The organism is Streptomyces sp. NPDC047515 (genome assembly GCF_040643055.1).
In the GTDB taxonomy this organism is placed as follows: domain Bacteria; phylum Actinomycetota; class Actinomycetes; order Streptomycetales; family Streptomycetaceae; genus Streptomyces.
On the sequence record NZ_JBEYTM010000011.1, the window covers coordinates 1 to 115343 of the forward strand.

General features: G+C 70.5%; 86 protein-coding genes and 7 pseudogenes (1 of these 93 running past the window's edge). 41 read left to right on the top strand and 52 right to left on the bottom strand.

The genetic code is table 11. The annotated features are described in order from the left end of the window. Positions 1-468: 468 nt before the first annotated feature. Positions 469-1431: a helix-turn-helix domain-containing protein gene (locus ABZ826_RS11905; protein ID WP_361446046.1), complete on the bottom strand. Its 963-nt coding sequence runs from the start codon at positions 1429-1431 to the stop codon at positions 469-471. 91 nt (positions 1432-1522) lie between these two features. Between ABZ826_RS11905 and ABZ826_RS11910 the strand changes: the two genes are divergently transcribed. The 12 genes and pseudogenes from ABZ826_RS11910 to ABZ826_RS11965 form a co-directional block, all read left to right on the top strand. Continuing rightward, on the top strand, positions 1523-5752 hold the full coding sequence (locus ABZ826_RS11910; RefSeq protein ID WP_361446048.1) for a S8 family serine peptidase: 4230 nt from the start codon (positions 1523-1525) through the stop codon (positions 5750-5752). A gap of 342 nt (positions 5753-6094) precedes the next feature. Further along, positions 6095-6859 (top strand): CoA transferase subunit A, encoded by a 765-nt coding sequence (locus ABZ826_RS11915; RefSeq protein WP_361446050.1) that lies wholly within the window; start codon positions 6095-6097, stop codon positions 6857-6859. Further along, positions 6859-7515 (top strand): CoA transferase subunit B, encoded by a 657-nt coding sequence (locus tag ABZ826_RS11920; protein ID WP_361446052.1) that lies wholly within the window; start codon positions 6859-6861, stop codon positions 7513-7515. The genes ABZ826_RS11915 and ABZ826_RS11920 overlap by 1 nt, the downstream gene beginning before the upstream one ends. After that, positions 7512-8702: a thiolase family protein gene (locus tag ABZ826_RS11925; RefSeq protein WP_361446054.1), complete on the top strand. Its 1191-nt coding sequence runs from the start codon at positions 7512-7514 to the stop codon at positions 8700-8702. Before ABZ826_RS11920 ends, ABZ826_RS11925 begins: the two co-directional genes overlap by 4 nt. Before the next feature lie 10 nt (positions 8703-8712). After that, positions 8713-9483: a protocatechuate 3,4-dioxygenase subunit beta gene (pcaH, locus tag ABZ826_RS11930; RefSeq protein ID WP_361446056.1), complete on the top strand. Its 771-nt coding sequence runs from the start codon at positions 8713-8715 to the stop codon at positions 9481-9483. Beyond that, complete coding sequence (pcaG, locus tag ABZ826_RS11935; protein WP_361446058.1) at positions 9483-10049, top strand: protocatechuate 3,4-dioxygenase subunit alpha; 567 nt, start codon at positions 9483-9485, stop codon at positions 10047-10049. The genes pcaH and pcaG overlap by 1 nt, the downstream gene beginning before the upstream one ends. Beyond that, a complete protein-coding gene (gene pcaB, locus ABZ826_RS11940) occupies positions 10036-11442 on the top strand; it encodes a 3-carboxy-cis,cis-muconate cycloisomerase (RefSeq protein ID WP_361446060.1) in 1407 nt (468 codons plus the stop codon). Before pcaG ends, pcaB begins: the two co-directional genes overlap by 14 nt. 117 nt (positions 11443-11559) lie before the next feature. Next, entirely contained in the window at positions 11560-12732 is a 1173-nt protein-coding gene (pcaD, locus tag ABZ826_RS11945) for a 3-oxoadipate enol-lactonase (RefSeq protein ID WP_361446062.1), read from the top strand. A gap of 5 nt (positions 12733-12737) precedes the next feature. Continuing rightward, positions 12738-13916, top strand: a complete 1179-nt coding sequence (locus ABZ826_RS11950; RefSeq protein ID WP_361446064.1) for a 4-hydroxybenzoate 3-monooxygenase — start codon at positions 12738-12740, stop codon at positions 13914-13916. 189 nt (positions 13917-14105) lie between these two features. Further along, a complete protein-coding gene (locus ABZ826_RS11955; protein ID WP_361446066.1) occupies positions 14106-15800 on the top strand; it encodes an IclR family transcriptional regulator C-terminal domain-containing protein in 1695 nt (564 codons plus the stop codon). Between the two features lie 277 nt (positions 15801-16077). Continuing rightward, positions 16078-16482 carry a DUF4440 domain-containing protein gene (locus ABZ826_RS11960; RefSeq protein ID WP_361446068.1) on the top strand — a complete coding sequence of 135 codons (405 nt, stop codon included), beginning with the start codon at positions 16078-16080 and terminating at the stop codon, positions 16480-16482. A 670-nt stretch (positions 16483-17152) separates the two neighbouring features. Then, positions 17153-17281 (top strand): annotated as a pseudogene (locus ABZ826_RS11965) (carboxymuconolactone decarboxylase family protein); the annotation flags it as partial. A 57-nt stretch (positions 17282-17338) separates the two neighbouring features. On the opposite strand, the gene ABZ826_RS11970 reads toward ABZ826_RS11965, so the two are convergent. From ABZ826_RS11970 to ABZ826_RS11980, 3 genes and pseudogenes are all read right to left on the bottom strand, one after another. Further along, on the bottom strand, positions 17339-18694 hold the full coding sequence (locus ABZ826_RS11970; RefSeq protein WP_361446069.1) for a carboxylesterase family protein: 1356 nt from the start codon (positions 18692-18694) through the stop codon (positions 17339-17341). Between the two features lie 218 nt (positions 18695-18912). Further along, positions 18913-19222: pseudogene (locus ABZ826_RS11975) on the bottom strand (FAD-dependent oxidoreductase); the annotation flags it as partial. Positions 19223-19344: 122 nt separating this feature from the next. Continuing rightward, a complete protein-coding gene (locus ABZ826_RS11980) occupies positions 19345-20247 on the bottom strand; it encodes a PaaX family transcriptional regulator C-terminal domain-containing protein (RefSeq protein ID WP_361446071.1) in 903 nt (300 codons plus the stop codon). A 157-nt stretch (positions 20248-20404) separates the two neighbouring features. On the opposite strand from ABZ826_RS11980, the gene ABZ826_RS11985 reads away from it, so the two are divergent. The 5 genes and pseudogenes from ABZ826_RS11985 to ABZ826_RS12005 all read left to right on the top strand — a co-directional run bounded on the left by ABZ826_RS11985 (position 20405) and on the right by ABZ826_RS12005 (position 26213). Next, entirely contained in the window at positions 20405-21307 is a 903-nt protein-coding gene (locus ABZ826_RS11985) for an SDR family NAD(P)-dependent oxidoreductase (RefSeq protein ID WP_361446073.1), read from the top strand. 8 nt (positions 21308-21315) lie between these two features. Then, positions 21316-22209, top strand: a complete 894-nt coding sequence (locus ABZ826_RS11990) for an amidohydrolase family protein (RefSeq protein ID WP_361446075.1) — start codon at positions 21316-21318, stop codon at positions 22207-22209. Positions 22210-22212: 3 nt separating this feature from the next. Beyond that, positions 22213-23747: pseudogene (locus tag ABZ826_RS11995) on the top strand (long-chain fatty acid--CoA ligase). A 59-nt stretch (positions 23748-23806) separates the two neighbouring features. Further along, positions 23807-24262, top strand: a complete 456-nt coding sequence (locus tag ABZ826_RS12000) for a MaoC family dehydratase (protein ID WP_361446077.1) — start codon at positions 23807-23809, stop codon at positions 24260-24262. A 316-nt stretch (positions 24263-24578) separates the two neighbouring features. Next, entirely contained in the window at positions 24579-26213 is a 1635-nt protein-coding gene (locus tag ABZ826_RS12005; protein ID WP_361446079.1) for an amidohydrolase, read from the top strand. A gap of 7 nt (positions 26214-26220) precedes the next feature. On the opposite strand, the gene ABZ826_RS12010 is transcribed toward ABZ826_RS12005, so the two are convergent. After that, entirely contained in the window at positions 26221-27267 is a 1047-nt protein-coding gene (locus ABZ826_RS12010) for a LacI family DNA-binding transcriptional regulator (RefSeq protein ID WP_361446081.1), read from the bottom strand. Between the two features lie 137 nt (positions 27268-27404). Between ABZ826_RS12010 and ABZ826_RS12015 the strand changes: the two genes are divergently transcribed. From ABZ826_RS12015 to ABZ826_RS12035, 5 genes are read left to right on the top strand one after another with little or no spacing between them, the layout of a single operon-like run. After that, a complete protein-coding gene (locus ABZ826_RS12015) occupies positions 27405-29036 on the top strand; it encodes an ABC transporter substrate-binding protein (protein WP_361446313.1) in 1632 nt (543 codons plus the stop codon). After that, positions 29033-29986 (top strand): ABC transporter permease, encoded by a 954-nt coding sequence (locus ABZ826_RS12020; RefSeq protein WP_361446083.1) that lies wholly within the window; start codon positions 29033-29035, stop codon positions 29984-29986. The genes ABZ826_RS12015 and ABZ826_RS12020 overlap by 4 nt, the downstream gene beginning before the upstream one ends. Then, positions 29983-30870, top strand: coding sequence for an ABC transporter permease (locus ABZ826_RS12025; protein ID WP_361446085.1), 888 nt, complete (start codon positions 29983-29985; stop codon positions 30868-30870). Before ABZ826_RS12020 ends, ABZ826_RS12025 begins: the two co-directional genes overlap by 4 nt. A 5-nt stretch (positions 30871-30875) precedes the next feature. Next, positions 30876-31856 carry an ABC transporter ATP-binding protein gene (locus ABZ826_RS12030; RefSeq protein WP_361446087.1) on the top strand — a complete coding sequence of 327 codons (981 nt, stop codon included), beginning with the start codon at positions 30876-30878 and terminating at the stop codon, positions 31854-31856. Next, positions 31853-32665 (top strand): ATP-binding cassette domain-containing protein, encoded by an 813-nt coding sequence (locus ABZ826_RS12035; protein ID WP_361446089.1) that lies wholly within the window; start codon positions 31853-31855, stop codon positions 32663-32665. The genes ABZ826_RS12030 and ABZ826_RS12035 overlap by 4 nt, the downstream gene beginning before the upstream one ends. Before the next feature lie 660 nt (positions 32666-33325). Here ABZ826_RS12035 and ABZ826_RS12040 read toward each other — a convergent pair. The 4 genes from ABZ826_RS12040 to ABZ826_RS12055 form a co-directional block, all read right to left on the bottom strand. Continuing rightward, positions 33326-34369 (bottom strand): hypothetical protein, encoded by a 1044-nt coding sequence (locus ABZ826_RS12040; RefSeq protein WP_361446091.1) that lies wholly within the window; start codon positions 34367-34369, stop codon positions 33326-33328. Then, positions 34366-35832, bottom strand: coding sequence for a phenylacetate--CoA ligase family protein (locus tag ABZ826_RS12045; protein WP_361446093.1), 1467 nt, complete (start codon positions 35830-35832; stop codon positions 34366-34368). Before ABZ826_RS12045 ends, ABZ826_RS12040 begins: the two co-directional genes overlap by 4 nt. Positions 35833-36465: 633 nt before the next feature. Further along, positions 36466-38280 carry an ABC transporter ATP-binding protein gene (locus ABZ826_RS12050; protein WP_361446095.1) on the bottom strand — a complete coding sequence of 605 codons (1815 nt, stop codon included), beginning with the start codon at positions 38278-38280 and terminating at the stop codon, positions 36466-36468. An 865-nt stretch (positions 38281-39145) separates the two neighbouring features. Beyond that, positions 39146-40357 (bottom strand): Dyp-type peroxidase, encoded by a 1212-nt coding sequence (locus tag ABZ826_RS12055; RefSeq protein WP_361446097.1) that lies wholly within the window; start codon positions 40355-40357, stop codon positions 39146-39148. Positions 40358-40387: 30 nt separating this feature from the next. Between ABZ826_RS12055 and ABZ826_RS12060 the strand changes: the two genes are divergently transcribed. After that, positions 40388-41755: a right-handed parallel beta-helix repeat-containing protein gene (locus ABZ826_RS12060; protein ID WP_361446099.1), complete on the top strand. Its 1368-nt coding sequence runs from the start codon at positions 40388-40390 to the stop codon at positions 41753-41755. A gap of 108 nt (positions 41756-41863) precedes the next feature. Here ABZ826_RS12060 and ABZ826_RS12065 read toward each other — a convergent pair whose 3' ends face one another. From ABZ826_RS12065 to ABZ826_RS12080, 4 genes are all read right to left on the bottom strand, one after another. After that, on the bottom strand, positions 41864-42694 hold the full coding sequence (locus ABZ826_RS12065) for a hypothetical protein (protein ID WP_361446101.1): 831 nt from the start codon (positions 42692-42694) through the stop codon (positions 41864-41866). Between the two features lie 117 nt (positions 42695-42811). Then, positions 42812-45403, bottom strand: a complete 2592-nt coding sequence (locus ABZ826_RS12070) for an SdrD B-like domain-containing protein (RefSeq protein ID WP_361446103.1) — start codon at positions 45401-45403, stop codon at positions 42812-42814. Positions 45404-45786: 383 nt separating this feature from the next. Continuing rightward, the gene (locus tag ABZ826_RS12075; protein WP_361446105.1) at positions 45787-46011 is read right to left on the bottom strand and encodes a hypothetical protein; all 225 of its coding nucleotides are present in this window, start codon (positions 46009-46011) and stop codon (positions 45787-45789) included. Positions 46012-46161: 150 nt separating this feature from the next. After that, entirely contained in the window at positions 46162-47049 is an 888-nt protein-coding gene (locus ABZ826_RS12080) for a helix-turn-helix transcriptional regulator (protein WP_361446107.1), read from the bottom strand. 215 nt (positions 47050-47264) lie between these two features. Here ABZ826_RS12080 and ABZ826_RS12085 point away from each other — a divergent pair, with 215 nt between their 5' ends. The 5 genes from ABZ826_RS12085 (at position 47265) to ABZ826_RS12105 (ending at position 51616) form a co-directional block, all read left to right on the top strand. Further along, positions 47265-48281 (top strand): zinc-dependent alcohol dehydrogenase family protein, encoded by a 1017-nt coding sequence (locus ABZ826_RS12085; protein WP_361446109.1) that lies wholly within the window; start codon positions 47265-47267, stop codon positions 48279-48281. A 71-nt stretch (positions 48282-48352) separates the two neighbouring features. Further along, the gene (locus tag ABZ826_RS12090) at positions 48353-49018 is read left to right on the top strand and encodes an SDR family NAD(P)-dependent oxidoreductase (protein ID WP_361446111.1); all 666 of its coding nucleotides are present in this window, start codon (positions 48353-48355) and stop codon (positions 49016-49018) included. A gap of 16 nt (positions 49019-49034) precedes the next feature. After that, positions 49035-49613: a cyclophilin-like fold protein gene (locus ABZ826_RS12095; protein ID WP_361446113.1), complete on the top strand. Its 579-nt coding sequence runs from the start codon at positions 49035-49037 to the stop codon at positions 49611-49613. Next, positions 49582-49878, top strand: coding sequence for a hypothetical protein (locus ABZ826_RS12100; RefSeq protein ID WP_361446115.1), 297 nt, complete (start codon positions 49582-49584; stop codon positions 49876-49878). Before ABZ826_RS12095 ends, ABZ826_RS12100 begins: the two co-directional genes overlap by 32 nt. Before the next feature lie 244 nt (positions 49879-50122). Then, positions 50123-51616, top strand: coding sequence for a multicopper oxidase family protein (locus ABZ826_RS12105; protein ID WP_361446117.1), 1494 nt, complete (start codon positions 50123-50125; stop codon positions 51614-51616). Between the two features lie 402 nt (positions 51617-52018). On the opposite strand, the gene ABZ826_RS12110 is transcribed toward ABZ826_RS12105, so the two are convergent. The 5 genes and pseudogenes from ABZ826_RS12110 to ABZ826_RS12130 all read right to left on the bottom strand — a co-directional run. Beyond that, positions 52019-52789, bottom strand: coding sequence for a glucose 1-dehydrogenase (locus ABZ826_RS12110; RefSeq protein WP_361446119.1), 771 nt, complete (start codon positions 52787-52789; stop codon positions 52019-52021). Positions 52790-53086: 297 nt separating this feature from the next. Then, on the bottom strand, positions 53087-53587 hold the full coding sequence (locus ABZ826_RS12115) for a DNA starvation/stationary phase protection protein (RefSeq protein WP_361446121.1): 501 nt from the start codon (positions 53585-53587) through the stop codon (positions 53087-53089). 411 nt (positions 53588-53998) lie between these two features. After that, positions 53999-54739, bottom strand: a complete 741-nt coding sequence (locus ABZ826_RS12120; protein ID WP_361446123.1) for an NAD(P)-dependent oxidoreductase — start codon at positions 54737-54739, stop codon at positions 53999-54001. Positions 54740-55519: 780 nt separating this feature from the next. Next, positions 55520-55801 (bottom strand): annotated as a pseudogene (locus ABZ826_RS12125) (transposase); the annotation flags it as partial. Positions 55802-55836: 35 nt separating this feature from the next. Next, positions 55837-56040 (bottom strand): annotated as a pseudogene (locus tag ABZ826_RS12130) (helix-turn-helix domain-containing protein); the annotation flags it as partial. Here ABZ826_RS12130 and ABZ826_RS12135 point away from each other — a divergent pair. The 3 genes and pseudogenes from ABZ826_RS12135 to ABZ826_RS12145 all read left to right on the top strand — a co-directional run. Then, positions 56039-56122 (top strand): annotated as a pseudogene (locus ABZ826_RS12135) (diguanylate cyclase); the annotation flags it as partial. The pseudogenes ABZ826_RS12130 and ABZ826_RS12135 sit on opposite strands and share 2 nt — an antisense overlap. 297 nt (positions 56123-56419) lie before the next feature. Then, positions 56420-56528, top strand: a pseudogene (locus ABZ826_RS12140) (hypothetical protein); the annotation flags it as partial. Positions 56529-56579: 51 nt separating this feature from the next. Continuing rightward, a complete protein-coding gene (locus ABZ826_RS12145; protein ID WP_361446125.1) occupies positions 56580-56738 on the top strand; it encodes an aldehyde dehydrogenase family protein in 159 nt (52 codons plus the stop codon). A 76-nt stretch (positions 56739-56814) separates the two neighbouring features. Here the strand turns inward: ABZ826_RS12145 and ABZ826_RS12150 are convergent, their stop codons facing one another. The 10 genes from ABZ826_RS12150 to ABZ826_RS12195 form a co-directional block, all read right to left on the bottom strand. Continuing rightward, positions 56815-57561, bottom strand: coding sequence for a hypothetical protein (locus ABZ826_RS12150; RefSeq protein ID WP_361446127.1), 747 nt, complete (start codon positions 57559-57561; stop codon positions 56815-56817). A gap of 60 nt (positions 57562-57621) precedes the next feature. Beyond that, positions 57622-58815: an RNA ligase family protein gene (locus ABZ826_RS12155; protein ID WP_361446129.1), complete on the bottom strand. Its 1194-nt coding sequence runs from the start codon at positions 58813-58815 to the stop codon at positions 57622-57624. A 340-nt stretch (positions 58816-59155) separates the two neighbouring features. After that, a complete protein-coding gene (locus ABZ826_RS12160; RefSeq protein ID WP_361446131.1) occupies positions 59156-59887 on the bottom strand; it encodes an NAD(P)H-binding protein in 732 nt (243 codons plus the stop codon). Between the two features lie 88 nt (positions 59888-59975). Beyond that, complete coding sequence (locus ABZ826_RS12165; RefSeq protein WP_361446133.1) at positions 59976-60881, bottom strand: ABC transporter substrate-binding protein; 906 nt, start codon at positions 60879-60881, stop codon at positions 59976-59978. A gap of 156 nt (positions 60882-61037) precedes the next feature. Beyond that, positions 61038-61793 carry an SDR family oxidoreductase gene (locus ABZ826_RS12170; protein WP_361446135.1) on the bottom strand — a complete coding sequence of 252 codons (756 nt, stop codon included), beginning with the start codon at positions 61791-61793 and terminating at the stop codon, positions 61038-61040. 18 nt (positions 61794-61811) lie between these two features. After that, the gene (locus tag ABZ826_RS12175) at positions 61812-61973 is read right to left on the bottom strand and encodes a hypothetical protein (RefSeq protein ID WP_361446137.1); all 162 of its coding nucleotides are present in this window, start codon (positions 61971-61973) and stop codon (positions 61812-61814) included. A gap of 20 nt (positions 61974-61993) precedes the next feature. Then, positions 61994-62353, bottom strand: coding sequence for a recombinase family protein (locus ABZ826_RS12180; RefSeq protein ID WP_361446139.1), 360 nt, complete (start codon positions 62351-62353; stop codon positions 61994-61996). A 157-nt stretch (positions 62354-62510) separates the two neighbouring features. Continuing rightward, positions 62511-65429, bottom strand: coding sequence for a CHAT domain-containing protein (locus tag ABZ826_RS12185; protein WP_361446141.1), 2919 nt, complete (start codon positions 65427-65429; stop codon positions 62511-62513). A gap of 3 nt (positions 65430-65432) precedes the next feature. Then, complete coding sequence (locus ABZ826_RS12190) at positions 65433-66719, bottom strand: hypothetical protein (protein WP_361446315.1); 1287 nt, start codon at positions 66717-66719, stop codon at positions 65433-65435. Further along, positions 66719-68089: a hypothetical protein gene (locus ABZ826_RS12195; RefSeq protein ID WP_361446143.1), complete on the bottom strand. Its 1371-nt coding sequence runs from the start codon at positions 68087-68089 to the stop codon at positions 66719-66721. Before ABZ826_RS12195 ends, ABZ826_RS12190 begins: the two co-directional genes overlap by 1 nt. A 369-nt stretch (positions 68090-68458) precedes the next feature. Here ABZ826_RS12195 and ABZ826_RS12200 point away from each other — a divergent pair, with 369 nt between their 5' ends. Further along, positions 68459-68884, top strand: a complete 426-nt coding sequence (locus ABZ826_RS12200; RefSeq protein ID WP_361446145.1) for a hypothetical protein — start codon at positions 68459-68461, stop codon at positions 68882-68884. Between the two features lie 199 nt (positions 68885-69083). Beyond that, positions 69084-69938, top strand: coding sequence for a DUF3592 domain-containing protein (locus ABZ826_RS12205; protein WP_361446147.1), 855 nt, complete (start codon positions 69084-69086; stop codon positions 69936-69938). 334 nt (positions 69939-70272) lie between these two features. Here ABZ826_RS12205 and ABZ826_RS12210 read toward each other — a convergent pair whose 3' ends face one another. The 4 genes from ABZ826_RS12210 to ABZ826_RS12225 all read right to left on the bottom strand — a co-directional run bounded on the left by ABZ826_RS12210 (position 70273) and on the right by ABZ826_RS12225 (position 74324). After that, positions 70273-71088 carry an ABC transporter permease gene (locus tag ABZ826_RS12210; RefSeq protein WP_361446149.1) on the bottom strand — a complete coding sequence of 272 codons (816 nt, stop codon included), beginning with the start codon at positions 71086-71088 and terminating at the stop codon, positions 70273-70275. A gap of 42 nt (positions 71089-71130) precedes the next feature. Next, complete coding sequence (locus tag ABZ826_RS12215; RefSeq protein WP_361446151.1) at positions 71131-72015, bottom strand: ABC transporter permease; 885 nt, start codon at positions 72013-72015, stop codon at positions 71131-71133. A gap of 13 nt (positions 72016-72028) precedes the next feature. After that, complete coding sequence (locus ABZ826_RS12220; RefSeq protein WP_361446153.1) at positions 72029-73216, bottom strand: ABC transporter substrate-binding protein; 1188 nt, start codon at positions 73214-73216, stop codon at positions 72029-72031. 70 nt (positions 73217-73286) lie between these two features. After that, entirely contained in the window at positions 73287-74324 is a 1038-nt protein-coding gene (locus ABZ826_RS12225) for an ABC transporter ATP-binding protein (RefSeq protein ID WP_361446155.1), read from the bottom strand. Positions 74325-74437: 113 nt separating this feature from the next. On the opposite strand from ABZ826_RS12225, the gene ABZ826_RS12230 reads away from it, so the two are divergent. Both ABZ826_RS12230 and ABZ826_RS12235 read left to right on the top strand, forming a co-directional pair. Further along, positions 74438-75256: a GntR family transcriptional regulator gene (locus tag ABZ826_RS12230; protein WP_361446157.1), complete on the top strand. Its 819-nt coding sequence runs from the start codon at positions 74438-74440 to the stop codon at positions 75254-75256. A 4-nt stretch (positions 75257-75260) separates the two neighbouring features. Continuing rightward, positions 75261-76010, top strand: a complete 750-nt coding sequence (locus ABZ826_RS12235) for a hypothetical protein (RefSeq protein WP_361446159.1) — start codon at positions 75261-75263, stop codon at positions 76008-76010. 202 nt (positions 76011-76212) lie between these two features. Here ABZ826_RS12235 and ABZ826_RS12240 read toward each other — a convergent pair whose 3' ends face one another. From ABZ826_RS12240 to ABZ826_RS12255, 4 genes are all read right to left on the bottom strand, one after another. Beyond that, a complete protein-coding gene (locus ABZ826_RS12240) occupies positions 76213-77550 on the bottom strand; it encodes a phosphatase PAP2 family protein (RefSeq protein ID WP_361446161.1) in 1338 nt (445 codons plus the stop codon). 477 nt (positions 77551-78027) lie between these two features. Further along, positions 78028-79791: an MOSC and FAD-binding oxidoreductase domain-containing protein gene (locus ABZ826_RS12245; protein ID WP_361446163.1), complete on the bottom strand. Its 1764-nt coding sequence runs from the start codon at positions 79789-79791 to the stop codon at positions 78028-78030. A 178-nt stretch (positions 79792-79969) separates the two neighbouring features. Continuing rightward, on the bottom strand, positions 79970-80773 hold the full coding sequence (locus tag ABZ826_RS12250; RefSeq protein ID WP_361446165.1) for a methyltransferase domain-containing protein: 804 nt from the start codon (positions 80771-80773) through the stop codon (positions 79970-79972). 88 nt (positions 80774-80861) lie between these two features. Continuing rightward, entirely contained in the window at positions 80862-82274 is a 1413-nt protein-coding gene (locus ABZ826_RS12255) for an aminopeptidase P family protein (protein ID WP_361446167.1), read from the bottom strand. A gap of 218 nt (positions 82275-82492) precedes the next feature. Between ABZ826_RS12255 and ABZ826_RS12260 the strand changes: the two genes are divergently transcribed. Then, positions 82493-83476, top strand: coding sequence for a helix-turn-helix transcriptional regulator (locus tag ABZ826_RS12260; protein WP_361446169.1), 984 nt, complete (start codon positions 82493-82495; stop codon positions 83474-83476). A gap of 279 nt (positions 83477-83755) precedes the next feature. On the opposite strand, the gene ABZ826_RS12265 is transcribed toward ABZ826_RS12260, so the two are convergent. Together ABZ826_RS12265 and ABZ826_RS12270 are read right to left on the bottom strand one after the other, a co-directional pair. Then, positions 83756-84772 (bottom strand): LacI family DNA-binding transcriptional regulator, encoded by a 1017-nt coding sequence (locus tag ABZ826_RS12265; protein ID WP_361446171.1) that lies wholly within the window; start codon positions 84770-84772, stop codon positions 83756-83758. A 322-nt stretch (positions 84773-85094) separates the two neighbouring features. Next, positions 85095-87128 (bottom strand): beta-galactosidase, encoded by a 2034-nt coding sequence (locus tag ABZ826_RS12270; protein WP_361446173.1) that lies wholly within the window; start codon positions 87126-87128, stop codon positions 85095-85097. Between the two features lie 305 nt (positions 87129-87433). Here ABZ826_RS12270 and ABZ826_RS12275 point away from each other — a divergent pair, with 305 nt between their 5' ends. Beyond that, positions 87434-88216, top strand: coding sequence for an SDR family oxidoreductase (locus tag ABZ826_RS12275; protein ID WP_361446175.1), 783 nt, complete (start codon positions 87434-87436; stop codon positions 88214-88216). 41 nt (positions 88217-88257) lie between these two features. Further along, positions 88258-89115 (top strand): SMP-30/gluconolactonase/LRE family protein, encoded by an 858-nt coding sequence (locus ABZ826_RS12280; RefSeq protein WP_361446177.1) that lies wholly within the window; start codon positions 88258-88260, stop codon positions 89113-89115. Between the two features lie 230 nt (positions 89116-89345). On the opposite strand, the gene ABZ826_RS12285 is transcribed toward ABZ826_RS12280, so the two are convergent. The 12 genes from ABZ826_RS12285 to ABZ826_RS12340 form a co-directional block, all read right to left on the bottom strand. Beyond that, positions 89346-90170, bottom strand: coding sequence for an NAD(P)-dependent oxidoreductase (locus ABZ826_RS12285; protein ID WP_361446179.1), 825 nt, complete (start codon positions 90168-90170; stop codon positions 89346-89348). Continuing rightward, a complete protein-coding gene (locus ABZ826_RS12290) occupies positions 90167-94186 on the bottom strand; it encodes a fibronectin type III domain-containing protein (protein ID WP_361446181.1) in 4020 nt (1339 codons plus the stop codon). The genes ABZ826_RS12285 and ABZ826_RS12290 overlap by 4 nt, the downstream gene beginning before the upstream one ends. Next, complete coding sequence (locus tag ABZ826_RS12295) at positions 94183-95136, bottom strand: carbohydrate ABC transporter permease (RefSeq protein WP_361446183.1); 954 nt, start codon at positions 95134-95136, stop codon at positions 94183-94185. The genes ABZ826_RS12290 and ABZ826_RS12295 overlap by 4 nt, the downstream gene beginning before the upstream one ends. Further along, entirely contained in the window at positions 95133-96032 is a 900-nt protein-coding gene (locus ABZ826_RS12300) for a sugar ABC transporter permease (protein ID WP_361446185.1), read from the bottom strand. Before ABZ826_RS12300 ends, ABZ826_RS12295 begins: the two co-directional genes overlap by 4 nt. 29 nt (positions 96033-96061) lie before the next feature. Continuing rightward, complete coding sequence (locus ABZ826_RS12305; RefSeq protein ID WP_361446187.1) at positions 96062-97420, bottom strand: extracellular solute-binding protein; 1359 nt, start codon at positions 97418-97420, stop codon at positions 96062-96064. A gap of 25 nt (positions 97421-97445) precedes the next feature. Continuing rightward, a complete protein-coding gene (locus tag ABZ826_RS12310) occupies positions 97446-98717 on the bottom strand; it encodes an enolase C-terminal domain-like protein (protein WP_361446189.1) in 1272 nt (423 codons plus the stop codon). Positions 98718-98995: 278 nt separating this feature from the next. Beyond that, on the bottom strand, positions 98996-101824 hold the full coding sequence (locus tag ABZ826_RS12315) for a hypothetical protein (RefSeq protein ID WP_361446191.1): 2829 nt from the start codon (positions 101822-101824) through the stop codon (positions 98996-98998). 79 nt (positions 101825-101903) lie between these two features. Next, positions 101904-103676 carry an alpha-galactosidase gene (locus ABZ826_RS12320; RefSeq protein WP_361446193.1) on the bottom strand — a complete coding sequence of 591 codons (1773 nt, stop codon included), beginning with the start codon at positions 103674-103676 and terminating at the stop codon, positions 101904-101906. Between the two features lie 556 nt (positions 103677-104232). Further along, positions 104233-104694, bottom strand: a complete 462-nt coding sequence (locus tag ABZ826_RS12325; protein WP_361446195.1) for a cytochrome P450 — start codon at positions 104692-104694, stop codon at positions 104233-104235. Between the two features lie 123 nt (positions 104695-104817). Then, positions 104818-105861 (bottom strand): LacI family DNA-binding transcriptional regulator, encoded by a 1044-nt coding sequence (locus tag ABZ826_RS12330; protein WP_361446197.1) that lies wholly within the window; start codon positions 105859-105861, stop codon positions 104818-104820. A gap of 89 nt (positions 105862-105950) precedes the next feature. Next, on the bottom strand, positions 105951-108959 hold the full coding sequence (locus ABZ826_RS12335; protein ID WP_361446199.1) for a glycoside hydrolase family 2 TIM barrel-domain containing protein: 3009 nt from the start codon (positions 108957-108959) through the stop codon (positions 105951-105953). 30 nt (positions 108960-108989) lie between these two features. Continuing rightward, the gene (locus tag ABZ826_RS12340; RefSeq protein WP_361446201.1) at positions 108990-110018 is read right to left on the bottom strand and encodes a LacI family DNA-binding transcriptional regulator; all 1029 of its coding nucleotides are present in this window, start codon (positions 110016-110018) and stop codon (positions 108990-108992) included. A 188-nt stretch (positions 110019-110206) separates the two neighbouring features. On the opposite strand from ABZ826_RS12340, the gene ABZ826_RS12345 reads away from it, so the two are divergent. The 3 genes from ABZ826_RS12345 (at position 110207) to ABZ826_RS12355 (ending at position 114082) form a co-directional block, all read left to right on the top strand. Continuing rightward, a complete protein-coding gene (locus ABZ826_RS12345) occupies positions 110207-112393 on the top strand; it encodes a hypothetical protein (protein WP_361446203.1) in 2187 nt (728 codons plus the stop codon). 112 nt (positions 112394-112505) lie between these two features. Then, on the top strand, positions 112506-113297 hold the full coding sequence (locus ABZ826_RS12350; protein WP_361446205.1) for an alpha/beta fold hydrolase: 792 nt from the start codon (positions 112506-112508) through the stop codon (positions 113295-113297). Beyond that, a complete protein-coding gene (locus ABZ826_RS12355; protein ID WP_361446207.1) occupies positions 113288-114082 on the top strand; it encodes an integrase in 795 nt (264 codons plus the stop codon). The genes ABZ826_RS12350 and ABZ826_RS12355 overlap by 10 nt, the downstream gene beginning before the upstream one ends. Before the next feature lie 59 nt (positions 114083-114141). On the opposite strand, the gene ABZ826_RS12360 is transcribed toward ABZ826_RS12355, so the two are convergent. After that, a complete protein-coding gene (locus ABZ826_RS12360; protein WP_361446317.1) occupies positions 114142-114483 on the bottom strand; it encodes a GNAT family N-acetyltransferase in 342 nt (113 codons plus the stop codon). Between the two features lie 10 nt (positions 114484-114493). Continuing rightward, positions 114494-115343, bottom strand: the 3' portion of a protein-coding gene (locus ABZ826_RS12365) for a pirin family protein (protein WP_361446209.1). The gene runs 131 nt beyond the window's last position; only the last 850 of its 981 coding nucleotides appear in the window; the start codon falls outside the window, past its right edge; its stop codon occupies positions 114494-114496.

The window sequence follows — 115343 nt, forward strand, 5'->3', positions numbered from 1 at the left end:
ACTACCTCGATCAGCACACGATCCCCCGGCCGAGGTCCTGGCGAACCCTGGGCAGCTGACCTCGGCAACTCCAAGATCCCCGACAGAGTCAAGCTAAGAGCCACCAGGTCCAGTCAGTGGGAGGCGATCCGGCGGTTCACCCGCCTGCTACGTGCACGGCCCCCGCGCGGCTCCCGTCATCCCGGACCCGGCCCCCGCAGGTCATGAACGATGCCCGGAGCGAGTACGACTCCTGACATCGCGCTGACCTTGACGGGAGGCTCCGGGTGCGCAGTGCCCGCGCGATGGAAACGTGCGTGGGGCCTGCGAAGGAGAGCCCCGCGTGCTGAAGGTGTGCTCCAGCGGTCAGCGCCCGAGGCGGACGAGGGCGACCTGGTGGCTGCCGTCCTGCGCGAATTGTGCAGGCATGGAACGCGCGCCGAGACCACATCCCCTCATTGCCGCCCCACCTGCTGCCGGCGTGCTGTCTCACAACCAGCCCCGGCGGGCCGCGATCACTCCGGCCTGGAAGCGGTTGGCGGCGCCGAGGAGGTCATGCAGGCGGCTGATGCGGCGGCGCATGGTGCGGACGGACCAGCCGAGCTGACGGGCTATCGCCTCGTCCTTGAGGCCGCTGACCAGGAGGGTGAGCACGAGTCGGTCCTCCTCACCGAGGGGGTCCTCCGCGGGGGCGTTGAGGGGCAGGGCCTGCTTCCAGCACATTTCCCAGTAGCCGGTGAGGGCATCGAGCAGGGTGGACGGGCGGATCACCGCGGCGCGGACGTCGTCGAGGTCGAGGGAGAGCGGCATCAGGGCGAGCTTGCGGTCGGCGATGGCGAGTTTGATGCCCAGGCCGGGCAGGACGCGGGCCTGTTCGCCGTGCCGGACCAGCTCGCGGATGTCGTCGAGGACGCCCGGCCATTCCAGGGCCTCGGGGGCGTAGACCGCGCGGTACCGTACGCCGCGCCCGAGCGCCGTCGCCTCCACCGGGTTGGAGGTCGTCAGGGCGTACGGCGGCCGGTCCAGGGTCATCACGTCCTCGTGGGCCTCCTGCTGAAGGCGGACGAACCAGCGGCCGAGCGCCTCACTGCCGGTGGTGATCTCCACCTCGTCCTCACAGGTCGCGCCGGTTCGCGCGGCGGCGAACAGCCGGGACAGCTCGTCGGCCGCCGAACGGACCCGCTCCAGCTCGTTGCTTCTGGCCCGTACCAGCGCCTCGACGGCGGCGCCCGGCTCGATCGCGGCGTACCGGCGGCGGGAGCCGGCGAGCCGACCGACCAGGCCGTGGTCGCGGAGCCGGTCCAGCGCCCTGGCAACGCGCTCGGCCGAACAGTCGAGATCCGCGGTGAGTTCGGCAGGCGCCGCCGTCCGCCGGGTCAGAACGGCGCGGTAGACGCTCTCGTCGAACGGATCGATGCCTGCCGCCGTGAGTTGCGGTGTCTCGGGAGTCATGGACGGATGGTGGCCCAGTTGTGCCAGCGACAGCAATGGGCCACGGAGATCGGTTGTGCGGCAAGTGCCTTCACCACTAGGACCTTTACGCATGGCAATGAAGTCACGAAGATCGCGTCATGCCGCCCTCGCCGCCGTTGTTCTCGCCGGCACGTTGGCGGCGACACCGGGTGCCGCCAACGCGTCCACGCCCGACCCGTCGCAACGAGTGCTCGTCGAACTGTCCGGGAACCCAGCGGTCACCGCCGCGCCCGGTGGATCGCTGCTGTCCGCCGAGGCCGCCCGCGGCGTCGGCACCGCCCGCCGCGCGCTCGACGCGCGGCAGGAGACGTTCCTCGGCTCGGCGAGGAGCGCCGGGCTGCACCCTTCGGCGACCCGCAAACTGGGTCTGCTCATCGATGCCGTGGCCATGACGGTGCCCGCGTCCGAGGTGGGGCGGCTGTCCTCGCTGCCGGGCGTCACCGCCGTCCGCCCCGACACCCGGGTTCTGACGAAGACGGACGTGAGCGTGCCGCTGATCGGCGCACCCGGCGTCTGGCAGCGCAAGGACCCGGCCGGAAGCCGTGTCACCGGCAAGGGGGCCACCGTCGCGATCCTGGACAGCGGTGTGGACTACACCCACCCCGACCTGGGTGGCGGACTCGGCAAGGGGCACAAGGTCGTCGGCGGGCACGACTTCGTCAACGGTGACGAGGATCCGATGGACGACAACGGCCACGGCACCCACGTCGCCGGCATCATCGCGGGCAAGGCGGCTGAGAAGGGCGGCGTCACCGGCGTGGCGCCCGGCGCGAATCTGCTGGCCTACAAGGTGATGGACGCCGACGGCTCCGGATACACGTCGGACATCATCGCCGGAATCGAGGCAGCCTCCGATCCGGCCAACCCGCACCGCGCCGATGTCATCAACATGAGCCTCGGCGGCCCCGGTGACGGCACCGACCCACTGGGCCGCGCCGCGACCGCGGCCGTACGAGCCGGTGTGGTCGTGGTGGCCGCGGCCGGCAACGACGGACCGGGCACGGGTACGGTCAGCAGCCCCGCAGTGGCCGACGGTGTGGTCGCGGTCGGCGCGTCGACAAGCAATCTGCGGCTGCCCAGCGCCTATCTGGCCGGTAAGAAACCCGAGTTGATCCAGACCTACCGCGGCATCCTGTCCGCGAACCCGCCGGAGCACCCCGTCACGGCACCGCTCGTCGATGTCGGCGAGGGCACCGCCGAGGACTGGAAGCGGGTCGGCGACGTACGCGGAAAGATCGTACGGGCGCAGATGCTCATCGCCTCCGACACCCGGTACCTGACGGCGAGCGCCGTGGAGTGGGCGAAGGAGGCGGAGAAGCGCGGCGCGCTCGCCGTGCTGGCCGGCCTGCCCTCCAACAGCGGCCCGGTGTTCGTCGCCGGAGCACCGGGAGAGGTCCGGCCGCCGGAGGTGCGCCCCGAGCCGGGGGTGGCCCAGGTGCCGTCGTCGCCCGGACGGATCGACGCCTCCGGCGACTCGCTGCGCATGGACCGCCTGGTGGTCATGGGCATCGACTCGACCCAGTACCAGGAGCTGAGCACCCGGCTCGCCGCCGGGAAGGTCTCGGTGACGCTGCGCGGCACCGACACCACCGACCGGATCGCCTCGTTCTCCTCACGCGGTCCCGCTCAGGGCTTCGGTCTGAAGCCCGATCTGGTCGCGCCGGGCGTGGAGATCCGCTCCACCGTGCCCAAGTCGCTGTACGGGCCCGGCCAGTACCGCATGTCGGGCACATCGATGGCGACCCCGCACGTCGCCGGCGCTGCGGCCCTGCTGCGCCAGCTGCATCCCGGCCGGACGCCCGCCGAGATCAAGGCCGCGTTGGTCGGCACCACGAAGCCGCTGAGCGGCAGCGGGCCCACGACGCAGGGCTCGGGCCGGCTCGATGTGGCCGCGGCCGCCTCGGCCACGGTCGGCGCCGCGCCGGCTTCGGTGTCCTTCGGACTCGCCGACCTGTCCGGCCAGCGGGTCGGCGGCACCGCGAAGGTGACGCTGCGGAACTCCGGCAAGCGGCAGGCCACGACCACGCTGCGGATCGACGGCCGGGCCACGGTCTCGCCGAAGCGGGTCACCATCCCGGCCGGGCAGACCGCGACCGTCACGGTCTCGCTGCGCGTGGCCCGGCCGGCGGCCGACACCGAGATCAGCGGCCGTCTCACGGCAACTCCCGACCGGGGGCCGGCGATCCACGTGCCCTATCTGCTCGCCGTCCGGTACCTGGCCGTCCAGGCCGCACCCGACCCGAGCGACGGTCACTCGACGGTGCACATCGCCCCGCCGACCCGGCTGGCCGCACCACCCGTCGTCACCGTCACCCCGCCTCGCGGCAAGGCCGTCGAGGTCACGTCCACCCTGGATTCCGCCAGTGGCTACTACCGGGCCGAGGTGACCGGCAGCGTGGCCGGGGCCTACCGGGTCTCGGTACGCGGAACCGCCGGTACCGGGCAGCGGCTCACCGGCGCCGGCGCCTTCGAGGTCACCCCGGTCGACAGCCGCCACAACCGCTGGAAGCCGGTGGGGCCCAACAGCGAGGCCGGCTCCATCGCCCTCTCGCCCAGCCGGCCGAAGCAGGCCGTCCTCACCCAATACCAGAAGGCGGCTCCCTGGCTGACCACCGACAACGGCGCCTCCTGGCGCCAATTGGGACGCCTGCCCGTCGCGGACGGCACGGGTCCGCTCGTGGTGGACGCGAAGAATCCCGACCGCTGGTGGTACGCCGTGAACAGCGTTCACGACGGCAGTCGCCGGGGCTCCATCCTGCGCACCGATGACAACGGGCGGACCTGGCGCACGCTCGACGTCCCGGACACCCGCATCGCGGCGCTCGCCGCCGATGAACGGACCCGCACCCTGGTCGCGGTCACCTCGGACGCACTCCTGGTCAGCACGGACGCGGGCGACCACTGGACGACGTACCCCACCGGCGTCACCGGCGGCATCACCGGCGCCGCCGTCACTGGTGACACCCTCTATATGACGACGTATCACGGCGTCTGGGCCCGCTCCGGCATCGGCTCGGGCAACCCCGGCGGGGCACGCCTGCTCTTCGACCCGTCCGGCGGGACCGTCGGCGGGCCGGCCGTGGACTCCTCGGTCGTGGCGGTGTACGTCATGGGCACCGGAGTTGTCGGTTCCCGTGACGGCGGGAAGACCTGGTCCACCCTGCTGCCGATGGCGGAAGGCGGCCTCCGCCTGACCGTCTCGGGTGGCGATCTGTACCTGAGCACGACATCCGGCAGCAGCCGTCTGAGCCGCGACCACGGGCAGACGTGGACGACGATCGCCGTGCCGTCGCGCGCGGCACTGCCGGTGGACTACGACCGCTGGGCCGACGGTTCCGTCACCGTCTCCAGTGAGCAGGACGGTGTCTACCGGGGTGCCGCGGACGGCACCGGATACCGGCGGATCGGCGTACAGGGACTGACCGTCAACGATCTCGCGGTCAGTGACGGTCATCTGCTCGCCGCCACCGACAGCGCGATCTACCGCACCGCCCTTCCCGTCGCGAGCCCGGATTGGGGCCGGTCGGGCGGCGAGGGCATGAGGGGGGTCACCGTCCCGCAACTCGCCGTGTCGGCCAAGGATCCGAAGGTGATCTGGAAGGTCCGGCGCACCGCGTTCGGCTCGTTCACCGTCGAGCGCAGCGGCGACGGCGGTGCCACCTGGAAGGAGAGGGGCAGTTCCGGGGAGGTGCCGACGGCGCTCCTGGTCCACCCCGCCGATCCGAACCGGGTCATGGTCAGCTTCAAAAGCCTTCTGGGCCAGGGGCTGTTCGCCACCAGCGACGGCGGCGCGACATGGAAGAACCTCTACCACGAGCGCTCCTTCGACACCATCACGGGCGACCCCGCGAATCCGCTGCGTCTGTGGCTCGGCAACCGTTCCGGTCTCTATCGGTCGGACGACGGCGGGGTGACCGTCACCCGGGTCGCCGACGGCCCGGTGACCGCGATCGACATCGACGGACGGCGTCTCGTCATCGGCGGCGACAGTGTCCGTGTCAGCACCGACGGCGGCCGGAGCTTCCGCGCCGCGGACACCGGCCCTCTCGCGATCCATGTCTCCGACCTGCTCCGGGTCGGGGACACGTACTACGCGGCCACCACCGGTTCCGGGGCCAGTGGTCTCCTGCAGGGCGGCCGCGGCGTACTTCGCAGTACCGACCACGGTCTGAGCTGGCACAACATCTCAACCGGCCTGCAGAACACCGACACCACCAAACTGGCCGCGAGTCCCGACGCCCGCACGCTCTACGTCGGCACCGTCGACGGCGGCGTGCACCGTCTCGACCTGCGCCACTGATCACCACGGATCGGGCGCCCGGACGGAACCTCTCGGTCGCGATCTGTCTGGTACCGATGGCGCGTCGCACCCGGCGCGGGCCCGCCGCGCAGCAGGCCTCGGCACTGTCCGGTGCGATCGACTGACACCCCGCCCCGCCCCACCCCGCGAGTGACGCGATCGGACGCGCCCGCGGAACCCCGGCCGACGCCGGGCGTTCCGCGGGCGCGTTCATTCGACGCGGCGGGTGCGCCTGGAAACCGCGACGTCCGGGGCCGTTGACGAACCGGGTGCCATGGGATCAGAATGAAGCAGCAATACGAACTTAAGTTCACCTGGCGAACACAGCTGAAAGGCGGGCGGATGGACAAGGTGGTCGCCTCGGCCGCGGAGGCCGTGGCAGATGTCCCCGACGGGGCGTCGCTCGCGGTCGGTGGCTTCGGCCTCAGCGGCGTACCGAACACGCTGATCCAGGCGGTGTTCGACACCGGGGTCGGGAGGCTCGGCGTGGTCTCCAACAACTGCGGCGCGATGGACTGCGGTCTTGCGGTCCTGCTGTCGGCGGGCCGGATCGCCCGGGTCACGGGCAGCTACATCGGCGCGAACAAGGAATTCGCCCGGCAGTACCTCGCCGGTGAGCTGGAGGTCGAGCTCATCCCCCAGGGCACCCTGTCCGAGCGGCTGCGCGCCGGCGGTTGCGGCATCCCCGCCTTCTTCACGCCGGCCGGCGTCGGCACACAGGTCGCCGACGGCGGACTGCCCTGGCGCTATGACCGTACGGGCGGGGTCTCAGTGGCATCGCCGCGCAAGGAGACCCGCGTGTTCGACGGTGTCGAGTACGTGCTGGAGCGGGGTATAACCACCGACTTCGCACTGGTCCGGGCAGCCAAAGGGGACCGGCACGGCAACCTGGTCTTCAACAAGTCGTCCCGCAACTTCAACCCACTGGCGGCCATGGCGGGCCGGATCACGATCGCCGAGGTCGAGGAGCTGGTCGAGCCGGGCGAGATCGACCCGGACCAGGTCCATCTGCCGGGCATCTTCGTCCAGCGGGTGGTGGCGCTCACTCCTGAACAGGCCGTGGACAAGAAGATCGAGAAGCGCACGACCCGGGAGGTGTCGGCCTGATGGTCTGGACACGAGACGAGATGGCCGCCCGCGCTGCCCGCGAGCTGGGCGACGGCGAGTACGTGAACCTCGGCATCGGGCTGCCCACGCTGATCCCCAATCACCTCCCCGCCGGTGTCCAGGTCGTCCTGGAGTCGGAGAACGGCATCCTCGGCACCGGCCCGTTCCCCTACGAGGACGAGGTCGACCCGGACCTGATCAACGCCGGCAAGGAGACCGTCACCGTCCTGCCCGGCGCCTCCTTCTTCGACTCGGCGCTCTCCTTCGGGATGATCCGCGGCGGCCACATCGACACCGCCGTGCTGGGCGCCATGCAGGTCTCCGCCCGCGGCGACCTCGCCAACTGGGCCGTTCCCGGAAAATTGGTCACCGGCATCGGCGGGGCCATGGACCTGGTGCACGGGGCCCGGCGGGTCATCGTGACGATGACCCACACCGCCAAGGACGGCGGCCCGAAGATCGTCGAGGAGTGCACGCTGCCGCTCACCGGCCGGACCTGCGTCGACCGCATCATCACCGACCTCGGCGTCCTGGACGTCACCGCCGACGGCCTCGTTCTGGTGGAGAGCGCCCCGGGCGTCACCGCCGGGGAGATCCAGCGCCTCACCGCCGCCCCGGTCCGGATGGCCGCGGCCACCGAAGGGAGCGCGCGATGATCCGTCAGCTGCGCGACGTCTACATCGTCGACGCCGTCCGCACCCCGGTCGGCAAGTACGGGGGCGCCCTGTCCGACGTGCGTCCGGACGACCTCGCCGCCGGAGTGCTGCGGTCCCTGCTGGCCCGTACTCCGGACCTGGACCCGGCCAGGATCGACGACGTGTTCTTCGGCAATGCCAACGGCGCCGGTGAGGAGAATCGCAATGTCGCGCGGATGGCCGTACTGCTCGCCGGACTGCCCGTCACCGTTCCGGGCAGCACCGTCAACCGGCTGTGCGCCTCCGGTCTCGAAGCCGTGATCCAGGCCGCCCGCGCCATCGCGGTCGGCGACGCCTCCGTCGCCGTCGCGGGCGGCGTGGAGTCGATGAGCCGCGCCCCCTGGGTGCTGCCCAAACCCTCACGTGCCTTCCCGGCCGGCAATCAGGAGCTGTTCTCCACCACGATCGGCTGGCGCATGGTCAACAAGCGCCTGGAGCCGCAGTGGACCGTCCCGCTCGGCGAGGGCGCCGAACTGATCGCCGACCGGTACGGCATCACCCGCGAGCAGCAGGACGCCTTCGCCGTGGCGAGCCACGAGAAGGCCGCCCACGCCTGGAAGAACGGCCTGTACAACGGGGAGGTCGTGCCCGTCGAGGGCGTCGGCCTCACCCGCGACGAGACCATTCGGGACAACACCTCGCCGCAGTCGCTGTCCGGGCTGAAGCCCGTCTTCCGCCCGGACGGTACGGTCACCGCCGGCAACGCCTCGCCGCTCAACGACGGCGCCGCCGCGCTGCTGCTCGTGGACGAGGAGGGCCTGAAGGCCACCGGCCGTGAGCCGCTGGCCCTCGTCCGCGCCTCGGCCGTCACCGCTGTCGAGCCGCAGTACTTCGGCCTCGGCCCCGTCGAGGCCGTCAGGAAGGCCCTGACCAAGGCCGGCCGCGGCTTCGGCGATCTCACCACGTTCGAACTCAACGAGGCCTTCGCCGCCCAGTCCCTGGGTTGTCTGGCCGAATGGCCCGGTCTCGACCCCGCGGTCGTCAACCCGCGCGGCGGAGCGATCGCCATCGGCCACCCACTCGGTGCCTCCGGTGCCCGTATCGCCGGAGCCGTCGCCCACCAGCTCGCCGTCGCGGGCTCCGGAACCGGCCTCGCCGCCCTGTGTATCGGTGTCGGACAGGGCCTCGCCCTGGTCCTGGAAAGGTAGGAAACCTCGTATGACCACCCCTCCGGCCCAAGGCCGTATCTCCGCGGAGATAGCCGAGCGGCGCGAGGCCTATGCCGAGGCCGTGGCCGCCGGCGCGCCCGCGCGCAGCCACCCCGACCGCGGTTACGCCCCGTACCGCAGCAGCGTCCTGCGCCACCCCGGCAAGCCGCTGGTCGCCCTCCACGACCCCGAGGCCGTGGAGCTCTCCGGCCCGGTCTTCGGGGTCACCGACGTCACCGCGCTCGACCACGACCTCACCCGCCGGCACCAGGGCGAGCCGCTCGGCGAGCGGATCAGGATCACCGGCCGGGTCCTGGACCGCGACGGCCGTCCGGTGCGCGGCCAGCTGGTCGAGATCTGGCAGGCCAATGCCGCGGGCCGCTACGCCCATCAGCGCGACGACCATCCCGCCCCGCTCGACCCCAACTTCACCGGCGTCGGCCGCTGCCTGACCGACGACCAGGGCGCGTACGAGTTCGTCACCGTCAAGCCGGGTGCCTACCCCTGGCGCAACCACCTCAACGCCTGGCGCCCCGCCCACATCCACTTCTCGCTCTTCGGCAACGCCTTCACCCAGCGGCTGATCACCCAGATGTACTTCCCGGGCGACCCGCTTTTCGCCTACGACCCCATCCTCCAGTCCGTCACCGACGACTCCGCGCGCCGGCGGCTCGTCGCGACGTACGACCACGACCTGTCCACTCCCGAATGGTCGCTCGGCTACCGCTGGGACATCGTCCTCGACGGTCCGGCCGCCACCTGGATCGAGGAGGGCCGCTGATGTCCACGACCCCGTCACAGACCGTGGGCCCGTTCTACGGCTACGCGCTGCCCTTCGCCAAGGGCGGCGAGATCGCGCCCGCAGGACACTCCGACGCCCTCACCGTCCACGGCTACGTCTACGACGGCGCGGGGGCTCCCGTACCCGACGCCCTCATCGAGATCTGGCAGCCCGCACCCGACGGCTCACGCCGCGGCGCGCCCGGGTCACTGCGCCGCGACCCCGTCAGCGGAGCGGTCATCGGCCGGGGCGACGTCGGCTTCACCGGCTTCGGCCGGGTCGGGACCGACGCGGACGGCCACTACGAGCTGCGTACGCTGCCGCCCGGCGGCGTCCCCTACCTCTCGGTGATCGTCTTCGCCCGTGGTCTGCTGCACCATCTGCACACCCGGATCTACCTGCCCGGCCTGACCGACGCCGCGGCCGACCCGCTGCTGTCCGGCCTGGAGCCCGAGCGACGCGCCACACTCCTCGCCGTCGTCCACGGGGAGCGACTGCACCGCTTCGACATCCGGTTGCAAGGTGACGGCGAGCACGAGGAGACGGTCTTCCTTGCCTTCGACTGACGCCTACGAGGACCTCGGTCTGCTCTCCCCGGGGCCGGCCGGGGCACCGGTCGAGGCCGCCACCGGCGACGCCGCCTACGTCCACGCGATGCTGGATGCCGAAGCCGCGCTGACCCGCGCCCAGGCCGCACTGGGCCTCGCCCCCACCACGGCGGCCCAGGCCGTCACGGCGGCGGCCGCCGAGACCGGCCGCTACGACGTCCGGGATCTCGCGCTGCGCGCCCGCTCCGGCGGCAACCCCGTCATCCCGCTCGTCGCGGACCTGACCGCGGCCGTCGCCGGGCGCGACCGGCAGGCCGCCGCCCATGTGCACCGCGGCGCCACCAGCCAGGACATCCTGGACACGGCCACCATGCTGGTCGCCGCCCGCGCTCTGGAACCCGTCCTCGCCGACCTCGGACGCACGGCCGACGCCCTGGCGCGGCTCGCCGCCGAGCACCGGAACACACCGATCGCCGGGCGCACGCTCACCCAGCACGCCGTGCCCACCACCTTCGGACTCAAGGCCGCCGGCTGGCGCTCGCTGGTCCTCGACGCCCACGAACGCCTCGCGGCCGTCCGGGCAACGCTGCCCGCACAACTCGGCGGAGCGGCCGGCACTCTGGCGGCCTTCCACGCGTTCGCCGAGGCCGGCGGCGCGGATCCCGGCCCGGACCTGGGTCTGCGGCTGCTCGTCGGCTACGCCGCCGAGACCGGACTGGCCGAGCCCACACTGCCCTGGCACAGCCTGCGCACCCCTGTCGCCGACCTGGGCGGCGCCCTCGCCTTCACCGCCGGTGCACTCGGCAAGCTCGCCGCCGACGTCCTGCTGCTGTCCCGTACGGAAATCGGCGAACTCGCCGAGGGCAGCGGCGGCGGATCCTCCGCCATGCCGCACAAGGCCAACCCGGTCCGCGCCACGCTGATCGCCGCCGCGGCCCGGCAGGTCCCGGCCCTCACGTCCATGCTCTACGCCGGGCTCGCCGCCGAGGACGAGCGCCCGGCCGGCGCCTGGCACGCCGAGTGGCAGCCACTGCGCCAGGCCCTGCGTCTCGTCGGCGGAGCCGCCCGCGATGCCGCCGAACTGGCCGAAGGCCTGCGCGTCCACCCGCGCCGGATGCGGGAGAACCTCGACGCCACCGACGGCCTGATCATCAGCGAGCGGCTCGCCGCGGTGCTGTCCGCATTGATCGGCCGGGGCGAGGCCGGGCAGATGCTCTCCCGGGCCTCCCGCCGCGCCGTCGAACAGGGCATGGAACTCGACGAGGCACTCCGGGAGGAGCCCGGCATCGCCCGTGTCCTTCCGCCGGACCAGCTGCGCGAACTGACCGACCCCACGCGGTACGCGGGCTCCGCGGGCGCCCTCGTGGACCGCGCCCTGCGCCGCACCGGCGCCGCCCGGGAAGCGATCTGATGAAGCGTCGGATATCGATGGAACCGGGCAGCCCCCGCACCGGCCGGTGGCCGTGAGCCCTCCGCGACCGGCCGGCGTCCACCGGGCAGCCCCGCACACTCAGCACGAGGAGACCGCATGAGCACTTCTGCCCCCGCGCAGCGTCTGCTGCACCATCGCGTGGACGGCCGGGACTCCGCCCCGCCGCTGATCCTGGGCCCCTCGCTCGGCACCTCGCTGGCCGTGTGGGACCCGCAGACCCCGTCACTGGCCCGGACCCACCGAGTGGTGCGCTGGGACCTGCCCGGACACGGCGGCTCCCCGGCCGGACTGCTGCCCGACGGCGGCACCGTCGCCGACCTCGGACGGCTGGTTCTCGGCCTCGCCGACGCGCTCGGCATCGAGGAGTTCGGCTACGCCGGCATCTCGCTCGGCGGCGCCGTCGGCACCTGGCTCGCCGTGCACCACCCCGAGCGGGTCACCTCGCTAGCGATCCTCTGCTCCTCGGCCCGCTTCGGCTCGCCGGAGGGCTGGTCCGACCGTGCGGCACTGGTACGCGCCGAGGGCACCGGCCCGGTCGCCGAGACCGCCCCCGCCCGCTGGTTCACCCCGTCCTTCGCGGCCTCCCCTGCCGCCAGGGCAGTGGTCGACGGCTTGTCCGCGGCCGACCCCGGGGCCTACGCCGGGCTCTGCGAAGCACTCGTCGGCTTCGACCTGCGCGCCGAGCTGCCCCGTATCACCGCGCCGACCCTGGTCATCGCGGGCCGCGAGGACCTTGCGACGCCCGTCGCGCACGCCCGGGAGCTGGCGGACGGCATCCCCGGCGCTGCCCTGACCGAGGTGGCGCACGCCGCGCACCTCGCAAACGTCGAGCGTCCGGTGCCCGTCCTGGCAGCCCTGTCGGGGCACTTCGCGGCCGATGCCGCCCCGCCCGCCGACGACGTCTCCCGGCACGGCGCCGGTATGGCCGTGCGCCGCGCCGTGCTCGGCGACGAGCACGTAGACCGGGCGATCACGCGGACCACCGACTTCACCGCCGGCTTCCAGGACTTCATCACCCGTTACGCATGGGGCGAGATCTGGACCCGGCCCGGACTGAGTCGCAGAACCCGCAGTTGCATCACCCTCACCGCGCTGGTGGCCCACGGCCACCACGAGGAGCTGGCCATGCATGTGCGGGCCGCGCGGCGCAACGGTCTCACCCCGTCGGAGATCGAGGAAGTCCTGCTCCAGTCGGCTGTCTACTGCGGCGTGCCCGCAGCGAACGCCGCTTTCGCCATCGCGAACCGCATTCTCGAAGAGGAGAACTGACCGCCATGGACCACACCACCGTCGGCATCATCGGCGGCGGCCCCGCGGGCCTGCTGCTCGCCCGGCTCCTGCACAACTCCGGCGTCGACTGCGTCGTTCTGGAGAGCCGTGACCGCACCTACGTCGAGCAGCGCCAGCGCGCCGGCATCCTTGAGCAGAGCACGGTCGACGTGCTGCGGGAGTCGGGTGCGGGCGAGCGGCTGGACCGCGAGGGTCTGGTCCACGACGGCATCGAGCTGCGCTGGGAACGCCGGTCACAGCGCATCGACTTCCCGTCGCTCACCGGCGGCCGCAAGGTATGGGTGTACGCCCAGACCGAGGTCGTCAAGGATCTGATCGCCCTTCAGCTGGCCGACGGCGACCCGCTGTTGTTCCAGGCCCAGGTGAGCGCGGTCGCCGGAGCCGACACGGACCGGCCCGTCATCCACTACACCCACCAGGGCCAGGACCGGACTCTCAGCTGCGACTACGTCGTGGGCTGCGACGGGTTCCACGGCGTGACCCGCAGGGCGGTCCCGGACGGTGTCATGAGCACCTTCGAGCGGGTCTACCCCTACTCGTGGTTCGGCATCCTGGCCGATGTCCCGCCGTCCTGCGACGAGCTGATCTACGCCCACTCGCCGCGCGGTTTCGCCCTGCACAGCATGCGCTCCCCCACGGTCAGCCGGCTGTATCTGCAGGTGCCGAACGGCACCGACCCGGCCGACTGGCCGGACGACCGGATATGGGACGAACTCGACGCCCGTTTCGCGACCGACCGCGACTGGCGGCTCGCACGCGGTCCGATCACCTCCAAGGCCGTGCTGCCGATGCGCAGCTTCGTCACCGAGCCCATGCGCTGGGGCCGGGTCTTCCTGGCCGGCGACGCCGCGCACATCGTGCCGCCCACCGGCGCCAAGGGGCTCAACCTCGCCGTCTCCGATGTCGTCGTGCTCGCCCGGGCCTTCGCCCATCTGAAGGACAGCGGCTCCGCCGAGCTGCTCGATGAGTATTCGGACACCTGTCTGCGGCGGGTGTGGCGCGCGGAGCACTTCTCGTACTTCATGACGACGACCCTGCACACCGACCCGGGGCAGAGCGCATTCCAGACCCGGCTCCAGGTCTCGCAGCTGGACCGCGTCTCGTCGTCCCGGCACGCGGCCTCGGAGCTCGCCGAGAACTACGCGGGCCTGCGCATCGATTGAACTCCTGCGGACGCAGCGGCGGTGCGGGGCCGGACAAGGGCCACGCACCGCAGGCGTGGCCCGGGCCCGGCGCCGGTCAACCCGTCGGCGCAGGTGGACCGGGAGCATGGGCCCCGGCCGCCCTGCGCGGCCGCAGGGTCCGCCGGGTACGGTTTCCGCACACCCCGGAGGCTCGACGAGGAGGACCGCATGCCACATGGCGCGACCGCATCCAGGACGGACGCCGCAACACCCGACGGCGACCCGGTCGGACCGTTGGAGCGCGGTCTGGCCGTGCTGCGCGCCCTGGCCGCCCACCCCGGGCCGCGGATGCGCCCCGGCGATCTGGTCCGCGCCACCGGCCTGGCCCGCTCCACTGTCGACCGCATCGTCAGCACCCTCACCCACCTGGGATATCTGCGCATCGAGGACGACCGCGACGTGCTGCTCGCGCCGCGCCTGATGGAGCTGGGCAATGCCTACCTCGCCTGCTCCGGCCTCCCCGACGCCCTGGAACCGCTCGCCGTCGCGTTGGCCGACGAGTTGGACGAGTCGGTCTCCCTCGCGGTGCCGGACGGCGCCGGGGTGCGCTTCATCAGCCAGTCCACCCGGCGGCGCACCATGGCGCTGGCCTTCCAGATCGGCGACCTGCTGCCCGCCGAACGGTGCGCCCCAGGGGCCCTCTTCGCCGCAGACTGGAGCCCGGAGCAGCAAGCGGCCTGGCGCACCCGGCTGCACGACGACCCCCGCGACATCGGCTTCCCCGCGGTTCCTCCGCGTCCGGCGCCACCGGCCCCCGCCGAAGTGGAGGCCGCCTTCCGGCAACGGGTGGCCGACGCACGGGACGCCGGCCGGGCCGTCGACGACCAGCTGATCGAGCCCGGTCTGGTCGCCGTCGCAGTCCCCGTCCACGCGCCCGACGGCAGCACCGTGTGCGCGCTCAGCGTGGTCAGTCACACCAGCAGGCACAGCGCTCGGTCGCTGGCTGAGCACGCCCTGCCCCGGCTGCGGGAGTACGGGGCGCGGATGGAGGCGGCCCTGGCTTCCCCCGCACCGGCGGCCACGCCGCCCGCATCCGGCGGCCCGGACACCTCACGCGCCGCCAAGGCGGAGCTGGGTCCGGAATTCCTGCAGTCGCTGACCCGAGGGCTGGCCGTGCTCACCGCCCTGGGTTCGGCACCCGGTGGGCTCACCCTCTCCGGCGCTGCGGAGGCCACCGGCCTGGCGCGTGCCACCGCCCGCCGGGCGCTGCTCTCCCTCCAGCAGCTGGGGTACGCGGCCGCGGCCGGTGAGGGGCGTCGCTTCACACTGCTCCCCACGGTGCTGGAACTGGGCTACGCCCGCCTCTCCCGGCTGACCTTCGCGGAGATCACGCAGCCCCATCTGGCCCGGCTGGTGGAGCAGGTGCACGACTCGGCGTCCGTCGCGGTGCTGGCCGACGACGACATCATGTACGTCGCCCGGGTGCACACCGTGCGCATCATGAGCGTCAACATCACGCTCGGCACCCGCTTCCCGGCGTACGCCACCTCCATGGGCCGGGTGCTGCTGGCCGGTCTGCCTGAGCAGGAGGCGGTCGAGCGCCTGGCCCGGGCCTCGGTGCGGCCGCTGACGCCGTTCACCCGGGTCGATGCCGCCGATCTCACCGAGGCCGTGGCGCAGGCTCGGCGGGACGGTCACGCCCTGGTGGACCAGGAGTTGGAGGAGGGCCTGCGCTCGATCGCGGTGCCGGTGCACGACCGAACCGGCCGGGTGGTGGCCGCCGTGAACGTCTCCACCCACGCCAGCCGGGGCACCCTGGACGATGTGCGGCAAGCGGTGCTCCCCGCGCTCACGGCGGCGGCTGCCGCGATCGAGGGGGACCTGGCGGTCGTGACGGAACGGGTCCGGCTCACGATCCCCTGACGGCTCCGGCTCACGATCCCCTTTGTGTCGCTGCGGCCTTGACCACCATTGACGTGGTGGCGCCCATGAAGGGAAGCAGCAGGCCACCGCCCAGTCGTCGTGCGTGGCGGCCTGCTGGAGGTTCGCCGCGGCGGCAGACGCTCTCCCGGGAGCCGGGTTCACCGAGTGCATGGGGGCTACCCCGCCGCTGGGGCAGGGCCAAGTACGTCGGCCTTGCCGACAGGCCGGCAATGGGCGACGATCAGGCGCCAGTTGCTTCACTTGTGGGAGGGGCTCCATGTCCGACGTCAAGGCCGAGCTCGACCAGCTGATGCGCTCCTTCCTCGGTGCGTTCACCAACACCGGCGGAAGTCGGCCGGACGTGAACGCTGTCCGTGAGGTGTTCATTCCACAAGGAATGATTATCAATAACGTCGGGGACGAGCCGGTGATCTACAACCTCGACGCGTTCGTCGAGCCCCGGGAGAAGATCCTCACCGATGGGACGCTGACGGAGTTCTCCGAATGGGAAGTTGCCGAGCGGACCGAGATTTTCGGGGCGATCGCGCACCGATTCAGCGAGTACCGCAAGTCCGGTTCCCTCGATGGCGAGTGGTTCGAGGGATCCGGTCGCAAGACCACCCAGTTCGTCCGGACACCTGTCGGCTGGAGGATGAGCTCAATGGCCTGGGATGACGTATAGGCGGTTCTCCCCTTTTGCGCACCGCACGAGCAGGACGCCATGGCAGTCGCCCGTGGCATAGGAGTTGAGCGGGCTGTCGCGAGTCCGCCCCTGCTCTCCTCGCCGATGAGGGCGGACGGCAGTGCGCAGCCAGATGCTTACGGCCTCGCCCGCGATTGTCAGCGGCGTCGCGGTGTCCGGGACCTCCGCCTCCGGCGTTGTCGTCAGTCGCCGACGCTCCTTCCCCAAGCTCTCAGCTGCGTTCGAGCAGGGGAGGCCCCATCCGACTCCCTCCTCCGCCTTGGATTCGAAGGCCCCGGACGCCGCTCCTTCTCCCACTGCCAATCGTGGGCGAGGCCGTTAGTTTTGTGGACGTATCGGGGTGTACCTGCCAGTACTGCTTGCCGGTGCACCAGGCCGGCCAGGACATCATGGACGCCGCAACGATGCCCTTGGCCGCCCGACCCCTCGTGCTGCTCCTCACCCGACCTCGATCGCACCCAGCGCGCCGTGCCGACCGCCTGCGGGCTCAAGGCGGCCGGCACGGCGCTCAGTGGTCCTGGACGCACGCGACCGGATCCATGCGGTACGGGCCCCACTACCAGCCCGACTCAGCGGAGCGGCAGTCACCTTGGCAGCCTTCGGAGTGTACGGAGGCGGCGCCCCGGGCACCGTCGGACGGTCGGCGCCCGACGAGTTGGCCCTGCATGTCCCCGCCGTTCGGCGCAACGGCCTCACTTCCGACGAGATGGGTGCGGCCCTGCTCCATACGGCGGTCCACTGCGGGGTCCCGGCCGCCGACGCCGCCCACGCCGTGGCCGGGCCGGCCTTGAAGGGGACACGCCGGGCCGTCGACGACGGGGGGCGAAGACCGTGGTCAGGTCTCCGCACCCAGCCAGGTCTCCCGTACGGAGCGGAGCGGGTCGCGCTCCGTGCGGGACTCCGTGTTCCAGATACGGGTCTCGCGCCGCTCGGTGGAGTAGGAGGGCCAGGCCCCGCCGGGGTCGAGGTCGCGGACGAAGGCGACCCAGGCCGTGTGCACGGCGTCGGCGAGCTGCTGCGGGGGCGCCTCCCCCAACGCCTTGCCGACCCCTTCGGCACCCAGAAGGTCGAAGGCGAAGGGGAGGTCGACGCAGTGGTGGGCCAGGCCCTTGAACGCGGGTGCGGTCGCGGTCCAATCGAACTGGTAGAGCCACGTGGGGAGATCGCGGCTCGCCCGGGACTCGGCGAGGGCAAGGACGGGTGCACGGAAGATCTGGTCGGTGAGGGCCTGACCAGCCTCTCCCTCCGCGACTGCGTTGAACTCGTGCGCGGTGCAGCCGATCATCAGCGGGATGTCCTGGCCCGCCGCACCGGCGATGAGTGCGTCCGGTACGGGTTCGGGGATCAGCGTTCCGTCGGCGAAGGGGGCCAGGACCAACATCGGGAGGGCATCGCGATCGGGACCGGGGGCGTTCAGCGCGTCCTGGAGGGCGAGGATCTCCTCCGCCGTCAGGCTCTGGAGCGCCGCGGCCGTGGCGGGCACTCCGGTGCGTGCGGTGAAAAACTCGGAGACGGTCGCCGCAAACTCGGGGCCCTGCGGTCGCATGACCGCGCCCGAAGCCGAGATCGCCGCCCGGAACAGGCCTGCCGCGGCCGGCGTGGCCAGGAGTGTTTGGGCCGCGCCGCCGCCTGCCGACTGGCCTGCGACGGTCACCTTGTCCGGGTCCCCACCGAAGGCGGCGATGTTCTCTCGTACCCACCGCAGGGCAGCGATCCAGTCGAGCACCCCCCGGTTGTCCGGCGAGTCCTCCAGGTGCAGGAAGCCCTCGATGCCGAGCCGGTAGCCCAGTGATACCAGGACCACTCCATCGCGGTTGAAGGCGGTGCCGTCGTACCAGGGGCTGGCCGAGCAGCCCGCGACGAAGCCGCCGCCGTGGATCCACACCAGGACGGGGAGGCCGGTCTGCCCGGCAGCGCGGGCCGGGGTGAACACATTGAGATTCAGGATGGATTCCCCGGGAACGCAGGGCTCGGGGATGGTGGTTGTCTCGGCGAACGGACGGCGCTGCGCGGTGGGTCCGTACACGCGGGCGTCGAGGACCTCGGCCCACGGCTCCGGGGGGACGGGCGCGGCGAAACGGAACGGTCCGATCGGTGGCCGGGCATAGGGAATGCCGAGGAAGCGGACGCCTGTCTCGGTCCGTTCGCCACGCACCGGTCCGTGGCTGGTACGGATGATGTCTTCCGTCATGCGGGTCCTCTCTGATGGTGTCGGTCAGTGGCGGGGCGCCTCGCGCTCGATGGAGTAGTGGGTACCCCGCCAGGGCCTTCGCGTCCTCGGCCATGCGGCCGGCGACGACGGTGCGACGGCGATACACCCCTCGTGGAGCAGCGCCGTGGCATCGGCCCCTTTGGCGGACTCACTTGCGGGCATCGTCGGGCCGCTCCCGGCAGCAGCCGAGTCCGGTGTCAGCTGTCGAGGCCGAGACCGAAGCGGTCCAGGGTCCTGAGACAGAGGTTGCACCGACCGGCGTTCTCGTCCGCGCGGGCGAGGGACCACTGGGTGATGCCGATTCTCAGGGAGCAGTCCGGCTCCGGCGGGAAGGGCAGGGGCTTGCTCCGGAGCGGTGCGCCGGGTGCGGTCGCCCGCGAGCAGGTCGAGCATGACCTCCGCGCCGAAGCGCGTGGCACCGAAGCCGAGTCCGGTGCAGCCGGCGGCGCAAGCGGCCTTCCCGCGGTGACTCGTGTCGAAGAACACGCGGAAGCGGGTGCTGGTGTCGCCCCGGAGCGAGATGAGGAGGTCCATGAGGCGGCTCCTTCGGATGACGGAGGAACGGACCTCCGAAGTACCGCCATCAGACCGTTTGGAGGGCATAACGTCAATGGTGTTGTCATAAGAGATCAGCCGGCCTCGGGCTCGTCGCCCGCGGCCCCCTCGGTCACAGCTTCGCCGGCCAGGTCGATCCGGTCCAGGATCTCGTCCGCGATCCGCGACGCACCGGGCTCGTACCGCCGCGCCAGCTCACGGAAGAGCTCCTCGGCGCGTGCGGCCGGCCAGCCCTCGGGCAGGTGTTCGGCGGGCAGATAGGGGGCATCGCGCACGAGCTCCAGCCAGTCGGTGTGCAGCAGGAGTTGCAGCGCCATGTCGTCCGTAGCACTGCCCGGCGGAACGGAGCCGCCCCACCGATCGATGAAGGACCGGTAGCCGACGGCGATCGCGTCGACGTCGAAGGCGGCGTGCAACAGAGACCCGGCCTCGGTCGGCGGCGCAGCCTCGCCACGGAAGGCCCTGATGTGATCCTCCAGCCCGAGCTCCGCCGCCAGCGGGGCGACGTCGACTCGGCGCGGGGCAACCCACAGGCCGCTCTGCACCGGCCCGAATCCGGCCCACACCAGGCGTGAGCGCAGGTCGTGCCGCTCACGGCGCCTTGACTCCGGCAGCGAGAAGCCGACCAGGGTCCAGGTGCCGTCCCACTCCCGATTGACGACTCCGTCGCGCCAGATCCGCTCCTGCCCGTCGGCCAGGACAGCGGCCGCGCGCTCCGTGAGCGAGAAGTACATCCGGCGTCCTCGCCGATGCCGCTCCAGCAGACCGCGGCCGACCATGCGCGTCAGCGTCGAGCGGACGGCGTCCTCACCCACCCGCACACGGGCGAAGGCGTCGATGACGCACGCCGAGGAGAGCGCGATGTCACGGCCGAGCACGTGAATACCGAAGAAGCTCATCATCAGCGACTGCGGCTTGGCGGGTGCGCCACCCTCGGCGGCGTCCATCGGTTCCTGGGGCGAGTGAGGTCGGGTCACGGGGACAGCGTAGGCGCCGCGCCTCCCCCCGAGGCGGATATTCGGCATTCTATTGACCGCAGTTTGAATTCTGCCTAATTTTGGGGTCTCCGCCGGTCTCCGCAGTGGTCGCCCTTACCGCACCCGCGCACCGGCCTCCCTCACGAATGGAAGCAGCATGGATCTCTCCGGCAAGGTCGCCGTCGTGACCGGCAGCGGCCGCGGTCTGGGCCTGGCCTACGCCCGTTCACTCGCTGCCTCGGGCGCGGCCGTCGTCGTCAACGACGTGGACGCGAAGGCCGCCACCGCGGCCGTGGAACAGATCACCGCCGATGGCGGGCGCGCGGTCGCGGAGGTAGTGCCGGTCGGTTCCACCGGGGCCGCCGATGCTCTGGTGTCCCGGGCTGTCGACAGCTGGGGCCGCCTGGACGCGATCGTCACCAACGCCGGCGTCCTGCGCGACAAGGTGCTGTGGAAGATGTCGGACGACGACTTCGACACGGTCGTCCAGGTGCATCTGCGGGGCACGTTCACCTGCGTCCGGGCCGCTGTCGAACGGATGCGGGAACAGGGCGAAGGCGGGCGTGTGATCGTCGCCGGCTCCCCCGCGGGTCAGCGCGGCAACTTCGGGCAGACCAACTACGCGGCTGCCAAAGCCGGAATCGCCGCCATGGTGCGCACCTGGGCGCTGGAGCTGGCTCGCGCCGGTATCACCGCCAACGCGGTCATACCGGTCGCCGCCACCGCGATGACGAAGACCATCCCGGCTTTCGCCCCGCACGTCGAGGCGCTGGAGCTGGAGGGCACCGCGTTCCCCGACAGCCTGCGCAAGGGCGAGGGATTCGGTACCCCCGAGGACGTGTCCGGCCTCATCGCCTTTCTCGCCTCGGACGCCTCGGCCGGCATCACCGGTCAGTGCATCGGCGTCGGTGGCGACAAGCTCGCTCTCTGGTCGCACCCGCAGGAGGTCACCGTGGCCTACACCGACGGCGGCTGGAGCGCGGACGCCGTCGCGGCGGCCTGGCCGAGCGTCTTCGCCCGGTCCGAGCAGACCTACGGCATCCCGGCGCCCCAGCTGTGACGGGCACCATGGCCGCGAGCGGTTCCCGTGGGCCGGACCCGGCCGAGCTCACCGCCATCGACATGCATGTCCACGCCGAGGTGTCCGCGCGGGGCACGACCTCGCTCTCCGCCGAACTGGACAGCGCCGCCGGCACGTACTTCAAGGCGGAGCACCGCCACCCCACCCTGCCGGAGATCGCCGCGTACTACCGCGAGCGGAGGATGGCCTGTGTGGTCTTCACGGTCGACGCGGAGTCGGCCACCGGCACCGCACCGGTACCGAATGAGGAGATCGCCGAATCGGCCCGGGAGCACCCGGACGTGATCATCCCGTTCGCGGGGGTCGATCCGTACAAGGGCAGGGCAGCCGTGCGCCAGATCCGCCGGCTGGTCGCCGAGTACGGAGTACGGGGTTTCAAGTTCCACCCCAACATCCAGGCGTTCCACCCCAATGACCGCATGGCGTATCCGCTGTACGAGGCCATGGAGGAGGCCGGCGCGATCGCCGTCTTCCACACCGGGCAGACCGGCATCGGCGCAGGGGCGCCCGGGGGCGGCGGCATCCGGCTGAAGTACTCGAATCCGCTGGACGTCGACGACGTCGCCACCGACTTCCCCGGGATGCGGATCATCCTCGCCCATCCGTCCTTCCCCTGGCAGGACGAGGCTCTCGCCGTGGCCACGCACAAGCCGGAGGTGTACATCGATCTGTCGGGCTGGTCGCCGAAGTACTTCCCGCCACAGCTCGTGCGGTACGCCAACAGCCTGCTGCGGGACAAGGTGCTGTTCGGGTCCGACTACCCGCTGCTCGCCCCCGACCGCTGGCTCGCCGACTTCGCGAAGCTGCCGGTCAAGGACGAGGTGCGTCCGAAGATCCTCAAGGAGAACGCGGCCCGGCTGCTCGGTCTGACGGAGGAGTGAGCCATGCGCAACCAGGGGATCGGTTCCTGGACCGCCCGGCGCAATCGCAAGACGCCGCGCCGCCCCGCCCTCCTCCACGAGGGTCGCGGCCTCACCTACGGGGAGTTGCACGACCGCTGCACACGGCTGGCCCATGCCCTGCGTGACGCGGGGGTCGAGCGCGGGGACCGGGTGGCCTTCCTCGGCCCGAACCAACCGGCCTTCCTGGAAACCCTTTTCGCAGCGGGGCAACTCGGGGCGGTCTTCGTACCGCTGAACTCCCGTCTCACCGTGCCCGAATCACCGTGCCCGAACTGGCGCACCAGATCACCGACTCCGGCAGCCGCGTCCTGGTCCACGCCCACCGGCCGGCCGCCGACCTGGTGGAGCTCGCGGACCGGGCCCGTCTCGCGACGCTGATCGCTGTGACGGCCGGTCCGGGACTCGCCTACGAGGAGACGATCGCCGCCGCCTCGGCGGAGGAGATCGATGAGGAGGTGGGGCACGAGGAGCCCTGCCTGATCATGTACAGCTCGGGCACCACAGGCAGGGCGAAGGGCGCCGTCCTGACCCATGGCAACATCATCTGGAACAGCGTCAACGTGCTCGTCGACACGGAACTGTCCGGCGGCGAGGTCGCGCTCGTCAGCGCGCCCCTCTTCCACACGGCGGCCCTCAATATGACCGCCTTGCCCACCCTGCTCAAGGGCGGCACGGTCCTGCTGGAGTCCTCCTTCGATCCGGTCCGCACGCTCGAACTGGTGGAACAGCACCGTGTCAGCTGTCTGTTCGGGGTTCCGACCATGTACGACGCGATGGCCTCGGCGCCGGGCTGGGACACCGCTGACCTGTCGAGCCTGCGCACTCTCCTCTGCGGCGGGGCACCCGTCCCCGTTCGCACCGCACGCGCCTATCTGGAGCGCGGACTGGCATTCGTCCAGGGGTACGGGATGACAGAGACCTCGCCCGGGGCGCTCGTCCTGGACCGCGCCGACTCCCTCGACCGCGTCGGCTCGGCCGGGGTACCGCACTTCTTCACGGACGTCCGTGTCCGGAACGCGGCAGGCGAGGACATGGCACCGGGCGAGAAGGGCGAGGTCGTCGTCTCGGGCCCGAACGTCACGCCCGGCTACTGGAATCTTCCGGAGGAGAGCCGCGCGGCCTTCACCGAGGACGGCTGGTTCCGTTCCGGCGATGTGGCGCTGGTCGACGAATTCGGCTATGTGCATCTGGTCGACCGCCTCAAGGACGTGATCATCTCGGGTGGGGAGAACATCTACCCCGCCGAGGCCGAGGACGCGCTCCTCGAACATCCGGACGTCATCGAATGCGCAGTCTTCGGCGTGCCCGACTCCAGGTGGGGCGAGGTCGGCCGGGCCGTGGCCGTCCTCTCTCCGGGCTCCACCACGACGGAGGCTGAACTCCTCGCCCATCTGAACGGCCGGCTGGCCCGCTACAAGATTCCCCGGACCTTTCGCCTCCTGCGCGGCACGATGCTGCCGCGCAACGCCACCGGAAAGCTGCTCAAGGGCGTCATCCGGTCCGAATTCGGCGACTGACCACCCCTCACCGATCGCCCTTCATCGACAGAATCCCTCTCAGCACCCGGGAGTACCCCATGCCCCTCACCGTCAACGGAATCGACGAGATCAAGGCCCAGGCCGGAGCCGATCTCGGCCACAGCGGCTGGCTGGAGATCCTCCAGCCGCGCGTGGACACCTTCGCCGACGCCACCGGCGACCACCAGTGGATCCACACCGATGTCGAGCGCGCCCAGGCCGGTCCCTTCGGCGGGACCATCGCCCACGGTTACCTCACCCTCTCCCTCCTGATCCCCCTGTGGAGCGAACTGCTGCGGGTCGAGGGCGCCTCGATGGCCGTCAACTACGGTCTGAACAAGGTCCGTTTCCCCTCTCCCGTGCGGGTCGGCGCGAAGGTCCGCGCCCATGGCCGGGTCGTGTCCGCGGAAGAGATCAAGGGCGGGGTCGAGGTCGTCGTCGACCTGACCGTGGAGATCGACGGCTCGGAGAAGCCCGCCTGCGTCGCCCAGGCGGTGTACAGGTTCTACGCCTGAGTCGCGCGACGAGCCCGCGGGGCGGCGCCCGCCGAAGCCCCCTCGGGCTCGCTCGCCCTCTCGCCGTCGCTCCCCGCCGGCCGTGCCGCCGCATACAGCATGAGCTCAGGGGCGAAGGTGCGCCGCGCGACCGCTCACAGGACCGTCCCTGACGATCAGCCACTCCGACAGCACGGCGCCCCGCGGCCGCCTGCGCCCAGCCACTCCTCAAAAACCCCTCACCGGACGCCTCTTACGACAACAGCATTGACATGCAAATGGATACCTCGGTTGCATGACCGTTCGACACACCCTCCCTCCCGCCTCGGAGCACCTCATGGCCACACCCGATCTGATCTTCACCCGCGGCCCCATCCACACCGGCGATCCCGCGCGCACTCGGGCAAGCAGCCTGGCCGTCACAGGGGACCGCATCACCGCCGTCGGCCATGACGAGGTGCGCGAACTGATCGGCCCGAACACCGAAGTCATCGATCTCCAGGGCAAGTTGCTGCTCCCCGGTTTCCAGGACGCCCACATCCACGCGGTGTCCGGCGGAATGGAACTGGCCGAGTGCGATCTGACCGGCACGGTGGGCGTCGAGGACTACCTCACCCGCATACGCTCCTACGCCGACGCGCACCCGGACCGCTCGTGGATCACCGGCGGCGGCTGGTCCTTGGAGAGCTTCGACGGCGGACTGCCCACCCGGCAGCTCCTCGACTCGGTGATCCCCGACCGCCCGGTCCTTCTGGCCAACCGCGACCACCACGGCGCCTGGGCCAACACCCGGGCGCTCGAACTGGCCGGTCTCACCCGGGAATCCGCCGACCCCCTCGACGGCCGGATCGAGCGCGAGCCGGACGGCACCCCGAGCGGAATGCTGCAGGAGGGCGCCACCGCGCTGGTCTCCCGGATCGTGCCGCCGAGCACACCGGCGGACCGCCTCGCCGGTCTGCTGCGGGCCCAGAAGCTGCTGCATTCCCTCGGTATCACCGGCTGGCAGGACGCCCTGCTGGGCGTGTTCGGCGGCAATCCGGACCCGTCCGACGCCTATCTGGCGGCCGCCCGTGAAGGCACGCTCACCGCCCGGGTGACCGGGGCCCTGTGGTGGGACCGCGAGCGGGGGGCCGAGCAGATCCCCGAGCTGCTGTCCCGGCGAGAGCAGTTGAACCACGGACGGTTCCGGGCCCGTGCGGTGAAGATCATGCAGGACGGCATCGCCGAGAACTTCACGGCGGCCATGACCAGCCCCTACCTCGACGGCTGCGGCTGCGCCACCGCCAACTCGGGTCTGAGCTTCGTCGACCCCGCCGCCCTGCGTTCGTACGTCACCGAGCTCGACGCCCACGACTTCCAGGTCCACTTCCACGCCCTCGGCGACCGGGGGGTGCGCGAGGCCCTGGACGCGGTCGAGGCAGCCGTCGAGGCCCACGGGCGGCGTGGCAACCGCCACCATCTCGCCCACCTCCAGGTGGTCCACCCCGACGATCTGGATCGCTTCGCACGGCTCGGCGCCATCGCCAACATCCAGCCGCTCTGGGCCGCACACGAACCCCAGATGGACGAGCTGACGATCCCCTTCCTCGGACCCGAACGGGCCTCCTGGCAGTACCCGTTCGGCTCCCTGCTGCGCGCTGGAGCCACCCTGGCCGCGGGCAGCGACTGGCCCGTCAGCAGCCCCGATCCGATCGCCGGAATCCATGTCGCGGTGAACCGGATGGAGCCCGAGGCCACCGACGGGCGGGTCTTCCTTCCGGAGCAGCGCCTCGACCTCGCCACCGCGGTCGCCGCCTACACCGCCGGCTCGGCACATGTGAACGGGCACGACGACACCGGCAGTCTGTTCCCAGGTCACCTGGCCGATCTGGTGGTGCTGGACCGGGACATCTTCACGCTGCCCCCGGAGGAGATCGCCGAGGCCCAGGTCCTGCGCACCTACGTCGGCGGCACACTGGTGCACTCCGCCTGAGGAGGGCTCAGGACGGCCGCCGCGAGGACTCCCGGACCAGCAGGCGCGTCGGCACGAGCACGCCCGAGGGCCCTTCGTCGCCGTTCTCCAGGGCGGCGACGAGGAGTTCCATCCCGGCCTCGGCGACCTTCCGGGGCTGAAGGCTCAGCGTCGAGATCGGAGGTTCGGTGTGCTCGGCCGTATCGTCCTCACTCACGCACACCACGAGAAGGTCGCCGGGTACGTCGTAGCCGTGGCGGCGTGCCGCCTCCAGGACGAGCGGCGGGCTCAGCTCCGCCACCACGAAGAGGGCGTCGGGCCGCTCGGCAGCGGTCAGCGCGCTGTCCACGGCCCGGACCACCGGGCCGTTGCCGGCGTCGGCGGCGAAGGTCACCCGGGCCGTGTGGCCGCGTGCGGCACACCAGCCCCGGTAGGCGGCCAGAACTCCCCGGTGGAAGCGGGTGGTGCTGTCGGGCAGCACGAGCGCCGTCCGCCGTGCGCCCTGCGATCCCAGATGCTCCAGGGTTCCGCGGACCGCCTCCTCGGCATCGACGTCCACCCAGTGCGCTCCAGGTCTGCCGTCCACCGATCCGTCGCTGAAGACGGGGATACGGGCGGCAATCAGATCCTCCACCACCCCGTCGTCAACCGGATCGGCAACTATCACCGCTTCGAGCGGCAGGTCGACCCACTCGCTGTGCAGCGATCCCGCGGGCAGCATCACCAGGGCGTATCCGCGTTTGAGCGCCGAGGCCGCCGTGGCGCTGGTCAGCTGGGCGAAGTACGGCGAATCCAGATACGTCCACGGGGTCCCTGCGAACTCCCCCACGACATAACCGATCAGCCGGGCCCGCCCCGCACGCAGCTGCCGGGCGGTGGCGTTGGGCCGGTATCCCATCCTGCGCGCGGTCTCCCTGGCCTTCTCCCGCACGGTCGGCGAGAGCCGTCCCGTGCCGTTGAGAGCCGCCGAGACGGTGGTCTTGGAGAGGCCCGCCTCGCGGGCGACATCGACGAGACGGACGCGGGGCGGGGCGGTCCGCGGAGTGTGGCCACCACGTCGGGGAGCTGAGGTCATGCACTGATGCTGCCACCCTCGTGACCTCAGCAAAACCGTTCCCGCAAAGTCTTGCGCGGGAACGTTCCCGCACCAATACTCGCTCCATCCCCCCAGAGCCCGTCACTACACCCGTAAAGGGGTGGGTCTCCTTGCGCATGTCCAGAGCCACCGCGCTGCTCGTCTGTTCCGCCGTCACCACGGCCGCCACCGCCGGCTGTTCCGGAGCGACCGGGTCCCGGCCCGGCGGCGGCGCCCCCGCCTACACCGTCACCCCGAACTCCCCGACGGCGAAGGGCTCCCTCGACTCCTTCACCTGGTCGCTGTACGCCGAGCCCTACACGCTCGACTACGCCCTCGCCTACGACTACCCGCCGAACACCGTGCTCGCCAACGTGTGCGAGCAACTTCTGCGGGTCACCCCCGACATGAAGATCGAACCCGGGCTGGCCGTGAAGTACACGAACCCGGACCCGAAAACCTGGGTGTACACCCTTCGACCGGATGTGAAGTTCCACGACGGATCGACCATGACGGCGGACGACGTGGTCGCCTCCCTCACACGCCACATGGATCCGGCCACCGGTTCTCCGTGGGGCTCGTCCTTCAAGAACGTCGCCTCCATCAAGAAGAGCGGCCCGCTGGAGGTGACGATCCGGCTCAACAAGCCCGACGTGCTCCTCAACGAACTCATGGCGGCCTCCCCCGGCACCGTCGAGAGCGCCGCCTTCCTGGCCCAGGCCGGCAAGGACTACGGCGGCCCCAAGGGCAAGGTCAACTGCACCGGCCCCTACGCGCTCGACAGCTGGGCCCAGGGCGACAGCCTCACCCTGAAGAAGAACACCGCTTACTGGGACCGGTCGCTGACCCCCAAGGCCGACACCGTGACATTCACCTTCATCGAGGACCCGTCCGCCCGCACCAACGCCTTCCTGTCCGGCACGGCCGACGGCGGCTACATGGTGCCCTCCTCCTCTCTCACCCAGCTGCGCACCAACTCGAAGGGCACGCTGTACTTCGGCCCCAACACGGCGGCCGCCGATCTCGCCGTGCTCGATTTCAAGGGCCCGCTCGGGGACCTCAAGGTCCGCCAGGCCCTCTCCATGGCCCTCGACCGCAAGAGCATCATCAAGGCAGCCGCCGGCGGCATCGGCATTCCCGCGAAGGCACCCGCCGCGCGCGGCGCGTGGGCGCTGGCGTCCGAGAAGGCCGACGACTACTTCAAGGCGCTGCCCGAGCCCGATTTCGACGTGGCCGGCGCGAAGAAGCTGATCGCCGAGGCCGGTGCCACGGGGCGCAAGGTCACCCTCGTCACCAGCTCGCTCGCCCCGGAGATCAGCGTCGTGGCCAACGCCGTCCAGGCGGCCGGCAAGCAGATCGGCCTCGACGTCGAACTGAAGGCCGTCGCCCCGGAGGCCTACAGCAGCATCTTCGTCGACCCCGGCGCCCGTAAGGGACTGGACCTCGTCATCACCAACGGGTACGACAACACGCCCGACCCGCTGGAGTTCTACCAGTACCTGCGCACAGGTGACTTCGGCAACTACGGCAACTGGTCCGACGCCGAGTTCGACGCCGCCTTCGACAAGGCGAACGCGGAGCCCGATGCGGCGCGCCGCGCGGAACTGACCGCCGAACTCCAGCGCATCGCCGTGCGCGAGCTCCCGATCATCCCGCTCTACGAAGCCCCTTACTCGGTCTTCCTCGGCAGCCGGGTGACGGGCGCCCCGACCGGTATCGCCCAGCTGTACTACCCGTGGGCCGCGACGATCGGGGCCGCGCAGCAATGACGCGCTATCTGATGAGCCGCCTCCTCGGCCTGACGGCGGTGCTGCTCGTCACCTCCTTCATCGTCTTCGGCACCGTGCATCTCGCGCCGGGCGACCCGGTGACCTTCCTGCTCCACGGCCGCCCCGCGACCCCGGACGCGGTCGCGGCGCTGCGCGCGCAGTACCACTTGGACGACCCGCTGCCGGTCCAGTACGCGAAGTGGCTCGGCGGTGTCCTGCACGGCGATTTCGGCCGCTCCACCCAGTTCCACCAGGATGTCGGCTCCCTCATCGCTTCCCGTCTGCCCGGCACCGCGCTGCTCGTCGGCTACGCGGCATTGCTGGTCGGCATCCTCGGCGTGACGGGCGGCATCCTGGCTGCCCTGCGCCCCGGGGCCGTGGACCGCGCAGTGCTCCTCGGCACCGGCGTCGCCACGGCCACTCCCTCGTTCGTCAGCGCCATCGCGCTCGTCTCGCTCTTCTCCGTCCAACTGGGCTGGTTTCCCGGGCCCGGTGGCACCCCCGAGGGCCTCGGCGACCGCCTCTACCATCTGACGCTGCCCGCCTTCGCCCTGGCGATCACGTTCGCCGGACTGCTGGCCCGGGTCACCCGGTCGGCGATGCTCGACGAACTCGGGCGCGAACACGTCGAGGTGGCGCGCGCCCGCGGTGTCGCGAGAGGCGCCGTGGTCCGTCGGCATGTGCTGCGCAACGCACTGGGCCCCATCGTCACCGTCGGCGGCACCATGCTCGCCGGCCTGCTGATCAGCACCTCGATCGTCGAAACCGCCTTCAACGTGTCCGGTATCGGCTCCCTGCTGGTGCAGGCGGTGACAGCCAAGGACTTCGCCGTCGTTCAGGCGATCACCCTGCTCAGCGTGGCGGCATTCGTCGTCGTCAACCTGATCGTCGACCTGCTCGTACCGGTTGTCGATCCCCGGCTGTCGCTCTACGGGGAGGCTTCCCGATGACCACCACCGTCTCCACCGCGTCCCCCTCCCCCGGTGCGCTGCGCCGCCGCCGGGGCCTGCGCGGACTGCGGGTTCTCGGCCAGGGCCCACTGTTCACGGCAGGCGTCGCCGTACTCGCGGTGCTCGTCCTGATCGCCGTCCTTGCCCCCGTGATCGCACCGTACGACCCCGACGCGCTCGACCTGTCGGCGAGCCTGACGGGCACCAGCGGTGACCATCTCCTCGGTACCGACCAGTCGGGGCGGGACATCCTGTCGAGACTCATCCACGGCGCGCGGACGGGCCTGCTCGGGCCGCTCCTCGTGGTCGGCGTCTCGACCCTCCTCGGCACGCTCGTCGGCATGGTCGCCGCCTGGCGCGGTGGCTGGGCGGATGCCCTGCTGTCCCGGTCGATGGACCTGGCCTTCGCGATCCCCGGACTGCTGCTGGCCATCCTGCTGGTAGCTGTCCTCGGCTCGGGCATGGCCGCGCCCGTGATCGCCATGGCGGTGGCCTACACGCCGTACGTCGGACGCCTGGTCCGAGGTATCGCCCGCCAGGAGAAGGCTCGCGCCTACATCGAGTCGTACCGCGTGCAGGGCTGGTCGGGCTGGACGATCTGCCTGCGTCATCTGCTGCCGAACATCGCACCGACAGTCTTCGCGCAGTCCGCGATGAACTTCGGCTACGTACTGATGGATCTCGCCGCGCTGTCCTTCCTCGGGTTCGGGGTGCAGCCGCCCAAAGCCGACTGGGGAGCCATGATCAACGAAGGCCAGTCGGCGATCCAGCAGGGGGCGATGCTGCCCGCGCTCGCGCCGTCCGCGTGCATCGTCCTCGCCGTGGTCGCCTTCGGCATCGTCGGCGAGGGGCTCGCCGACCGAATCGCGAAGCGGGAGCGGTGAGTGCCATGACCGAATATGAAACCCCCGCGCTGGAAATCGACGGGCTCGGCGTCCGCCTGCCCGGCGAGCAGGCGGCCCGGCCCATCCTCGACGGCGTCACACTGCGGGTCGGGGCCGGCGAGACCGTCGGCCTGGTCGGCGAGTCCGGCTCGGGCAAGTCGGTCGCGTGCCGCAGCGTGCTCGGGCTGCTGCCGCCTCGGGCGCGAACGAGTGGTGAGGTGCGGGTCGCGGGCCGCGACGTCCTGACCATGAACCGTGCCGAACTGGCCGGGCTGCGCGCCGGACAGGTCGCGATGATCTTCCAGGACCCGCGCGCGTCCGTGAACCCGCTGCGCCGCGTGGGCGACTTCCTCACCGAGGGACTGCGCGGCGCGGGCACCCCCGCCGCCGCGGCCGACGACCGGGCCGAGGAACTCCTCGACGCGGTGGGCATCCGCGATCCGCGGGGCGCGCTGCGCCGCTACCCGCACCAGTTCTCCGGCGGGATGCTCCAGCGCGTGGTCATTGCGGCCGCCCTCGCGGGCGAGCCCGCGCTGCTGGTCGCCGACGAGCCGACCACGGCCCTCGACGTCACCACCCAGGCAGAGATCATCGCGATCCTCACGCGCCTGCAGGCCGCACGTGGCACCGGAATGCTGTTCGTCACCCACGACCTCGAACTGGCCTCGGCGATCTGCGACCGCGTGTATGTCATGTACGCGGGCCGGATCGTCGAAACCAGCAGCACCGACGCGCTGTTCGACCGTCCACGCCACCCGTACACGGCGGGGCTCCTCGCCTGCACGCCCCGTATCGAGGCCGGAGCCGCCGCCCCACGCCCCATCCCGGGCCGGCCCGTCTCCCTCGCCGAGGCCCCACCAGGGTGCGCCTTCGCGGCGCGCTGCGCCCATGCGCAGCCGCGCTGTTCCGAGGAGACACCCGAACTTGCGCACCACGGCGACGGACTCGCCGCGTGCCACCGCGCCGACGAAGGGATCACACTGTGACCGCGGCGACCGAGGAACTCGTCGTTCAGAGGCTGTGCAAGCGGTACGGAGACCACACGGCGGTGGAGGACGTGTCCTTCACCCTGTCGCCGGGCTCCTCTCTCGGCATCGTCGGCGAATCCGGCAGCGGCAAGACCACGACGGTTCGGATGCTCGTCGGCCTGGAGCGCCCCGACAGCGGCACCATCCGCATCGGCGGACGTGACCGCTCGGCGCCCGCCCGGGGCAGAGCCGAGCGGCTCGCCCGCGCACGCGAGATCCAAATGGTCTTCCAGGATCCGTACCTGTCCCTCGATCCCCGGGTGACCGTGGGCCGGTGCGTCGAGGAGGTCCTGCGTCTCCACTTCCCGATGGAGACGACGGCCCGGCGGGAACGCGTCGCCGAGCTTCTCGACCAGGTCGGGCTCGGGGAACGGGAGGCGTCCGCCCTGCCCGGCAAGCTGTCCGGCGGCCAGCGCCAGCGTGTGGCGATCGCCCGCGCGCTGGCCGCCGAACCGCGCGTCCTCGTCCTCGACGAGGCCGTGGCAGCCTTGGACGTGTCCATTCAGGCGCAGGTCCTCGAACTCCTGGACACCATCCGGCGCGAGGTCGGCATCGGCTTCCTCTTCGTCACTCATGACCTCGCCGTCGTCCGGCACATCACCGACGAGGTGATGGTCCTCAAGGAGGGACAGGTGGTGGAGGCGGGCCCTACGGCCGAGATCCTGGAGGCGCCTCATCACCCCTACACACGCCTGCTGCTCAGTTCCGTCCCCCGACGCGGCTGGAACCCCGCCGACGCCGCGGCCGCCCGCCGCGCCCTCGGCTGACCCATCCGGCGGACGTCCGCACCGTCTGGTTCGACCGTGGAGACAACCGGCCTGCCGGGGAGCCGGGCGGCGAGTTCGCCCTGGGCAACTTCAAGGGCCAGTGCCGCACCGATGAGTATCTGGCGGGTGTCGCCTTCACCGACCCCTGGGCCAAGGGGAAGACCCCGGACGCCCTTCTGTGCCGCACGGCTTGAGGGCTGACGCCCTCGGTCGGGAAGTACCGACGGCGCTCTCCGAGGGGTGCGCCGTGCTGAGAGCCTGTCGGGCGGCCTTCGATCGGGCAGCGGACGCGGTCTGGTGCGTGCGATTCCAAGGCGTCGGGATGTCCTCGGACGGGGTCTCCCCTGCTCGAACGAAGCTGAGAGCTCGGGGATGGAGCTACCAGGGCATTTCGGCAACGCGGGAGGGGGTCCCCCTGGCCCTCAAGGCCTTGGGGGAGTGCGTGCCAGGGCGTGGCCGCCCGATCAGAGGCAGCCCGACAGGCTCTCAGCCCTGCGCTTCCGCATACGGACCGAGCAGGCCGTGGGTGGGCGATGCAGCACACCTTCCGCTCCATGCGCGGCTTCCTGCGCGACACCGTGGCAGACCGGCCGGATTGGGCGCAGCCGCCTCGTCCGGCCGGAGGTGCCCACGCGGCGTACGCCCTTGTGCGGGCCCTCTTCAGACCTGGCGCACCACGGGCACGGAGCCGTATCCGCGGAGACCGGCGTCCTTGCGGGCCTGACCCGGCGATGTCCCCGAGCCCACCACCCGACCGTCGAGGACGGCCAGCCAGTCCCCCTCGGACGGCTGAGTACACAACTCCTCCGCTCCGGCCGGTTCGAGTGCCTGGAGAAGTTCGGGGTCGGGTTCCGTTGACACGGCGGCCGATGTCGGCCGAGGTATTCCGGCCCGCCACTCGGCGACGGTCCGCTCGCCGCCCTTGGCCCGCGCCCAGAACAGGTGTTGCAGCACGATCAACGGCCCCAGCGCCGCCAGCAGCGGGAATGCCCCGGTCAGCGTTCCCAGTCCGAACAGCAGACTGACGGCTCCGGACACCGCCAGCCCGACCCCGGCCGCGACCAGTCCGGCGACCCGCCCGAACGCCTTGACCGCCGTAAGCGGGAAGAGCACCAGGAGCAGCAGGTCACCCAATCCCAGGGCCACCGGTGGATCTCCCCGTGTCACAGCGAGCAGCGGGGCGAAGGGCAGCCCCATGACCTGTTCGGCGAACCGGTCCATGACCGAGGTGAGGCCGGTGGCCACCAGGTCGTAGCAGGCGAGTGCGCCCGCGAACCACGCCACGTGGGCGGACCGCATACCGCTCTGCACCCACATGTTGGCCACCCCCACCACGGCCACCGCGAGGAGTACGTCGGTGAGCACCATCACGGCGAGCGGCCGACCCGCGAACGCGAGTCCTGCGGTGGCCGCGACCGAGGCCGACGCGACCGCCCAGGCCCGGCCCCCTCCGGTCAGCGGTGAGAGGGTGAGCTGCAGTGCCGCGCAGAAGACCAGGCCGAAGACGGTCGCCACCGCGGCCCGGGGCAGCACCAGATAGAGCAGCGGAGCAACCACCACCACGGCGTACATCACAGCGACATCGGGCAGTTCGTACCTGCCGACCGGCGGGCGGGGCATCCGCACCCGGCCGAAGTAGGCGGCGCCCGCAGCTGTCACCGCCAGGACGCAGCAGTTGAGGCCCACCAGGGCGGCGGCGTTCACGCCGGGCTCGCGACGCGCACAGCGACCGGACGCGCCGACTCGAAGGTGTGCTCCCGCAGGTCGGCACGGACCGGCCCGGTCGGCGCAAGCCCGGCTGGATCGTCGTGGAGCACGATCGCGGCCAGCGCCAGGCCGGCCGCGGTGGCCCGGTCCTCCAGCCTGCCGAGCAGGGCGGCGCCGGGCAGTCGGCGGACCAGGACATGGAGCAACGGACCCTGCCGGCCTTCCTCCAGGACGTAGCGGGCCGGCAGCGGGATGTCCGGCTCCGCTTCGAGCAGGTCCAGCACCGAACGGGTGGGCACCGAGCGGCTCAGCGGCCCCGACCAGCGGCCGAGGACGGGCGAGGTCGCGGGCAGGTGCGCCAGTTCGCACTCCGGCTCGGCCTCGGGCCGTCGGACCAGGTCACCGGTGGCGTACCGCAACAGCAGGGTGCAGTCCCGGTAGGGGACGTAAGGTGTCTGGACGATGGCGCCGACGTCACCCGGCGGCGTCGGTTCATGCGTGACGGGGTCGAGTATTTCCAGGTACCCGAACTCGGTGGTGTGGTGCAGATGTCCCTCGGTGCAGGACGTGCCGCCGGAGGGCAGTGTCTCGGTCATCATGTAACTGGTGGAGATCCGAGCCCCCATGGCGGCCGCAGCCCGCTCCCTCAGGGGTTCGGAGAGCACTTCCCCGCCGACACCGATGAACTCCAGGCCGAAGTCCGAAGGCCGCCAGCCGCTCCGCTCCACCTCCTCGACCAGGGCGGACAGGTACGACGCAGAGATCGTCAGGTGGGTGATCTGCGGGGCCTTGCCCCGCAGTCCGAGCGGGGCGGCGAGCCGGTCCAGCGCCACCGCCGGGTCCACGGTGCCGATCTGGACGAATGAGGCGCCGATCCGGGTCACCGACTCCTCCACGTTGAGCAGCGGCAGCGTCGCCCGGGAGCAGCCCGCGTACGCCATGGTGTGCCGGGGCCGCAGACCCAGGCCGAGCACGGCCGAGAGGGTGCTCATGGCGACTGCTGTCTCCACCTCCGCCCGCGAGTACCAGACGGTGGTGGGAGTACCACTGGTCCCCGTGGTGAGCGCCATGAGCGCGGGGACGGACGCGGCGGAGACGAAAGCGGCCGGCAGGCCACGCAGCGCCGACTTGGACGTCACCGGGACCTGGTCCCAGGTCTCCGGAGTGAGTGTGACCGGGTCCAGGCCCAGGCTGTCGAAAACCCGGCGGTAGTAGGGCGTGTGCCGTGCGGCGGCCCGTGCGGTGGCCCGCAGGCTGCGCTCGGTGACGGTGCGCCGTACGGCGGGGTCGATGGCCCCGGCCTGTCCCGGCAGCAGCGCGGAGTCCGCTCCGGGATCGCCGAACTCGGCCAGGGTCGTGACCAGGTCACGGGCGATGCGTTCGAGGTCCTGTGGGCGGATCCGCCGATTGCGCAGGATCGCCAGGCCGTACCGGAGTTGACTGAGTGCGGTGCCGAACACAATGGCCTCCTGATGCCTGGACCGGGGACAGAGTTCCCGGTCCAGGCCGGGGCCGATCGTCAGACCATGCTGGCGAACATCGCCGCGGTGAGCGTGCTGAAGGCGTACTTGATGTAGTGCTTGACCATGTTGGATCTCCCTTTTCCGGGCCGCCGACGGGCAGCTGGGCTCCTGGTGGCGCACTCCCGGCCGAGGACGGCCGTTCGGTGAACGAGAGACTAGAGTAAGAGAGTTGATGCCTCAATGGCATGTGCCAAACGCTCGACCGCCTGTCTGCGAACCGTCACGCGGTCCCCGACCGCACAGCCCGGCGCCCGGGTTGAGCGACGCGTCCGCGATCCGGATACCTGGCGCGCAAGCACCTCCCCCGGCGGGGCCGTCTGCACCGGGGCCGAGAGGGGTCGCGGATGACCTGTCGTGGTGCATGGGGCTGCGGTGGACGGTACCGGCGGGACCGGCGCTGCTGGGCCACGGGCGTTCGCTCGCCGGGACGCCCCGGGCCCACCGAGCGCGCGGATGCGTTTCGCCGTCCTCCGCCTGGCATTCGCCTCCCTCGGCGCCGAACAGGTCGCCTCCACCGCGTTCGCCCATGCCACCGCTGCAGGCACCGGGCCACACCCACCGGGCTCGCGTTCACGTCAGGTCGACCCGCGGCGCGGAGGTGTCGTCGAGGAAGCCGCCCGACTGGTGCTGCCACAGCTTCGCGTAGGCGCCGTCCGACGCGAGCAGCTGCTGGTGCGTGCCCTGCTCGACGATCCGACCTCGGTCCAGGACTACGAGCCGGTCCATGGTGGCGACCGTGCTCAGGCGGTGCGCCACCACGAGCGCCGTCCGCCCCTTCATGAGCCGCCACAGCGCCTCCTGGACGAGGATCTCGCTCTCGGAGTCCAGGGCACTGGTCGCCTCGTCGAGCAGCAGGATCGGCGCGTCGCGCAGGATCGCCCGAGCGAGCGCGACCCGCTGGCGCTGTCCGCCGGACAACTTGACACCCCGCTCGCCCACCATGGTGGCGAAGCCGTCCGGCAGCGCGTCGGCGAACTCCGTGACGTGCGCGGCCTCGGCAGCACGGCGGATCTCGGCGTCGGTGGCGTCCGGCCGGGCGAACGCGATGTTGTCCCGCAGCGTGCGGTGGAACATCGCCGGATCCTGGGGCACATAGGCGATCAGGCTGCGCACGTCGGCTTGGCGCAGTCTGCTGATGTCCTGGCCTCCGATCAGGATCCGGCCGCCGTCGATGTCCGTCATCCGCAGCAGCAGTCGGCTGAGCGTGGTCTTGCCACCGCCGGACCGGCCGACGAGGCCGATCTTCGCCCCGCTGGGCACGGCCAGATCGAGGCGCTCGAAGAGCGGCTCCGCACCCGCGTGGGTGAAATTCACCTGCTCGAAGCGGACATCTGCGGCCTGGGACAGCAGCGGCTCCGGCGACGCCGGGTCGAGCACGGTCGGTGGCGTCAGCAGCAGTTCGGTGAACTGCGCGGCCTCCGTCATCGAGCTCTCCAGGCGGCGGTAGATCTGGTTGAACTCGAACATGATCCGCGTCGCGTTGGTGTAGTACGTGAAGGCGAGAACGACCGTCTCCACGCCGTGCCCACCTCCGCCGAGAGCAACCGCGAGCAGCAGGCCCATCGCGTTGGTCAGCACGGACATCGGCGCGACCAGCGTGTCGATGCGCAGGTTGCCGTAGTCCCACGAACGCAACGAGAGCCGCCGCGACTCCGCGACGCGGGACCGGTGCTCGGCGGCCTCGCGTCCCTCGGCGGCGAACGCCCGGACTGTGTCCATGTTCATCAGGCTGTCGGAGACGTGGCCCGACACCTGGGCGATCGCCTCCTCACGCTGGTCGACGAGCGCCTGGCGGCGACGGATGAGCGGCGCCACACACAGCGCCGTCAGCGCGATCATCGCCAAGAGCCCTACCACGAGCAGCGGTTCGTAGCGCCACAGCACCACCGACCCGAACACCAGCGGCACGAGGCTGCCCACGACCGAGAACGTCAGCGTGTCGACGAACTCCTCGAAGCGGGAGGCGAAGCTCAGGACTCGTTTGGTCAGCGACCCGGCGAAGTTGTCGTGGAAGAACGCGGCATCCTTGGCGAACAGCTCGTCCATGCCGATCACGTACAAGTGCTCGATCCCGAGGGCATCGAGGCGGTTCAGGAAGTGCAGGCCGACGCGCCACAGCGCCTCCGCGAGGAGGAGAACGCCGGCGAAGCCGAGGACGTACGGAAGCGTCGAGCCGATGGTGGTACCGGCGTCGTCGGCGATTCGGCCGACGAGCTTCGCGACGACAAGCGGTGCGCCGTAGTTGATGCCGATGTTGCCCAGCGCGGGCAACAGCATCGCAGGCATCGTCAGCCACCGAAGCCGTTTCAATTCCCGTCCGTAGTAACGAAGTGCGAGCAGCACCGGGCCCCTGCCCGGCGTTCGGTGCGATTCAGGCGATCCCATACCAACCCTGTGTGGTCGTGCGACAGCCCGCCATGTGCTTCTGCGGGGAGAGGCCTTTGCCTCACTGGCCGCGCGGAGCTTCGGTTTCGATCGAGCGCCCTCGCTCGGGCCGACTTGCGGCAGGCGGGGCACGACGGCAGAGCCCCGCGCAACTCGTGGCGACGCCTGCGTGCGTGTACGAGGAGGCCGGGCCAGGACCCTCAGTGTCCCGCGACGGCGCCTGCGGAGTCCAAGGGTTTTCTCAGCCGACGGCGACCCCGCGTACGGGAGGGCCCCCTTGCCGTCCGCAGCTCCTCGCCGAGAACGTCGCCGCCCCGCACGTCGGGCTCACGCCGGAGGCCCTCCTCCGGATCCTGCAGATCCGGCCGCACGGCACAGCCGGATCCCGCTGCTCAGAGGCGACGTCGCCGTCCTGGCGGCACCCCGATCCACCGACCGTCCGGACATGTTCGGCTACGCGGCGTCCAGGACGTCCACCGTTCCCCGGCCGCCGTCGACCTGGATGCGTCGAACCGTCGAACGTCAGCACTTCGCCGGCACTGTGTGTAAGGGGCTCATGAGGCGGCGGACGGACGGCGCGTTCGTTGCCTGCAACGGCTCGGAGGCAGCCTGAAGCCAACCCGTTCCCGCTCCCCAGCCTGGCGCACATGGTTGTCACACGCCCGTTGCCGCGGACGCTGGCTCTGGCTCTGGCTCTGGCTCTGGCTCTGGCTCTGGCTCTGGCTCTGGCTCTGGCTCTGGCTCTGGCTCTGGCGGAAGATGGTGCACCGCTCTGCGCTCAAGCTCGTGCCCGGCAAGGAACTTGGCGTGGCGGGAGAGGACCTGGATGCTCTGTCCGGCCGAGGAGGAGGGAGCGTAGCGAACCTCATGTCCAGAACTGTTCACCGAGAGTCCCGGCGGATGCCGCGCCGGGCAGGACGTAGGCCACGGCCGAGGCCCGGTGTTGGAGGAACGGAGTGAGGGCGTCGCGGGCGGCCAGGCGGTTCTGGACGCGGGTGAACTGGGCGGGGTCGCGCATGAAGGCGCAGAAGAGCAGGCCGCGGTCGTTCGGGCCGTCGTCGTAGCTGTAGCTGCGGCGGAGCATACGGGCGCCGCCGTCGAAGCGGGGGCTGGCGAGACGCACGTGGGCGGTGGCGGGGATGACGTAGGAACCGTCGGGGTTCTTGGCGTAGATGTCCGGCTCGTCCTGCTCGGAGGTGCCGCTGAGGGCGACGCCGTCGCGGGCGCGGCGGCCGATCACCCGGTCGCGCCGGCCCTCCGGAAGGGCCGCGAAGCCGGTGACGTCCATGCGAATCCTGCGGTAGACCATAACGGTGCCGTCCCCGTGGGCTCCTGGTGGACCCCAGACCCACTGCTCGGCCGCCGCGTGATCGGGGTTGGCAGTGCCGTCCTTGGAGCCGAACAAGTTGCGCGGGGTGGTGCCCGGGGCCGTATGAGGCAGGAAGCCGGACTGGGTCCAGCGCGGCACGGCGCCGGCGGCGTGTGCGGCCGTGCCGACGAGTTCGGCAACGATGGTGAGCGTCCAGCGGTCGGCTGCGCACAGTTGGACCAAAAGATCGCCATTGCTGCGGTGCGGGTCGAGACGGTCGCCGGGAAAGGGCGGCAACTCACCCAGTGAGGCGGGGACATTGAGGTCGAGCCGAGCGGCGAGAGCGGGGCCGATGCCGACCAGGGAGGCGAACCGGGTCGCGCCGCCGCCCTGGAGCCGCGGGTCCGGCGGGGCGGCGGAGGCTGCTGTGGCGAGCGTGCTGGTCAGCGCGCCGAGGACGCTGCGAAGGGCCTTCCGGCCGGTGGCGGCGGAGGTCTGCGGGAGGTCGAAGGAGAGCAGGTGCGTCGCCGGTTGCTGGGGCGCCGTAACACCTGCCTGTCGGGCGCTGTGGAAGGGAATCGCGGCCTCGGTCGGCGGGGAGCCGGCGGTGGCACGGCCGGCTGTCCGGTCGTCTCTCGCCAGTTCGTCGGCCGCCGCCCCGACCCCGGCGGCGAGCACCGCTCCGGCTGCGAGCAGTGCCCGGCGCCGCCCGAAACCGGTTGCCGCGGGTCGGGACGGATCCTGCGCATTTCCCTGTTCGGTGGGCATACGCCTATTGGAGACGATAAAACATCTGCCATGCAAACCCTGTCTGCAGAATGGCTGTTGAACCGCTCGGCACTCCCGGCGGCGGTGTTCCGGGCAGCGCTGCGTCTGTCGGTGCTGGTCGTCTCGGTCGCGATGGCGGCCACCGGGTGCTCCACAACGGGGTCGACGTCCGCCGACGCACGGCATCCTGCCGGGAGCGTGCTGCGCGTTCCGCAGGATTTCCCCTCGGTGCAGCAGGCGGTGGACGCCGCTCGTGAGGGCGAGACGGTGCTGATCGGCCCGGGCGTGTACCGGGAGAGTGTGCGCGTCACAAAGCCCCGCTTGGTGCTACGCGGAACGGACCGCAACAAGGTGGTCTTCGACGGCGGTGTGCGTCTGGCCAACGGCATCACCGTGACCGGCGCCGGCTCGGTGGTCGAGAACCTCACCGTGCACGGCTACCTGGCCAACGGCGTGCTGTTCACCGGCGTCACCGACGAGCGGTTGCAGCAGCGCGGCGCCGGCGGCTCCGCCTACGACCCGCTGGACACTGCCCGCTTCCCTGCCGTCCGGGGCTTCCGTGCGACCCGGGTCACGGCATACAACAACGGCCTGTACGGCATCTACGCCTTTGACGCGCGCGACGGAGTGATCGAGGACTCCTACGCCTCCGGGCACGCCGACTCCGGCATCTACGTCGGCCAGTGCAAGCCCTGCGGCACCCTCGTCCGCGGCAACACCGTGGAGCGCAACGCGGTCGGCATCGAACTGACCAATGCCTCGGACGGCCTGTCGGTGCTGGGCAATCGCGTCGCCCGCAACCGGGTAGGCGTCACAGTCAACTCCAATGACCTGGAGGCCCTCGCCCCGCAGCACGGCGCGGTGATCGCGGGCAACGTGGTCGCCGACAACAACGCCGCCGACACGCCCGAGCAGGCGGACGGGGGCTTCGGCATCGGCATCGGCATCGGCGGTGGCACCGGGAACCGCGTCCAGCGCAACCTGGTCCGGGGCAACCGGGCGGCCGGCGTGGTCGTCACCGACCCGCAGGGGCATCCGGCGAGCGGCAATCGCGTCGAGGGCAACCGCGCCACCGGCAACGGCATCGACCTCGTGCTGGCCTCGGCCGACCCCGGCAACTGTTTCGCGGGCAATCGGCCCGACACCCAGAGTCCGAACGGCCTGGAGGGTCGCGCGGGCTGCGGCACCCGCGGTCGGGGCGCGCTGCCCACCGGCCGGACCGCTCCGGTGCAGCCGCCGCCCGGCGTCCCGTTCAGCCAGGTGCCGGCCCCACCCGCCCAGCCGTCCATGCCGGACCCGACGGCCCCGGGCAGCCCGGCGACCGGCCTGCCGGGGGCCGTCGACGCGGCCGCGTACCCGCTCCCGAAGGACGTGGACGCCGTGCCGCACTCGCTCTGAGCACGGTGCTGCGGTGGACTCGGCCCCCGTTCACCGTGCCGCCCAAAAGGGTGGGCCGAGGAGCGTCGTCGGCACCCACGGAAGCAGGGGCGCATCGGCACGGAGATGTCAGCTGGTGGCCCACGGCGCCTCGGGGAGCTTCGCGCGGTCGTCGCGTCCGGAGAACTCCAGGATGGTCGGGGTCCCCAGGCCCGGCATCCGCATCGTCACCCGCCGCAGGCCGCCGTCACCGTCGACCCAGTACGTCAGCGGCGACCGTCCGCCGTCGGGCCCCGCACCGGGCGTGGCGCCCTGGGCTCGCGGCCCGGCGAACCGGTCGTAGCTGCGGCCGTCGATGCGTTCGCGCCCCAGCCGGCGAGCCCCGGACTGTGCCAGCAACAGCGGGTTGTCGGGGCGGTCCGCGCCCAGCCCGATCAGCAACTGGAGCCCGGCGTCCAGAGGATCGGTCGTGTAGGAGCGCGCGGACCAGCCCGAGCGCGGGATGTGCTCGGCCTGCTGCCAGGCCGGGCTGTTGTCCCCCTTGGGCGCGGGGGCCAGGCCGAGGCCGCCGGTGTCCCAGACGATCAGCCCGTGGTCGAGCTGCCCGGTGGCGGGCCCGGCAGCTCCGGAGGCCTCGGAGGCCCCGGTGACCTGGTAGTTCCCCACGGCCCGGTGGGTTCGGTAGTCCACGACCCCCTTGACCCGCACCACCACTCCGCCGCCCTCGGTGGCGGTGAGGGTCACCGCCACAGGACTGGCCTGGTACAGATTCAGCCGCGACAGCGCCAGCCTGGACGCCTCCTCCGTCGTCACCGGCCGCTCGGTGGCGGTGTCGTCGGAGAAGGTCCGGTAGGCGGCCAGGCCACCCACTGCGACACCGCACGCCGTGATCGCGATCAGTGTTCTCAACCAGAGGGCCCGACGCGGCGTACGGCCGTCGGTCTTTCTCTTCCGAGCCATGCGGTCGCCTTCTCTCGTCGGTCGGTCACACAGGAGGGCGGGTTCGCGAACCGCTGGTCCGCGAACCCGCCCAGTCCGGCCCGGAGGGTCACCGGTGCCGGTCGCCCCACTTCGGGGCTAGCGGTGCTGTGCCCGTCGCCTGCGCATCAGTACGACCAGAGCCCCGCCGAGGGCAGTGAGCGCGGCGCAGCCGGCCAGGGCCAGCAAAACCGCCTGGCTCATGCCGGTGGACGCCAGGCCCGAGTTGGACGCGTGGCCCGGGGCACCCGGTGCGCCTGGAGCCCCCGGCGAACCCGGTTTGCCCGGTGTGTCCGGTGCCGGCGTCGTCGGTGTCGGAGTGGGGCCGGGCAGCCGCTGGTTGACCGCGGTCACCGAGACCCCCTCGTCGAGGTTGTCGGAGGTCAGCACCAGTGGCCCGAACACCGCCACCTCGGGTACGGCGTACCCTTCGGGCGGACTGACCTCCTGCCAGTAGTACGTCCCCGGCTCGCCGGCGCCCTGGCAGATGCCGTCGGTCCCGGTCATGCAGGGCTTGTCGACCGGCGTGTCCGGTTCCGTCCCGGCGGCCTGCAGACCATCGGAACCATTCGTCTCCTTCCACAGCTGGAATTTCGCCCGGGCCAGCGGTTTGCCGTCCTGGTCGTGCTTGACCAGGCGCAGCATGCCCTCCTGTTGCCGGAAGCCGAAGTCGTAGGTGTGGTCGTTCTCTCCCGGCCCGCCGGTGGTCAGCGCCCGCTCCGGGAACTTCGCGTCGCGCGGGACGATGCCCTTGGAGTCGATGAAGTGGTTGTCGCCGACATCCGCTTCCGTGGGCACCCACTGGTAGAGCGGGCCGCCCTTGGCGTAGTCGGCCGGATTGTCGAGGCGGATGGTGTAGTTAGTCCTCGGCTGGAGGCCGCCGGTGACATTGGAGTCGTCGAAGTAGTACTCGCCACGCTCCGTCGTCTCGGTCGTCCCCACGAGCTTGCCCGACTCGTCGTACAGGTTGACGGTCGCGCCCGCGACCGGGCGCTGGCCCGGGTTCTGGATGCCCTTGCGTTCGGGGTCGTACCAGACCCGGTTGCCGATCTGGAGCGGTGCCTGGTCGCAGAGCACCTCCAGGTCGCCCATCGAGGCGCCCTTGCCGAACGGAGCCGCGGTCCCCGGCGGGTTGAGGCGCAGGCCGAACTTCGGGTCCTGCGCGCCATCACGCTGGAGGAACGACGTGCCATAGCCGAAGGCGGTGTGGTTGGGGTCGAAAGCGGAGGTCGCGATGGTGTTCTCGACCTTGGAGAGCGCCATGCCGGCGAACGCCGTGTTGTGGTGACCACCCCAGCCGGTGTCGAAGAACCGGGTGCCCCGAGGGGACAGCCCGCAGCCGTTGTTGGTGTCCATCACGTACACGCCGTCCGCCAGGCATGCCTTGTTCAGGTCGCCGCCGACCAGGACGTTGCCGACCGAGTCGGGGGTGGGAGCGGCCGGGGCGCGGTCGCCCATGCGGTCGCGGAAGGCCAGCAGCATCGAGCCGTCGGTCTCGAAGTCGATCTCGCCCAACTCCGGCTCGGGCTGGGCCAGATAGTTCTGGCACGCCTGGCCGTTCTGGGAGGTCGGGAAGGTACGGGTCCAGGGGAACCAGCCCGCGCCGTCGCACGGGGGCCCGCCGACCGTGGACTGGCGCGGGTAGTCCAGCGGCTGGTTCAGCACGGCCTTCCGGAAGGCGCCGCTGCCCGGGTCGAAGGGCAGAACCACCGCCCGCAGATCCGAGGCCTTCCCGGTGGATTCGCCGGAGCACACCCCGCCGACGTAGCCGACGCCGTCGTGCAGACCGAGGCCGAACGGGCGCCAGTCCTCCGCCGCCGGACAGCCCGGGTCCGGGATGGCGGCGACGGCCTTGGGGGCCGCCGCGGTCGCCGCCGTGGCGTCATAGCGGTAGAGCTTGCGGTTGTTGAGGTTGACGACGAACAGGTCCTTGCCGTCATCGGTGATCTTGATGCCGCCCAGACTCTCCTTGCCGGGCACGGCTAGGAACGCGTCATCGGTACCCTGGCCGTGCGCCGTCGTCCCCGCGTCCGGGACGACGGTGAACAGGGAGGTCTTCTTCCGCGCCGGGTCGGTCACATAGATCCCCCCGGCGCCACCCGGACCGTAGTCCGTGGTGCGCTTGGCCAGCGCCGAGGAGAACACCCGCTTGTCGGCCTTGTTCCACGCGATGCCGAACAGCGTGCCGGTTTCGGCGTTGCTGGCGATGTCCGTGACGTCGGCGTCGACGCCGCTCTGGCCGCGCGCGTCGTACGGGAAGGAGACCAGCGTGCGCTGGGTCCCGCCCTCGCGCGTGGTGGGCTGACAGGACGTCATCAACGGTGCGTTCTTCTGGCAGTAGTCCCCCGGACTCCACAGCCCGGTGGTGTACGCCACGCTCTTCTCGCCGGAGAGGTCGACGAACTCCTCATTGCTGCTCAACTGGTCGGGCGCGCCGTCCAGTCCCTGGCGCGAGGCGAAGGCCGGGAACAGCACACCCGGCTTCGGATTCACCACCTGCACCCGGTACTTGCCGCTGGTGGTCCTGCCCGCCGCCGGAGTCAGTGTCACGGTGCCGTCGGCCGCCGTGACCCCCTCGATGCCCGTCCCGGCGTCGTCGGTGAGGGTCACCTTGACACCCGCGATACCCGGTTCCAACGCGGGTGTCCACACGCCGCTGTTGTCCACGGCCCGGATCACCCGGACCGTCACCGACCCGTCTCCCGCCTGCGAGTGTGCCGCAGGCGCCACGGCTAACGAGCCGCTACCGATTCCCAAGGCGAGCGCGGCCAGGCAGCCAACGGTGCGACGACCGAGCATGCCCGGCCTCCGCCGACGCTGCTCGGGCGCGGCTCCCTTCGCTTGTTCATTCTTAGATGCCATCTCCTGCTCTCAGCGTTCAGAAGGGCCTGACGCCCTGCTCATGGGGGAGTACATAGAGATGCGGAGAACCGCCTTGCCAGCGATCTTAGAAGGGCTTTGGGCAAGATCGTGGCGGAATGGCGAACTCGTCCTCCGCCGAACTTTCACGCAACGGCCTCCGAGCGCATCGCGGGCGGGGCGGCGCGGTGGCGAGCGAGGCTCGCACGCCTGTCTCACCGGTCGCGGACGCCCTCCAGGTTCCGGCCGAACTCGACGACGACACGTGCATCGTGGTCGTTCGCTGGATCCGCACCGCCCAGTCGCAGTTCCGGCGAGCACGCCCAGGGAGTCGCGGTACCACAGTCCCCGGCCGCGTCGACCACCGCCCGGGCGACCCGGAGCACCTCCTCGAACGTGCGCCCCTGGCCCGCCGCCGGAAACGGGTGCGGAACTTCCACACGCTCCTGTTGAGGACCCGTCGGTCGTCCAGCCTCGTGCGCCCTCGCGACCAAGGGGGCAACAGGGAGCCGGCCGCGGTCATCGCCCAGGCGGAAGTGATCCGCACCCACCCGTCTGCCCATAGTGCGGCCTGGTTCCGTAATCCGTGGTCAGCTCGTGGTGGAGGGTTCCGTGGCGTCGGCGTCGTGAGTGGCGGCCCAGGTCGCGAGGAGGCGTAGCCCCTGTTCGGAGGGCGAGCCGGGTTCGGCAGTGTAGATGGTCAGGGTGAGGCCGGGTTCGGCGGCCATCTCCAGTCCCTCGTAGGCGAGGGTGAGGCCGCCGACGGCGTGGTGGTGGAAGCGTTTGGTGCCGGTGCCGTGGTGGCGGACGTTGTGGGCGCCCCAGCGGGTGCGGAAGTCGTCGCTGCGTGTGGACAGTTCCCCGACGAGGTCGTGGAGGTCCTTGTCGTGGGGGTTGCGGCCGGCTTCGGTGCGCAGGATGGCGACGGCGACATCGGCGGCTTGGTCCCAGTCGGGGTAGAAGCGGCGTGAGGCGGGGTCGAGGAAGTTGAAGCGGGCCAGGTTCGCCTGGTTGTGGGGCGTGGCGTAGACGTCCGCGTAGAACGCACGGGCGAGCTGGTTGGTGGCGAGGATGTCCATGCGGCCGTTGCGGACGAAGGCCGGGCCGGCGGTGATGGCGTCCAGGGTCCACTGCAGGCTGCGGTGGGCCATCCACTGGCGGGTGGCTCGGCGACGGGGCCGGGTGAGGGCGTCGGAGCCGTCCGCCGCCCGTGCCAGGTTCAGCAGGTGGGCGCGTTCGGCGTCGTCGAGTTGCAGGGCGCGGGCGAGGGCTTCGAGGACGGCGGGTGAGGCCCCTGCGAGGTTACCGCGCTCCAGTGTGGAGTAGTACTCCACGCTCATGTCGGAGAGCGCGGCTACTTCGCTCCTGCGCAGGCCGGGCACACGGCGGCGGCTGCCGGAGAGCAGGCCCGCCTGCTCGGGAGTGATCTTCGCGCGCCGCGAGGTGAGGAACTCGCGGACTTCTGCTCGGTTGTCCACGCCTTCGACGGTACGTCCCTGCCGCCGCCGTAGGGGTGTACTGGCAGTACACCCCTTGACGGTGACTCGCTACGCGCGCCGGCAGCGGGTTACCTGGATGGCGTGGTGCTTCCCGCACGGTGACGAAAGCCGGGCGGGCGGCCACCTGGCTCTGCACTCGGCGACGGCCGGTACTCCCGGTACGGCGCATCTCAGCACATAAAGGAACCCCTCTGATGCGCGGCGCAGTCATCCACGCCCCTGGCGACATCCGCTTCGAGACCCTGGACGACCCGAAGATCCTCCACCCGACCGACGCCATCATCCGCACCGCCGTCACCTGCGTGTGCGGCTCCGACCTGTGGCCCTACCGCGGCCTGGAGCCGACGGACGAGCCGCATCCGATGGGTCACGAGTACGTCGGCTTCGTCGAGGAGGTCGGCTCCGAGGTCACCTCGGTCAAGCCGGGCCAGTTCGTGATCGGCTCCTTCGCCACCTCGGACAACACCTGCCCGAACTGCCGGAACGGCTTCCCGTCCAACTGCCTGCACCGTGAGTTCATGTCCACCTGTCAGGCCGACTACGTCCGCATCCCCAACGCCCAGGGCACCCTGGTCGCCACCGACGAGATCCCCGACGAGCGGTTCTGGCCGGGGCTTCTGGCGGTTTCCGATGTGATGGGCACCGGTTGGTGGGCCGCCGACGCCGCCGAGGTGAAGCCGGGCTCCACCGCCGTCGTGGTCGGTGACGGGGCGGTCGGCCTGTGCGCGGTGATCGCCGCGAAGGAGAGGGGCGCGGAGCGGATCATCGCGATGAGCCGCTACGAGCCCCGGCAGAAGCTGGGGTGCGCGTTCGGCGCCACCGACATCGTCACCGAGCGTGGCGAGGAGGGCGTGGCCCGGATCAGGGAGCTGACCGGCGGGATCGGCGCCGACAGCGTGCTGGAGTGCGTGGGCACCGAACAGTCCATGCAGCAGGCCCTGCAGTCCGCCCGCCCGGGCGGCAATGTCGGTTTCGTCGGCGTCCCTCACGGCGTGGCCATCGACGGACAGGAGCTGTTCTTCTCCCACGTCGGCTTGCGCGGTGGCCCCGCGCCAGTGCGCCGCTACCTGCCCGACCTCATCGACCGCGTCCTGACCGGCGCCATCGACCCCGGCAAGGTCTTCGACCTCACCCTGCCCCTGGGCCAGGTCACCGAGGGCTACAAGGCGATGGACGAGCGTCGCGCCATCAAGGCCCTCCTCACCCCCTGACCCCGGACCGCACCGCCCACGGGGCGGCGCCTCGCCGCGCGCCCTCGACGCTCTCCCGCGAAGGATTCATCATGACCACGTTCGCTCTCGTCGGTGCCGGCCCCGGATTGGGGCTGGCCGCTGCCCGCCGTTTCGGGAAGGCGGGGCACAGCGTCGCGCTCGTCGCGCGCGACGCCGAGCGTCTGGGCCGGCTTGCCGGCACGCTGCAGGAGAACGGGATCCAGGCCCGCAGGTACACCGGCGACGTCCTGGACGCCGACTCGCTCACCACGGCCCTCGGTACGGCAGCCGACGAGCTGGGGCCGATCGAGATCCTGCAGTACAGCCCGGTACCGCGGGCCGACTTCATGAAACCGGTCCTGGACACCACGGCATCCGATCTGGATGACCCGCTGGCCTTCTCGGTCAAGGGTCCGGTCACCTGTGTGCACGCCGTCCTGCCCGGCATGCGGGCCCTGGGCCGCGGCACCCTTCTCTTCGTCAACGGCGGCAGCGCCGTCCGCCCGCACCCCGAACGGGCCGGCACCGCGATCGCCTTCGCCGCCGAGAGCGCGTACGCGGCCATGCTGCACGACGCACTCGCCGAGGAGAACATCCACGCCGCCCAGCTGATCGTCCCCGGAGCGATCCGCCCCGACGCCGAGCACTCCAGCCCCGCCGCCCTCGCCGAGCGCCTGTACACACTCCACAGCGACCGCGACGGCTTCCGGCACTACGCCGAACCCATGCCCGAGTGATGTGACGGACTACGCCATGCCCTCCACACCCCGACCAACGCTACTGCGCGCCGCCCCGGCGGCCGGCCTGCTGCCGGCGCTGGCCGCGTGCTCCAACAGCGGCCTGGAGGCTCCCTCCCCGCCCGAGTCCTCCTCAGCGGCGTCCAGCACCTCCTCCGGCTCCGACAGGAACACCCCCGTGGACATCCGTGTCACCCTCGACGGCCGCGCCGTAGAGGCGACGTTGAACGGCAGCCCGGCCGCCCGCGACCTGGCCACCCTGCTCCCGCTCACCCTGGACCTGGAGGACTTCCACGGGACGGAGCGGATCGGCTACCCGCCGCGCAAGCTCACCACGGACGGTGCCCCCACACCAGTCGCGGCCAGGGCCGGTGACATCGCCTACTACGCGCCGTGGGGCAACCTCGCACTCTTCCACCAGGACGGTCCCGCTGCATCCGCGATCTCCTCGTCCTCGGCCACATCGATGCCGACACCAACCAGCTGTCCCGGGCCGAGCGGATCACCATCGCGCCCGCCTCCTGACCGGCCTCGCCACTCACTCGTACGGAAAGAAGCCTTCGATGTCCTCAGCAGCCGGGGCCCCCGCCGGTAAGCTGCCCTTCGTCGTCCGGGTGCTCGCCGCAGGCACGTTCCTGAGGGGAACCACCGAATGCGTCATCGCCGGACTGCTCCCCGAGATCGCCGACGATCTCGGCGTGAGCGTCGCGCACTCTGGCCTGCTGATCACCGCCTTCGCCATCGGGGTGATCATCAGCGGGCCGACCATGGCCCTGCCCACCCTGCGACTGCCGCAGCGCCGCACCCTCGCCCTTGCCCTGGCCTCCTTCGCAAACCTTGCTGCAGCACCTCCCACATGACCGACATCGTCAAGGCCCACCTCGCCCGACACACGCCGCCTGCGCCGAAGGCTGGAAGATCCTCGTCCAGGACGGGCGATCGCTGCGGGGTTCATTCGAGTGGACAGCGGCACCATTCGGGTGCGACCGAGGGCATCGGAGCTCCGTCATACATAAGATCCGGTCACGGACCGTTCACATTCTGGACACTCGTTCCCGGCCGGGCGGCCATCCGCGCGGCCGCACGGCTTCCCTGGGGAGACACGTGGCCCGGCCCATCACCCGCTTCCTGCTGACCTTGACGGCCATCGGCCTCGCGCTCACCGTGGCCGAACTGTCCGGCGGCGTGAGGCACACACTGGCGGAGTTCTACCGCGCCGCGTACGGCCCCGCAGCAAAGGCCCGCCCGGTCTCGGGCAGCTCCGGCTCTCTGCTCAAGGACCCGCCGGAGGTCGTCAGCCGCGGGGGCGTGCTCAAGGCGACCATCGTCGTGAAGCGGCGCAAGGTCCAGGTCGGCGACCGCCAGTTGTACGCGACGACCTACAACGGCGCCTACATGCCGCCCACGTTGCGCGTGCGGCCGGGCGACCGCATCGACCTGACCATGATCAACCGCACCGACAAGTACACCAATCTGCACACGCACGGGCTCATGGTCTCGCCGCGCGCCCCCGCCGACGACATCTTCATCTCCATCAAGTACGGGCAGTCCTACCACTACGCCTACCAGCTCCCGCTTGATCACCCCACCGGCACCTACTGGTACCACTCACACGCCGACATGTTGTCCGCTGCCCAGGTCGCCGGTGGCGAGTCGGGCATCCTCGTCGTCGAGGGCCTGCAACGGCACCTGCCGCCGTCGTTGCGCCACATCACCGAGCACACCATCGCGCTCAAGGACGACCAGGTCGAGGGCGACGCGATCAAAACCAGTCCCCTGAGCATCGGTGCCCCCACCAACCGCACCGTCAACGGCCAGCACAACCCCGTGATCCGCATCCGGCCGGGCGAGACCCAGCTGTGGCGGCTGGCCAACATCGGCGCCAACATCTACTACAAGCTGCACCTGCCGGGCACCCGCTTCCACGTGATCGCCCAGGACGGCGCTCCGGTACGCAGGACCTACACCAAGGACACGCTGCTCATTCCCGCCGCCTCACGTTTCGACGTCCTGGTCCAGGGCGGCGCCCCTGGCACCACCCGATTGGAGACGCTGCCGTACAACACGGGCCCGGCGGGCAACCAGTTCCCCCAGGCCGACCTCGCGACCGTCGTCACCGGCGGCACGCCCATGCCCCGGGCGACGCTCCCGAGCCGCTTCGCCCCGCAGGAGGACCTGAGTCACGCGGAGATCTCGGCCCGCAAGACGATGGTCTACACGGAGAACACGGCGGGCACGGTCTTCTACATCAACGGCCGGACGTTCGACCCGAAGCGGACCGACTTCACCTCGACCCTCGGCACCGTCGAGGAGTGGACCGTCCGCAACGACTCCGACGAGGACCACAGCTTCCACCTGCACACCGACCACTTCCAGCTGATGAGCACCAACGGGAAGGCCGAGGACCCCTCCCACAGCGTGTACGACACGGTGAACGTGCCCCGGCGCGGCTCCGTCGTCATCCGCGTCCACTTCACGCACTTCACCGGCAGGACCGTTCTTCACTGCCACATCCTCAACCACGAGGACATGGGCATGATGGCCGTCCTCGACATCGTCCCGCCCCACACCCGCCAGCAGAAAACGCCCGGCAAATGACCGCCGACGGCGCATGAGCCTCGGCCGCCACGGCCCGGGAACATCGCCACCGGCCGACTCGGGTGTTCCCGGAAACTCTTCCCTGCTCGCCGTATGACGTGGTCTCAGCTATCGCCACCGTGTCTCGGCAGCTTCCCCGGTCACAGACGCTGAGCGTCGGCAGCGAGCCGGTCCGGTTTGATGCCGGGTGCCCGGCCCGACGTCGCCGAGCGGGCCGCGTTCGCCGCCCTACCGCAGCCTGTCCGCCTACGCCTCCGGCCCACCCGTCGGCCGGGCCGGCCCGCCACCACGGCGTACTTCGCTGTCACCCCCGCCGTCGCCGAACGGCTTCTCCCCGGGGCTGACGGCGGGAGAGGGGCGAACAGCACTGCATGACGACGTGGGACGCCGGCTGCGCCGAAGTCAGGAGGCGGGGAACAGGGGCCAGCCCGACATCAGGCCGCCGTCGAGCGTGAGCGTCTGGCCGGTGATGTAGCTGGCTTTGTCCGACCCCAGGTACTGCACGGCCGCCGCGATCTCCTCGGGGGTGCCCGGACGACCCATCGGGAGCACGGAGTTGACGGCGGCGCGGACGGTGTCGCTGCCGGTGGCGCGCTCGTACATCGCGGTCCGTGTGTATCCGGGGGCCACTGCGTTGACGCGGATGCCGTGCCTGGCACCCTCCAGGGCCGCGGCCTTGGTAATACCGACGACGGCATGCTTGCTGCCCGCGTACAGGGCGTAGTCGGGGTAGCCCATCAGGCCATAGGTGGAGCTGACGTTGATGATGCTGCCGCCGCCGTCCTGCGCCTGCATCGCACGGAACTCGTGCTTCAGGCTGAGGAGCGTGCCCTTGACGTTGGTGTCGAAGGTCCCTTCGTACGCCTCGTCGGTCACCTCCGTGATCGGGGTGATCCTGCCTTCGATGCCTGCGTTGTTGAAGGCGATGTCGAGCCGCCCGAAGTGTTCCAGTGCGCGATCGACCATGTTTCGGACCTCGGCGTCCCGGCGCACGTCCGTCTTCACGAACAGGGCCTGGCCACCGCTGCTCACGAGTTCCTCGGCGAGCGCGTCGCCTTCGTCCTGGTGGCGTCCGCTGACCACCACGTTCGCGCCCTCACGGGCGTAGGCCAGGGCGGCTGCGCGACCGATCCCGGTCAGCGCACCGGTGATGAGGACGACGGAAGCAGGCATGATGTGGTCCTTCGGTAGGGGCCCGCAGGTGTGAGGGGCGTGAAGTCGGGGGAAGACCGTGACCCGCTGGGCCACGTACCAGAGGAAATGGACCTTGGATCCCCGCGGTGCCGATGTCCGTGTACACGCAGCGTCCAGGGCGGTGAGCTCATCCGTGTGCCCCGGCCGCAGGATGCGACGGTACTGGCCCGTTTCGGCAAAACCCTGCCCTGGCTCGACGGCACACCCGCGGTCGAGCAGGACCGGATGCTGACACCCCGTACCTTCCCGACGTGCTTCCAGGGGCGTGGAATGGTGTCAGAGGGATCGGTTTTCCGCACTGACCATCCAGGCGTGCTTCTCCAGGGAGTCGATGATCGCGTGCAGCAGATCGGCCGTGGAGGGATCCTCGCTGTCCACCTGGTCATGGTGGGTCCGCACCGTATCGACAGTGGCACGCAGGCGCGCGGTGACAAGATCGACAACAGCACTCACACTCAGCTCCCCTTCCGGGAACGCGGGGAGTGTGGTGCTCGCCGCCACGGTGTCGGAGCGGCCGTCGGGCAACGTCGCGAGAGCGCGCATGCGTTCGGCGACGATGTCGGCCGACTCCCGGGCCTCGTCGACGATTTGATCAAGTTGCAGGTGCAGGTCCCGGAAGTTGTGGCCGACCACGTTCCAATGGGCCTGCTTCCCCTGGAGATGCAGTTCGACGAGATCCACCACGATTTGTTGCAACACCTGGGCCAACTGCGGCGAAGCCGTGAATCCGGCGGCATCGGTTTCCGAGCGCCGGGAACCAGCAGGGGAAGGGGTCATGATGCGTCTCCTCTTGAGAACAACGCACAGCAGCCCCCAGAAACTGGAGGCCCGCGTTCCTACGTGATCAAGCCTACGTAGGTCTCTCCGCGCCGCCACTGCGCCTGATCCACTTGGGCGGCCAGGCGCGATCAGGGGGTGTGAGGCCCCCGAAGGATGTCCACCATGGGGAGCAGACGACGGAGTTACCAAGGAGATCGTCCGTGCCCGGGCAACCACGGACCCGGGCCGGCCGATACCGGCCCTGCCGTTCGTCGACGGCATCCCCGCAGACGAAAACCTCCGTGTCCGCCTGACCGCGGGCGGCCCGTGGCAAGAGATGGACGGGGACGGACAGGTCGTGCTGCGCGCAGGCAGCACGGAGTGGAGGTTCACGCCGCCCCGGCTCACAACGCGATCAAGCCCGGACGGTCAGGCGCGCGGTGACAGGCCGTCGTCCACGGGGACGTTCTCGGCTTCCAGCGTGATGCCGGAGTTCCTGGCCTGCTCAAGGATCAAGGCGGCGAAGTCCTCCTCCACATGGCCTGCACCGATCGCACCCGCGACAAGCTGAGCGGTAGCTGCGGCGAGCGGCATCGGGACCTCCAGCTCGCGGGCTGCGTGCAGCCCCAAATCGAAGTCCTTGCGCAGCAGCGGCATGGTGAACGTCGGCTGGAAGTCCAGGTTGACCATCGCCGGCGACTTGTAGTGGGTGTAGACCGAGCCCAACACGGAACCGTTGAGGAATTCCAGGAAGGCGGCGCGGCTGACACCACCCTTCTCCGCGAGGACGGTGATCTCGGCGAGCGACTGGGTGAGGACACCGAGGAAGACGTTGTGCGCGATCTTGACGAGACGGGCGACCTCGTCCTCTCCGACGTAGGTCACCCCGCGTCCCAGCAGTGCCAGCAACGGCTCGACCTGGTCGAACACCGTGCGCGAGCCGGAGACCGCGACGGTCAACTTGCCTGCGGCGATCACCTGCGGGTTCCCGCTTACCGGGGCGGCCAGGAAGTCGGTCCCCCGCTTGGCAGCTGCGGCGCGGATCAGTGCGGACATCTGCGTGGAGACCGTGGAATTGTCAACCAGCACCCTCGGTGCGGCATCCGGCGAGGTCAGCACGCCGCCCGGATCCGTGGTGACCGCTTCCAGGTCGCGCGAGGCCGAGACCATGGAAGCCCATGCGGCCGGTACCGATCCAGCCGATGCGCGGGCGGTCCTGGGCGGCATACGTCATTTCTGTACCTCGATCCTGGAAGACGGCTCGACCTGTACGGTCCAATAGCTCACAGACCGGAGTGCGGCACACGACCGACAAGGTGCCGACACGCGACGGCCTCTGCATCAGATGGCATGACATCCCGCCCTCCCTGAGGGGGGCGGGACGGAGACCTGCTGGACCAGACCCGTGTATGCGAGCACATGTGAGTCTGCGTCTCCACACACTCGATCGGCTTCAGGCGCAGCTGGAAGCACTCCAGGCGGGTGACAGCGTGCCTCGCCCGGGCCGCATCGACTGGGGTTGGATGAGACGGCGACTGACTTCGGTGAGAACCTCCGCCGCGCCGGACAGTGTCGTCGGCATCGGTGACACGATCGCCGTGCGCCAGGGCGCCTGACCAGGCCGCGACTCCTGGGCTTGCCCGTGGGGCAGGCCCTGGATCTCTCACATGCGCAGCGTCTCCCCGCCGCCTGCCACGACCGACATCGTCGCCGGACTCGGGCTGCAGGCGCGGTACGTCGGCCGCACACACGAGTGCGGCCTCCTCGGGGGCGAACTGCTCACGGCCCGAGCGCATCCGGCACCCCGCTTTCGACCAGGATGGCTCCTTGAGTGAGGGAGCACAGGGGCCCCAGGCGCCAGGTGCTTGTCTGTTGCCGAGTTGCGGCACCTGATCCTTGGTCCAGGGCCACTGGCGGGCGGCGCAGGTGGGTGCATCGGCCTGTTGTGGTCAGGCGGGCTGCTGCGAAGAACGGTTTCAGGCGGAGGGCCTTGGGCTCCCAGCGGCGGGCAGGTCCGTCGAAAGTCGGCATGGGCTGCCAGGCGAGAAGGTCCAGGGCGAGGGAGGCGGCCTCCAACCGGACCTGGTTGCGGGCGGATGCGCGGAGGGGCAGGTTGCGCAGACCGGTGTCGCGGGCGGTCCGGATGCGATCCTCGGCGCAAGCCCGGCGACGGTGGCGGATCTCCAGGCCGACGAGTTGCCGGCCTGCGGTGTTGGTGGCGAAGGCGGTGATAGTGGACGGAACCGCCGCCGCCGTAGCCGGTGCCGGGTCTCATCGGTGCCGAGCCCGCTGTGGTGCGCGGCCGAGGTGACGCTGTGCCCGTCGAGGAGCAGCTGCTGGGCGCGGTCGAGGCGGACCCGCTCGACCCAGCGTGCGGGGGTGGTGCCCAGTTCGGCGCGGAACAGTCGGGTCAGGTGCCGGGAGCTGACGGCGGCGGACGCGGCCAGGGCCGGGAGGCTGTGGTCGGCGGCCGATGTGCTGGCCCACTACGTGCCCGGCTTCCAGCGCACCGACTTCGTCGAGGTCATCAAGAACTCCGACTGGCCCGAGTGACCGAACCGGGAACCGGCCGTCGCCACCCCGTCGGAGCGATCCACGGATTCATCCTTCGCGGCTATCGGCGGCACGTCGCCAGTGGCCACCGGCCGCGAAAATCCGGCCGGACGGTCCGACCACAGCACCCGCCCGAGCACGAGGACCGAGTTCCCCGCCCTCTCCCCTGCAAGGCAGGTGCAGGATGACGGCTCAGGACGGGCGGCGTCCCCCCTCTCACCACCGAGACGGGGCGCGCCTGCCAACTCCCACGTCCTGCGGGTCCGCTCCCCGCACAACCGGTCTCTGGTGGGCGTCGTGCCGGAGGCGTCCTTCGCCGACGTCGACCGCGCCGTGGCCGCTGCTCGTGAGGCGTTCGACCGCGGTCTCTGGCCGAATCTGACGCCCGAGGAACGCCGGCGCGTGATCGCCCGCTTCAACGAGCTCCACTCCGCGCGCGCTGACGAACTGGCCGCGCTTGTCACGGAGAACGGCTCGCCACAACGGAGAGGCGTGCATCGCCCATACCCGCATCCTGGCCCCGCTCAGCCGCTACGACGAGGTCGTCGACGCGATCGCCGCCAGGATGCAGAGCGTCACCGTGGGCGACCCCTCCGCCGCGTGCATGGGCGCCTGATGACGGGCCAGCAGCAGACCGAGGGCTCCGGTCTCGCCGTCCTGGGCCCGGCGGTAGACAGCATGGCTGCCGCCGGTCACGGCGGCGCGGTGATCTCTTCCAGCCGGATCCGTCGACGAATCCGCCGTGGATCAGGACGATGTTTCGTGCGTGTGGCGTGCTGCTCACGATGCGTCAGCTCCCTCGAGTGTTCCTCGGTGAAGCGGAAAGGACGGTTCCCAGGCCGTTCGGTGACCCGACACCAACCAGATGCGAGCCGGGTGCCGAAGTTCGCTCCGCACGGTGTGATGCTGGTCACAGCAAGACCGGATTCAGGCGTCCCCCGGCGACGGCTCGTCGTCGGCGAACACGGTGCCGGCGCGCGCAAGGGGAAGGGGGTGGGTTCATATGTGAACTCCGCTCGTGCCGTCAGGGGAAGCCGGAGACTCACGCCGCCGTCGGCAATGTGCCGACGGGCGGGGGCAATCTCCTGATCGGTGCGGTGGGCCAGGACTGCCACCAGGCTGGCGGCGCTGTGTTTCCAGAGGGTGTGGAAGTGCACCGGGCTCAGCCGTCGGCGCATTGCTTCCAGGTGGTCGGAGAGCAACAGCAGTTGGGGCAGTTTCGACGGGAGAGTCCACGCGTTGCGGCATTCCAGGAAGCGCAGGGGTGCAACCGCGCAGAGCCGGCCGGGTGCGGAGAACGGCGAGTCAAACGGGTCGCGGCAGTGGATCACGCCCGCGTCCTGGGCTCCGACCCGCAGTCTCTCGGCCGGCTCGGGCGTCAGCCCGAACTGGCCGAGGCACTCGCTCGGTGACGCCGCGGCGGCGTCGTCCAGGAGCACCGGCCCGGCCAGCGCCCTGGAAAGCCACGCCTGTCATGCGGAGGTGATCACTCGCTTCCCTCAGCGTGTGCCTTCTCTGCCTGTCCGGGAGGGATGGCGGTCCTTGGCGTCAAACACCGCCAGAGAGTGTGCCCCGGGCAGAAGGGCCCGCTCCAGCGGGCGTAGGAGTGTGTCCTCCAGGCCTCCCACCGCTTCGGCGAGCTCTTCCGAAACATCCCGGGTGATCTCCTCCGCCACAGCGTCCACCGGAGTGCGGGGGCCCAGCTTGCTGACCGCGGCGGCCGCGCGAGCGGGGGTGAGGAGTGCCGAGGCCTGGGCCAGGAGCCAAGCGGGAACTCCGGCCGCTCCCTGCGGCGGTGGCAGATAGGGACGTGCGCCGTTGAACCGCTCGTCCTCGGCGAAAGACGTTTGTTTCACCTTGACCACCGGACGCCCGCCCGCACCTGCGGAATCCGCCTCCGGCCATTCGCCGGCCGGCTTGAGGACATAGCCTTCGGCGAGATTGTCCGCCAGTTCGGGCAGCCCGAAAAGGGCTGGGACTCTTGTGGAGAAGGCGCACGGCAGCTCCTGGAGCTTGTTCAGTGCGCCGTGCCCGAGAGCGGGAGGACAGACGAGCCCCGCGGCCGCCGCGGCTCCGCGCAGAGCACGGTCAGAGATCCAACAACGGCCCTCGGCCTTCTCGACCGATGCGTCGAACGGTAGCCAGTGCAGGCCCGGCGCGTACCAGACGCCCGTCTGTACCGGCTCGGCCCCGGCAACGGCAGGAACATCTGGGTGCGGGTAGCATCCACCGGCCAGCTCGCCGTAGATCGTCACCACCGCGGCGTCGCCCCATACACTGCGCAGTGCGGAGGCGAAACGGGCTGCCGCCACCGACAACACCGGCCAGACCCTGCTCACGCCGAAGAAACCATCCAGCGCATCGCTGCCCAACAGCTCACGCCGCTTCGCCGGATGGACCCCAGAAGCATCACACACCACCGCGAAGTGCGCACCGTGCACCTTCTCCACCGCGACCCACTCCCGGGCCCCGGACACGCCAAGCCGTCCCCTCGCGGAGATCTTGGGATACGGCCATAGCACGGAACCTGCAGGCACAGTGTCGGACACAAGGAGGATCATCGCTGTCTGCCCGGCTTCGGGCAACCAGAATTCAGGTGACGGCTCCGGAAGGTCAAACCGGCCGCTCCTGCCCGTCCTTGATCGAAGGAAGGGAGAGAAGTTGCCGCGGCGACGCTGCTGTCCCTCCGACATCTGGGACGACGAGTGGGCCCTGGTCGAGCCGCTCCTCCCGCCGCGGGGTGGGAGCGGACGTTTCCCGCCCACTGGTCGGCCTGGCGACCCCTGCCGCCTCACCACGGCCGGCTGACCCGCTCCCCGGGTGTGCGCGCCGATGAACCCACTCCCTCCATGCGGCACGAGGCCGCCGTCCGGAATGACATGGGTGACCGGGCCATCCGCCAGGTAGGCAGACGGCCGGTCCTCCTGCCCATGAAGCAGCCGGGGCGCCCCAAGGCGCCCCGGCCATGTCCGTCTTGGCGAGCGATCCGTCCTGTCCGTCCCTCACTTGAAGGTTCCGTTGGAGGGGGCTGATTCAGGAGAGCCAGCCGGTGTAATTGGTGGGGGCAATACGGGCATCGTTTCGGGCGGTGAGGACGTCGCCATGGACTGCGGCGAACATGCCGGCGGTGTCATCGGTGACGACGGAGCGCCCGTCGCCCTTGGCGGTCAGGGTGAGCCGGCCGAGTTCGTCGAGGGGGTAGACGTCGGGACCTGCGATGTTGACGAAGCCGTTCAGAGGACTGCCTGCGGCGACTTCGGCGACAACGGTGGAGACATCCGCGGCGGCGATCGGCTGGATGGGCGTGCGTGGCAGGCGGACGGTGTCGCCGTCGGTGGTCATGGACAGGGTCGCGTCCATGAACTCCATGAACTGCGTGGCGCGGACAATGGAATAGGGGATCGACCCGGCCTTGAGGATGTCTTCCTGAAGCACCTTCGCCCGGTAGTAGTCCAGATCGGGCACGTGGTCCACTCCGACGATCGAGAGGATGACGAAGTGTCTGACCCCGGCCTTCTCGCTCGCGGCAAGAAGGTTGTCCATCGAAGTCCGGAAGAAGGCGAGCGAGGCGTCGTCGAAGGTCGGGGAATTCGTCAGGTTGATGACGACGTCGCTACCCGCCACGGCCTCCTCCAGCCCCCGGCCGGTGATGATGTCCACGCCTGACGACAGCGAGTGCGGTACGGCTTGGTGCCCGGCCGCGTTCAGGTTCTTGACGACCCGTGACCCGATCAGCCCGGTTCCGCCGATGACTGCGAACTTCATGACATGCGCCTTTCGATGATTGGTGCCCCATATATGGCTCATGAGGCTCTGATCGGCCGCGATGACGGCGGCATCAGCACCGCAGCCGCTAGGGGCCCGGCGGCGTCGGCACCGTCGGGCCCCTAGCGGCTGCGGTGCGATAGAACTCGGCTGCGATGACGGTGGCGGGGACGCCGAGTTCGGCGGCGACCGCGGTGATCGCGGTGGCGCCGACGGTGAGGTCGGCTTGGCCGTCGATGGTGAAATACGGTGCGATGAACGTCTCGTAGTGGGCGCGGGCTTCGTCCGCGGTGTGTCGGCCGAGAAACGTCCGGATGTACCGCACCGTGGTGTCGGGTTCGTTGTGGATCACCTGCAGGGCGCGCCGGTGGGCTCGTACGACGGCCTGGACCGCGGGGTCGTCCGGGTGGACGTAGGTGGGGTCGACGGCCACACCCACGGTGGGGATCCGGAAGTGGTCACCGATCCAGGCCAGCACCTGCCAGCCGTGCTCGGCGGCTACCGCTTCCGGTGCCATGGTGCTGCCGACCAGGGCGGCGTCGATCGTGCCGTCGTTCAGCCGGCGCAGGTCCAGGCCGTAGTCGCCGGGCGGGCGGACGATGGTGTCGATGTCGCGGTCCGGGTCGAGGCCGGCCTGGCGCAGCACGATCCGGGCGAAGCACCCGGGTGCGGTCTGGGGGGCGTGTACCGCCAGCCGTCGGCCGGCCAGGTCGGCCAGGGAGGTCGGGCCGGGGCGGGCGAGGAACCAGAACAGCGGGCAGTGGGTGTTGACTTCGAGTGCGACCCAGGGGATGCCCTTGGCGAGCCGGGACAGCAGTGCCCGGCCGAGCCCGATGGTGGCGCCCCGGCGCAGCCGCTCCTCGTCCCAGGCGCAGCCGTCGCGCAGCGCCACGTGGACGTCCTCGTCGGCGTAGTAGCCCTGCTGGTCGGCGATGTACGCGACCAGTTCCTCGTGCAGGCCCCGCCCGACGTAGGCGAGATCGATCGTGTACATGAACGCTCTTCCTTGATCGTGCCACCGCCGTGCGCCCGCGCGTGTCGCGAGCCCGGCTGCTGCGGCCCGTGGTGCTGAGGTGACGGTGTGCCGGATACGGTCGGGCCGTCGGCCGGACCGGGACGGGATGGCCCCGGGTCCGGAGGACGGCGGGCGTCAGTACATGGACATCCCGCCGTTGACCGCGGCAGTGGTGCCGGTCATGAAGGCGTTGTCCTCATCGGCGTAGAACGCGACCGCTTGGGCGACATCGCCCGGGTGTGCAAGGCGGCCCAGGGGGGTAGCGGCCACTTGCCGCTGCTTGTTCGCCTCGTCGAGCACCTTCGCCATGCGGGTGTCCTCCACCGGGCCGGGCTCGACGACGTTGACCGTGATGCCGCGCGGGCCCAGTTCCTGGGCGAGGTACCGGGCGAACTGCGCCAGTGCCGCCTTGGCCGTGCCGAGCGCGATCATGCCCTCCCGAGGCCGACTGCTGAGGCCGGTACCGAGATAGATGATGCGTCCCCAGCCCTGTTCGGTCATGGCCGGCAGAACGGCTTTGGTGACCGCGAACGCCGCACGCATCTCGTCGTCGAGCTTGCCGCCCAGTTCTTCCCACGTCATGTCCTGGAACGGCTTGATCACATACGGGGTGAGCGCGTTGTGCACGAGCACGTCGATGCCACCCCATGCAGCCTGGACCTGCTCGGTCAGGCCCGCGACCGCCGCCGCCTCGCGCACGTCGGCCCGTACGGCCATGGCCCGGCCGCCCGCGGCCTCGATGCCGGCCACGACCTCCTCGGCCGCCGTGCCGCTGCGGAGGTAGTTGACCACCACGCGCATCCCTCGCGCGGCCAGAAGGCGCGCGGTGGCCGCACCGATTCCGCTGCCGGCCCCTGTCACCAAGGCCACTCTGCCGGTTGCCCCAGTCACGGGCCCACCTCCTGCTCGTCATCGCGGGCTGTCGGCTGGACCGCCCAGTTGTTCTTCGTCGGTGCCGGGTGGTGCGGAGCGGATCGCCCCGTACAGCACAGTGCCGACGGTCGCCCGCAGCAGATCGGCCGCGGTCCGGTCGAGTTCGCGCGGCGACTGCGAGGTGAGCAGTCGCTCCAACGCGCGGCGAGTGATCTCACTCAGCAGCGCCGGTGGCGCCGGCAGCAGTCCCCGCCGGTGCCCGTCCCGGGCTCGGCCCTCCGTGGTGGAGGTGTCGCCGCCCTGCTGGACAAGTGCTGCCCGATGCCCCGCTCGCGCGGCTCGGCACCGAGGGGCAGGCGCGGCACGGAGCGGGAGAGCCGGTCGGGACGGGTGACCTTCGGCGTGTCGTCCTCGCGCAGCGGTCGCATGACGAGGTCGGGCTTCGGGCGGGACGGCTTCGCGCCGCTCGCGGTGTCGACGTGGATGTGGTCGCGGTCGACGCCGGCCCGCGGCAGGGCGTCGATCTGACGATCAGGGCTCTGGTCGGCCGCCGAGAAGCGGCAGTAGCCGATAAGCACGGTCGGAAACTACCCCAAGCACCGTTCTCCGAGGTTGGTTTCCGACGCGGGTTGCCGAAACCTCCCCCTTGCGGGTTCACCCGGCCGCGCAGCGGCAGCTCGTCGTCGCCGTTCGTCCGCCCCGCTGTGTATCAGGTCCCGGCGGACCGCTTGCCGGTCATACGACGATGCAGGTCATGGCCGCCCACAACAGGGGCGAGTGTTCGATCCGGCCGTCGGCGCGCCAGTGGTTGAGCTGCTCGCGCTGCCATTGACCGAGCCGGTGTACGGGGTCGCGGTGCTCGTGGGCGGTGTCGACGGCGATGATCGCTTCCGACAGCGGGCGTACGGACTCGGGCAGGCCGGCCAGCCGGTGGAAGGCGAAGCTGGTGGGCAGCACCCAGCGGGTGGCGGTGACCAGCTCGGCACCGTTGTGGATCATCGCCGTCGCCAGGCCGAACGACTCGGCGAACCGCAGGTCGCCGCCGCTTTCGCAGCCGATGAGGGCGACACGGGACGGCGCGGGCCAGATCCGCGCCCCCGGCTCCCCGTCCGCGCACAAGGGGAGCGTGCCGAGCAGGAGATCCTTGGCGGACAGCGGCCGATGGGTGCGGATCGGCTCGGCCAGGCCGTCGGTCCCCGGACCGCAGCACAGATGGAGCGTGCCGTCCTCGCTCTGCCCGCCCTCGACCGGCGCGCCGCTGACGTGCCCGACGTACATCAGTCTGCGCGCCCCCTTGCGGAGCACGCCGCTCAGCCAGTCCCGGTCCAGGTCGGTGCGGCGGAATGCCTCGGCCGGGGTGGCGACGGACGGTGCGACGGCGCCGGTGTCGAGGCGGCTCCGGACGAACGACAGCAGCTCCGGGTCCGAGCCGGGCGGTCCCAGGACCGAGCCGAGCGAGGAGTCGGCCCGGAATCCGGGCACCCGGGGGTCCAGGACGAGAACGACCGCGTCGGCATCGGTGTCCGCGTGCGGCGTCGGACGTGCGCCGGGATCCCGCCGCCGCAGCGACACCGGGGCGGTGGTCACGACGTCCGCCAGATCGATGAGCCGGACATCGTCGTCGACGGCAAGCAGCTCCCAGGGGACCTGGGCGACCCGGGGCGACGGCTGGATCCGTAGCAGCGGACGGCCCGCCCGCGCCGACACCTGGCGTATCTGCGCCGTCAGCCCCTCCGGCCACAGCGCCTCGGCCAGCACCCGTGCGAGCCGGTGTTCGGTCCGGTGATCGGCCATCGCTCCCGATTCGAACGCTCGCCGTATCCCGTCCGTTCCGCCGCCCGCCCCCGGCAGCGCGGCGGCCAGCGCACCGACCGCCTGGTCGACTTCGTCACCGGGCCCGCGGCCGGTGCCGAACCCCCGGGCCCCGCCAGCCCAGGTCCAGGTCATGAACAGATCGCCGGCGTCGGCCAACCGGACCTGGACCACCGGGCGGCTCGTCAGGTCGTCGGTGACCCAGAACGGCGCCTCTTCCTCGCTCACGATCCGCCGGTGATAGCGGAACTCGGCCGCCGCGATGTACTCCTGGAGCGCGGCGCGGCCGGAGTCCGGCGACATCCGCACCTTCGGCGGCGGCGCGACGCGCAGGCCGGCGGAGGCCGCTGCCTCCGCCGCCACACCCCCGAGCGTCATCGGGCCTTCGACGTGCCCGTACGCCTTCATGGCCGCGCTCGGGAAGACCGTTTCGGCGGACCCGGCCGGCTCGGAGGGCGGGGTGCGCGTCGCCGACGGCGGCGTCCGGTCCAAGGCCAGGGAGGCGCCCGCACAGCGGTGTTCCACCAGTTCGAAGAGCAGTCCCTGGTCCTGTCGGCGTACGGCGAGGCGGAAGACCAACCGCATGGCGTCGTCGGCCAGTTCCAGCCACTGACTGCGCGCGCGGGCGGTGACGAAGTCGTAGCGCGCCGCTTCCAGGGCCAGTGCGGCGGGAAGGGCGAGGGAGAGCGCGGTGCCGATGGACTCCGTCTCATGGTCGCCGTGGTGCGTGAGGTCCAGGTTGTGCTCAAGAATCTTCGCGAGCATGAGGTCGACCTGTGCGCACCGCTCGTACACCTCCCGCGCCTGGTACACCTCGCGGGCCTCATGGGCCAGCCGTTTCATCTCCTCGATGTCGCCCCGGTCATAGGCGTGCTGGGCGCCCAGCAGCATGGTGTCGGCGGCCGCGATCGAGGCGCCGAGTCGTTCGAACCGGGCCAGGCTCGCCCCCAGCAGGTCGTCCGCGTCGGTGGTGTCGCCACGGCGGCCGGCGAGAAAGCCACGGGCCTGCTCACAGACCGCCAGGTCACCGAACTGCCCCTGTCGTTCGAAGACCGCCGACGCCTCGGCGAACAACCGCTCCGCGAGGTCGAGTTCGCCCCGGTGCATCGCGGCGTACGCCCGGTGGGCGACCAGCGACTGCAGCTCACCGGTGTTCCCCATCGCCCGGAAACCGTCCTCCGCGCGGGCGAAGTGGTCCTCGGCCAGGTCGAACCGCCCGGTCGAGGCGCAGATCAGGCCGAGGGCGGTGAGCAGCCGCGGCGCGGTCTCCACGGCGGTCTCCGGCAGGGTGGACAGCAGCGCCGAGGCCTGCTCCTCCGCGGCTCCCCACTCGCCTCGCTCCATCAGCAGATGCACCCGGTTCAGGCTGAGTTCGGAAGTACGCAGCCCCTCGGGATCGTCGAACTCGGGCAACCTGACCGCCGCCTCGTCCAGACACCCCAGTGCCTCGTCCAGGCGCCCGGTCCTGCGCAGCAGGTCGGCCCTGGCGAACAGCGTCTTCAGCAGGACTTCCAGCCACAGTTGACGACCACGCGGCCCCATCGGCACCGACTCGACGCCGATGAGCAGGCCTCGGGACCGCTCGACGGCTTCCTCCGCCCCGACCAGGTCCGTGGCGGTGAGCCGGACGCTCGCGATGTCGGACAGCAGGTGCGCCCGCAGGAACCGCACATCGGGCGAGTCCTCGATGGACTCGGCCACGGTGAGCAACTCCTCGTAGACGGCACACGCGGCCCGGGGATCAGCAGCCAGCTGATGCTCCTCGGCTCGGGCGAAGCCGCTGTCGAACGGCTCCCCGTACAGCTGCGTCACCACTGCGTTCTCCTCGTCCTCGTCCGGCATCCGTCAGTAGTCCTCACCGGTGGCAGCAGCGGCTGTCTCGGCAAGGAACGGCCTCGAAGGCATGTCGTGCGGCGACCCGTCGTGCGCCAGGGGCTGTGCCGCGGCCACCAGTCGCCGCCGGACCAGCGCGCGGATCGCGTCGCGGTCGGCGCGGCCTTCGGGACCCGGACCAGGGTCGAATCCGGGCAGCAGTACACCCACCTCGAAGCGTGGCGGCATCGCCCCGGCCGGAAGACGCAGGTCCAGATCCGCCCGGCCGGTCCACATGTCGTCCCGTCCGGCGAGGAACACCCGGTCCGGGTGGCCGCCGTTCACACGGACCTCCGCGACGAGGGGCGCACCGCCTGCGGGTGCCGCGACGTGCGCGACGACCTCGACCTCGATCAGCCGTCGTGCGCCGAGTGCGCGAGCGGTCCAGGACACCGCGTGCTCAGAGGAGTCGACGAAGCCGGGCGGGTAGCGGCGCCAGTCGTTGGTACCCGAGCCTCGGGCTATCACCCGGCCGCCCGCGAGGTGCGGTTCGCCCGCCGTGAGTGCGTAGCCGTCATGCCGGGCGAACAGCGCACCGGGGCTGACCGGCGTACCGCCCTGACGGCGCTGGTCCAGCGATGAGCGGAGGCGGCGCAGCGCCGACCCGTCCAGCCCGGCGCTGTCCGCCGCGTCGTCGATCAGCCGCAGGACGCTCTCCAGTTGGCGTGCCGTGTCCGCCGGCTGCGGTGCCGCGCGCCACCACTGGATCAGTGGGTCGAGGCCGGCCTCGTGCTCCTCGATCAGTTCGGCCACGCAGTCATCGGGCTGATCACCGAAGTCGTCGAACAACTGCTGGCACCGGTGGGTGAGCGCGGCCAGCTCCAGGCCGAGCACGTCCGGTTCGAGCGCCGGTATCCCGTCCACGTACGATGCCGGCCACCACCGGGACGCCCAGTGCCCGAAGCCGAGCCGGGCGGCGCCGCCCGCGAGAGCGGTCATGTCCGCCGTCATCCGGGCACCGGCCGACTCCCCTGCCGCGCAGGCGTGCACGGCAGTGGCGGTGCGCTCGCCGTAGACCGCCCACAGCCACTGCTGCGCGCGCCCCACGTCATGCACCTCCGCCACCGGCAAACCCGGTTCCCCGAGGACGGGCCAGACCAGAACCGCGCCCGCGACGTCGAGAACGGCCCCGGTGCAGCCGGGACCCGCGGCGGCCACGGCGCTGCCGTCCTCGGCCCGGTCCACGGCAGGGCCGGCGGAGACCCGGATCGTGCCGTCCTCGCCCCGCGCGACATGGACGTCGATGCCGGCCCGCGCCATCACGCGCCGCTCCGCTCGGCCGTTTCCGCGGTGGTCGCCGACAGCGAGCGCAGCGCCGACCGGACCCTGGCGCGGTGGTCCATCATCACCGAGCGGGCGACCCCGTCGAGCACCGCCCAGGCCGACGCGAGGTCGCCCAGCGGTGCGTCGCGGACATCCCTCCCGTGCAGCCGCACCCACAGCCGCCGCATGTAGGCGGCCCAGGGGGTACGGAGGTCCTGGGCGAGGGCGTCCAGGACGCCGCCGTCCGGGTCGGGACTGGGAGAAACGGTCATCCGGCGGGCACGAAGAACCGAAGCCTCCCGTCGCCAGCGGCTGTTGACGGCCCGGTGCGCCGCGGTCCGCCCCAGCACGCAATCCCCGCTGCCCAGCGGGTCGAGACCGACCGCGAGCCGCCCGCCGAGAACCACGGCGACGCGCAGGCTCTCGTCGTGGAGACCGAGCGGAGCGCAACTGCGTCCGACCTCCCGGCCCACGAGCTCGGGCACCGTCGGCAGCTCCTCGCGCCGGGCCGACGACTGCAGGACGACGAAGAGCCGCTCGAAGAGCGTGCGGTCCAGTGGCGCGGGAAGCGTGGCCGTCGAGGCACCCCGCCCGGTTTCCGGACACGGCGGCACCTGCCACGCGGTCAGCCCCAGATGCGCCGGAAGATCATCACGGCCCCAGACATCGCTCGCGGTCGCCCACAGGGCCCGGCCGAACAATCCTCCGTGTCCCGCCTCGACCATGGCCGTGTACTGCGGCGCGTTCCGCGACGGCCTCGGCATGCCGCAGGCTTCCAGCACCTCTGCCGACAGTGCGACCGCCGTGACCGCGTCAGTGGCCCGGGCCGGCTGACGGTTCTCCCAAACGGTGGTCAGCTCCCCGTCGAGCCGGGCGCGCCGGGCGGCGTCCGCCAGATGGTCCTTCAGCACTTCCACCGTGCGTCCGTCGGCCGCACCGGCCACGTCCTCCACCACGGCCCTGGCCACCGTGTCCGCACCGGCCGAGGGTATTCCGTGCTCGGTGGCCAGCTCGAAGCACCGCTGGAAGTACAGGTCCTGGGGGTTGCCGGCCACGATGCCCAGTGCCCTGCGGGCCCTCTTGAGCAGTTTGAACCATTGCGCCGTCGCCTCAAGACGTGTACCCGACTCCCGGATCAGCGCGTCCAGGCGCGCGGCCTGCGCCGGTCCGAGGAAGTCCACCGCGAGTTCAGGATGCAGCGCCGGCCTGACGATCAGCGGCAGCACGATCAGCTTGACCGTCCGGGTCAACGGTGCGCCACCGGGGCCGCTCAGCGACTCCAGCCCCGGACCGAGGTCACGCCAGGCCCGGTCGATGACCATGGCGCGCGGTCGGCGCTCGCCGGTCTGCTGGCTCGGAGGCGGCATGTGAGGAGAGTACGTCGTCCGGAAAGGGCGGGCGAACCTGGGATCGGTAGGTGTCCCCGGCCGCTAGCGTCCACACCGTCGGACCAGGCCGACGGCGAGGAGGGACCCCATGGCCAGGACGGTCAACCGCGCGGCACCGGCCGCGGGGCGGTCACCTCGGTCGCCGGGCAACTCGTCGGCCGCCCCGGCGGATCGTCGTACGAGGCGACCGTCGAACAGCCTCTACCAGACCGCCTGACCGGCCGCCTCCAGGTCGGCCGCGTCGTCACCGTCCCGTACCTGCCGGGCGCCGAGAACGAGGTCACCCTCCGGCTGCCGGCCAACCCCCGTGTCCCAACCGCACGAGACATCACCAGTAGGAGAGCCGACATGGGAATCTTCAGGAATCGCCGCCAGAACCGCGAGGAGCGGGCGGCCGAGATCGCCGGCCAGGTGGCCGGCGGCAAAGGCTTCTACGGCCGCGCCACGCGTGCATTCCTCGGAAACGAGGACTTCGCCAGAGTCCAGCAGTCGATCGGCGCGTACCACTCCGGCCTCGACGTCCGGCAGTTGCTCGCCATGGGAGCGCCGACCACACCCGCCGTCGTCGTATCGATCAGCGACACCGGCAAGCTGGTCAACCACGACCCGGTCGTCGACCTGGTCCTGCAACCCTCCGGGACCACCGACCGGATCACCCTCCAGACCATCGTCTCCAAACTCCGGATCCCCCGCACCGGCGACCAGGTACTGCTGGTGTCCGACCCCGCCCGGCCCGGCGGATACCTCTACGCCGGGGACGGCGTGGCACCGTGACCCCGACGCCGTTGCACGAGGCGCCGGTGACCGATTCCGTCCTGCTCTCCCCTGACATGGCCGACCTCGACCAGGGCGGGGACGAATCCGGGCGGTCGGTCTACGGGTGGGATCCTTCATACCTGCGCGGCCCGTGTGCCGGGTGCGCGGCCGAAGCGTCCCGCGAGCGGCCTTCCGCGGCGAAGGGGCGGGGGCTCGAATGAACGGCTACGAGGTACTGGAGCTGTGGTGGGTGGTGCCCGCGGGGCTGGCGCTGCTCGGCTACGGGCGCTCGCTCGCCGGGGTGACCAGGGCTCAGCGAGCGGTATGGGTGAAGGCGCGGATCGTGGAAGTGGAGCAGCCGTCCCACGGCGACTCCAAGAAGCCCGGGATACCGGTGACGATCGCGTTCCAGGACCCGGCCACCGGGCAGGAGTTCACCCTGCCGAACGCGGGCAGGCACGGCGACGCGATCCAGGAAGCCTGGGTGGGCCGGGAACTCGACGTGCGCTATCCACCCGGGCAACCGCACCGGTTCCTCATCGTGATCGACACCACGGGCGAGAAGAGTGGACGCAACGGCCCCGACTGCGCGGTCGCCCTGCTCCTCATCGGGCTGGTGATCCATGCGACCGTCGTCCGGGGCTACCCGTGGGCACTGCTCGGCTTCGGCGCCCTGCTGACCGCCGTCGCGGCGTTCAGCCCCGACATCCGCCTGGTGCGCGCCCGAAACGCCCTGCTGGCCTCGGCCGTCGCTGTCCCGGCGCGTGTCGTGGCCGTCACCAAGGACGTCTACACCGACGGGGAGGCCGACGAGATCGTCAACCACGCTCCCGTCGTCGTCTTCACCACCCGTCAGGGCACCCGTGTCACCGTCCTGTCCCGCGACGGCATCCCCGGCCCGGGCCTGTCCCTCGGCCGCGACCTCACCATCCATTACGCCCCCACGGATCCGGCTGTCTACACGCCCGACCCCGCGGCCGACCGCCGCTCCGGAGCGAGGAGCATCACCTTCATCGTCGCCCTCCTGCTCACCGGAACAGCGGCAATGGTGACCGGCGCGGCCACGATGTGATCACCTCAGCCACCGTCCCAGGGCGAGTGAGCTTCGCCGATGAGCGCGCGGACAGCGGCTCGACCCGACTGATTCGGCAGGGGTGGCCGGACGGACCCCTGGCTGAGCGGAACTGCGGCCCTGCTGGGTGAAGTTCGGGTACGTGGAGGCCAGGTCCGCCATGGCTGAACCACCGCTCGGCGACTCGGATTTCAGGGATCCGGGGCGCCGTGGCGAGCTACTGGCGCTGTGCTGATCGATCAGAGGCGATCGGTTGTACGTCAGCGTGTCGTGTGGCACCTGCCCGCCCGGGGTGAGCATGTCGGCCATCTCCTGGGATACGGGGATGCTCCCATCAGATGCGGCTGCCGGAGGCGGTGTCCGACGACAGCCGCTGGGCGAGATAGATCGGTATGACGGACAGCACGACGAGGACGGCGGCAACGACGTTGACGACAGGGGCCTGTTGGGGTCGGGCCATGTTGGAGAAGATCCACACGGGGAGGGTCTGGACTCCGGGCCCGGCGGTGAACGTCGTCACGACGATCTCGTCGAAGGACAGGGCGAAGGCCAGGAGTCCGCCCGCCACCAGCGCGGAACGCACCAGCGGAAAGGTGATGTCGACGAACGTACGCAAACTGTGGGCCCCGAGGTCCATCGCGGCCTCCTCGTACGAACCGGGCATCCGGCGCAGCCGGGCGATCACGTTGTTGAAGACGACCACGATGCAGAAGGTGGCATGGCCGACGACCACCGTGAACATTCCGAGGCCCACTCCGAGCGGTTCGAGGACCGTACGGAAGGCGGTGTTGAGCGCGACACCGGTGACGATGCCCGGCAGTGCGATCGGCAGGACGACCACGAAGGAGATGGTCTCACGTCCGAAGAACTTGTATCGCTGGCAGGCGAAGGCGATGAGCGTACCGAGGACCAGCGCGATCGCGGTCGCGCCGAGCCCGGCCCTGACCGAGGTCCACAGCGCGTCGCGCGCGCCTGAGCTGTGCCAGGCGGCCACCCACCAGTCGAAGGTGAGTCCGGGCGGAGGCCAGCCCGAACTGCGGTCTGGATTGAGGGAGTTGACGAGGACCAGGAGCAGCGGGACGTAGATCACCGCGAAACCGAGCCCGGCGGCGATGCGCACTGTGACACGCGCGGGGCGGGAGAGGTTCATGAGGGCCTTCGCTGTGCGTGCTACGGAGGTTGAGGAGAGGGGTCAGAGGCTGCTGAGGGCTCCGGTACGGCGCACCGCGAGCAGATAGAGCACGATGACCACGACGGGCACGGTGCCGAGTGCGGCGGCCAGAGGCAGGTCCAGGGTGATGTTGGAGTAGATGAGGTTGCCGATGAGCTGCGTCTTTCCGCCGACGATCTGTACGGCGATGTAGTCGCCGAGACTGAGCGAGAAGGTGAAGACCGAGCCGGCCGCGACGGACGGCAGAATCATCGGCAGCACCACGGAGCGGAAGGTCCGGCCGGTGCGGGCGCCGAGGTCGGCGGAGGCGTCCAGGAGGCCGGCCGGGAGTTGCTCGAGTCCGGCGTGGATCGGCAGGATCATGTACGGCAGCCACAGGTAGGTCAGCACCAGGACAGTCGCGGTGAGTCCGTACCCGGGCCCTTCGAGTCCCAGTGGCTTCAGCGCCCAGTCGAGCAGGCCGCCGTGGGCGAGGATGAGCCGCCAGGCATACGCCTTGACCAGGTAGCTGGCCCACAGCGGAGTGAGGATCGCCACGACGAGGAGCGGCCGCCGCTTGGGATTCGCGATGCGAGCGGTGTAAAAGGCGATCGGGAAGGCGATCAGCACACACAGCACGGTGACCGCGAGGGCGACGCCGATGCTGCGCAGGGCGACCTGCCGGTAGACGTCGGTAGTGAACAGTGCGGTGAAGTTGTCCGTGTTCCAGATCTTCACCACGTTGGAGGTGAAGGAGTCCGTGGTCCAGAACGCGGAGAGGAACAACACGGTGAGCGAGCCCAGGTAGGCCAGGGCGAGCCATGCCAATGGCGCGGAGAGCAACAGGGACAGCTGCAGCCGGGGACGGCGGTGCAGGGCCCCGGCGAGCCGCCGGACGGGGCCGGCGGCAGGCGCGGTGGTGGTCATCGGCAGGTAACCCTCAGCCCTTGATCTCGGTCCAGGCCTGAACCCACTTGGCGTACGGCACGCAGGTGGTGTCCGTACGCCCGTCCACGCACTGTGCGATGGGCGTGGTCCAGAAATGGACGTCCTTCCAGTACGGCTCGTCGGCGGCGTGGTAGGTGGCGCAGTGGTTCTTGTCCGCGGTCAGAGTGCAGGCCTTCGCGTTGGACGGGGCCTCACCGAAGTACTCGGCGACCTGAGCGTTCACCTTCGGAGATATGATCCAATTCATCCAGCTGTAAGCGCAGTTGGGGTGTTCGGCCTTGGCGGAGATCATCCATGTGTCGGACCATCCGGTGGCGCCCTCCTTGGGGAGGACGGCCTCGACCTGGACCTTCTCGGCCTGGGCGGTGTTCAGGATCACCTGCCAGCTGGTGCCGACCACCGAGTCGCCGCTCTTGAAGGCGGAGACCTCCTTCAGGTAGTCGCTCCAGTACTCACCAACGTTGGCGTTCTGCTCCTTGAGCAGGTCGACGGCGGCGTCGAACTGCTTCTGATCCAGGGCGTACGGGTCCTTGATGCCGAGGGACGGCTTGGCCTTCATCAGGTACAGGGCGGCGTCCGCGATGTAGATCGGCGAGTCGTACGCCGTGACCTTCCCCTTGTACGCCGAGGACTTGTCGAAGACCGCGGACCAGGAGTCGGGCGCCGGGGAGACCTTCTTCGTGTTGTACATCAGCAAATTGGCGCCGCGGCCGTGCGGGATGCCGTAGGAGACACCCTTGACCGAGTTCCACTGCTGGTCCTTCAGCCCGGCGAAGACGTCCTTGTAGTTGGGCACCAACTCGGTGTTGACGGGTGCGGCGTCGCCGGAGGCGATCAGCCGCAGCGCCGCGTCACCGGAGGCGGAGACCGCGTCGTACTGACCGGTCTTCATCAGGCTGACCATCTCGTCGGAGGTGCCCGCAGTCTTGGTGTTGACCTGGCAGCCGGTCTTCTTCTCGAAGTCGGTGACCCAATCGACCTTCGCGTCGTTGGAACCGTCTTCGGCGTATCCGGCCCACGCGATCAGGTTCACCTGACCCTCCGTCTTGCCGAGGGTCTTCTGCGCGGTGAGCTTGGGCGGGGTGAAGCCGCCGCCACCGGGCGACGTCGCAGCGGTGTCCGAGGTGCCGCAGGCGCCGGCGAGGAGCAGGGCGCCGAGCGTGGCCGCTGCTCGGGACATTCGGTTCAGACGCACAGGGATCTCCACGGAAGAGAGAGGGGGCGGGTACGGGTCGTGCTGGTGTGTGCGCTCACCGGGCCTCAGGGACCTGGAAGTTGTGCCGTTGGTGCCACTGGAGCGTGACCCGGGAGCCGCGAAGGGCCGCGACGTCCTCGGAGGAGGTCTCCAGGTTCTGCTGCAAGGCGGTGAGCCGGCCGCCCGCGTCGAGGTCCACCAGGAGGCGGGTGGCGTCCCCCAGGTAGACGACCTCCGCCACGGTGCCGGTGGCACTGGAGTGCTGCGGCTCGTCGGCGATGGCGGATTCTTTGAGCACGCGGATCTTCTCCGGCCGGATGCTGTACGTTCCCCGGCCGCCCACAACCTGCTCCGCGGCGTCGCCGGCCAGCAGGTTCGACGTGCCGACGAAGCCCGCGACGAACGGGGTGGCGGGGCGTTCGTATATCTGGGCCGGGGTGCCGATCTGTTCGACGCGGCCCTGGTTGAAGACCGCGATCCGGTCGCTCATCGTCAGCGCTTCCTCCTGGTCGTGCGTGACGAAGACGAAGGTGATGCCGACCTCGCGCTGGATCGCCTTGAGCTCGACCTGCATCTGCTCGCGCAGTTTGAGATCGAGGGCGCCCAGCGGCTCGTCGAGCAGCAGCACCTTCGGACGACCGACCAGGGCGCGGGCCAGTGCCACGCGCTGGCGCTGGCCTCCGGAGAGCTGGGACGGGCGACGCGTGCCGAAGTCCGCGAGACGTACGCTCGCCAGAGCCTCCCTGGCCTGCTTCAGACGCTCAGCCTTCGGCACCTTGCGGACCTTGAGGCCGTAGGCGACGTTCTGCTCCAACGTCATGTGCGGGAAGAGGGCGTAGTCCTGGAAGACGGTATGCACGTCGCGTTCGAAGGGTGCCAGTCGGGTGACGTCGGAGCCTGCGAGCTCGATGGTTCCGCCGGTGGGTGCCTCGAAGCCGGCAATCATCCGGAGCACCGTGGTCTTGCCGGAGCCCGACGGTCCCAGCATCGAGAAGAACTCGCCCTCCGCGATCTCCAGGTCGACTCCTGCCACAGCCTCTGTCCGGCCGAAGGACTTACGCAGGTTCTGCAACCGGACGGCCATTCCCTCCATGGGCGGGAACCTTTCTGGTGCTGTCGGGAGTTGGCCGTAAACATATGAAGCCATAGTTCTAATTTCAAGGGCCCGTTGAGGTAAAAGCTCGGTCAACTGGCAAGGTGGTGATCGTGAAACCAGACAGACCCGGCGCCCGCAGAGTCGTCTTCACGCCGGTCGACACCCTGGCCCGCGTGGATGCCGTAGTGCGGCGGCTCGGTGACGCCATCGACCTCGGACTGCTCGCCGACGGCGAGCAGCTGCCCGGCGAGACCGACCTCGCCGCCCAACTCGGCGTCTCCACCATGACCTTGCGGGAAGCGCTGATGGCACTGCGGCAAAGGGGCCTGGTCGCCACCCGCAGGGGCCGTGGCGGGGGCAGCTTCGTCACCGTGCCCGACGGTCCTGCGGAGGACCGACTGCTTGACCGCCTCTCCGACTGGAGCACCGAGGAACTCCGTGATCTCGCCGACCACTGGGCAGCCGTCTCCGGTGCCGCCGCGCGGCTCGCGGCCCAGCGCACCGACCCCGAGGATCTGCAGCAACTACAGAGGTCTCTGGGAGAGTTGGTGGAAGCAGAGGACTCGGGGTCGCGCAGCCGCATCTTCGGGCGCTTCCATGTCGAGCTGGCCGCGGCCGCTCAGTCCGCCCGGCTGACCAGGGAAGAGGTCACCCTCCAGACCGAAGTGGGGGCACTTCTGCGCCTCGTGCTCTGCGAGGACGGGCACCTCAAGGACGCGGCGGATCGTCACCGCGCCGTAATCTCAGCCGTGCATGATGGGGCGGATGACCGCGCCAGGACCCTGGCCGAACAAAGCGTGCAGGGCTCCATGGCACGCCTGATCGAACTCCGGCTCGGCTCGGCCGACGATGCGCGCGGTCGCCGTCCGAAGGAGGGCCCCGATGGGCAGCAGTCCCCGTCTCGCAAGCGCCGGATCGGCAGTACTTGACGAGATGGCAGTCGCCGACGCGGCCGCCCGTGTCCGAGACGCGCTCGAAGGAGTCTTCGACGCTGTAGGCAGGACCGCTGCGGACACGGAGTCGGTACTGGCCTCGGCCGTCACAGACGGCCGTCGGCCGGTCTCGGCCGATCTGGCCGCACTCCGCCCCGGCCTGCACGCCGGTCTCGCCCAGTACGACCTGGTCTCGGGGCTCGGCTTCGTGGCGGCGCCAGGACTGCTCGATGACGTACCGGCGTGGCTTGAGTGGTGGCAGACCAGCGCGGACGGTGCCGCGCATCCGCTCTTGCTCGATCTGGACCCGGAGCACTCAGCGCACTCCGACTACACCCACTGGGACTGGTTCACCCTGCCCCGCGACACCGGACAGCGGGTGGTCGCGGGACCATACGTCGACTACCTCTGCTCCGACGAGTACAGCCTCACCCTCTCCGCACCGGTGACGATCGACGGACGCTTCATGGGAGTTGCCGCTGCCGACATCTACCTGCGGCGCTTCGAAGCGGTCGTCATGCCCCTGCTCCAACGCTTGCCGGGAACCGCCCGCCTGGTCAACGCGCGCGGCCGGGTCGCCGCCTCCACCGACCCCCACCACCTGGTCGGATCGCTCACCAAGGGCCCGGACTTCGCGGCGGTGCTGGCCGGACCGGAAACCGGCACCGAACACCGCGGGCAGCAACTGCGGCCCTGCAACGGGATCCCTCTCATCCTGGTGACAGCCACGCCACCGGCAGGACGCCGGTAGGCCCGGTTCGGCGCGACGCCACGGAGGCGTGACGCGACCCGACCCCTTCTGCGCACGCCGGGCCACGCGGCGACGCCCCGCAGCCGGCCGAGGCGTCGACGTAATTCCACCCCACGCTACGGCGGGAGAAGCCGCGGATCAGAACGATCGATGCCGGCACGAGTCGCGCCTGGAACTCGCACGCCTCCTGACGCAGCACGACTCAAACCAGTTCGGGTTGCGGTTCCGGCTGCGGCACTGGTCCGGCCTTCGGCTCCCACAGTTTGATGGTCCGTACGTAGCCGTAGACCACTGAGGTCATCGCCAGAATGAGAAGTGGCCCGAACATCCACGGATATTCGGCCATCTCCATCGGCAGATAGCGATATGACACCAGGAGCGCGGCGAAGACCGTTGCACCGTAGGCGACCAGCTGGATTCCTCTCCGGTCCCAACCGCGTTCGTGCGAGCGCAGTGCCACCTCGATCGTGAACGCGAACACCACACCGGCAACGATATCCGCGCCGTAGTGGTAGCCGAACCCCAGTGTCGCGGCGAGCGTGGCAATCAGCCAGAACGCGCCGGCGAATCGCAGCGTCCGTGGGCCCTTGCGGGAATGAATGAAGATCGCGGTAGCCCACGCCGTGTGCAGACTGGGCATGCAGTTGCGTGGGGTGATCTCGTCGAACGGCATGTGGTGCGGGGCATTGATCGGCGGCGGCGTGCCCGGCCACAGATTGGCCACCGCCCAGTGCCCGCCGTCGGCGCCGTAGGCGAAGATCGGCCCGACCACCGGGTAGATCATGTAGATGGCCGGTCCGAGAAGGCCGATGACCAGGAAGGTGCGGACCAGATGATGGCCCGGAAAGCGGCGCTCGACCGCCACGGCACGTAGCTGGTACAGCGTGACGACGACCGCGGCCACCGGAAGCAGGGTGTAGACGTAGTCGAGAAGATGGGCGCCGATCGGGCCGGTGGCCGTGACCATGCGACCCACCAGCCACGACGGGTTGCCCAGCGCGTGATCGGCGGTCGCCACGTACTGGTCGAGCACCGCCGGGCGGGTCTTCGACGTGATGAGCAGCCAGGTATCGCCGGTCTTGCGGCCGGCCACCAGCAGCAGGCCCAGCCCGACGCCCTTCAACAGCAGGACCCGTTCCCGGCCCGTGCGGCGCGTGACAGCGATGACCGCACAGCCCAGGATCACCCACAACGCGCCGCTGCCGAAGGGGTGACCGTCGGTCACCTTGATGTCGGCCACCCACCGTACCAGCAAGAAGGCGACATCGATGCCGATCGCGACACCAGCCGCGATGAAGCGTTGCCGCCAGGTGAGCACCACCATCATCAGCGCCATGCTGGCGTACAAGAGGAAACCCGATTTAGGGGCTATCACCAGCTCTTGCACCTGGTTGACGATCGGCCCCGGCAGGCCGTAGTGCCGCGCGGCGATCTCCAACGCAATGAGGAACCCGAGGGTCACCACACCCGCCGTGGCCCAGAGTATCGCCCGCGGCTGGCGCCACGCGGCGAACACAATTCTGCTTATTCGCGAAAACATCCGCAATGCTATAGATATCAATTATTTGGCCGATTTGTTAGATGTTGATCGAATAGGTCACTCTTCGTGCCGGACAGTGTGATTTTCCGGTGAAGGACTGCAATGGCGGTGCTCGTCGTGAGTTCGATCATGCTATAGGAGCGGTGCGGGTGAGCTCACTGGTCGCGAGCGGCGAGAAGGCCGGTCGATCCCGGCTCGACGGTCCGACGTTCGGGGACTGACCGTCAAACGCTCGGCGCCCGGCGGACATCGGGAGCAACACGGGCTACTCGGCGGCCCTTGAAGAGCGTTGTGTCCCGGAGACAGCGTTTGGTATGCAACCAGATCCCGCCGCAGTGCCCGTCTCCCCCACTGACGAGCTGCGGGCCGGAATGAGTGTGCGCCGTCATTTCCTCGCGGCCACCGAGGACACCGGCGCGGAGCCGGTGGCCTGCGCCCGGGGCGCCGGCCGTCGTTGCGGTCGGCGCCATGGCCGGTTCAGAGGTCGAGTGTCACGTCTCCGTCGGGCCGGGAGCAGCAGATCAGGACGTCGCCCTCGGCGGGCGGCCCGAGCGGGTCGGGGTCGTAGCTGACGGCTCCGGACAGCATTCCGGACACGCAGGTGTGGCAGACCCCGGTACGGCAGGACCAGCGGACGGGGACATCGCAGGCCTCGGCGAAGTTCAGCAGGCTGTCGTGGCCGTCCTGCCAGGGCACGGTGAGTCCGCTGCGGGCGAAGGACACCGCCGGGCCGGTGCCGGACGGACCGTCCGGGGCGTGCGGAGGACGGGCGGGTGCGGCAGCGATGCCGGGGGTGATGGAAGGGCCGGCGCCGAAGATCTCCGTGTGCATCTGCCCGGCCGACAGGCCCAGAGACTCCAGGGCAGCGTGGACGTCGTCCATGAAGGACGGCGGTCCGCACACATACGCCTGACTCGTGGACGGGAGGGCGAGTTCGGCGAACAGTTCCCGGGAGAGGCGCCCCCGGTCGGTGTAGTCGGTTCCGAGCCGGTCCTGTGGCGCCGGGTGGCTGTAGCAGATGCGCAGCCGGGCGTGTGGGAGTCGTCCCAGCAGCTGGGCCGACTCCTTCGCGAAGGCATGCTCCTGGCTGTCGCGTGCCGCGTGGACCCACCAGACCCGGCGGGCGGTTCGCGCGTCGGCCAGGGCGTGGAGCATGGCGAGCACGGGTGTGGCGCCGACGCCGGCGGAGACCAGCAGGACCGGGTCGCTGTCCTCGGCCCGCAGAGTGAACACTCCGCGCGGAGCGGCCGTCTGAAGGATGTCACCGGCCCGCACCCGCTCGTGCAGCCAGGTGCTGGCCGCACCGTGCGGTTCCCGCTTGACGCTGATGCGGTACGCGGGCGCGCCGGGCCTTCCGGACAGCGAATAGGAACGGACCAGCGCCGCAGCGCCGTCGCCGTCGACCGACAGACGCAGCGTCAGGTACTGGCCGGGAAGAGCCGGCGGCAGCGGCTGTCCGTCGGGGGCGGCGAGCTGGATGGACAGGATCGCGCGGCTCTCCCGCACGGTCCCGGTCACACGCAGGGGGCGAAATCCCGGCCAGGCGGGCGGCTCGGGCGTGCCGTCGGCGCTCAGCCCCGGGTTGCCGGTGACACACTCCCGCTGGTCGAGCATGGCGGTGAACGACTCCCGCCAGCCAGGGCTCAGGGCCTTGAGGCCTCGTGCGGTCCGGACGCGCTCACGCGCCGGGCGGGGCAGGTAGAGCAAGCCGTCGACCTCGGTGACGGTCAGCCGCCCCGGCCCGTCGGCGATCTTCACGATCTCCTGGCCCGCGGCGACCTCGCCCTCCTCGATGACACGGAAGTAGAAGCCGGGCCGCTTGTGTGCGACGAGCAGCGCCGCCATGCGGGGTTCGTCCATGCGGATCCCCACCCGGTAGCACGTGACGCGGGGCTGGCTCACCTCGAACACGGCGTCGCCGATCCGGTAGCGGTCGCCGATGCACACCTCGTCGTCCGGCAGGCCCTCCACGGTGAAGTTCTCCCCGAACTGGCCGTGGACGAAGTCGTCACGGCCCAGCTCCTTCGCCCAGTAGTGGTAGGAGCCGAGCTGGTAGACCATCACGGCCCGCATCGCGCCGCCGTGTCCCACGGTGTCGCCCTGGCCGTCGCCGTCGAGGTTGAGCCGCCGGACCATCACCGGGCCTGTCACGGGGGTCTTCCAGATACCGGTCCGGACCGTTCTGCCGCGCCAGGCGACGTCGCGGGGCAGCCCCACGTTCACGGAGACCAATTCCGCCATGGACTGCTCCTCGCCCGTCGGCCCGTCCCCCAGCCGGATCGTAGCCAGCGGGAAGCCGCCGGGCGCGGCGTGGAAGACGTGTCGCGCGTCCCCGCGTACGGCCCTGACACGAGCCGAGCGGTGACGGGATCGTGCCGAGGCCCGCGGTCGCCTGATGAGCAGTCGGGGGGGGCTCCTCTTACGGGCGACGTCCCCACGCGGAGATCATCGGGGCGGTGGCCAGGTCGAGCCGCCCGGTGGCGACGTTCGCCAAGTGGCGGTCGATCTCCTCATCGGTGGCAAGTCCTTCCCCCACCAGACGGTGGCGGATCTGCCGCACCGTCGCGTCCTCGAGCACGGCACACGCCGGCGAGGTGATCGGGAAGTACGCGTCGGCCTGCACCTCGTCCAGACCGGCTTCGCGCAGCACTCTGGGCAGGGTCCGCCCGTACGCGAGGTCCGCGCCGCGCGCCGCCATCAGGGTACGGAAGCCGGACCGCAACCGGTTGGCGAGCCGCTGTTCGGGACCCGACTCGTCCGGACAGAGCAGCGGTTGCAATGCGGGGTCGGCGTCCTCCAGGAGCAGCCAGCCGCCGGGCCTCAGCGCCTGGACCATCCGGCGCAGGGCCTCGGCGCGGTCGGTGACGTGCACCAGGACCAGTCGTGCGTGCACGAGGTCGAAGCCGCCGGGCGGCGGCGGGTCGGCCGACACGTCGTGGGACAGCACCTCGATCACGCCGTCGGCAATGTCCCGGGTCCAGGACACGTCGATGTCGGTGGCGATCACCGTACCCCTCGGGGCGACTCGTTCGGCGAGCCCGAGGGGGACGGACGGACCGCCCGCGCCGACCTCCCAGCACCGCATGCCGGCACCGATCCCGAGCCGGTCGACGTGCCGGAACGTCACCGGGTCGAACAGCTCGGCAAGGGCCCCGAAGCGGATACCCGCCTCGGACTGTCTGTTGTCCAGCAAATAGCCGCGGTCGGCGTTGTGATCAGCCATGTGGCGATTCTGGCAGACAGGCGCAGGGCGGGCTCGGGCCGGCCGCCGTAGCCGTTCGATCCGGCACCGGACACCTGCTGCGACGTGCTCAGCCCGCGAACCGGGCCATCCACGCCTCGACGTCGTCCGCCGACCGCGGCAGGCCGGCCGACAGGTTCTCGTGACCGTCGTCGGTGACGACCAGGTCGTCCTCGATCCGGACGCCGATGCCGCGCCACTCCTCGGGCACGGTGAGGTCGTCCGGCTGGAAGTACAGACCGGGTTCGACGGTGAGCACCATGCCCGGCTCCAGCACGCCGTCGACGTACTCCTCGTGCCGGGCCTCCGCGCAGTCGTGGACGTCCAGACCGAGCATGTGACCGGTGCCCGCCATGGTGAAGCGACGCTGGAGGCCGAGTTCGTACGCGCGGTCGGCCGGGCCTTCGATGAAGCCCCACTCGACCAGCCGGCCTGCCAGGTGGCGCTGGGACGCCTCGTGGAAGTCACGGTACGCGGCACCCGGCTTGACGGCGGCCATGCCGGCCTCCTGGGCCTCGTACACCGCGTCGTACACCTTGCGCTGCAGGGGCGTGAAGGTTCCGCTGATCGGCAGCGTGCGCGTGACGTCGGCGGTGTAGAGGGTGTGGGTCTCCACGCCGGCGTCGAGCAGGAGGAGGTCCCCCGGGCGCACCGGACCGTCGTTGTCCGTCCAGTGCATGATGGTGGCGTGCTCACCCGCGGCGCAGATCGAGCCGTAGCCCACGGAGTTCCCTTCGAGGCGTGCACGGCGGAAGAACGTGCCCTCGATCCACCGCTCGGACGACGCGACCGCCCGGGAGAGCTCACCGATCACATCGGTGAAGCCGCGCACGGTGGAGTCCACAGCTTTGCGGAGCTCGGCGATCTCCCAGTCGTCCTTGACGATGCGGAGATCACTGAGCGCCTCTTCCAGTTCGGCGTCGCGCTCCTCCTCGGTGGTGACGACGGCCTCCAGGGACGGGTCGACGCCGCGGACGATCCGGGTCGGCGCACCGGAGGCGGTGGACAGGTCGTGGGCCGCCGTGCGGACGTCGCGGCAGGGCAGGCCGAGCACGAGCTCCGACTCGGCGAGGGAGCGGCGCCGGCCCATCCACAGCTCCGCCGTGGCGCCGATCCAGAATTCGTCGTTGTCCCTGCTGTCCCGCGGCAGCTGGTAGCAGTAGGCGTCGTGGCCGCCGTCGGCCCGGGGTTCGAGGACGAGCGCGCCGTCCCGGGCCCGGTCTCCGGTCATGTGCACGTAGCCCGAGTACGGGCGGAACGGGTAGGTGTCGTCGTTCGAACGCACCTTGAGATTCCCCGAGGGGATCACCAGGCGTTCGCCGGGGAAGCGCGCGGAGAGCGCGGCACGGCGGCGGGCCGCGTACGGAGCCTGCTCGCCGAGCTTCAGGTCGTGCCGTTCGGTGTCCGCCCATCCCGTCCGCATCAGGGCGGACAGTTCCTCGGAGATCCCTGAGTAGAGACCGTTCTTTCGGGCCTTCGCCACGTCATACACCTTCTTCTGGGTGGGTTCCTCGGCGGCGAGGGGCAGCCGGAGCCCTGCGGACAGGCCGAGCCCCCTCCCGGTGCGGTCCGGACGCCCTCGCTGCCGCCGGTCGCCGGCGGCTCTCGGACGTTATCCCGCACCGCACGCCTTTGGCGCCGAAGACCGCCACTGGCACAGATCGGCCACAGCGGCGCGAGGAGTCGTCGATAATCCGGCGTATGACGAACGCGAAACTCGGCGAGGCGCTTCGGCTTCTGGGAATCGATCACGCGGCGGGCCAGGTCTATCTGACGCTGCTGGAGCTGGCCCCCGCTCCGTTGAGTGCGATCGGAACCGCGGCCGGCCTGGGCGATGCGGAACTCGCCACGGCGTACGGCGCACTGGTGGACGCAGGTCTGGCCAGTGCCGCCGAGGAGGGCGAGGACGTGGTGGCTCCGGTTCCGCCCGCCGCGGGCCTGGAGATCCTCGCCCGGCACCGGGCGGCCGAGGTCGAGGAGTCGCGCATCGCCGTCGGGGGCGCGTTCGAGACGTTCCGGCGTCAGCGGCTGGCCGCGTACAACGACAATCTCGTCGAGGTCGTCACCGGCGACGCCATCGGGCCCAGGATTCGTCATGCTTGGGCGAGCGCCCGCGATCAGATCCGGCAGTTCGAGTCACCGCCGTACTTCCCGTTGTCGGGGGCCACGGACGACGCGCTGGCCACGCTCGCCCGCGGGGTGACGCAGCGTGTCGTGTACTCGCGGGAGTCGCTGGAGCATCCGGGCCATCTGAAGGAGGTCGTCGAACCGTGCATCAAGGCCGGCGAGCAGGCCAGGGTGGCGCCGTCGGTGCCGGTCAAACTCGTGATCATCGACGAGGCGTACGCGCTCGTGTCGTTGTCGATCAAAGAGGCCGACGTGCACAACACCATGCTGGTCGTGCAGCCGTGCGGCCTGCTCTCCGCACTCGTGGCACTGTTCGAGCAGTCCTGGCAGAGTGCTCTGCCGTTCCACGGCCGCACCACCCGCCCAGGCGGCCTGCCGCCCGCCGACCGCCGCGTGCTGTGGCTCCTCGCCGGCGGAGCGAGCGACGACGTCATCGCCCGTGAGATGGGAATCAGTCGCCGCACCCTGTACCGCCGCCTGCAGATCCTGATGGCTCAGCTGGGCGCCGAGAACCGCTTCCAGCTGGCCTTGCAGGCCCAGCGCTGTGGATGGTTGTGACCGGCCGCCTGTGGACGCGACGGCAGCTCGCCACCGCAGAGCCCACACGGCCGCGTCCACGGCCGAACGGACTCGGCCCGCCACGCGCGCCGGGCCGGTCCTCGCCGTGGACCCTAGGGCCGGATCGGACGGGGTCGTGCTGGTGGTGAGGGGAATTCCGAAGGGCTGACCTTTTTTGACGGGGTCGGGTCGCCCGGAGGATCCCGCCTCCGCGCGACCCGACCCCGCGTCTGCTCAAGGCCGCTGCGAAGCTTGTCCGGGCGGCCCCGCACTCGGCGGTCAACGAGCGAGGTTGCGCAGGCCGCACGGGCCGTCTTCCGGATCCGGCCGCTCGGATCCCCTGAGGACGAGCCGAGTGGGGAACACTCGGGTGACGAACTCCGAGCTGTCGCCATTGAGTCGGGCGATCATCAACTCGGCCGCCGTGCGCCCCATCAGCTCGATGTCCTGGCTCACCACCGACACCGGAGGGCTGCCGAGCAGCGCCGTCTCGAAGTCGTCGAAGCCGATCAGCGGCAGCCGCCGACCGGCCTGCCGGAACGCGAGCAACGCACCGATCGTCGCACGGTTGTTGGCCGCGAAGACGGCATCGGCCGAGCCGTCGCGCAGCAGCGCGCCGACCGCGCGCTGCGCCTGCTCCCTGGTGTGGGCCGTCGTGATCGTGGGCGTGTCGGCCCCCCGGATCCCCGCCTCGGCGAGCGCCGCGGCGCATCCGGCGTACCGTTCGCGCATGGTGTGGATGCCGGGCGAGTCGCCGACATAGGCGATGCGCCGCGCACCGGAGCGGCAGAGCGCCCAGGTCGCCTCGCGGGCCCCTCCCCCGTTGTCGGCGAGAACCGTGTCGGCGGCCGGGTACGGCGTGGGCCGGTCGAGAAAGACCAGCGGAGGGATGGGCGACGCGACCTCGGACCAGTCACGGGCCGAGTGCTGCGGTGGTACGACGATCAGGCCGTCCACCCGCTGTTCCATGAGCCGGTCGACCAGGCGATCGTGCCGCGGCCCCTCCTCGTTGGAACTCGCGATCGTGACGAGGTAGCCCGCGGCGTCCGCCACGCTCTCGACCGCGCCGGCGAGGGTGGAGTAGTAGGGGTTGGCGAGATCGCTGATGACCAGGCCGATGGTCCTGCCGGTCCGGCCGGGCCGGATGCTCGCCGCCGAGAGGTTGCGGCGGTAGCCCAGCTCCACGATCGCCGCGCTGATCCGGGCCGCGAGCTCGGGATCGATGTTCGTCGCCCCGTTGACGTGACGCGAGACGGTCTTCAGGCTCACGCGTGCTTCGCGGGCGACGTCGTTCATCGTGGGATTGCGCGGCACTGCTCTCTCTCCGGCCGAAGACTGTTGGCGGTCGATCGTAGTAGGCCGTGTCCGACGGGCGTCTCGCGCCAGGCGGAGATGTGCCGGACACGGCCTGGGGCGGGGCGGCGAGGCCGGGTGCGCTCAGCGGTCCACGGGCGGTCGGGCCGATGCGCGGGCGGCTCGGCCGGGCGGACCGGTGGGCTCAACGAGCGGCACACGTACGGCCGGTCCGGCCAGGTGCCCTCGGCGAGCGCACCCTGACCGCCTGTGCCGCCGGTGCGCGCAGCGAGCCCGCACCGTACGGCCAGTACGTCCGATGCGCTCAGCGGGCCCGTCTGAGGACCCGCGCCCCGCCCGCCGGCACCGGGACGCCGTCCTCGTGCACCGATCCGTCCAGGAGGTCGGTCCCTCCGCCGGGAACGGTCGCTTCGGTGTCGCCGTGATTGATGAGGAAGACGTAGTCATGACCGGCCGAACGGCGCGTCACGGCCTCGACGCCGCTTCCGGCCAAAACCGCTGTCCCCCCGGACCGCTTCACGAGCCGACCCACCAGACGCGCACGCGCGTCGGCGTCCAACTCCACGCCCACGTACCAGGCTTCCCCCTCGCCCCGGTACGCGCGGGTGATCGCCGGTGCGCCCGCGAAGTCGCCGCCCCCGTACCAGCAGACCGCTTCCGCGTCGGTGAGATCGATCTCCTCGCTCCAGGTGGCGACCCGTGCCGGCCCCGTGACCCCGTCGATGTCGACGAAGTCCCCGTCCACCATCGGCGCGAACTCCTCCACACGCATGCCGAGCAGTTCGCGGAACGCTCCGGGATAGCCGCCGGGCCGCACCCGGTCGAGCGGATCGACGATGCCCGAGAAGTAGGTGACGAGCACAGTCGCCCCCGCGTGCACGGCAGCGGTGAGCGCCGCCACGTCCCGGTCGCTGACCAGGTAGAGCATGGGCACGATGATCAGCCGGTAGTCCGACAGGTCGGCCGACGGAGGAACGATGTCGACGGTGACGCCCGCGTCCCGCAGACTCCCGTACCACCCGAGGGCGGACTCCATGTACGACAGACCGTTGTGCGGATGCGACTCGCGGTCGGCCGCCCACCACGACTCCTCACAGAAGAGCAGCGCGCAGTCCGCCGCCACCCGGCTGCCGAGCACCTCGGCACAGCGTGCCAGCTCCGCGCCGAGCGCCTTCACTTCCCGGAACTTCCTGCTGCCGGACCCGGCGTGCGGGAGCATCGCGGAGTGGAACCGCTCGGCGCCCGCACGCGCGGCCCGCCACTGGAAGAAGCAGATGCCGTCGGATCCGCGGGCGAAGTGGGCCAGCACGTCCCGCCGGAGCTGCCCCGGGCGCTTCGCGGGGTTGACCGGGCGCCAGCTCGTGGCACCCGTGGCCGTCTCCATCAGCAGCCACGGCTTCCCCCGGGACAGTCCGCGGGCCCGGTCGGCCGAGAAGGACAGCTCGGCCTGGGCGTCGGACGTCGGTCTCAGGTAGTGATCGCCGGCGACGAGATCCACATCATCGGTCCACGAGCTGTAGTTCATGTTCTTCCCGGCGTCGAAGAGCACCAGGTTCGTGGTGACCGGCACCTCGGGCGTGACGCGCCGCAGGACGGCCGTCTCGGCCCGCAACTGCGCACGCAGCTGGTCGGAGCTGAACCGGTCGAAGTCCAGCACCTGTGTCGGGTTGGAATCGGTGAACGTCACCCGTGGCGGCTGGATCTGTTCCCATGCCGAGTACGTCTGGCTCCACGCACTGGTCGTCCACGCGGCGTTCAGCTCGTCCAGTGAGTCCCCGTAGCGCACTCTCAGCCAGTTCCGGAAGGCCACGGCGCTCGCTTCGCCGTAGCACCGGGAGTTGTGGCCGCCGAGTTCGTTGGAGACATGCCACAGCGCGAGTGCCGGGTGTTCGCCGTAGCGCTCCGCCATCTTCTCCACCAGCACGAGCGAGTGCTCGCGGTAGATCCGTGACGACGGCGACCAGGCCTGGCGACCGCCCTGCGCCATCGTCCGCCCCTGCCGGTCGACGGGCAGCACCTCGGGAAACCGCGTGGTGAGCCACGGCGGGGGCGATGCGGTGGCCGTGGCGAGATCGACGGCTATGTCGCCCGCGTGCAGCAGGTCGAGCAGCCGGTCCAGCCAGCCGAAGTTCCACCGGTCGGGTTCCGGCTGCAACGTCGACCAGGCGAAGACACCCACGGTGACCAGATTGACTCCGGCCTCGCGCATCAGCCGGACGTCCTCGGGCCATACGCCCTCGTCCCACTGTTCGGGGTTGTAGTCGCCGCCGAACGCCACGGGTTCCCCGCCGAACCGGGCAATGACGTTGGCAGGCCATCTGATCCACTCTGCCCTCACGAGCTTCTTCTCCTCACCGCCCGACGAACGAGCGCCCACGCGAACGACCCCGACACGGCATCGAGCGACAGCCGAGCGCGGCCGAGGAACACCGCCCGAAAGTGCGCCGGAGTGCGGAACGGCCACAGACTAGCGGGCTGAGACAACGTTGTTTAGAGTGAAGCCGACGTCACCGGAACGCAGTTCGCCCGGCCGTCCGTGCGGTGGTCATCAGCAGAAACCGCCCGTCACAGCTGCCCCTGGATCATGTCGACGGCGGGGCTCGGCCAGGCATGAGGCCCAGGAACACATCGAGGGAGGGGAACGTGGCGGAGTTCGACGGCAAGGTCGCCATCGTCACCGGTGGATTCAGCGGTATCGGAGGCGCGACGGCCCGGGTGCTCGCCGCACGCGGGGCGACGGTCGTGGCGGCCGGCATCCCGCCGAAGGGCGCGCACGAGGAACTGCCTCCCGGTGTCGAACGCATCGAAGTCGACGTCACCGACGAGGCCGCCACCGCCCGACTCGTCACCCAGGTCGTGGCGGCGCACGGCGGGCTCGACATCCTCGTCGCCGCAGCCGGGATCCAGCGCTACGGCGTCGCGGCGGAGACCGACGCCGACGAGTGGAACGAGGTGCTCGCGGTCAACGTGACCGGCGCCTTCCACGCCGTCAAGCACGCACTCCCCCACCTGCGTGCCCGGGGGGCGGGCTCGATCGTGATCGTCTCCTCCGTGCAGGCCTTCGTCACGCAGACCGCCGTCGCCGCCTACACCACCAGCAAAGGGGCGCTCAACGCGCTCGCCCGGTCGATCGCCATCGACGAGGCGAAGAACGGGATCAGGGCCAACGCGGTCTGTCCCGCGTCGGTGGACACCCCGATGCTGCGCGCCTCCGCCCGCTCCTTCTCCGACGGCAGTGACCGGGGTACGCAGGAGCTGGTCGAGTCCTGGGGACGGATGCATCCGCTCGGGCGGGTGGCGCGACCGGACGAGGTCGCGGAGGCGATCGCCTTCCTGGCCGGGGACCGGGCCAGCTTCATCACCGGCGTCTCGCTGCCCGTCGACGGCGGGCTGCTCGCCAACGCGGCGGTAGTACTTCCCGGTTGAGGGCGGACGTCTCGACCGCAGGCGACGACGGAGGACTTCCGATGACGGCCAGGATCGCGATCGTCGGCAGTGCCAGGGTGGGCGAGGGGCCGGTCTGGGACGCCGCGCTCCGGCGCCTGCACTGGGTGGACATCCCCGCCGGGCACATCCACACCAGCGACCCGGTCACCGGCCGGACCACCGGTTTACGGCTGCCGACACAGGTCGGCGCCGCGGTGCCCCGACGCGGCGGAGGCTTCGTGGCGGCGACGGCCGAGGGGTTCGCGAGCGTCGACGCCGACGGCTCGATGACCACCCGGCACGCGTTCCTGCCCGACGGCGAACGCATGAACGATGCGAAGTGCGACCGGCACGGACGGTTCTGGGCCGGCAGCACGGCGATCGACTTCCGGCCGGGCCGCGGTGCCCTGCACGTCCTGCTGCCCGACTGGACAAGCCGGGTGGTCCTCGAAGGGCTCGCTCTGCCCAACGGGCTCGGCTGGAGCCCCGATGGCCGCACCTTCTACCTCGCCGACTCGATCGCGGGCGAGATCTACGCCTTCGACACCACCGACGAAGAACCGTGGATAAGCCGTCGACGCACACTGTTCCGGCTTCCCGCGCGCACGGGCCTGCCGGACGGACTCACCGTCGACGCGGACGGGTGTCTGTGGGTCGCGGTGTGGGGCGGGGCGCGGGTGGCACGGATCTCCCCCGACGGCGACCTGCTCGGCGAGGTCCCGCTGCCCGTGCGCCAGCCGTCCTCCTGCACGTTCGGCGGACCCCGCCTCGACGCGCTGTACGTCACCTCGGCCCGGGAGGGTCTGGAACTCTCGGGCGACGACCCGGCGGGGTCCGTCTTCGTCGTCGACGGGACGGGCGGCGCCGTCGGGCTGCCTGCGGACACGTTCGTCGGCTGAGCCGATCGGCCGGGCAGGGCCGGGGCGCGGCGTGACCGACGACCGCGCGGGCACGACCCCCGCTCGGCGGCCGGGCGTGGTCGCGGAGCGTCCGGACCCGGCGTTCCCACCGGCGGACCGGCCGCAGAGGCCGCCCGAGTGTTCCCGGCCCGGACGGGCCTACCGGGCCGTCCGGGACAACGTTGCCTGCTCATCGCAGGCCCGGCCCCGATCGGCCGGGCCCCCGGTCGTCAGCCGAGCGGCATCGTGCAGAAGCCGGCGCCGACGCGGAAGTTGCGGGGCGCTGCGGGGGCGAGGTCCGTCGGGCCGAAGCTCCCGGAGCCGAGGATCGACGCCAGGTGGTGTTCCGCGTCGTCCTCGGGTCGGTACCCGATCGCCTCCGCCTCCTCCAGCGACCACCATCGGCGGGTGTTGCGGGAGATGCCCCACAGGATGCGGAACGCGGCGGGCTCGGCCTGCAGGCATGCCTCGACGAGCCGGGCCGCGTCACCCGGCGACAGCCAGGCGGCCAGGTCCTCGGGGGCGAGCGGACGCGGCCGGAACGCACCGATGCGCAGACAGGTGACGTCGAGGCCGAATCGGGAGTGGTACAGGCTGCCCAGCGCCTCGATCGCGGCCTTGCTGACCCCGTAGTAGGTGTCCGGGCACGGCGGTACGGCGGCGGGCAGGACGCCGTCGGTCGCGTCGTCCCGGGTGTGGAACCCCGCGGCGTGAATGCTCGACGCGAGCACCACGCGGCGAACGCCCTGCCTCCGTGCTGCTTCGAGGACCCGCCGGGTGCCGTCGATGTTGATGTCGGCGATCCGCTCCCATGACGTCTCCCCCGCCAGCCCGCCCAGGTGGAGTACCGCGTCGACGTCCTGGCAGGCCGCGTCGATCGCGTCCTGGTCGGTGAAGGACGCCCGGACGGTCTCCACGTCCTCCTCCGGTCCGGCCGGTTCGGTCTCCGTGACGTCCAGGAGGCGCAGGGTCCGGCCTTCGCGGACCAGGCGCGGGCGCAGCTCGCGGCCGATGCGGCCCGCGGCCCCGGTGACCAGGATCCGTTGCTCGATCACGGCGTCTCCCCGGCCCGGGGGTCGACGGCAGGCGTCTCCGGGGGCGCTACCTGGTGGGCGTAGGGGCGCGGGGTCGCGGACGCGGGCACGTAGGGCGGCTGGTTGTAGGTGTGCTGTCGGCGGAAGGCGAGATCAATCGGTGGACTCCAGTGCCGCCAACTTCCTGGTTCCGTGTCCACGGCTGTCGACCTCGGGCCGACGCCGTTGCCGTTCTCGGCCGCGACGGCGTACTCGTACACGGTCACGTCCGCCGGGCGGCCCCTCCCCGGTTCGTCACGTCCGGGGACGACCCCGGGCGCGTGATCGATGTGGCGGAACCCGAATCCGGCGAAGACCTCGTGGTAGGTGGTTTCGCCCTTGCGGCGCCGGTAGAGCCGGTACCCGCCGGCCCCCAGCACCTCGCCCCATGTGGCGGTGACCGTGCCGTGGCCGAGCCGGAGTCTGAGCCCGTCCGGCGGATCGGGTGCCCGGCGGCTCGGGTGCACGGGGTAGTCGGCGCCAGGAGCGGCCTGTCGCCGACTGTTCCGGGCGATGACGCGGACGTGACGTTTCTCGTCCTCGGCAAGTCCGGTCAGATGGACGGGACTTCGTTCCGTCTCCGCGGCCGTCGCCCAGGTGTGGCCGCCGTCGGAGCTGAGCTGGACGGTGTAGCGGTCCGCTGCGGCTGCCGCGCAGAAGTGCACGAGCACGCCGTCGCCGACGGTCTCGGTGCGCACGACCTGCGAGGACGGTGGCCGCGGCTGTCCGTCCGTCAGCTCCCAGTGGTGGCGGCCTCGGGGCAGGGCGACGGTGATCGTGTCCTGCGACTCGGTGAGGAGGCGTGCCGGCTCGCCGTCGATGTGGAAGCGGGCCGCCGCGGCGAGCCCGCCGGGGACGTGCAGGCTCACCGAACTGTCCGACGGGGCGTGGTAGACGCCCCGGGCCTCGTTGGGGTCCCGGTAGTCGAGGCTGATGCCGAGATCGTCGTCCCCGGTGGTCAGGAGGAGCTCGGGGGTTCCCAGGGCGCTCCCGTGGAAGAGGGTCAGTTGCCGCAGGCCGTCGTCGAAGAGCCGGATGGTCCCGGCCGTCCCCGAGAAGCGCAGCCCCTGCTCGGCGACGTCGACCGTCTTCGGTTCGTAGTGCGCGGACGCCTCGTGCCGGAACACGAAGTCCAGGCTGTGCGGGGTCCGGATCCGGGCGCCCCAGGGGGTCGAGTGGGCGGGGGCGACTTCCAGATCGTCGCGGTGGCTCACGACGGCCAGCGTGTTGCCGTTCGCGCCGTCGGCCCTTCCTTCCAGGCGCACGCCCCGGGAGACGTCGGTCACGAACGCGCCGTCGAGGGCGCCGTCCGTACGCACGCCGCGGACCACGTGGATGAACGGCATCCGCTCGGCGAGGTGCGGAAAGCTGTTGGCGTCGTGGCCGGTGGCCTCGGTCAGCGCGGACCATGTCCACACCATGCGCCGGCCCGCGGCGAACGCGTCGTAGGTGACGAGGTAGTCGCTGCCGACGAGCAGGACGCTGCGGCTCAGATAGAGGCCTCCCACCGGGCCGTCCGGGTCGGAGACGATCTCCGCGTACTGCGTGCCGCCCAGGTCGTGGAGGGGCCGGTCCAGGGTGTTCTGGCCGATCGAACGGTACGCGCCGTCCTTCCAGACCGCGCAGGAGGTGGCGAAGGTGGCGTCGGGGGCCCTGCGGTCCCCGGCGTCCTCGGGGCCGTGGCCGCTGAAGGAGTGCCCCGCGGCGTAGTAGTAGATGTGCCCGCTGCCGTTGTCGTCGGCTATCCCCCAGCGGTAGTTGGGGCCGCGGTCCACCTGTTGGAGGAAGACCGCGACCTCGCCGGGCCGGTCGACATCGGCGCGCAGCGTGACACCGTATCCGGTGTACTTCGAGCTCCTCAGCCGCGGATTGGTCCCCCGATCGCCGGTGGACCGCACCGTGACCCGCCACGGGTCCGGCGCACCGGGCGGGCTGTCGAGCCGGTGGGCGAATTCATCGCTTCCCCACAGCAGATGCTCCGCAAGGAGTGGACGGTAGCGACGCAGGGCCTCGCCGAGGAGGCGCATCTCGATGGGCGGGCGCCGGGGCCAGAAGGCGTGGGCCCCCTGCGCGGGGTGCAGGCGGCGGAGTTCGCCGTCTGCACCGGTCTCGACCGGGGCGGTCAGGGCGTTCACCAGCCAGTCGCCGACGGCCGCGAGCTCCGGTGTGGCCAGGCGGTTGCGGCCGTCGGCCAGCCGACCGAGGAAGTTGCCCTGGGTGACCGGGCGCAGGAAGGCCCACACGTAGGTGGCCAGGCTCTCGGTCCAGCGGCCGGCCCGCGACCCGTGGGCCGGCAGCGCCGGTCTGGTGTGGAAGACGCCGGCCAGTTCGACGAACTTCTCGAACTGGTCGAGCCACTCCGGTGCTGCCTCGTGGTCGGGGAACAGCCAGGCGAGGCAGGCGAGCGCCGCCTTGCCGTCGGCGAGGAAGTTCGGGTGACCCGCGATCATGCGGCGCAGCGGGCCGATCTCCTCGCCGGCTGAGACGTGGGCGGTCAGCAGCAGCAGCGCGTCGGCCCGTTCGCGGTCCGTCCCTTCGAGCCGCTCGGCGAGACGGTCGTACCCGTCGAGCAGCCGGTCGTAGAGCGGGCGTTGCCCGATGTTGAGGTAGCCGGGGTGTTCGTTGACCCCGTGGGCGATGAGACTCGGGCCCTCCGGTCCGGTGAAGAGCGCCGCGGTGAGGTCGTCGGGCGAGTCCAGTTCGCCTTCGGAGCACAGCGTGGCGGGGCGCCTTCCCGAGTAGGTCAGACTCCAGTCCTTGACGCGGTCCAGGCTGAGCGTGCCCTGCCAGTGATGGAGGTGGCGCACGTACGAGGACGGGTACCGGGTGCCCTTCTGGTCGCGCAGTACTTCGAGGTCGCGTTCGTGGTCGTAGAAGGCGATCGCCGTCCGGCGGGTCCCGGAGCGCAGGGGCCAGGTCCAGTGGAGTACGCCGTCGTGGCGGAAGCGGAGCTGGAGGTGGTCCGCGGAGGCCCAGGACGCGTATACGCGGTCGTCCCACCCGGCGTGGTCGAGGAGGAGGACACCCATCGCATCGCCTCCCTCCGCGTCCCAGAACGTGGCGTGCGGGCGGATGTTCCACGCGTAGCTCGGGGCGTAGGGGCCGACGGTGAAGGCGAAGTCGGTGTCCGGCCTCTCCCTGCCGCCGGGCCCGGAGAACGACGGGTCCTCTCCGCTGTCGTCGAGCACGATCGGCTCGTCGATGCCGAGCCAGTGGTACAACTGCGGTGATTCCGGGTCGGCGTGGTCGTCGGCACACTGCGAGAACGGCCAGGTGGACGAGAAGCGGTGGGTCGGTGCCACACCGTCCCAGCTCAGTTCCCATGCCGTCGTGCCGGAGTCGAGCGCCGCCATCTCCTCGGTCACGTCGACGAATTCGCAGCCCTGCAGGCAGTCGACCGTGACCGTATAGGCGGCCTTGCCGGTGAACTGGTAGCGCAGTTCGTGCCTGACGAACAGCGGACCGGCTTCCACGAGCCGTACTTCCAGGTGTTCGAGCTGCTCGGTGCCACAGCGCACGGCGGACCTTCCCACCCAGCCGCGCCCTCGGTCGAGCTGGAGGACGGGGCCCGGTACGGCGTCGGCGGCGAACCGGCCCGAGGAGGGCAGCCGGATCCGGAGCGCTCCGCCGTCGACGACGGTGGACGTGTCGTCCTCGGTGATCCGGACCGGTCGCGGAACGTGGGCCGTCGGCACCGATGGATCGGCGCACAGGATGAATTCGCGCGTCGCGCCGGAAGGCAGGTCGGCGAAGAAGCAGACGACGGCGTACGTCAGGTGGCCGTCCGCCGCGTTCACCCGGGAGAGCTGAAAGGGCACCGACCGCCCCGTCTCGTCGACCAGCCGGAGCTGCTCGGCGCGGAGCGACGGGGCGGCCCAGCGCACCGGATGGTGCAGCAGGGTCCTGGGCCAGGCGAAATCCGGGTGGTGCAGCGGGTCGGCGAGCCGGAACCGCACCCGGTCCCCGCCCGCGGGCCAGGAGGTGACCTGGGCGGTCATGATCCGTCCTCCTCCTCGGCCTGGACGACGGGCGCTCCGGCAACGCCCTGCGTGCCGAGCGCCGCGCCGCCAGCGACGCCTTCGACGAGGTGGCGCTGGAGCAGCACGAACAGGAGCAGGATGGGTGCGGCCACGATGAACGTGCCGGCGGCGATGAGCGGCCAGTTCTGCGTGTACTCGCCGAAGAACGAGTACAGCCCGCGGGTGACGGGCCACAGGGACGCGTCGGACAGCATGACCAGCGGCAGGATGAGGTTGTTCCAGGCGTGCACAAAACCGAAGATGGCGAAGGCGGCCAGGGCGGGCTTCATCTGCGGGATGATCATCGTGAAGATGAACCGTACGTACCCGCAGCCGTCCAGCGCGGCGGCCTCGTCGATCTCGCGCGGAATCCCCTTGATGTAGCCGACGAAGAAGAAGAACCCCGCGCCCGACAGGCTGGTCAGGATCAGATACCCGGCCATGCTGTTGTACAGGTGGAGCGACTGCGCCTCGATGAACAGCGGGATCAGGCCGCCGGGCAGGAACCCGGAGAAGATGAAGAACGTGTACAGCGCGTTGGAGCGTTTGAAGTAGCCGCGGGAGATCGGGAACGCCAGGAAGACCCCGAGGATCAGGGTGACCGTGTCGGGGATGATCGCGTAGATCAGGCTGTTGATCATCTGGCGCCCGAAGTGGCCCTGGTTCCACGCGGCGGAGAAGCTGTCCGTGGTCCATGGGTGCGGCAGCCCGGTCGGGTCCTGGAGAAAACCGGTGTAGGTTTTGAACCCCTGGATCAGCATGTACACCAGCGGCACGGCGAACAGCACGGCGGCGATCGCGAAGCACAGCAGATTGACCCCGGCGGACTTGATCGGCCTGCCCGCTGTCAGGGACGTCCAGCGCCGTGGGCCGCTGCCGCCGGTGGTGTCCTGACCGGTCCGTTCGAGCACGGCGGAGGATGGCTTCACAGCGAGACCTCCCGTCGGCGCAGGGTGAACAGCAGACCGGCGCCGATCACCACGGTCAGGACGAACTGCAGCATCGCGAGCATCGAGCCGTAGCCGAGTTGGGCGTCGCCGCCGAACGCCGACTGGAACATGTACAGGCCCAGGGTCTTGGTGCCGAAGTTGCCGCCGGTGAGGACCATGATCAGCGCGTATTCGCCCAGGGTTCCCATCGCGGTCAGGAACACGATCACTGTGGTGGCCGGGGCCAGCAGGGGCCAGGTCACGTGCCGGAACACCCGCAGGCGTCCGGCGCCGTCCATGGCCGCCGCCTCGTAGACCGCCGGCGGGATGTTCCGCAGCCCGGCGATGTAGATGAGCATCGTGTAGCCGGAGAACATCCACACGTTCACCAGGATCACCAGGGGCAGGGCCAGCGACGTCGACCCGAGGAACGCCGTCGTGGTGCCGAGGATGCCGTGCACCACCGTCTCCGCCGGGCCCGAGTACGGGTCGAGCAGCAGGGAGAAGATCGCGCCGACCACCGCGACCGAGAAGATCTGCGGCATGAAGATGATCGCGCGGTAGAGCGTGTAGAACCTTCCGGGCCGGTTCAGCAGCAGGGCGAGCCCCAGGCCGGCCGCCGTCTGGAGCACGGTCACGCCGACCACGTAGATCAGCGTCGTCCGGACCGCGTCCCCGACCACGGACGAGAGCGAGGTGAAGGCAGCCTGATAGTTGCACAGGCCGCAGACGTTCAGGGGCGTGCCCGGCAGCCCGGAGTACCTGGTGAAGGAGTATCCGATGGTGGCGAGTGACGGGTAGAGCCCGAACAGCAGCCAGCCGGCGCCGGGGATCGCGATGCTGGCCCAGGGGATGAACCGCCGCGTCCGCCGGGTTCCGAAGGGGCAGCGTGCCACGCTGAGCCTCCTTTCCGTGGGTGCGTTTGTTACTTGTCGACCGACTTGCGGTAGGCCGATGCCGCGCGGGACAGGATGGTGTCGACGCTGTCGCCGCCGATCGGCGCGAGCTTGTACAGATCGGGACCGGCCGCGTCGAGGGGTGCCCCGGCCGGGACCCACGGGTTGGTGAGCTGCGGGTAGGCGTCGTCCATGTGGTCGTTGAGCCAGTCCATCCACGGCAGGCTGGTGTTCTTCAGCGCCGGCTGGGTGGAGATGGAGCCGGTCGCGGCCAGCCACTTCTTGTAGTTCTCGGGCTCGGAGAACATCGCGAGCCACTCCATCGCCAGGTCCTTGTGGGTCGCCGCGGACGGGACCACCCAGCTCAGGTCCGGCTTGAACGCGACACGGTTGGCCGCGGCGTCATCCGTGCCCGGCAGGACGAAGAACCCGATGTCGAGCTTCGGGTTGGCCTGCTGGAGGGCCGCTCCGTCCCAGGAACCGTCGAGCAGGAACGGGTAGTTGTCGGTCCGCGCCGCCCACACCCCGGGCGCGGTCTGCTGGGACACGCCCGAGGCACCGGGCTCGATGTGCCGCATGACCTTCTGGTGCTGCTGCGAGATCTTCTTGTAGACCGGGTCGTCCCAGGACTGTGTGCCCTTCCAGAACGCGGTGGCCCGGTCCTCGGACACCTTGACGGACTCCGAGGACTGACGCCCCTTCATGATCATCTGGTTGGCGATGCCCTGCCACACGCCGCCGTGCATGCCGTCCTTCGCCGACACGAAGATCGGCGTCACTCCTGCCTTCTTGAGGGTCTCGCAGTCGTCCAGGAACTCCTGGAACGTCGTGGGGACGGACATGTGGTACTTCTTGAGCAGGTCCTTCTTGTACCAGAGTGCGCCCGCGCCGACGTACTCCGCGGCCATCACGCCGTAGACGCCGCCCTTGTAACCGACCGCGGCGGCCTGGTCCGCCGCGTCGTAGCGCTTCATGAACGGCTGGTCCTTCAGGTCGGTCAGCTGTCCCGACGTGATGAGCGCGGCCGATCCGCCGGGCTTGAGGTCGGTGTACTCGGGTGCGTAACCCTGTTGGGTCGGGGCGAACTGGGCGAGGACGTCCACCGACTTGGAGTGCAGCATGCTGTTCCACAGCTGCTGCCAGGCGCCGTTGGCGGTCGGCGCCGTCTGCAGCTTGACGGTGACGCCCGGATGCGCCTTCTCGAACTTGGCGTTGAGCTCCTTGGTGAACTCGACGGCGCCGGGGTTGGTCCACTCCGCGACGGTCAGCGTGACGTTCTGCTTGGCTCCGCCGCCGCCGTTTCCGGAGGACGGGGTGGTGCAGGCGCCGAGTACCGTGGCCAGGCAGACGGCCGCGGCGAGGATCGTGAAGGGTGTACGGGGTCTCATGGGTCGGGCTCCTTCGGGCGGTCGGTCAGGGGCGTTGGAGGGCACCGTCGGCTCGTCGCGGCGGCTTCCACACACCACCGGGGGCGGGGAACCGGGGCGGGTACTTCAGGGCAAGGCGTTCGTCGAAGTCGACGCCGAGTCCGGGTGCGGTGCTCGGCCACAGGTGGCCGTCGTGGATCTCGGGGCAGCCGGGGAACACCTCCCGCGCGGCGGCCCCGAACAGGTGCTGCTCCTGGATCCCGAAGTTCGGGCAGGCCAGGTCCAGGGCCAGGTTGGCGGCATGGCCGATGGGCGAGACGTCACCGGGGCCGTGCCACGCGGTCCGCACGCCGAACAGTTCGCACGCGCCCGCGAGCCGCCAGGCCGGGGTGATGCCTCCGATGGCGGAGATGTGGACGCGGATGAAGTCGCACAGCCGCTCCTGGACCACGGGCCGGTACTCGGCGGGGTTGGTGAACAGTTCGCCGATGGCGATGGGAGTCACGGTCCGGCTGCGCAGGGTGCGGAGCCACTCGATGTCCTCCGGCGCGACCGGGTCCTCCAGATAGAACAGGTCGTACGGCTCCAGATCCTTCGCGAGCCGCACGGCGTCGGTGGGGTGCACCCGCTCGTGGACGTCGTGGATCAACTCGACCTCGGAGCTCAGCTCCTGGCGCAGGTGCCCGAACAACGCGCCTACGGTGCGCCGGTACGCCGCCGGGTCCCAGGCGTTCGGGGTCAGGGGCGGGCGGGAACCGACCGGGGCCTCGGCGGCCGGCGCTCCGTAGGTGCCCGCGCCGGGCACGGCCACCTGACAGCGCACGTGCCGGTAGCCCTGGGACATCAGGTCGCGTACGTCGTCGGCGACCTCCTCGGCGTCCCGGCCCTGGGCGTGCGCGTACAGGGGAACCGCGGTACGGCATCGGCCGCCGAGAAGCTGCCACACCGGGACACCGGCCTGCTTCCCCTTGATGTCCCACAGCGCCATGTCCACCCCGGACAGCGCGTTGTTGAGCACCGGGCCGGAGCGCCAGTAGCCACTGACGTGCAGGGTCGACGCGATGTCGGTGATGTCGGCGGGGTCGCGCCCGATCAGCTGCGGCGCCAGGTACTCGTCGACCGCGGTGGCGACCGCCGCCGCCCGCTGGGTGAAGGTGGCGCAGCCCAGTCCGTACAGTCCGGGTTCGCTGGTGTCGACCCGGACGACGACGAGCGTCGTACCGGCCGGTGCGGTGAGGATGGCCCGGACCGAGGTGATCCGGACGCCGGAGGGCTGCGCCCATGGCGGCTCGATGGGCTTGTCGGGGGTGTCGCTCACGGGTGTGGCTCCTGGTTCTGGCCGGCGCTCGCCACGCGTGCGAGCGCCGGGCCGACGGATACAGCTGGTCCACGCTGGGTCCGGTTCCTCGGCCGGGAAGGCGGGCCGTGTTCGTGCCGGTTCCTCGGCCGGGATCGCCGGTCGTCCTCGATCCGGGTCCTCGGTCCGGTTCCTGGCTGTGTGCGCGGGGCGTCGCGCGGCGGGTGGGGAGTCCGGCGTCGGAGCCGCCCGGCCGCCGGACTCCCGCGGAGCGGGTGCCGCGGATGGCCTGGCGCCGCTCAGCGCCCGATGCCCCACCGGGTGTCCACGCGACCGCCGGTGAACTGTGCGCCGGTGCCCCAGAACGGGGCGAAGTTGTAGCAGCCCGACGTCGGGGGCTCCGACTGCGTCGTCCAGTAGGTGGCTCCGTGACCGGTCGTTCCGGCGTCCTGCACCTGGACGGCGAACGTGGCCGGGGTGACGCTCCCGGGACGCGCGGCTCTCACCTCGGCTGCCAGTTCAGGGAGTTGGCTCCAGGCGAGTGCGATCTCGTATCGGGTCGACTTGTTGGCGTCGTCCCTGGAGACGAGCACCCGGCCCTCGGTGCCGTCGGCCTGCCCTGCGTCCATCGGGCCGAGCGGCGTCGGGAGCACCGCGTTGGTCGGGTAGAAGGTCTGGTAGTTGGTGCCGGGCGCCAGCTGCCGGTGCAGCTCGGAACGGCCTCCGGTGGCCAGGGTGGCGACGTACAGGTGCGAGATCGACCGCAGGCACTTCTCGTAGTGCGGGTCGCCGGCCAACAGGTCCTCGGTCTTGTCGGCCGTGGCGTCGAAGGCCAGTTGGACGCTGTCCGCCTGGAACGGGAACTTGTACTCGTCGACCGTGAACGCCGGGTTCGACACCTGGAGATCGTCTCCGACCAGGGCCCTGACGTACAGGAAGGCATCGTCCCAGGCGGCCTGGAACGAGTAGGTCTTGCTGTCACCGGCCGCGGTCACGCTGGTCATCGTCACCGGTATGACGTCGTTCCACTGGCTGGCGCTCCCGCCGACGGTGATGTGCCGGAACGGGAGATAGGCGACCTGGACGGTCTGCGATCCGCTCTGGTGGAAGCCCGGCCGGTGAGCCACGGTGACGTCGTATCCGACGGTGTACCGGTTCGTCTCGTCGGCCTCGAACTTCGTGACGGGGAAGGAGACGACGCGGGTCTCCCCGGGCTTGATCCCGTTGACCGGCACCGTCCGCCGCCCCACCCGCCAGCCCGTCGGCGGGGTGATCCCGAGCGAGGCGTCCAGCGCCTTCGGCGTGACGTTCTCCACCCGTACGTCGATGGTACTCGTCGAGTCCAGCGGCTTCATGAAGGACAGTGGGCTGACGTGCAGCGGCGTGGTGTAGTCGAAGCGCGCGCCGTCGGTCAGTGCCTTGCGGAGCGCGGCCGGTGACAGGTCGCTGTCGAAGTACACGGCCTCCCACGGCTTCAGCGTCAGCGTGACACGGGACGACCTGCCGTCGGTGAGCCGGCGCCCGAGGTAGTCGTAGGCGCGGATGCCGCGGGCGTCGTTCAGGGTGAGGGTGCCGGTGTGACCGGCGCTCTGGTGCTCGTCGGTGCCGTCGTAGAGCTGGTCGGCGTAGACGGCGGCCCTGCCCTTGCCGTCCGCGCCGCGGAAGAGGAATCCCCATGTGGACTTCGCGTCGGGGTACAACTCCTCCTGCAGAACGGAGTCTTCGAGCAGGTTCGTCATCGTGGCGTAGGCGACCACCACGGGCCGCGGCGTCCTGGTCGTCGCGTCGTAGATGTTGAAGTCGTCGCCCGAGTAGCCCTTGTCGTAGGACAGGGAGAACCAGAAGATCCGGATGGCGGTGTCCTCTTCGGCACCGGCGAGCATGTGCAGCAGATAGGTGGGGGCCAGCGTCCGGGCCACCCCGTAGGCGGCCTCCTCGGGAGGCAGGTCGGCGAAGTTGTAGCGGGTGGCGGTGCCCAGCTCGGTCTGCCACTGCCCGGCGCGCCCCTTCGTCCGCGACCAGAGCTTGTCCATCTTGATCTGCGTCTTGGCCATCGCGTACTGCGTGGCGTCGGGGTAGCCGTAGGCGTGGTTGACCGAACCGTCGATGTAGCCGGTGTCCTTGGAGCCCTGGGCATAGACGATGTCACGGTTGTACGAGACCGAACCGCCGCCGATCAGGTTCAGGTCCGGGTACTCCGGCTTCAGCCGTTCCCAGATCATCCGGCACATGTCCCGGTAGTCCTGTGCGTCGCCGGTCTTCCAGGTCCAGCCATGGACCCACGGCTCGTTCCACAGCTCCCAGTTGGGGACCAGGTCCTGCAACGGAGCGATCGCGTGGCAGACCATCTCGACATGGGCGGTCATGTCCTTGGGCCGGTTCTGGTAGAGCTTGAGCGGCTCGCCGTTCGGGCCCGGCTGGACGTTCCAGGACATGTTGTAGTTGATGCCGCCGAGGGTCTCGATCCCGTGCTCGTGCCAGTCGGCTATCTCGGCTCGGGCGACATCGATCTGGGGCTGCTGCCAGAACACCCCCGCTTTCGGGGACACGGTGTCGGGCTGGACGGAGGCGATGCCCCGGGTCCACTTCACCCCGATGCGCTGCGCGATCTGCTTGGTGATCGCCGGGGTGGATTCCGGCCGGATGCCCATGCCGAACACCGACTGCGGACGCCGTCCGGCGACCGTGGGCCGGATCACGCCGAGCCCGACGCTCTGCGCGAGCAACTGCGTCCCGGCCGAGTCCGTGACGGTCACGGTGACCAGGTAGTAGTCGGGGCCGAGCGGGCCGAGCGGGATCGTGAGGGTGCTCGGGGCGCCCGCCGCCACCTCGAAGGACTCCGTTCCGCTTCCGGGGGTCTGGTTCCGGGCCGAGACGGACCAGACGGCGGTTCCGCTCAGCGCGGTGGGGCTGCTCACGGAGACCAGCAGGTCGGGGGTTGCCGGGGTGTCTCCGTCGACCGGGTAGAGCCCGGTCGGGTCGGAGAAGGCGAGGGTGACCGTGGGTCCCGCCGCCGCGGCCTGCGGGGCGGCCGCTCCAGCGGCCTGGGCGCGCGGCGCCAGAACGCCGGTGGCCGCTGCTCCGAGGACGGTCGCCGCCCCCAGGCCCACGAGTGTGCGACGGGACATCTCGCCGGGAGCCGGCGATTCCGCGGTGGTACGAGGACGTCGATCTTGACTGTTCGACACGAGCGGACCTCTCCAGACGTCAGCGCGGGCAATCCGCGGGTGGCACCGGCCTGAGCACGCACAGACCGGAGGGGGGAACGGGGATCGAGTGCAGGCCGGGGCCCAGGGTCCGGACGGACGAACCGGCGGGCCGGCCACAGGCGTCCACCGCGTCCAGCCGGACCTCCACGGCGCGGCCGTCGACGTCCAGGACCACGTGCGCGGCGGCGGTGGAGTTGACAAGGGCGGTCTCGGTGAAGGCATCGAGGCGCAGCGGGGCGACCCGGTGTTCGGCGTAGTAGGTGATCACGGCTCGCTTCCCGGCGCTTGCGATCACCGTCTCGTAGAGCTGGTCGGGCCGTCCCGCGCGGATCTCGCCACGGGTGAGGACGTCGCGGTGGTCCCACCAGAACCCGAGCCAGAAGGCAGTCATCGCGCGGTGCTCGGCGGACTGCCCGGCCAGTGGCACGGAGATCTGCGGGGTCGCGTACAGGGCCGAGTGGAGTTGCCTGGCCGCCGTCTCCGCCGTCGCCCCGGGGTCCCACATCAGCATGTCCGAGTGGACGGATCCGGCCGCGGTGGCGGCGATGTCCAGCGTCCGAACCCGGTTGGCGGTCGCGTCGGCCGGGCAGTCCTCGGCGCGCAGCAGGTTGCCGAAGCCGGCCATGCCGGGACCGGTGTAGGGCTGCCGGAGTTCGATGAGCAGTTCGTCGCCGCGCAGTTCGCGCAGTCTTTCGCGCAGCTCGGTCAGCAGCAGCCGCATTGCCACGCCGATGTCGGTGCCGGCCCGGCCGTCCTCCTCCTGGGCGTGGAGCATCGCGAAATCCAGGAAGTCGATCTTCAGTCCGTCCAGGCCGTAGCGGCGTACGAGGCCCACGCAGGCCTCGGTGACGAACCGTCTGACCTCCTCGTGGCGCGGGTCGAGGACACGGCACGAAAGGCGCGGCACGGCGTGCGGGGCGAACTCCTTCATCTTCTCGTGCGCCAGGGTGCGTTCGCCGAGCAGCAACGGGGCGATCCAGGCCAGGTAGCGCAGTCCGAGGCCCTGAACGGTCTTGACGTGAGCGGCGAAGTCGGGGAATTTCGCCGGGTCCGGCGTCCAGTCGCCACTGCCGGAGCAGCCGGGGCCCTGGGCCCGTTGCTGCCAGCCGTCGTCCAGCAGCAGGATTCCGCAGCCGGCCTCGGCCGCGTGCGCCGCCTCGGCCTCGACCCGCGCCGCGTCCACGTCCCGGTGCAGCGAGTACCAGGTCGAGTAGGCCGGGGTGCGGGCCGCGTCGGGCGTGGGCAGCGGTTCGCCGTCGCGGAGCCGGTGTGTCAGGGCCCGCATCGTGTCGGCGAAGGGGCGTCCCGCGGCCTGGACGCGTACGCGGCAGCTCTCTTCCGGACGCAGATCCATGGCCAGCCAGACCCCGAAGCGGGCCGTGGCCTCCGCGACGCCGAACCGGATCCTGGTCGTCGCCGTGTCCCGGTCGGAGGCGAAGGCCAGCAGCGCCGAGCCGGCCGCGTCGTACAGGCAGCCCAGCGGCGCCGAGGCGACAAGGCCGACGCTGTGCCAGCCGCTCGCCCAGTCCGCGACCAGGTGTCGGTCCCAGCCGGCCGCCGGATGCCAGTAGCCGACGGCGTCGCCGATCGGGACGTCCAGACGCAGCAGCACCTGTCCGGCCGGGCCGGCCTGAAGGTGGATCACCGCGCCGTCCTCGTCGTGCTCCACCTCGGGACGCGACCCTCCGGTCAGCAGAACGACCTCGACGCCGTGCACGTGGATCGCGTCATGGTCGGCCCACAACTGCGCCAGATCCATGATGTCGGCCATCTCCGGTTCCCTCCAAGGTTCGGCCTTGAAACACAACGAGGTGAGACAACGTTGCCTAACAGTGCGACACACTCGCTCGGGACACCTTCATCCGTCAGAAGGTGCCGGCTTTACATCAGCAGTTCTCCCGTCGACCAACGAGAGGATCACGCCTGGTCAGGTAGTCGATGGCGATGAACCGGGGGCCGTCGACCAGTGCGACACGAGCCGTCCCGGCACAGAGCCGAAGCCGTCGCCCTCCTGGGTCGGTTCTGAACCATAGCCAGTCGAGACAACGTTGCCTAGAGGTTGGGAGCGTGCCTCTCAGCCTCGCGCGCACTGCAGCCTGATCAAATAGGACCTGGCGTCGTCCTGGACCGGTGAACGGGTACGCCTACGCGCTGTCGAGCCCGACGGCTGGACACCGTTCACGCGCTTCGCCGACGATGACGGGCGGCGAGGAAGCCGGCTGGATCTACCGCGGTCCGCCGAAAGCTACCGTGCCTGGACGAAGGAGCAAGCCGTTGCCAAGGGCGATGACGACCGCTTCCGGTTGGCAGTCGGAACGGGACTGCCCTCAGCTGCGCAAGGTGGCACGCAGGCGCAAGCCGACAGGTGCGAGACCTTCCAAGGTGGTGACCTGGTAGCTGGGTTCCGGTCCGGGCGGCTCGCTCACGTGGTGGCGGCGGGCGGTCTGCGCAGTCAGGAGCGTCAGCATCGCCATGGCCAGAGCAGCTCCGTCGCAGCCGTGCGGCCCGGTACCGAAGGACAGGAATACTCCGGGTTTCGCCGACGAGCCCGAATCATCGAGCCAGCGCTCGGGCTGGAACCGGTCCGGCTCGGAGTGTTCCCGTGCGTCGCGGTGCGCAGTGTAGGGGCAGACGAGAACGGTGGACCTGGCGTCGATGGTGTAATCGGCGAGCTGAGTCTGTCGTTTGACGCGCCGGGTCAGTAGCCAGCTCGGGGGGAACAGTCGGAGCACCTCGCGTACCAGTGCCTGGGTGTGTTGCAGGCTGTCGAGGTGGGTGCTGGTCGTCACGGCCGGATCCGCGGGCAGCAACGCGGCCTCGGCCGCGACGCGGGCTGGGCCCGCAGGCAGCCGACGTCGGCCCCGGTGCCGGAGGTCAGTGCCGCCCCCGGCCGCGAGGTGTGGCGGCGCCGGTCACCTCAGGCCCTCCGCCTCGGCGCCGGACGTGCGGCGCTCGACCAGGGTCGTGGGGATCACGACGGTCTTGGGGCGTGACTTGTCCCCCGCGATGCGCTTGAACAGCAGTTCGGCACCGATCCTGCCGATGGCCCGCACGTCGTAGGAGACCACGGTCAGCGGGCGCGCCATCAGACCGGCGGTCTCGAAGTCGTCGAAACCCACCACGTCCAGGTCCTGCCCCAGCCGGTTCAACGCGCCGAGGGCGCCGAGGGTGATCCGGTTGTTGAGGGCGAAGAGCGCGGTGGGCGGCTGCGGCGCCGAGACCATCCGCTCGACCGCGGCCTCGGTGTCGCGCAGCGTGTGCAGGCCGTACCGGATCAGGTCGGGCCGGTACGGCAGCCCGGCCCCCTCCAACGCGCTCTCGGCGGACGACAGCCGCTCGGCCATGGGGTGGATGCTCAGCCAGTCCGACAGCACGCCGATCCGCTCATGACCACGGGCCACAAGGTGCTCGATCGCGGCCCGCGCGCCCGCCGCGTTGTCGATGAGCACGGTGTCGGCGCGCAGGTTGGTGGGCGGACGGTCGAGGAAGACGGCCGGTGTGCCCATCTCTATTTCAGCGCGCAGGTAGACGTGGTCGGCGGTGCTGCCGGCGGGCACGACCAGCAGCCCGTCGACCCGGTGCTCGCACATCTGCAGCAGGAGCTTGCGCTCGCGGTCGGCGTCCTCCTCCGAACTGGCCGTGATCAGCAGCGTGTCGTGCTCCAGGGCGCACTGCGCCGCAGCGGCGGCGATGCCCGCGTAGAAGGGGTTGGCCAGATCCTCGATGAGCAGGCCGACCGTCGCCGACGTACTGCGCGAACGCAGGTCCCGCGCCTTGTTGTTGCGCCGGAACCCCATCCGGGTCACCGCGGTCAGCACACGCTCGGCCAGCTCCGGGTCGACAGTGGACACGCCGTTCACCACGCGCGAAACGGTCTTGAGACTGACGCCTGCCTCGCGCGCGACATCGACCATCGTGGGGCGCCTCGGCCCCGTCGTGCTCGCACCCGTACTCATGGACGGAACGCTCCTCTCGGCGACATGGCCCTGTGAGGGCGCCAACGTTGTCTCGCTGGGCAACCGCACAGCCGCCGAGGTCCCGCGGATCACCCTACGGCATCGCCGGCCTCGCCTTCGATGGGCCGGATCCCGAACGTGAATCGGGCCGGGACCGCGGCCAGATGATGCCGCGGCTGGACGGACGGTCCGCACGAGCCGCTGCCGAGGCCGTGGTGTTCGAGGTCGATGTTGAGGTGGACGAGACTGTCGGGCTCCAGATCGGCGGTGTGGGCCGCGCTCTGCAACGCCTGTGTGGACCAGGGTTTCACGGTCAGGTCGAACATCGGGCTGCCGGTGATCTCGATGCCGTCGACGCCGGACCCGCCCGGACGGGAGCGGGTGAGGCGGGCCCACCGGAGGTCTCTCCGGTTGCCGTTCTCCTGCGGGCGCACGTACGGGGTCTGCATGGCCTCGACTGTGCTCTCGTACCGTCCGACCCGCACCGCGGATTCGCTGTCCCGGTAGGCCTCGCCGGGTCCGAGGCCGAACCAGGTGACCTGGTCGAACTCGCCCGGCAGGGTCATCGCCACGCCGAGCCTGGGCAACGGGACGGGCCATGGCCGCGTCGGTGTGACGTCGACGGTCAGCGCAAGCCGGTTCCCGTCCTCGGGCCTCCAGTGGTAATCGACGCGCAGGGCAAGGTCCGAGCCGACGGGGGAGATCCTGGTCCGTACGGTGATCCCGTCGTCGTCGGTCCCGATGTCAAGGACCTTGTGCCGGAGGCGGTCCAGTCCGGCCTGCCGCCATGCCGCGCCCAGGGGTGAGAACCGGTCGTTGTCGATCGGTGCCCGCCACACATCGACCCGGGGCCCGCGCACCGGCAGTTCAGCGAGGCTGATCAGGGCCCCGGTGACCGCGTCGAACCGGCCGGCGCCCAGCGTGATCACGTCACCGTCGCGGCGCGGTACCGCGACCCCGCCGCCGGCTTCGCGCACTGGTGAGGCCTCCGGCGGAACGTCCCGCGACGCGCTGTCGGCGCCCGGCCCGATCTGGGTCCAGGCGACCGTGTGGCCCACGCCGGCCCAGGGTTCGTTCGCGGCGAGTCCGGCGCTCACGGTCAGCCAGAGTTCTCCTTGCCCGGCCGTGTCGGCGGCCTTGGCCAGGGCGTTAGGTGGATCGACACGGCCCTGCTCACCGGGCCCGATCACCGGTACGTCCCACTCGCCCTCGGCCACGGGGACACCGTCCGCCTCCAGGCGCCAGGTCCACTTGAGATATCCGGTGTCACGTGTGTGGTGGAGGTTACGGATCACGATGCCCCGGCCCGGCGCGGCATCGATCCTGACCGGTTCGATGACTTTCGCGTACTCCAGCAGGCCGGGCGAGGGGGTGCGGTCCGGGAACAGCAGCCCGTCGATGACGAAGTTGCCGTCGTGGACGGGCTCCCCGAAGTCCCCGCCGTAGGCGTGATACAGGCTTCCGCCGTCGTCCCGCCGTGCGATGCCGTGGTCGATCCACTCCCAGACGAAGCCTCCGGCCAGTCGCGGATGTGACTCGAACAGCTCCTGGTACTCCCGCAGTCCGCCCGGCCCGTTGCCCATGGCGTGCCCGTACTCGCACAGCAGCAGCGGCATGGCGCGCCGCCGCGCGTCGTTCGCGGGGTCGCCGGTCAGCGGTTCCTGCCCGCACGCGATCGCCGCCACCGTGGAGTGGTCCGGGTACATCACCGAATAGAGGTCGGTGCACACACAGTTGTCCCAGTCGCCCTCGTAGTGGATGAGGCGGTCCGGGTCCCGTTCACGGATCCATGCGGCCATGGCCTCCAGGTTCGCGCCGGTGCCCGACTCGTTGCCCAGCGACCAGATCACGACGCTGGGATGGTTCTTGTCCCGTTCCACCATCCGCTCGGCCCGGTCGAGCAGCGCCGCCCGCCAGACCGGGTCGGCACCGGGGTTCTCCCGCCAGGCGTTCTTCGAGAAGCCGTGTGTCTCCAGGTCGCATTCGTCGATCACCCAGAGCCCGTACTCGTCGCAGAGGTCGAGGAAGGCCGCGTCCGGCGGGTAGTGGCTCGTTCTGACGGCGTTGATGTGATGCCGCTTCATCAGCAGTACGTCGGCGAGCATCGTCTCGTGCGTCAGCGTCCGTCCGGTGACCGGGTGCCATTCATGCCGGTTGACGCCGCGGAACAGCAAGGGTTTGCCGTTGGCGGTCAGCACCCCGTCCTCGACAGCGACCCGCCGGAAGCCGATCCGTACCGGCACCCGTTCCGTCGCCGTCGCCAACTCACCCGGGTAGAGGTGTGGTTGTTCGTCGCTCCAGGGCGTGACACCGGTCACGGCGTGCGGTCCGGCCGGGTCGGCGTCGACGAGCCCGAGTTCCGGGACGGTGAGCCGGGCCGTGCCCTCGACATCGATGCGCAGCGTGCCCACGCCCGTGTGGTGGTCGTAGTCGGCGTGGACGAAGAAGTCGGCGACGCCGTCGGCGGGCCGGGCCAGCAGCCGCACCGAGCGGAAGATCCCCGACAGCCACCACATGTCCTGGTCTTCCAGGTAGGTCCCGGCGGACCACTGGTGCACCCGGACCGCCAGTACATTGCGTCCGGTGCGCAGCACGTCCGTGACGTCGAACTCGGTCGGCAGCCGACTGCCCTTGCCGTCGCCCAGCCGCATCCCGTTCAGCCAGACCGCGAAGCACGAGTCCACACCTTCGAACCTGAGGACCGCCGTTCCCCCGTCGGCGAAGCGCTCTTCGGCCTCGAACTCCCGGCGGTACTCCCCCGTCGGGTTGTCGTCGGGCACCCGGGGCGGGTCGACCGGGATCGGGTACGTGATGTTCGTGTAGGCGGGAGCGCCGAAGCGGGTGGGTCCCGGCAGGCCGTCCATCTGCCAGCACGAGGGCACCGCGATGCGGGGCCAGGACCCCGCGTCGAACGCGGGGTCCTCGAATCCCGGGGTCAGGTCGTTCAGCCCGGCGGCCGGCCGGAAGCTCCACGAACCGTCCAGTTCGATCACCGGTGCGTCGGAGCGGAACGACGCACGGGGCCGTGCCCGGCCGTTGCCGGGTGACACGTCCTCGACGTATGCGTTCGCGGTGCGCAAGCGCTGCGTGTACTCCATCGGTTCGGCTGTCCTTTCCCTGCGTTCAAATCAGTTCGCCCTGGGGGGCGGCGCCGTGGACGCGCGGACTTCGAGGGTGCTGGGCGTGACGTTCTCGCGTTGTGCCGGGGGCCGTCCGTCCAGGAGGTCGAGCAGGATCCGCGCGGCCCGCCGGCCCACGTCGGTGCTGTGCAGGCTGACGCTGGTCAGCGCGGGGTCGACGAGTTCCGCGGCCGTGGTGTCGTCGAAGCCCGCCACGGACACGTCGGCCGGCAGGGCTCGGCCGTGCTCGCGCAGCCAGCGCATCGCGCCGAACGCCATGCTGTCGTTGAAGGCGAAGATCGCGGTGGGTGGCTCGGGTCGCGCCATCAGCCGTCCGGCCGCGGAGTAGCCGGACGCGGCGGTGAAGTCGCCGTGTTCCATCAGGTCGTCGGGGGTCGCACGGCGGGCGTCGGCGAAGGCGCGACACAGGCCCCGCAGCCGGGCGGCCATGGCGAGCCGGTTCTCGACCGGGCCGTTGACGACGCCGATCCTGTGGTGTCCCAGGGCCAGCAGGTGCTGGGTGACGGCGTAGGCGCCGCCCTCGTCGTCGGGGTGGACGCGGTAGATGTCTTCGTCGGTGTAGCCGATGACGACGGTGGGATAGCCGGCCGACCGCAGCGTGGGCAGCGCCTCCCCGCCGGCCCCGGCCTCCACGAGCAGGCCGTCGACCTGACGGCGTCGGGTGAAGCGCCGATGGGCCGAAGACGCGTCGTCGGGCACCTCGGGGGTGGACAACAGCAAGCCGTAGCCGCGGGCGGCGAGTTCCTGGTCCGCTCCCCCGACCAGGCGGATGAGGTGGTCGTTGGAGAACGCGAAGCCGGGGTTGTACGGAAGGACGACGCCGACGACCTCGGTGCGCCCGCTCGCGAGGGCACGGGCGCCCGCGCTCGGGCGGTAGTCGAGCACACGCATGGCGTGGAGCACCTTGTCCCGAACGCCGTCGGTGACCGTGGGATCGCCGTTCACCACCCGGGAGACCGTCTGGTGCGAGACACCCGCCTTGGCCGCGACGGTGCGCAGAGTCGGCCGATCGGACACTCAGGGACCCCTAACCAATGACCGTTCACTTGAGCACACCGGATCATAGGGCTCCGCGTCATCGAGTGGAAGTCAACTCACATGGATTGACGCACCGCTTGAGCGTCTCTATCTTCAACGACGTCAAGTGACCGGTCACTTGATCTCCAGCCGACCGGAAGATGCTCACCGAGCAAAGGATCCTGATCATGAGCGACAGGACGCCGGAACGTAACCTCCCCTCACCCGGCAATGGCGCGGTGACCCGTCGCCAGGCGCTGACCTACGGCAGGAACGCCGCGATCGCAGCAGGACTGGCCGGTGCGTTCTCCATGGAGAACGCCGCCACCGCGACGGCGGTTCCTGACACAACGTCAGGACCATTTGGCGCGCCGGCGACCGCCGCTGCCCCGTCCATCAGCACGTCCGATGTCGTCACCTCTTGGACCGGGAACACGTTCTCCGGGGCCACCGAGTGGGTGCAGAACTTCATCTTCAATATCGCCGTCACCCCCGACGGCACGGTCTACACCGTCAGCTTCTGGGACGAGGCCGGCAACTATGCCGGCATCTACAAGGACGGCCACCTCATCGGGAACTGCAGAGGTGCCAATGGCGACGCGGTCGCGGTCAACCGGGCCTATGCCTATCTCACCGTCGGCAACGGCCTGACGCGCTTCACCCTGAACGGCACCAGTACGTCCTTGACGTTCAACGTCGGCAGCCCGCCGGCCGCAGCGGCCGCTTCGGCGACGCAGGTGGTGGCCACCGACCGGGTGTCCAACCAGGTGAAGGTCTTCGACGCGGCCACCGGATCGCTCCTGCGGAGTTGGAGCGTCAACAAGCCGGGCGCGGTCGCGATCGACACCGACGGCAGTGTCTGGGTCGTCGAGAACATCACACGGGACACGAACGACGGACACTTCTGGCACGTCGATTCCGCGCGCCCGGCGCGGGTCCTGCATTTCTCCAACACCGGGACCGCGTTGCCGGGCACCATCAGCGGGCCCGCAGGTGACTGGGTCCCGACGTCGCTGGCCATCGACGTGCACGGCGACCTGCTGGTCGGCGACAACGGCCCGCTCCGCCAGGAGCACACGTACGGCAACCTGTCCGGGACGCCGGTGCTGGCGCGAAGCCTGGGCCTTGCCGGCGGTATCGGGGCCGGAACGCCGGGCCGCAACATCGCCGACAAATTCTTCGGCATCACCGGCGTCGGCGGTGACTCGGCGGGCAACGTCTACGTCTCCCTGTGCGAGTTCGGGTCGTGGATACGTAAGTTCGACTCTGCGGGAAACCTGATCTGGCAGCTCCAGGGGAGCGCCTTCGTGGACGCCGCCGGCTTCGACCCTCAGTCCGACGGGCTGGACGTCTATACCAAGCAGTGCCATTACCGTGTCGACGTCACAAAGCCCCCGGGGCGCGATGTGGCCTGGCGCGGCTACTCCCTCGACTCCGTCAAGTATCCCCAGGACGCACGCCTGTTCCTGACCGGTCACCAGCACCACGCCGCTTCTCCGATGCTGGTGCGCAAGAACGGCTCGCTGTACATGTACATCACCGGCATGTACTCCTCGCACCTGCTCATCTACCGCTTCGAGGGCGAGATCGCCAAGCCGTCAGGCGCGTTCTTCAAACAGCACTGGACCGGCGACGACCCCACGTGGCCGCCGTACCAGCCGGCACAGGGCGAATGGATCTGGCGCGACCTGAGCGGTAGCGGGGCGTTCGAGGCCGGCGAATACCTCCAGCCGGGCACCGGCCAGAACTCCCCGGGCAACTGCTGGGTCTGGTTCGTCGACACCAATGGCGACGTCTGGGAGGGCGGGGACCGCAACCTGCGCCGCTACCCCCTGCAGGGCTTCGACGCCCAGGGCAACCCGATCTACGACTACACCGGCATGGTGACGGTCCCCCTGCCCGCGCCGTTCACCACTGTCCGCCGCCTGCACTACGACGTTGCCGGCGACGTCATGTATATGTCCGGGTACACGCCCACAGCGCCGTTCGAGAACGCCTACTGGAAGGAGGCCGGCAAGGTCCTGGCGCGTTACGACCGTTGGAGCACCGGCAACCGTACGGCGACCTGGACGATGCTCCTGCCCTGGGACACCACGGCGACACCGGGCGTGACCACGGTGGGCCTCGCGTGGGCGGGCGACTACATCTTCACCGTCGGTGTCCAGACCCGCGGCAAGGTCTGGGTCTGGAGGGCCAGTGACGGGAGCGCCGTCGGCAGCTGGCTCCCGGGCAGCAATGTCGGCGGAGTCGAACGGACCGGGTGGGTCGACATTCCCTACGGCATCTCCGCGGTCCGGCGTTCCACCGGGGAGTACCTGGTCAACGTCGAGGACGATCTCTTCAACAAGGTGCTGCTCTACCGCTGGGTCCCCTGACCGTCATCCCGACGACCGGACCTCTGTACAAGGAATTGGGTGATGGATGTCGTGCGTGTGACGTCGTTGGACGGCATCGAGCTGGCAGCCGCCGTGCACCGCTCCGCTCCGGATGCCGGGGGCTCACGGCACGGTGCTCCTCGTCCACGGTGTCTCCGCCGACCTGGACGAGGGCGGGGTGTTCGTCCGGCTCGCCGACCGCCTGTCCACGCGCGGCATGACCACCCTCCGATTCAGCTTCCGCGGACACGGGACCAGTGGCGGGACCCCTGAGGGCATGACGATCGCCGGGGAAATGCTCGATCTGCAGGCGGTCGTCGAGTACGCCGCGAAGGAGTTCCCCGGCCCGCTGGCGGTGGTGGCGGCCAGCTTCGGCGCCGTGGCGACCGGGCTGTCCATGCCCTGGCTCGGTAAGCGGCTGGTGGGACTGGTGCTGTGGAACCCCGTGCTCGATCTGCGGCGGACGTTCCTGGAGCCAGAGCTGCCGTGGGGCCTGGCGAACTTCGGCCCCGCGGCGATGGCGGAGCTGGCGGAGCTGGCGGAGAACGGCCATCTGCTCCTGAACGGCGTCTTCCCTCTGGGCCGGGTACTGTTCGCCGACATGGCCCGGTACCGGCCGATCGAGGCCTACGCCACCGACAGCCCGCCGGCGATGGTGCTTCACGGAGACCGTGACACCCATGTCTCCTTCGACATCGCTCGACGGACCGCCGAGACGATTCCGGGCTGGGAGTTCCACACCGTCTCCGGTGCCGCTCACGGTTTCCACACCCGCAAGCACGAGGCCGAGGCGGTCGCGGTGACGACGCAATGGCTGGAGCGCGGGTGTGCGCCCCGAGCGCGTCGGCACTTGTCGGGTCGGCGCCTCGATCGACGGGAGGACGGGGACAGGGCATGCGGGTGACGATGACGAGCGCCGCGGCGCGGACCGGCCGCACGAACGAGGACTTCACCGGCGCCCTGCCGACGGCGGCGGTGCTGATCGACGGCGCCGGCATGCCCGGCACCGAATCAGTCTGTCGGCACGGTATGGCCTGGTACGCCAGTCGCCTGGGAGGCAGCCTTCTCGGCCTCTTGTCACTCGTGCGGGACCGCGGCCTATCGGTGCTGCTCGCCGAGGCCATCGAGCAGGTGACGGACGATCACCGGGACACGTGCGACGTCACCGACCCCATCAGCCCGTCGGCGGCCGTAGCCGTTCTGCGCCTGTCCGACGGCCTCGTCGAGTACCTGGTGCTCGGTGACTCGGTCGTCGTGCTCGACAGGGCGGATGGTCCGCCGCTCGTCGTCTCCGATCCCCGGGAGGTGATGATCAGCCGGTCGTACCGAGCCGCGTTCCAGGCCGCTGCGGAAGGCAGCGACGAGTACCACCGAGTCCTGCGAAGCCTGCGCGCCCGCCGGAACCGGCCCGGTGGCTTCCGGGTGGCCAAGGACGATCCGAGAGCGGCGGACGAGGCGATCACCGCAAGCTGTCCGATCTCCGAACTGACCGGCGCTGCCCTGCTCAGCAATGGAGCCGGCCGCATCGTGGACAGGTTCCGGCTCACCGACTGGCCAGGGGTCATGACCGTCCTGGAGTCGAGCGGACCCGCCGAAGTCATCGATCGTGTCCGGCAGGCGGAGGCTCGCCACGCGGTGGCGGCGGACGATGCGACGATCGCGTACTGTACCGACCTCGGCGTGGCCTGACCTCGCAGGCGACCTCCGCCCCGGGCTCCTTCGGGTCCCGCACGGCACGTCGCGGAAGGTCAGTGCGACCGCATGGTCTGCAGCCAGGACAGGACCTCGGGGGTCACCGGATCGGTGATGTCGGCGAACTCGTCGTGCTTCTTGAGGAACTTCGCCACGTAGGGGCAGACCGGCACAATGCGCTTCCCCGAGGCGCGAACGTCGTTCAACGCGTGCTGCACGAGCATCGAGGCCAGCCCCTGTCCGGCAAAGGCGTCGTCGATCTCGGTGTGGTAGAAAACACGCCGGCCGTCACGGTCGCGATACACGGTGAGACCGGCGGTCTTGCCGTCGACCAGGATCTCGTAACGGTGCTTGAGGTCCACTCGCTGAACAGTCGGAGCGGCGGCGGGCTGCGTCATCATGGGCCTTTCAGTGGCGCGTCGGGTTCTTGCGCGGCGCGATGGTGGCGTTCGGAAGGGCGGGGGCGGGCAGAGGGTCGCCGTCGTAGCCATCGACCTCGCCGAAGCGGTCGGACGCGTTCTGCCACGCTTTTCTGGCTTCGACGATGTCCTCGTGGCTCCGGCCGATGAAATTCCACCACATGACGATCTGTTCCTCGAACGGCGTCCCGCCGAGCAGCACCACCCGAGCGGCGATGTCCGCGTCATTCGTCAGCGTCAGGGTGTCGTTTCCCGTGCCGAGGTATCCCAACTCCGCCGGGTGCAGGCTTGTTCCAGCCATGCGGACCTCCCCGCTGTCGACGAGCAGGCCGTGCTCGAAGCCGGCGTCGACGGCGAGCGTGGTCGTCGAGTGCGGAGCAAGGACGAGTTCGGCACCGAGCAGGGGTGTGAAGGTCCGCACCGGAGCGGTGTCACCTGCCAGCGTCCCGAGGAACACCCTGACTTCGGCTCCGTCCAAGCGGACCGGGCCCGGAACGTAGTGCTGGAAATCGCGTCCGGTGTGGCGATGTTCCTCGGGGAGCGCCACCCACAGTTGGACGCCGTGCAGGGTGGTGGTGCGCGTGGTGGAGACCTCCGAGTGGCTGATGCCGTACCCGCTGGTCATGAGATTCAGTTCGCCGGGCCGCACGAGGGCGTGGCTGCCCAGGCTGTCGCGGTGTTCGATCTCCCCGCTGAACAGCCAGCTCACCGTCTGCAGACCGATGTGCGGGTGCGGTGCGACGTCCATGCCGCCCGTGTCGGCGACGTCGTCGGGGCCGTAGTGGTCGATGAAGCACCAGGCCCCGATCAATGTCCGGGACCGCTGCGGCAGTGTGCGC

Excerpts from the sequence above, each read along its gene's own strand:
- ABZ826_RS11905 (WP_361446046.1), bottom strand. The coding sequence starts at position 1,431 with ATGACTCCCGAGACACCGCAACTCACGGCGGCAGGCATCGATCCGTTC.
- ABZ826_RS11910 (WP_361446048.1), top strand. The coding sequence starts at position 1,523 with ATGGCAATGAAGTCACGAAGATCGCGTCATGCCGCCCTCGCCGCCGTT.
- ABZ826_RS11915 (WP_361446050.1), top strand. The coding sequence starts at position 6,095 with ATGGACAAGGTGGTCGCCTCGGCCGCGGAGGCCGTGGCAGATGTCCCC.
- ABZ826_RS11920 (WP_361446052.1), top strand. The coding sequence starts at position 6,859 with ATGGTCTGGACACGAGACGAGATGGCCGCCCGCGCTGCCCGCGAGCTG.
- ABZ826_RS11925 (WP_361446054.1), top strand. The coding sequence starts at position 7,512 with ATGATCCGTCAGCTGCGCGACGTCTACATCGTCGACGCCGTCCGCACC.
- pcaH (WP_361446056.1), top strand. The coding sequence starts at position 8,713 with ATGACCACCCCTCCGGCCCAAGGCCGTATCTCCGCGGAGATAGCCGAG.
- pcaG (WP_361446058.1), top strand. The coding sequence starts at position 9,483 with ATGTCCACGACCCCGTCACAGACCGTGGGCCCGTTCTACGGCTACGCG.
- pcaD (WP_361446062.1), top strand. The coding sequence starts at position 11,560 with ATGAGCACTTCTGCCCCCGCGCAGCGTCTGCTGCACCATCGCGTGGAC.
- ABZ826_RS11950 (WP_361446064.1), top strand. The coding sequence starts at position 12,738 with ATGGACCACACCACCGTCGGCATCATCGGCGGCGGCCCCGCGGGCCTG.
- ABZ826_RS11955 (WP_361446066.1), top strand. The coding sequence starts at position 14,106 with ATGCCACATGGCGCGACCGCATCCAGGACGGACGCCGCAACACCCGAC.
- ABZ826_RS11960 (WP_361446068.1), top strand. The coding sequence starts at position 16,078 with ATGTCCGACGTCAAGGCCGAGCTCGACCAGCTGATGCGCTCCTTCCTC.
- ABZ826_RS11970 (WP_361446069.1), bottom strand. The coding sequence starts at position 18,694 with ATGACGGAAGACATCATCCGTACCAGCCACGGACCGGTGCGTGGCGAA.
- ABZ826_RS11985 (WP_361446073.1), top strand. The coding sequence starts at position 20,405 with ATGGATCTCTCCGGCAAGGTCGCCGTCGTGACCGGCAGCGGCCGCGGT.
- ABZ826_RS11990 (WP_361446075.1), top strand. The coding sequence starts at position 21,316 with ATGGCCGCGAGCGGTTCCCGTGGGCCGGACCCGGCCGAGCTCACCGCC.
- ABZ826_RS12000 (WP_361446077.1), top strand. The coding sequence starts at position 23,807 with ATGCCCCTCACCGTCAACGGAATCGACGAGATCAAGGCCCAGGCCGGA.
- ABZ826_RS12005 (WP_361446079.1), top strand. The coding sequence starts at position 24,579 with ATGGCCACACCCGATCTGATCTTCACCCGCGGCCCCATCCACACCGGC.
- ABZ826_RS12010 (WP_361446081.1), bottom strand. The coding sequence starts at position 27,267 with ATGACCTCAGCTCCCCGACGTGGTGGCCACACTCCGCGGACCGCCCCG.
- ABZ826_RS12015 (WP_361446313.1), top strand. The coding sequence starts at position 27,405 with ATGTCCAGAGCCACCGCGCTGCTCGTCTGTTCCGCCGTCACCACGGCC.
- ABZ826_RS12020 (WP_361446083.1), top strand. The coding sequence starts at position 29,033 with ATGACGCGCTATCTGATGAGCCGCCTCCTCGGCCTGACGGCGGTGCTG.
- ABZ826_RS12025 (WP_361446085.1), top strand. The coding sequence starts at position 29,983 with ATGACCACCACCGTCTCCACCGCGTCCCCCTCCCCCGGTGCGCTGCGC.
- ABZ826_RS12030 (WP_361446087.1), top strand. The coding sequence starts at position 30,876 with ATGACCGAATATGAAACCCCCGCGCTGGAAATCGACGGGCTCGGCGTC.
- ABZ826_RS12050 (WP_361446095.1), bottom strand. The coding sequence starts at position 38,280 with ATGGGATCGCCTGAATCGCACCGAACGCCGGGCAGGGGCCCGGTGCTG.
- ABZ826_RS12055 (WP_361446097.1), bottom strand. The coding sequence starts at position 40,357 with ATGCCCACCGAACAGGGAAATGCGCAGGATCCGTCCCGACCCGCGGCA.
- ABZ826_RS12060 (WP_361446099.1), top strand. The coding sequence starts at position 40,388 with ATGCAAACCCTGTCTGCAGAATGGCTGTTGAACCGCTCGGCACTCCCG.
- ABZ826_RS12065 (WP_361446101.1), bottom strand. The coding sequence starts at position 42,694 with ATGGCTCGGAAGAGAAAGACCGACGGCCGTACGCCGCGTCGGGCCCTC.
- ABZ826_RS12085 (WP_361446109.1), top strand. The coding sequence starts at position 47,265 with ATGCGCGGCGCAGTCATCCACGCCCCTGGCGACATCCGCTTCGAGACC.
- ABZ826_RS12090 (WP_361446111.1), top strand. The coding sequence starts at position 48,353 with ATGACCACGTTCGCTCTCGTCGGTGCCGGCCCCGGATTGGGGCTGGCC.
- ABZ826_RS12095 (WP_361446113.1), top strand. The coding sequence starts at position 49,035 with ATGCCCTCCACACCCCGACCAACGCTACTGCGCGCCGCCCCGGCGGCC.
- ABZ826_RS12100 (WP_361446115.1), top strand. The coding sequence starts at position 49,582 with ATGTCCTCAGCAGCCGGGGCCCCCGCCGGTAAGCTGCCCTTCGTCGTC.
- ABZ826_RS12110 (WP_361446119.1), bottom strand. The coding sequence starts at position 52,789 with ATGCCTGCTTCCGTCGTCCTCATCACCGGTGCGCTGACCGGGATCGGT.
- ABZ826_RS12115 (WP_361446121.1), bottom strand. The coding sequence starts at position 53,587 with ATGACCCCTTCCCCTGCTGGTTCCCGGCGCTCGGAAACCGATGCCGCC.
- ABZ826_RS12120 (WP_361446123.1), bottom strand. The coding sequence starts at position 54,739 with ATGGTCTCGGCCTCGCGCGACCTGGAAGCGGTCACCACGGATCCGGGC.
- ABZ826_RS12155 (WP_361446129.1), bottom strand. The coding sequence starts at position 58,815 with ATGTCGGAGGGACAGCAGCGTCGCCGCGGCAACTTCTCTCCCTTCCTT.
- ABZ826_RS12160 (WP_361446131.1), bottom strand. The coding sequence starts at position 59,887 with ATGAAGTTCGCAGTCATCGGCGGAACCGGGCTGATCGGGTCACGGGTC.
- ABZ826_RS12165 (WP_361446133.1), bottom strand. The coding sequence starts at position 60,881 with ATGTACACGATCGATCTCGCCTACGTCGGGCGGGGCCTGCACGAGGAA.
- ABZ826_RS12185 (WP_361446141.1), bottom strand. The coding sequence starts at position 65,429 with ATGCCGGACGAGGACGAGGAGAACGCAGTGGTGACGCAGCTGTACGGG.
- ABZ826_RS12190 (WP_361446315.1), bottom strand. The coding sequence starts at position 66,719 with ATGGCGCGGGCCGGCATCGACGTCCATGTCGCGCGGGGCGAGGACGGC.
- ABZ826_RS12195 (WP_361446143.1), bottom strand. The coding sequence starts at position 68,089 with ATGCCGCCTCCGAGCCAGCAGACCGGCGAGCGCCGACCGCGCGCCATG.
- ABZ826_RS12200 (WP_361446145.1), top strand. The coding sequence starts at position 68,459 with ATGGGAATCTTCAGGAATCGCCGCCAGAACCGCGAGGAGCGGGCGGCC.
- ABZ826_RS12205 (WP_361446147.1), top strand. The coding sequence starts at position 69,084 with ATGAACGGCTACGAGGTACTGGAGCTGTGGTGGGTGGTGCCCGCGGGG.
- ABZ826_RS12210 (WP_361446149.1), bottom strand. The coding sequence starts at position 71,088 with ATGAACCTCTCCCGCCCCGCGCGTGTCACAGTGCGCATCGCCGCCGGG.
- ABZ826_RS12215 (WP_361446151.1), bottom strand. The coding sequence starts at position 72,015 with ATGACCACCACCGCGCCTGCCGCCGGCCCCGTCCGGCGGCTCGCCGGG.
- ABZ826_RS12220 (WP_361446153.1), bottom strand. The coding sequence starts at position 73,216 with ATGTCCCGAGCAGCGGCCACGCTCGGCGCCCTGCTCCTCGCCGGCGCC.
- ABZ826_RS12225 (WP_361446155.1), bottom strand. The coding sequence starts at position 74,324 with ATGGAGGGAATGGCCGTCCGGTTGCAGAACCTGCGTAAGTCCTTCGGC.
- ABZ826_RS12235 (WP_361446159.1), top strand. The coding sequence starts at position 75,261 with ATGGCAGTCGCCGACGCGGCCGCCCGTGTCCGAGACGCGCTCGAAGGA.
- ABZ826_RS12240 (WP_361446161.1), bottom strand. The coding sequence starts at position 77,550 with ATGTTTTCGCGAATAAGCAGAATTGTGTTCGCCGCGTGGCGCCAGCCG.
- ABZ826_RS12245 (WP_361446163.1), bottom strand. The coding sequence starts at position 79,791 with ATGGCGGAATTGGTCTCCGTGAACGTGGGGCTGCCCCGCGACGTCGCC.
- ABZ826_RS12250 (WP_361446165.1), bottom strand. The coding sequence starts at position 80,773 with ATGGCTGATCACAACGCCGACCGCGGCTATTTGCTGGACAACAGACAG.
- ABZ826_RS12260 (WP_361446169.1), top strand. The coding sequence starts at position 82,493 with ATGACGAACGCGAAACTCGGCGAGGCGCTTCGGCTTCTGGGAATCGAT.
- ABZ826_RS12265 (WP_361446171.1), bottom strand. The coding sequence starts at position 84,772 with ATGAACGACGTCGCCCGCGAAGCACGCGTGAGCCTGAAGACCGTCTCG.
- ABZ826_RS12280 (WP_361446177.1), top strand. The coding sequence starts at position 88,258 with ATGACGGCCAGGATCGCGATCGTCGGCAGTGCCAGGGTGGGCGAGGGG.
- ABZ826_RS12290 (WP_361446181.1), bottom strand. The coding sequence starts at position 94,186 with ATGACCGCCCAGGTCACCTCCTGGCCCGCGGGCGGGGACCGGGTGCGG.
- ABZ826_RS12305 (WP_361446187.1), bottom strand. The coding sequence starts at position 97,420 with ATGAGACCCCGTACACCCTTCACGATCCTCGCCGCGGCCGTCTGCCTG.
- ABZ826_RS12315 (WP_361446191.1), bottom strand. The coding sequence starts at position 101,824 with ATGTCCCGTCGCACACTCGTGGGCCTGGGGGCGGCGACCGTCCTCGGA.
- ABZ826_RS12320 (WP_361446193.1), bottom strand. The coding sequence starts at position 103,676 with ATGGCCGACATCATGGATCTGGCGCAGTTGTGGGCCGACCATGACGCG.
- ABZ826_RS12330 (WP_361446197.1), bottom strand. The coding sequence starts at position 105,861 with ATGAGTACGGGTGCGAGCACGACGGGGCCGAGGCGCCCCACGATGGTC.
- ABZ826_RS12335 (WP_361446199.1), bottom strand. The coding sequence starts at position 108,959 with ATGGAGTACACGCAGCGCTTGCGCACCGCGAACGCATACGTCGAGGAC.
- ABZ826_RS12345 (WP_361446203.1), top strand. The coding sequence starts at position 110,207 with ATGAGCGACAGGACGCCGGAACGTAACCTCCCCTCACCCGGCAATGGC.
- ABZ826_RS12350 (WP_361446205.1), top strand. The coding sequence starts at position 112,506 with ATGCCGGGGGCTCACGGCACGGTGCTCCTCGTCCACGGTGTCTCCGCC.
- ABZ826_RS12355 (WP_361446207.1), top strand. The coding sequence starts at position 113,288 with ATGCGGGTGACGATGACGAGCGCCGCGGCGCGGACCGGCCGCACGAAC.
- ABZ826_RS12360 (WP_361446317.1), bottom strand. The coding sequence starts at position 114,483 with ATGACGCAGCCCGCCGCCGCTCCGACTGTTCAGCGAGTGGACCTCAAG.